Origin of the sequence: Craurococcus roseus (genome assembly GCF_039523795.1) — a bacterium.
GTDB lineage: Bacteria > Pseudomonadota > Alphaproteobacteria > Acetobacterales > Acetobacteraceae > Craurococcus > Craurococcus roseus.
Genome location: NZ_BAAAFZ010000008.1, coordinates 1 through 88,854 on the forward strand (window position 1 = coordinate 1; position 88,854 = coordinate 88,854).

Sequence of the window (88,854 nt, forward strand, 5' to 3'; positions counted from 1 at the left end):
CGCGCGCTCGCGCGGCAGGGGCCGCGTCCGTCTGCGCCGCGCCGGCGACAGGCTGAGGTGGGCGGCGCCGGCGTTCAGAGCGACCCGGCGCAAGTCGCGGCGTAGGCCGGGGCGGAAGGCGCAGCGCGGGCGCCGGCCCGGCGCAGGCTGAGGTTGCTGTTCACGGCAGGCCCGCCCGGGCCGCAGCAGATAGGGTGCGGGGCCGGCGCGGGTGGGGGTCGTCGGTCACACCAGTCCGGCGAAGGTCGCGGCCGAGAGCGCGGCGCCGGCGAGGCCGAGGGCGCCCGCCACCCAGGCGAGCGAGACGGTGCCGGTGATGATGCCGGCGCTGGCGAGCACGATGCCGACCTGGAGCAGCGCGGCGGCGGCGTCGAAGCGGCCGTCCTCCTTCATGGCGCGGTCGCGCGCTTCCTCGGCTTCGCGGGCGCGGGCGGCCAGTTCGCGGCGGCCTTCGCGGGTTTCGGGCTCGGATTCCCAGCGGGAGAGGGTGGCGCGCCAGCGGCCGATCTGCTGCTCCATGGCGCCGCGGGCCGCCGGGTCGGCGAGCTGGGCGGCGTCGAGCGCGGCGCGGTCGGCCTCCGCCGAGAGCACCGTTTGGCGGATGGTGCGGGCCTGGAAGAAGGCCCAAAGGTTGCGCTCTCGACGTTGCGCATCTGCGCTTCCGTCTTGGCGTCGTCGCCGGCGACTTCCGTCAGCGCCAGCGCGAGGGCGAGCGCCGCGATCAGCAGGGCGACGCGCTTGTTCTCGGCGCCGAGTTCGATGGCTTCGTGGGCTTCGGAGGCCTTGTCGGACATCGACGCGCCTCAGCGCCGCGCGATGAGGGGGCAGTTGCCTTCCTCGATCGGACGGAAGGCCTGCTCGGCCGGCACGGTGCCGGCGAGCTTGTAGTAGTCCCACGGGCCTCGGCTCTCGGCGGGCGCCTTCACCTCGAACAGGTAGGCGGGGTGGATCTTGCGGCCGTCCTCGCGGACAAGGCCGGGGCCGAAGCAGTCGTCGTCGGTGGGCATGGCCTTCATGCGGCGCACGACCTCGCCGCCGCTCGCCTTGGCGCGGGCGGGGCCGAGGTCGGCAACGGCTTTCAGGTAGTGCAGGCAAGCGGAATAGGTGCCGGCGTGCTCCTGGTTCGGCCAGTTCTGCGGCGTCTTGGGGCGGACGCGGTCGGTGAAGGCGCGGGTGCGGTCGTTGAGGTCCCAGTAGAACACCTCGGACAGCAGGAGGCCCTGCGCGGTTTCCAGGCCGATGGCGTGGATGTCGGTGGTGAACATCACCAGGCCGGCGAGCTTTTGGCCGCGGCGCGTCAGGCCGAACTCGCGGGCCTGCTTGATGCAGTTCACCGTGTCGGCGGCGGCGGTCGCCAGCCCCACGACCTTGGCGCGGCTGGACTGCGCTTGGAGGAGGAAGGCGGAGAAGTCGGTGGTGCCCGGGAAGGGGAAGCGGGCGGAGCCGAGCACCTTGCCGCCGGCGGCCTGGACGAAGCGCGAGGTATCGCGCTCCATTTGATGGCCGAAGCCGTAGTCGGCGGTGATGAAGTACCAGGTGTCGCCGCCGTTGCGCACGGTGGCGCTGCCGACCGCGTTGGCGAACATCCAGGTGTCGTAGGTCCACTGGATCGTGTGGGTGGAGCACTGCTCGCCGGTCAGCGCGGAGGAGGCGGCGCCGGAGGCGAGCTGCGCCTTGTCCTTCTCGCGGGCGAGATTGGCGACGGCGAGCGCGATGGCGCTGTTGTTGACCTCGCACACCATGTCGACGCCGTCCTGGTCGAACCAGCGGCGGACCAGGGCGAGCGCGGCGTCCGGGCGGTTCTGGTGGTCGCCTTGCACCACCTCGACGCGGATGCCGCGGGCGGCGGCGCCGGAGTCCTCCACCGCCTGCTGGGCGCAGACCACGGAGGTGGGGCCGGAGGTGTCGCGGTAGGGGCCGGAGAAGTCGGCGAGGACGCCGATGCGGATGACCGGGTCGCGCGGCACTGCGGACTGGGCGGAGGCCGCGGCCGCGGGCAGCGATCCCGCGGCGCCGAGCAGGGCGCCGCGACGGGTGGTGGGCATGGGCTCGGCTCTCCTCCACGGGCGGGCGCTGGGCGCCGGGCGCCGCCCACCGTTTCGGCCGTGGTGTGGAGGCGCGGCGGCGGGGCGTCAATCCGCGGGCGTCCGTCGCGCGACGACCGCGCCGGCCGCGCGTTGCAGCCGCGGACATCGAAGGACACGCAAACATGGCCCCGTCCGACCCGGTCCCGTCCCCAAGGCCGGAGATCCCGCCTGCCCCGTCGCCCGGCCCGGAGATCCCGCCTTCGCCGAGTCCGGCTCCGGGCCCGGCGCCCATCCCGCCCTCGCCGGGCCCTTCGCCCGGTCCGGAGTTGCCGCCGACGGCGCCACCCGGGCCGCGGGAGATGCCGCCGCCGCGGGCGTGAAACGCGGCGGGCGGGCCGATGCGCCAGGTTGGAAGAGGGACGGCGGCGCGGGGTCCGCCATCCCGCGCCGTGCTTCCGCCTGCGCTCCGCTCGGCCGCGGCCGGGTTAGGGCGCGAGGCCGTTTCGGAGGGGCGTTTCGTGGGCCGCGGGCGCATCGTGCCCGGCGCCGGGTTCCGGGCGGGCCGCGGCGCTGCGGCCCATACGTCCGGGTTCAGTTCAGCGCCAAGCTGGCCGGCCCAGGTTGACCTTGCGGCCGCTGGTCAGCGCGCCACCCGCGGCGCCGGCGGCGCCGCCGATCAGCGCGCCGCTGCCGAGGCTGCCCCCGGTCAACGCGGCTACGCCGGCCCCGGCGCCCGCCCCAATCAGGCCGCCCGACACCGCGCGGTCGCCGGTGCTGTGGCCGCACGCGCCGAGTCCGAGCGCGGCCGCCGCCAGCAACGCGATGCCGGTTTTCCGCATGTTCGATGTTCCCCTGAGGCGCAGAGCGCGCGTTGCGTTCGGAGAACATTACATTTTGATTTTGAAAACGTCCAGCGCGCGATGCGGCCGAGGTAGCGCGGGAATTCCCGCTCCGCTTCCGGGCGCCGGTTCAGTTCACCGCCAAGCTGGGCGACCGGAGTTGAGGCCAAAGGGCGTGGACAGCGGGCCACCCGCCGCGGCACCGGCGGCCGCGCCGCCGGCGAATCCACCGCGCCCCAGCGCGGCCCTGCCGCCGACCAAGGAGCCGTCGGCGTTGCCGCTGCCGACCGCGCCGACCGGCGTCATCCGGCCGTCGTTGGTGGCGTTCCGGCCGCCGCCGCACGCGCCGAGGCCGAGCCCGGCCAGGACCAGCAGCGCAAAACCCGTCGTCCGCATCATGGCAGGTGCTCCTTCGAGGGCAGAACGCGCGCGCGCGCGCGCCGTTGCGCGATGCCGACCAGGGTTCGACGCCGGGGAGGCGCGCTTGCGCCGTCGGGACGGGCGGCGGATGCTCCCTGCGCCGGACCGGCGTGCGACGACCGGACCGCGGGAGGAGCACGGTGGGGCCGCTCAAGGGACTGCGCATCCTGGAGTTCGCCGGCATCGGGCCGGGGCCGTTCTGCGGGATGGTGCTGGCCGACCTCGGCGCGGAGGTGGTGCGGCTGGACCGGCCGGAGGGGCAGCCGGGCTCGCGGCGGGATTTCGTCGGGCGCGGGCGGCGCTCCGTGGCGCTGGACCTGAAGGCGCCGGGCGCGGCGGATGTGGTGTTGCGCCTAGTGGAGCGCGCGGACGCGCTGGTCGAGGGGTTCCGGCCGGGCGTGATGGAGCGGCTCGGCCTCGGGCCCGACGCGTGCCACGCTCGCAACCCGCGGCTGGTCTACGGGCGCATGACGGGCTGGGGGCAGGACGGGCCGCTGGCGCAGGCCGCGGGGCACGACATCACCTACATCGCGGTTACGGGCGCGCTCTGGTCGATCGGGCGCGCGGGGGAGCGGCCGGTGCCGCCGCTCAACCTCGTCGGCGACTACGGTGGCGGCGGGATGCTGCTGGCGGTGGGCGTGCTGGCGGCGTTGCTCGAAGCGAAGACCTCCGGGCGCGGGCAGGTGGTGGACGCGGCGATGGTGGACGGGGCGGCGCTGCTGATGGCGCCGGTCTACGCCATGCTGGCGCGCGGGCGATGGAAGAACGAGCGCGGCGCCAACATGCTCGACGGCGCGGCGCCCTGGTACGACACCTACGAGTGCTCGGACGGGCGCTGGGTGGCGGTGGGGCCGATCGAGCCGCAGTTCTTCGCGCTGGTGGCGGACAAGATCGGGCTGGACGAGGCCTGGGGCTCCGGCGACCGCATGGACCCGGCGAACTGGCCGGCGCTGCGCGAGGCGATGGCCGCAGCCTTCCGCCGGCGCACGCGCGACGGCTGGGCGGCGGTGTTCGAAGGGACGGATGCCTGCGTGGCGCCCGTGCTGGATCTGGCGGAAGCGGCCGCCCACCCGCACAACGCGGCGCGCGGGGTGTTCGTGGAGCGCGAAGGGGCGGCGCAACCGGCGCCGGCGCCGCGCTTCTCGCGCACCGCCCCGGAGCCGGGGGCGCCGCCGCCGCTGCGCGGCGAGCACACGGAGGCGGTGCTGGCCGAATGGGGTTTCGCGGCGGCGGAGATCGCCGCCTTGCGGGACGCCGGCGCCATTCCCGCGGCTTGAGAGGAGCACTCAACATGGACACCGTCGCCAACGCGTTCTCCTCTCCCGGCGGCGGGCTGGCCGGGCCACGCACGGTGCTCAACGCGGAGCACGAGATGTTCCGCGACGCGGTGCGCCGCTTCTTCGAGCGCCACGTCGCGCCGCACCACCGGCAATGGGAGCGGGACGGGATCGTGCCGAAGTCGCTCTGGCTGGAGGCCGGGGCGCAGGGGCTGCTCTGCCCGATGCTTTCCGAGGAGTATGGCGGGGCGGGCGGGGATTTCGGCCACTCCGCCGTCATCATCGAGGAGATCGCGCGGTTCAACGCTTCGGGCGTGGGCTTCCCGCTGCATTCGGACATCGTGGTGCCCTACGTCGCCGACCTCGCCACGCCCGAGCGCAAGCGCGAGTGGCTGCCGCGGATGGCGCGGGGCGAGCTGATCGGCGCCATCGCCATGACCGAGCCGGGGATGGGCAGCGACCTGAAGGCGGTGCGGGCGACGGCGCGGCGGGACGGCGACCACTACGTCATCGACGGCTCCAAGACCTTCATCTCCAACGGGCAGAACGCGGGCCTCGTCATCGTCGTCGCCAAGACCGACCCGGCGGCGGGGCGGAAGGGCATCAGCCTCATTTGCGTGGAGGAAGGGACACCGGGGTTCACGCGCGGGCGCAACCTGGAGAAGATCGGGCTGCACGCGCAGGACACCTCGGAGCTGTTCTTCGACGGCGTGCGCGTGCCGGTGGCCAACCTGCTCGGGGAGGAGAACCGCGGCTTCTCCTACCTGATCCGCAACCTGCCGCAGGAGCGGCTGGTGATCGCCATCCGCGCCGCGACCGGCATGGAGGTGATGCTGGAGCGCACGGTGGCCTACGCCCGCGAGCGGCAGGCCTTCGGGCAGGCGGTGATCGACTTCCAGCACAACCGCTTCAAGCTGGCGGAGGCCAAGGCGCAGGCGGCGATGTTCCGCGTCTTCGCCGACCACTGCCTGGCGCTGCACCTGCGCGGCGAGCTGACGGTGGAGTTGGCGGCGGCGGCGAAGCTGCTGGGCGCGGAGATGCAGAACCGCCTGTTCGACGACTTCCTCCAGGTGCACGGCGGCTACGGCTACATGGCGGAGTACGAGATCGGCCGCGCCTGGGCGGACGCGCGCGTGGGGCGAATCTACGGCGGATCCAGCGAGATCATGAAGGAGATCATCGGGCGGACGCTGTAGCGGCGCCCTTCGGCCCGCCCGCGGACATGTCAGGGGACTGAGGGCGCGGGCGGCGCTAGGCTTGGCGACCGGCGAGAAGAACACACGGGAGGCGTCGAAACATGGCTTTCAACCGCCGCGCAGCGATGGCGCTGCCCTTGGCCGCGCTCGGGGCGCCGCGCGTGCTGCGGGCGCAGCAGGAGCGCTTCCCGAGCCGCCCGATCACCGTGATCGTCCCCTTCCCGCCCGGCGGCGCGACGGACGTGCAGATGCGCTCCATGGCGGAAGCGGCGACGCGGGCCTTCGGCCAGACGGTGCTCGTGGAGAACAAGCCGGGCGCGGGCAGCACGCTCGGCGCGTCCCAGGTCGCCCGCGCGCAGCCGGACGGCTACCTGCTGACGCAGATGACGCTGCCCTGCCTGCGGCTGCCTTGGATGCAGCCGATGCCCTTCGACCCGCGCAAGGACTTCACGCCGATCATCCACCTCACCGGCTACCTGTTCGGCGTGGTGGTGCGGGCGGACGGGCCGTACAAGACGTGGGGGGACTTGGTTGAGGACGCGCGCCGCCGGCCGGGCCGGGTGCGGATCGGCAACACCGGCGCCAACGGCACCCCGCACCTGACGGTGGTGGAGCTGGCCGAGCGCGAGAAGCTCGACGTGATCCACGTGCCGTTCCGCGGCGAGGGCGACGCGGTGCCGCAGGTGCTGGGCGGGCACATCGAGGCGCTCGCCGCCGGCTCAGGCGCGGGCAAGCTCGTGGACGAGGGCAAGCTGCGCTTCCTGAACCTGTGGGTCGGCCAGCGGTCGGAGCGCTGGCCGGAGGTGCCGACGCTGGTGGAACTCGGCTACCAGGGGATGGTCGTCACCTCGCCCTACGGCCTGTGCGGCCCGGCCGGCATGGACCCTGCGGTGGTGAAGACGCTGCACGACGGGATGAAGCTGGCGCTGTTCGACCCGCAGCACCTGGCGACGCTCAAGCAACTGGACCAGCCGGTGGAGTACCTGGACAGCGCCGCCTATGGGCGGTTCATGCTGGAGACGATCGAGATGGAAAAGCGCCGTGTGGAGCGGTTGGGGCTGCGAACGGGGTGAGGCCGCGTGACCGCGGCGCCCGCCGTCAGGCGTCGCGGGCCGCCGGGCGCAAGGCTTCTTCGACGCGCCGCGGCTCGCGGGCGATCACCGTCAGGTAGCTGCGCGCGGTGCGGTCGGGCTGGCGGCGACCGCTTTCCCAGTTCTGCACCGTATCCAGGCCGAGGCCGAAGCGGACGGCGAATTCCTCCTGCGTCAGCCCCAGCCCGTCACGGATCGCCTTGACGTCGACCGTCTCGGGCGCGCCGTGGAGGACGGCGCGGATGCCGAAAGACTCCATCAGGCGGACCACCGTGTCCACGTCGTCCATGACGGGCAGGGCCACATAAGCCTTCGTCTCGACGAGCATCTGCTCCATCACGCGCTTGGCGCGGAGGAGCGGGATGCCGCGGCGGGTGAGTTCCACGGCAGCGGAAACGGTGTTGAAGCTCCTCCGGTCAGGGAGGGGCGTCAGGACGAAGGCGGCGGGCGAACCGGACGCGACCCTTTCTATGGCCCGGATTGGCCCCAGTCGTGCGAACCGCTCCCTCAACGACGATTCCATCGAAGCCCATCCTCTCCATCACCATGTCGGCCACGATCCGCAGGTTCGCCACCCCGACCGAGTTGGGCCGCAGCAGGTCCCCGAAGGTGTGCAGGCCGATCAGTACCAGGGCGTTCCCGTCCATCCTCGGCTCGGCCATGAACCGCAGCGGGCCATCGGGCGTGCCAACCACGGCCGTCACGACCGGGTCCGAAGTCGCTTCGTCGTCCAACTCGAACGATAGCTCTTCGGTGCGCCACACCGGATGAACGCTACGTCAACGGCGTAGAACTCCAAGCGCCGGCTTCGCGCGCTCGCTGTCCGTCACCGCAAATACCGCTCCTTCAACAAGCGCCGCAGCAGCTTGCCAGCCTCGCTGCGCGGCAGTTCCTCCGTGAACTCCCAGGAGCGCGGGCGCTTCGGCCCGGCCAAGCGGTCGCGGCACCACGCTTCAAGGCTGGCGGTGAGCGCCGCTTCCGCCGCCGCGCCGGGCCGCGGCACCACGACGGCGTGGACGCTTTCGCCGAATTCGGGGTGCGGGACGCCGACCACTGCGACTTCCGACACGTCCGGGTGCGCGGCCAGCGCCGCTTCGATTTCGGCGGGGTAGAGGTTGACGCCGCCGGACAGGATGAGGTCGGCCCGGCGGTCGGAGAGGTACAGGTAGCCCTCCTCGTCCAGCCAGCCGAGGTCGCCCAGCGTGCCCCAGCCGCGGTCGTTGTAGGCGGCGGCGGTCTTCTCCGGCGCGTTGTGGTAGGCGAAGCGCGGCGCGCCCTCGAACCAGATCTGGCCGGTCTCGCCGGGCGGCAGCTCGCGGCCCGACGCGTCGCCGATGTGGACGCGCACGCCGTTCACCGGACGGCCGACGGAGCCGGGGCGGCGCAGCCATTCCTCCGAGTCGATGACGGTGGTGCCGACGCCTTCGGAGCCGGCGTAGTATTCGCGCAGGATCGGGCCCCACCACTCGATCATCGCGCGCTTCACCGATGGCGGACAGGGCGCGGCGGCGTGGATGGCGCAGCGCTGGGAGGACAGGTCGTGGCGGCGCCGCACTTCTTCCGGCAGGGCGAGCATGCGGACGAACATGGTGGGCACCCATTGGCTGTGGGTGACACGGAACCGTTCGATGGCGGCGAGCGCGGCTTCGGGCTCGAACTTGCGGAGGATGACGGCGGTGCCGCCCTCGCCAAGGGTCCGCTGCACGTAGCGGTTCGGCGCGGCGTGGTAGAGCGGCGCGGGGGAGAGGTAGACCATGCCCTCCTCGAACCCGTAGAGCTCGCGCCACGTCATGTCCCATTCCGGCTTGTCGGCGTCGGCGAAGGGGATCAGCGGGCGGCGGATGCCCTTGGGCAGGCCGGTGGTGCCGGAGGAGTAGAGGAACTCGCGCCCGAGCGGGCGTTCCGGCAGCGGCGCGGTCTCCGGGTACGCGGCGAGGGCGGATTCGTAGCTCTCGTGGCCGGGCAGGCCCGTGGCGCCCAGCGCGTAGCGGGGCAGGCCGCCGGTGGCCCCTGCCCTTTGCAGCTCCGCCGCGAGGTCGGCGAGGGCGTCGCTGACCACGAGCAGGCGGGCGCCGCTGTCGCGCAGCACGTGCGCGACCTCCGGCGGGCGAAGGTGGATGGAGAGCGGCGTGTAGTAGAGGCCGGCGTCGCGCGTCGCTTGGTGCAGTTCCAGGAACTCGGGGCGGTTGTCGAGCAGCAGGGCGATGCCATCGCCCGGCTGGAGGCCGAGGCCGACGAGCCATCGCGCGGCGCGGTTGGCGCGCGCCGCAAGGGCGCCGTAGGCCACCGCCGCGCCCGTTTCCGGGAACAGCGCCGCGGTCCGCTCGGGGCACCGACGCGCCCAGTGCGCGAGTTGCGCCATGGCCCTCTCCTCCCCCGTCCGCCGAGGGTGCGGCGGAGCCGGACTCGGCGTCAATCGCGGGGCGCGCTTCCGGCGCCATGCTCGGCTGACAGCGGGGCGGAATCGCCGCAAGATGCGCGCCGTCCGGGACCGGCCCGACGCCGCCGCCATGGCGGCGGCCCGGTGCCTCTTGGGGAGAAGCCGTCCATGCTCAACCGCCGCCTGCTGCTCGGCGCGTCCGCCGCGCTGCCCTTTCTCCCGCCCGGCGTGGCGGAGGCGCGGGCGCCCTTCCGCAACACGACGCCGGCGGCCTGGTACCGTTTCAAGGTCGGCGATTTCGAGGCCACGGTGGTGTCCGACGGCAGGCTGCCGCTCGGCGCCATCCAGCCGGCCTTCCCGACCTCGTCGCCGGACGAGGTTTCGGCGCTGATGCGCGACCACTTCCTGCCGCCCGACAGCGCGACGCTGGAGCAGAACGCGCTGGTGGTGAACACGGGCCGCCACCTCGTCCTGTTCGACACCGGCATGGGCGAGAGCATGGGCGAGCAGAGCAAAATGTTCGGCCCCACCACCGGCAAGCTGCTCCAGAACCTCCGCGCCGCCGGCATCGAGCCCGGGCAGATCGACGTGGTTTGCGCCACCCACGCGCACTGCGACCACGTCTGGGCCCTGGTGAACCGCCGCGGCCAGCGCGTGTTCCCGAACGCGCGCGTCGCCATCAGCGAGGCCGACCTGCGCTTCTGGACGGACGATGGCAACAAGCGCGGGCCGGAATTCATGAAGGTGTTCATCGACGGCGCCAAGAAGAACCTGTCCGCCTACCGCGACCGCATGATCATGGTGCGCGACGGGCAGGAGGTGGTGCCGGGCGTCACCGCCTTCGCCGCGCCCGGGCACACGGTCGGCCACCACGTCTACGCCGTCCGCTCGGGGAACGAGACGCTGGTGAACACCGGCGACCTGGCGCACCACCAGGTGCTGCTGCTGCGCAAGCCGGCCTGGGAGTTCGCCTTCGACACCGACCCGAAGCAGTCGGCGCAGACGCGGAGCAGGATGCTCGACCGGTTCGCCACCGACCGCGAGCGGATCCTGTCCTACCACTTCCCCTGGCCGGGCATCGGGCACGTTTCGCGCGAGGGCGACGGCTACGAGTGGATGCCGTCGCCGATGAACCTGACCTCCGTCTCGTAGATGGCGGGGGCTCCGGGCGGCGACGAGGATGAGGACGACGACAGCGACGTGCCGCCCGGCCTGCCGCGGGACGCGCCCTTCGTCATGTCGCCCGCCGGACACGCGGCGCTGACGGAGGAGGCGCGGCGCCTGTGGCAGGAGGAGCGGCCGCGCGTGGTGGAGGTGGTGTCCTGGGCCGCCTCGCTCGGCGACCGCAGCGAGAACGCCGACTACCAGTACGGCAAGCGGCGGCTGCGCGAGATCGACCGCCGGCTGCGCTTCCTCCGCAAGCGGCTGGACCGGGCGCAGGTGGTGGACCCGGCGAAGCCGGCGCGGCGCGACCGGGTGTTCTTCGGGGCGACGGTGGAGTACGCGCGGGAGGACGGCGCGGAGGCGGCCGTCACCATCGTCGGCCTGGACGAGGCGGACGCCGGGCGAGGCCGCATCTCCTACGCCGCGCCGGTGGCACGCGCGCTGCTCGGCGCGTCGGTGGGCGACTTGGTGAAGCTGCGGACGCCCGGCGGCGTGGAGGAATTGGAGGTGCTGGCGATTCGCTACCCGGAGCCCGGGAACCCTCCGTGAACCCCCTGTGGCAGGACGGTTCCGTGCGGCAACGCCCCGCCCTGGCAGGCGTTTTCGGGTTGCAACAGCAGCGAGATTCCATGCCTGACCAAGCAGAACGGACGTGCGCTCCGCCGTTCGTCCATGGCGCGGAGACCCTCCCGTGGGGCGTGACGGTGGACGCCTACAACGCGGAGATCCGCGCCGGCCACGGCTTCCTCGGCGACCAGGCGAGCAACCGCGCCTTCAAGGCGATCCTCGACCACTGGCGCGCCAAGCTCCAGGACGCGGACGAGGACCCGCTCGGCGAAACGCCGACCGACGCCATCAGCCGCGGCCAACTCGACAGGATGCTGGCGGAAGGGGATTGGGAAGCGGGCGGGCTGGTTCACGGCGTGGTGGAGGAGTTCGCGCAGTCGCTCGCCGAGGTGGCCGGGCGGCTGCTGGACGAGCCGGCCTGGCACGGCACCGAATGCGTGGTGGTCGGAGGCGGCATGCGCGCGAGCCGGGTGGGCGAACTGGCGATCGGCCGCGCCTCCATGCTGCTGAAAGGCGACGACGGGCGCGCGGTGGATTTGGTGCCGATCCGCCACGACCCGGACGAGGCGGGGTTGGTCGGCGGCGCGCACCTGGTGCCGCCCGAGGCGCTGTCGGGCTTCGACGGCGTCCTGTGCGTTGACATCGGCGGCACCAACATGCGGGCCGGCGTGGTGCTGCCCGAGCTGGACGAAGCGCCGGACCTGTCCGCCGCCCGCGTCTGGGCTTCCGAGGTGTGGCGCCACGCCAAGGAGAAGCCCGGGCGGGAGGCGGCGGTGGGGCGCCTCATCGACATGTTGCGCGGGCTGGCCGGCAAGGCCGAGGAGCACGGCCTCCGCCTCGCGCCCTTTGTCGGCGTCGGCTGCCCGGGTCGCATCAACGGGGCCGGTTGCATCGAGCGCGGCGGCCAGAACCTGCCGGGGGACTGGGAAGGCAGCCGTTTCAGCCTTCCGCGCAGCGTCCGGGAGGGGCTGCCTCGCATCGGCGGGCGGGACACGGCGGTGGTGGTCCACAACGACGCCGTGGTGCAGGGCCTGAGCCAAGCGCCGTGGATGCGGGGCGTGCGGCACTGGGCGGTGCTGACCATCGGCACCGGCCTCGGCAACGCCAGCTTCACCAACCGCGACGGTGGCTGACGCGGCGGCGCCATCCTCCGGGGCGCCGGAGGCCGTCCTGGCGGCGCTGGAGGCGCGGTCGCGGCGCCACGAGACGCCTTGCGGCGACGGCGCGATGGCGTGGCGCGAGTGGGGGCCGCCGGGCGGCGGTACAGAGCGGCCGCTGGTGCTGTTCCACGGCGGCTCCGGGTCGTGGCGGCATTGGGTGCGCAACATCGAGCGGCTTTCCGCCGACCGGCGGGTGGTGTGCCCGGACCTGCCGGGCCTCGGCCGGTCCGCCATGCCGCCGCGGGCGGACACGCCCGCGCCGATAGCGGCCGTGGCGCGGGCGGGGCTCGCTTCCGTGCTGGACGGCGCGCACGAGCCCTACGACCTCGCCGGCTTCTCCTTCGGCGCGCTGGTGGCGGGCCACGTCGCGGCCGAGGCCGGGCCCGAGTTGCGCAGCCTGATGTTGGTCGGCGCCGCGTCCATGGGCCTGCCGCGGCCGCGGACGGAGTTGGTGACGGTGCGCGACAAGGAAGGCGACGAGCGGGTCGCTGCGCACCGGCACAACCTGGCGGTGCTGATGTTCGCCGACCCGGAGCGGATCGACGGGCTCGCGCTGCACGTGCAGGAGTTGAACACGCGGGAGGCGCGCTTCCGATCCCGCGGCTTCGCCGGCACCGCCCTGCTGCGCGACGCCGTCGCCCGGGCGGCGGCGCCGGTGGCGCTGGTCTACGGCGAGCGGGACGCCATCGCTTGGCCGGAGGTGGAGGCGCGGTTCGCCGCGCTGCGCGCGGTGCGCCCCGACGCCTGGACCGGCGTGGTCCCCGGCGCCGGGCATTGGGTGGCCTACGAGGCGGCGCCGGCGTTCGACGCGATGCTGCTCGACATGCTGGACCGCCGGCGGGCTTGACGCCCGAAGCGCGGGCCGCGCTCGCCGCAGACAAACCGCGGGCCGCAGCCCGCGGCGGCCCCGGTTCCGATGCCGGCAGCCACGGCCGCGAAGGGGGCGAGCGCCGGCTTACGACGCGAGCGCGAAATGGGAGCGGTAGAAGTCGATGCTCCTCTCCAGCCCGGCCTTCAAGCCGGTTGCCGGACGCCAGCCCAGCGCATCGCGCGCCTTGCCGCAGTCCAGCCGCATGTCCGGGATCTCGTGCTTCGCGGCGTTCTCCACGCGCACGCGCGGCGGCTTGCCCATCAGCGCGCAGATCTTCTCGACCAGTTCGATCACGCTGACCTGCACCTCGAGCGAGAAGTTGAAGGCTTCCCCGGCGAGCCCGTCGTCGCCGTCGAACAGCCGGCCGAGCAGGAAGGTGTTAAGGTCGGCCGCGTCCTCGATGTACAGGAAGTCCCTGGTGAACTCGCCGGTCGAGCGCAGCACGATCTCCTCGCCGAGGAGGTTCTGGCGGATGGCGTAGGGGACGATGCGGGTGAAGTTGTAGTCGTACCCGCCGAAGTAGTTGCCGCAGCGGACGACGACGACCGGGATGCCGTGCGCCTTGCCGTAGTACTGGGCCGCTTGGTCCTGGGCCACCTTGGCGATCTCGTAGATGTTGGACGGCTTCAGCACCATCGTTTCGCGGAAGGGGACGGGGTTGGTGCCGTAGACCTTGTCCGTGGAGTGGCACAGGAACGGGATGCGCCGCCCGCTCCTCCTGACCGCCTCGAGCAGGCGCAGGCCGATCAGCGCGCAAGCGTCGAATGTTTCGAGCGGGTGCTGGAGGCAGCGGTTCAGGTCGCCGAAGGACGCCATGTGGATGACGGCGTCCGGCGCCTCCGCCGCGACCAACTCCTCGGCGACCCGGGGGTCCGTGAGGTCGGGCCGCACCTCGCGGCACGAACGGCCGAGGTCCAGCGCGTGGTACCGCGGCTTCGGGTGTGGCGGCTGCGCCGAGCGCGGGTTGAGGCAAGCGACCACCTCGTGCCCGGCGTCGAGCAGGCGCGACACCACCCAACCGCCGAGGAAGCTCGTGGCGCCGGTGACCAGAATCTTGGGCATGGATGCGTTCCCGATATGCCGGCGTGTCGTCGCTGGTCGTTGACCTCACGCCGCCGCCGAGGCCCCTGGGCCGCGCATGGAGGCGCGGCGCCGGACAGGGCCGTGTTGTGTTGGGCTTTTGCGATGGCGCTGCAGCGAACCGCGGGGCTCGCTGGACGCGCCTAGGGGCTGCCGCGCTTCGCGCGAGCGATCCGGCCCCGAGTCAGCTTGGATGCCTTATGGCGGCGTCATGGCCGACGGCGGCACGCGTGCCGGCAAGTGGCGGAACATCATTGCGGCTTGTTAATACCGACGACGGCGCGAAGCAAGCTCCGTCCGATCGCCGCTCGCACTCGTCATCGCGCGCCGGCGGTTCGCGCGGTTCGGGACGGGGCTGCCGGTCCGGGGCGGGACCCGGTGACGCGCCTCCCGCACCGGGGAAGCTCCCGGGCCGGGGCCCCGGCAGAGGGCGCGCGCGTCGAGGGGCCGAAAGGCGCCTCGATGGGACGCTTCGCCTTGGTCCGGGGCGCCCTGCGCCATGCCGTCGCCGATCGAAGCGCCCTCCGCGGGTCCGGCCTCCGTCACGCCGGCACCAGCAGCCCGGCGGCGATCGCCGCGTCGGCGGCGGCGCGCACGGCAGCGAAGGGCTGGCCGGCGCGTTCGGCCATGTCGAGCAGGGTGTGGCGGCCGTCCGCGAGGTTCAGCACCCAGAGCAGCGTCATCTGGTCGAAGCCGCGCCCCGTCTCGCCCGGACCGGTGCCGCCGATGGCGGCGTAGAGGCCGCGGCGGCCGAGCTGCGGCTCCCCGTAGGGCGCGGTGGAGCGGAGCAGGGCGTCGCCCTCGATCACGTCGGCGATGCGCTCCAGCGCCGCGTAGGAGCGGGCCAGGTGCTCCGGCCGCACGAAATCCAAGTCGTCGGCGGAGGTGTGGTACTCCGGGAAGGTGCCGTTCGGGGAGCGCATGAGGCAGCCGACCGGCAGGTCGAAGCCGGGCGAGCAGTACTGCCGCTCGTCGTAGCCGTAGGGGATGAAGGGCAGCAGTTGGTTGCCGGCGCCCTCGTGCCGGAGCACGTGCGCGGCGATCCGGTCGATGGACGCGTTTCCGCGGCGCGAGGCCTTGTAGTGGAAGGCGCCGCCGTCGCCGAGGCAGCTCAGCACCAGCCCGTGCCGGATGCGCCCCACGGCGCCGTCGCGGTTCGCGGCCAGCCACGCGACGGAGCCGATGGTGCCCGGGATGAAGAGGAAGCGCCAGGTGAGGCGGCGCTTCCGGCCCTCCAAGGCGCGCGCCAGTTCCAGCGCCAAGGACAGGCCCGACAGGTTGTCGTTGGCGAGCGAGGGGTGGCAGCAGTGGACGGAGATCAGCACCTCGTCCGCGCTCTCGCCCGGCAGGACGCATTCGCCGTAGGACAGGGCGCCGGGCGCGAGGTCGGCGTCTATGCGCACGCGGTAGGCGGCGTCCGTCAAGCTTTCCCGCAAGCGGTGCGGCAGGCAGAAGCCCCAGGTGTCGCTGTAATAGGCGGTGCGGTACGGGATGAGGTCCGGCTGCTCCGGCAGGCTGTGCAGGTGACGCTGGAGTTCCTCGTTCGATACCACGCGGTCCACGGCCTTGCTGTATTGCAGCAGGTGCAGGCTGTGGCGCGCGAAATCCACCACCGTCTCGCCGTCGAGGCTGCGTATCCAGGCGCTGCGCGGCGTCCATTCGCGCGGCACGGCCCAGTCCAGCGCCGGCGTCCCGCTCGGCACCTCCCGTACGGCGAGCGGCAAGCGCTCGGCGACGTAGGCCAGGGTGGCGCGGAGGCCAGGGCCGGTGATGCTGCGGCAAACCGCGTAAAGGGCGCGGCAGTGGGCGTGCAGGGCTTCGCCCGTGACGCCGGAAGACGGCCCCCCGTCGCCGCGCACCTCCTGGCTCGCTGCCTCGGCTCGATCTAGCGGCAAGTCGCGCCTCCGAAGTCTCGTGCTTGCGACCATGCACCAACCGGCGCCGCCGCGCGCTTCATTACCCCGTCACAGAAGATTAAGCGTTGTTAACGATATTAAGTACTCGCGAGATGCTTTGGCGCAATTGCCCAAACCGTCTGCGTGAGCGAATGTACCTCCGCCAGTTCGGTCCTTCAACGTCCGACCAGCGGCGGCGCGGGACGGCAACTCGACTTGTGGAGCGTTGGATGTGGTCGCGGGGTCGCTTGAACGCTTCGCTCCGAGTTGTGCGGCGCGTCGTGGCACTGGTGGCGTCGCGTGCTCGACAAGCCGTGGCGGCGGCGGCCGCACGGCCTCGGCCGCGCTTCGGAACCCCAGCCCGGCCCGGCTTCCGGAGCGGTTACACCGGCGGTTCGCCGGTGCTTGGCATCGGCGCGACGCGCCCATGCGCCGGCTCACGCCATCCGGCGAACAACGAGACGTAATTTGTGGATGCCCGGCGCGTGACGCAATAATAACGGTACCGAAGGGAGCCAGTTGAAATGAACGCCTCTCCAGTCGTTCTGGAGGTCACCGCGGCCGGACTGACCAGCGAGACACCGTCTCCCGCGGCCGGAACCTCCACTTGCCGTTGCTGCGGAGCGTCGCTGACCGAGACCTTCGCCGACCTCGGCATGACGCCTCTCGCCAACTCCTACGTCGACCCGCCTCGCGCGTCGGAGATGGAGCCGTTCTACCCGTTGCACGCCCTGGTGTGTTCCGACTGCCGCTTGGTCCAGCTCGCGGAGTTCGAGAGCCCCCAGACCATCTTCTCGAACTACCTCTACTTCTCGTCCTTCTCGGACGCTTGGCTGGGCCACGCGGCGGAGTACGCCGCGCGGATGATCGAGCGGTTCGGCCTCGGGGCGGAGACCCCGGTGGTGGAGGTGGCCAGCAACGACGGCTACCTGCTACAGCACTTCGCCAAGCGGGGCATACCCGTGCTCGGCGTCGATCCGGCGGCCAACGTGGCGCGAGCGGCCATCGCGCGCGGCATCCCCACCGACATCGCGTTCTTCGGCGCGCGCACGGCGCACCGCCTGCGCGAGACCCATCCGGCGCCCATGCTGATGGCGGCGAACAACGTGCTGGCGCACGTGCCGGACCTGCACGATTTTGTGGAGGGGTTCCGCGTCCTGCTGGCCCCCGGCGGGGTCGTGACCTTCGAGTTCCCGCACCTGCTCCGGCTGATGGAGCGGAACCAGTTCGACACGATCTACCACGAGCACTTCTCCTACCTGTCGCTGTTCGTGGTGGAGCGGATCTTCGGCCAGCACGGCTTGCTGGTGTTCGACGTGGAGGAGTTGCCGACCCACGGCGGATCGCTGCGCGTCTTCGTCCGGCACGCCGAGGACGCCGCGAAGGCGGAGACCCCGGCCGTCGAGCGGGTGCGGGCGGCCGAACGCGACGCCGGGCTGGACGGGATGGACGCCTACCGCCGCTTCGCCGCCCGCCCGGTGGAGACGAAGCGCGCCCTGCTCGACTTCCTGATCGGCGCGCAACGGGCCGGGCAGAAGGTCGTGGGCTACGGGGCCCCGGCCAAGGGCAACACCCTGCTCAACTACTGCGGCGTCGGGAAGGAGTTGCTGCCCTTCACCGTGGACCGCAACACGCACAAGCAAGGCCTGCTGTTGCCGGGCACCCGCATCCCCATCCGCGCGCCGGAAGCCATCCTGGAGGAGAAGCCCGACTACGTGCTGATCCTGCCCTGGAACCTGCGGGACGAGGTGGCGGCGCAGATGTCGTGCATCCGCGCTTGGGGCGGGCGCTTCGTGGTGCCGATCCCGACCGTCGAGGTGTTCTGACAGCCGGCGGCGACCGGGGCGGCACGCGTGCGCCCGGCTCCGCCCCGGTGAGGGCGCGCGAAAGAACCCCTTCCGGCCAATCGGGGCGGGGCGGTTCAGACGCCGCCTTCGCTGCGGAACGCGCCTTCCAGCGCCGGTTCGCCGTGCCCAGGGCGCGCGGCCGCCGTGCGCAGGTCCTGCCTGGCTTGGCTGAGTTCACGCTCCGCTTCGACGAGGCGCGTCTCCGCTGCGCGGAGCTGTTGGCGCGCCGCTTCCACCCGCTCGGCGGAGTGGCGGGCGGTGACGTCAGAACGGAGGTGGGCGGTTTCGGCTTCGGCCCGGCTGCGGCGCACCTCCTCCAGGAGCGCCGCCACCATCAACGCCAATCCGGACAGCGCCGCGATGGCGAGCAGGCCGATCGATACGCTCGTTTCCCCGGGCGGCAATGACCGCGCGGCCAGCGCCGCGAGCAAGGCGGCCAGCAACGCGCTGTCGCGGCCGAACACCACGGCGGTGAGCAGCAGCGCGGGGAGCAGCACCAGGGCGGCGGCCGGCACCGTGACCAAGGGCAGGGCCGCCACGGAGGCGAACACGGCGAGCACCAGCGCCGCGGCACCGAGATCCCGCGCGAGGGCGGGAAGGGCGCGGAGCCGTTCGCCCTGCTCCAGTGCGTACCGAAGGCGCCACATGCGGCGACGATAGGGGTGCGCGGCCAGGACGGGAAGATCACCGGCCGCGCTTCCCGGGCTCCTCGTGCGCCTCCCCGCGGCAGGACGCTCGGCTCGGCCGGCGGGCCGGCGCTCCGCACCGCCGCCCACCCGCCGCCGCGCTCTCCCTGGAGACACCGGCGCAACGGAATCGCGCTGCCGACGTTGTTCGTTCCACGGCCGGTCACCCGCCCGGCGTCGACACCTTTCTGGACCCGGTCCATGCCCCTGCCCCCCGCCCCGAAACGCAGGGGCCTCTCCGCCGCCATGCCGGGTTCCAGGCTCGAGATGCTCCAGGTCGGGGCGATCGTGGTGGCGACGCTCTACTTCGCGCGGGACATGCTCATACCGATCGCGCTGGCGGTGCTGCTCTCCTTCGTCCTGGCGCCGCTGGTGCGGGCGCTCGGGCGCTTCTACGTGCCGCGCGTCGCGGGCGTGCTGCTGGTGGTGGCGCTGGGCTTCGGCCTCATCCTCGGCATCGGCGCCGTGATGGGGCGGCAAGCCACCAGCCTCGCGGCGAACCTGCCGGCCTACAAGGCGACGGTGGCGGAGAAGCTGCAAGGCCTGCACGGCGCCGGGGGCGTCCTGGACCGGATGACCGGCGTGCTGCACGAACTCGGCACGGCCGCGGCGCCGCCGAACGGCCCTGCGGACGGGCCGCCGGGCGACGCGCCCAGGCCCGACACCCCGGCGGGCGCGCTCCGGACGGCGCCGGGCGGCGTGGGCGATCCGTCGCGGCCCGTGCCGGTGGAGATCCGGTCTCCGGACCCGACCGCCTTCGAAATGCTGCAGCGGGTGGCGGAGCCGCTCCTGGAGCCGCTGGCGACCGTCGGCATCGTCGTGGTCCTGGTGATCTTCATCCTGCTGTACCGGGAGGACTTGCGCGACCGGATGATCCGCTTGGCGGGAGCGCGGGACCTGCACCGCACCCTGGCGGCGATGGACGACGCCGCCTACCGCCTTTCGCGCTACTTCCTGGCGCAGGTGGGGTTGAACTCGGGCTTCGGGCTGTTCATCGCAGCGGGCCTTTGGCTGATCGGCATCCCCAACCCGTTGCTCTGGGGCTTCATCGCCGGCCTGATGCGGTTCGTGCCCTTCATCGGCGCCTACATCGCCGCCGCCTTCCCGATGATGCTGGCGCTGGCGGTGGGCCCCGGGTGGTCGTCCGCGCTCTGGGTGCTGGCGTTGTTCGCGGTCAGCGAACCGTTGATGGGGCACGTGTTGGAGCCCTGGATCTTCGGCCACTCCACCGGCCTTTCGCCGGTCGCGGTGATCGGCGCCGCGGCGTTCTGGACGTGGCTCTGGGGGTCGATCGGGCTGTTGCTGGCGGTGCCGCTCACCGTCTGCCTAGTCGTACTGGGGCGCCACGTGGAGCAGCTCGAGTTCCTGGAGGTGATGCTGGGCGACCAGCCGCCGCTCGACCCGGAGGAGGCCTTCTACCAGCGGGCCCTGGCCGGCGACGAGGACGCGCTGGCGGAGCAGGCGGAGGCGTGCCTGCGCGAGCAACGCCTGCCCCAGTACCTCGACGCCGTCGCGCTTCCGGCGCTGGCGCTGGCGCAGGCCGACGCCGCGCGCGGGGCCCTGACGCCGGAGCGGCGGGAACGCCTGGAGCGGAGCGTGGTGACGCTGCTCGAAGACATCGAGGAAGCGGACGAGGGGGTGGCGGCCAAGGCCGCGAAGGAAGCGGCGAAGGCCGCGGCGGCGGTGAACGGCGGCAAGGAGGACGCGCCCACGGACGAAGGGGAGGAAGGCGGAACGGCGCCGCCGGCGCCGGGGCCCGTGCCGGCCCGGTGGCAGGCGCGGGGCGCGGTCCTGTGCTCGTCCGGCCGCGGCGCCTTCGACCCGTTGCTCGCCACCATGGTGGGTCAGGCGCTGGCGCGGCGCGGCTTCGGCGTGCAGATCGGCGGCCGGGGAGCGCCGCTCGCGGGCGCGCCGCCGCTGCTCTTGTGCCTGTGCTTCGTTGAGGGCGGCGCGAGCGCGGCCGCCGCCCGCTACCTCCTGCGGCGCGCGCGCCGGCAGCACCCGGGCATCGCCACACTGGCGCTCGCGTGGTCGCCGGAGGAGGATGGCGCCCTGGCCGCGGCGCTGGAAGCGGAAGGGCACACGGAACCGGTGCTGCTCGCGCGCAACGTCGCGGAAGCGGTGGAGTTGGTGGTGGAAACGGCTTGCGCCGACGCCGCGGAAGAACCGGCTCCCCCGGCAGAAGCGCGCGCAGCCGCCGCCGCCGCCGCCGCCGAAGCGGCGGCCGGGTCCGACCCGTCGGTTCTCGGGGGCGCGCCCGCCGTTGCTTGACCCGGGGCGCGGCGCCGCGCTTCCGGCCCCACGCGCCACCGGCGCGTCGGGCGGCTCGTCCGAGGCTTCCTAGCCCGCCGCGGGTCGTTCATCCGCTATCACCTTGCCGTCGGCGGGCAGCGCGCCGGGCGGCACCAGTTCCACTTCGCCGCGCAGGCGGGTGGCGTCGTGCAGACTCTCGGCGAGGGCGGCTTGCAGGCCGGGCGGCGCGGCGCCGCCCGCCGGCATTTCGGCGCGGAGCGTCATCGCGTCCTGCTCGCCTTGTCGGGTGACGACCAAGCGCAGGCGGCCCAGTTCGGGATGGCGGCGGGCGATGGCCGCGACCTGCTCGGGGCGGACGAACATGCCGCGCACCTTGGCCGTCTGGTCGGCGCGGCCGCGCCAGCCGACGATGCGGAGGTTGGTGCGGCCGCAGGGCGAGGCGGCGGCGCCCGGCACCACGGCGGACAGGTCGCCCAGCGCCAGGCGTAGGACCGGGTGTTCCGGGTCGAGCACCGTGACGACCACCTCGCCGATCTCGCCATCGGGCACAGGGTCCCCGGTGCCGGGGCGGACGACCTCCACCACGATGCCCTCGTTCGCCACCAAGCCTCCGCGCGCCGACGTCTCGTAGGCCACGCAGCCGAGTTCGGCGGTGGCGTAGCACTGGAAGGCTTGCACGCCGCGGGCCGCGAACTCCGCTTGCAGGGAGGCCGGGAAGGCGGCGCCGGAGACCATCGCCTTGCGGATGCTCGACGCGGGGCGGCCGGCGGCGTCCGCGGCGTCGAGCAGGATCTTCAGGAAGTCCGGCGTGCCGCAATAGGCGGCGGGGCGGTAGTGCGCGACCGCGTCGAGCTGCTGCGCCGTGTTCCCCGGCCCGGCCGGGATAACGGCGCAGCCGAGCGCGCGGGCGCCGCTGTCCATGATCCAACCGCCCGGCGTCATGTGGTAGCCGAAGGTGTTGAGCACGACGTCGCCGGCGCGGAAGCCGGCCGCGTGCAGCGCCCGCGCCATGCGCCAGGGATCGACGCCGGCGGGCTGCGGCTCGTGGATCGGGCCGGGCGAGGCGAAGAGGCGCGGGAAGGCGCCGGCCGGCGCGGCGAGCAGGCCACCGAAGGGTGGTGCCTCGGCTTGCAGAGCGGGCAGGTCGGATTTCCGCAGCAGCGGCAGGCGCGCCAGGGCGGAGCGATCCGTGACCGTGGACGGGTCCACGCCGGCGAGGCGCGCGGCTTGCGCCGGCGCCCGCATGGCGGCGGCCACGGCGGCGGGGAGGCGTGCGGCGATCTCGGCCTCGCGCGCCGCCATCGGCCGAGTTTCGCGCTCGTCGTAGTGCTGCTGGTGGTCCGGCATCGCGGCGTCCTCTGCCCTGCCCCGCGGCTTGCCCCGCGCGCCGGCGGCGGGTCAAGGCCGACCCGCCGGGCGGCGATTGCGGCGTGGGCCCCGCCCCGTCAGGCTGCCCGCCAGAAGCAACGATCCCGGAGGCCACGAGGATGCGGCAAAGGCGGCATCTCATCGGGAAGGTCGGGCTCCTGGCCGCCGCGCTCTGCGCCGTGGCGGCGGCGGCGCAGGGCCGGGCGGCATGGGCGCAGGCGCCGCGGCCCGACGGGGGCGGCGGGCGCATGTTCCGCATGGCGACCAGCACGGACGCCGCGACGCTCGATCCGCACGCCACCAACGCGCTGTTCACCTTCCTCGTCGTCGCGCAGGTGTACGAGCCGCTGACCCACCGCGGCGGCGACATGCGCGTCCACCCCGGCTTGGCGGAACGGTGGGAGCAGGTGGGGGCGACGCGCTGGCGCTTCTTCCTGCGCGACGGCGTGCGCTTCCACGGCGGCGAAGCGTTCGACGCCGAGGACGCCGTGTTCAGCCTCATGCGCGCCAAGGCGCCGACCTCCAACTACGGCATCTTCGTGGACACGCTCGACCGGGCGGAGGCGGTGGACCGGCTGACGGTGGACCTCGTCACCCGCGTGCCCGATGCCACCATCCCGGACAAGATGACCCGCGTTCTGATGATGGACCGCGGCTGGTCGGAGGCGAACCGGGCCGAACGGCCGCGGAATTTCGGCCAGCGGGAGGAGACGCACGCCGCCCGCAACGCCAACGGCACCGGGCCCTTCACCATCCGCTCGCGCGAGGCGGACCAGCGCACGGTGATGGTGCGGAACCCGGCCTGGTGGGGCGCCAACGGCGGGCCGGGCGGGGCCGCGGGGAACGTGGCCGAGTGCCACCACATCGTCCTGTCCTCGGACGCGACGCGGGTGGCGGCGCTGCTCTCGGGCGAGGTGGACATGGTCCACGTCGTGCCCGTGCAGGACGTGGAGCGCATCCGCCGCGACCCGCAGCTCCGCGTGCTGGAGGGGCAGGAGAACCGCACGGTGTTCCTCGGCATGCGGCAGGACACGGACGAGCCGCCGGGCGGCGACAGCAGAGACGGCAACCCGTTCCGCGACCTCCGCGTGCGCCAGGCGGTCGCGCACGCCATCGACGTGGAGGCGATCCGCCGGCGGACGCTGCGCGGGCAAGCTATCCCCGCCGGCAGCATGTGGACGCACTTCGTCAACGGCCACAGCCCCGAAGCCGAGGGGCGGCTCCCCTACGACCGCGAGCGCGCCAGCGCCCTGCTGGCCGAGGCGGGCCACCCGAACGGCTCCGCGGCGACGCCGGATTGCCCGGTCGGCACCTACGACGAGGCGTGCCAGGCGGTGGTGGCGACGCTGACGCAGGTGGGCGTCCGCGCCTCGCTGAACCTGCAGCCGAACACCCAGTTCATCGGCCGCGTCCAGCGGCGGGAAACGGCTTCTACATGCTGTCCTGGGGCGTGCCGACCTTCGACGCGCTCTACACCCTGCGCGCCATGATGGCGTCCCGCGGCATGGCGGGCGGCGCGTCCTGGAACACCGGCGGCTGGAGCGAGCCGCGCTTCGACGAACTGGTGCGCGCGGTGGAGGCGGAAACGGACGCCGAGAGGCGCCGCGCCTTGATCCGGGAGGCGCACGCGCTGCACAACGCCCGGCTCGGCCACGTCACGCTCTACCACATGATGATACCCTGGGCGCACCGCGCCGGCGTGCGGGTGGCGCACCGGGCCGACAACCAAGTGCAGGTGCGGGAGATCCGGCTGGAGTAGCGGGCGGCGGCGCCGCGCCGCGGCAAGGGCGCGACGGGCTTGCCGCGGCGGGTCGGCACGATCCTGCTCGTGCTTGCCGGCACGCTCGCCGCCGTCGGGGCGGCGGCGTTCCTGTTAGTGGGCCGGTACGATTTCGGGCCATTCGCGGCCGGGCGCACCGGCGACGCCCTGGGCCGGCCGGTCGCGGTCGACGGGCTGCGCGTGTCGCCCGGTCGGTGGGTGACGGTCGACCTCACCGGCGCTCGGCTGGACAACGCCGCCGGCGGCAGCCGCCCGACCATGGTCGAGGTCGGGAGGCTGGTGGCCGAAGTCGAGGCCGTGTCGCTGCTGCGCTGCCCGGTGGTGGTGCGTCGGCTGGAGGTCGATGGTCTGTCCGTGCTGCTGGAACGCACGGCCGACGGCACCCCCAACTGGCGGTTCGGGCCGCGTGTGGAACGCGAGCCGACGCGGGCACCCGCCGGCCGTTCCTGGTTCCCCATGCTCCTCGACGCCCGGCTGCTGCGGGGCGAGGTGGTGTTCCGCACCTCCAGCGGGGCCGAGTTGCGGACGCTGCTCGACGAGGCGGCGTGGCGGACCGAGGGTGCGGACCGGCCCGTCCGCCTCGCCGCCGAGGGTGCTTACAACGGCGTGCCGGTCCGCCTCGGCGGCGACCTGCGGCCCATCGCCGAACTACGGGACGCGGCGAAGCCCTACGGCACGGACCTGCGCTTCGCTTCGGGCGACACGACGCTCGAATTCAAGGGCACGATGACGGACCCGCTCAACGCGGCCGGCATGCGGGGCGAGCTGTCCCTCGCGGCACCGACGCCGGGCGCCTTGATGGCGGTCGCGGGTGTTTCGGGTGAAGCCGACGCGTCGCTAGCGCTCGGCGGCACCCTGGAACGGTCCCGCGATTCGTGGCGCCTCACCGGCGACGCCGGCGCGCTGGAGCGGGGCGAGATCACGGCCGGAACGCTGCGCCTGGCCGAAGGCGCCCGGGGCGAGCCGGACGACGCCGCGGTGGAACTCGCCTTCGGCCGGCTCGACCTCAACGAGTTGCTGGGGACCGGGCGCCGCGGCAGCCGGACGGACGCCGACGTGCCGCTGCGCGTCGACCGCGCGCCGGACACGCTGCTGGAGGCGCGGTTGTCGGCGCGCGAACTCGTCTACGGCCAAGTCCACGCCGCCGATTTCGCCTTCGCCGGTGCGCTGACGCCGGGCCGGGCCGCCGTGGACGAGTTGTCGTTGACCTATCTCGGCGCGGGAATCCGGGCGTCGGGCGCGGTCGAGGACGATGGCGACGGCGGGCGCGTGTCGGTGGAGGCGGCCTTGTCGCGCGCCGACATCCAGCGGCTGCGGCGCGAGTTGGGGTTTGGGCCGATCCCGCTCCAAGGCCGGTTGGACGCGAGGGTCGCGGCGTCGGGGAGCGGGGCGACGCTGAACGAGGCCGCGCGCGGCGCCCGCGTTTCGGCCGTGGCGACGATGGCGGGCGGCGGACGGGACGATCACCGGCCACGCCTGGTTCGACCTGAACCGGCGCCGCTTCGACCTCACGATCGGCAGCCAACGGGACACCACGAGCTTTTTCGCGCTGGACGTCCCGGTGCGCGTCAGCGGCTCGTTCGCCGATCCGCGCGTGCGACCGGCGCGGTGGTCTTCGTCCGGGCGGGCCATGCTCGCCGCCGGGGAGGACGTGGGCCGGCTGCCGCCCGAGCTGCGGGATTTCGCGCGCCGGAGCCGGTGCCTCGTCCGGCGGTGACGGCGGGGGTCAGCCCAGCGGCGCCCCCGGCCGCAACAAGCCCCTCAGCACCAGGTCGACGTGCGCCTCGCGCATGGCCGCGAGGTCCGGCGCGCGCCCTTCGCCCAGCATCATCTGCCAGATCGAGGCCATGGTCGCCGGTGCCATCAGCACCGGCGCGAGGCCGGCGCCGTCCCCCACCTCCGGCCGGAACTCGCCGGCCTCGACGCCCGCGCGCAGCACGCCGCGCACCAGGGGCAAGGCGCGGGACAGCACCTCGGCGTCGTAGAACGCGGCCAGCTCGGGGAAGCGGTCGGCTTCGGCGATGATCAGCTTGAACAAGACCCGTTCGCGCCGCTCCGCGGCGACGCGAGCGTAGGCGAACTCGATCAGACCGCGCAGCAGTTCTGCCTTCGGCCCCTCGAACACGGCGATGAAGCGCTCCGCTTCGCTGAACACCGGTTGGACGCAGGAGCGGACGACCGCTTTGAACAGGTCGGCCTTGCCGGGGAAGTAGTGGTAGATCAAGCCTTTGGTCACGCCGGCCCGGGCGGCGACGGCCGCCATGCTGGCGCCGGCGTAGCCGCGCTCGGCGAACTCTTCCAACGCCGCCGCCAGGATTTGCGGCGTGCGCTCGGCGGGGGCGAGCCGGCGCCGCGTCGGCCCGGCGCCGGCCGCCTCCGCGCTTCCTACAGAGTCCCGCGTCGTTTCCACCTGCGCGTTCCTCATGGCCTCGGCGTTTCCTATTGACCGAGAGGTCAATAGGCCCAGATGATGCTCGCTATCGACCGTCCGGTCCATGAGCGAGACCGGGGGTTTCGGAGGTCCAATGCCGGACCATAACTTGCCTTCCCGCAACCCAGCGCCGGAAACCGCCTCCCCACCGTCGGCTGCCCGGCCGCGGCGGCGCGGTCGCCGGGGGCTGCTGCTGGCCGCCCTCGCGGCGGGCGCGCTCGGGCTGGGTGGCGCGGCGTTGTGGTCCATGCGCGGTCCCGCGGTTTCCGGACGGGCGCCGTCGCTTCCCGCCGCAGAGCCGCCGCCGGCGCTGACCGTGGCCGTCGCCCCCGCCGTGGCGCGGCCGATGGCGCGCGCGGTGGTGGGCGATGGCTCTGTCGTGGCCTGGCAGGAGCTGGTGGTCGGCGCCGAAGCGGGCGGCCTGCGCGTGGTCGAGGTGGCCGTGGAGGCAGGCGACCGGGTGCGGCAAGGCCAGCTCCTCGCCCGGTTGGAGGACTCGGTCCTCGCGGCCCAGCGCGACGCGGCCGAGGCCGGCGTCCGGGAGGCCGAGGCGGCGCTGCGCGTCGCGCAGCAGGATCTCGTGCGGTCCGTGGAGCTGTCCCGCGGCCAGATCGCGGCGCGCCAGACCCTGGAGCAGCGCGAGGCCGCCGAGCGGCAAGCGGTGGCGCGCTTGGCCGCGTCCCGCGCGCGGCGCGACGAGGCCGTGGCGCGCCTGGCGCAGACGCGCATCGTCGCGCCGACGGACGGCACCGTCTCCCGCCGCACCGCCCTGCTCGGGACCGTCGTGCCGATGGGCCAGGAGATGGCGCGCCTGATCCGCGACGACCGGCTGGAACTCGACGCCCGCGTGCCCGAACTCGACCTCGCCGCCGTGGAGCCGGGGCAGCGGGTGCGCGTGGTCCACGGCGAGCGGGAGGTCGAAGCGCGGGTGCGCGCCGTGGCGCCCACCGTGGCGCCGGAGACGCGCCTCGGCACGGTCCACGTGGCGCTGCCGCCCGACTCCGGGCTCCGCCCAGGCATGTTCGCCCGCGCCGAGATCCAGACAGAGGCGGCCACCACGTTGACCGTGCCGCAGGAGGCGTTGGTGTTCCGCGACGGCCGGCCGGCGGTGTTCGTGCTGACCGGCGAGGACCGCGTGGCGCTGCGCCCGCTCGCCGCCGGCCGCCGGCGCGAGGGCGTGGTCGAGGTGCTGGGCGGGCTGGCGCCGGGCGAGCGGGTGGTGGTGGCCGGCGCGGGCTTCCTCAGCGACGGCGACCGGGTGCGCTTGGCCAGCGCCGCCCCGGGCGGCGTCGCGGCGGCGCGGTGAGCGGGGGCGCGCGATGAAGACGCTCGCGTCCCAGGACCGCCGCAACATCTCGGCCTGGGCCATCCGCAACCCGGTGGCCACGGCGGTCCTGTTCCTTTTGCTGACCGCGGCGGGGCTGTTCGCCTTCCCCGGCCTGCGCATCAACAACACGCCCGACATCGACCTGCCGGCGGTGGTCGTCACCGTGGCCCAGCCCGGAGCGGCGCCGACCGAGCTGGAAACGCAGGTGACGCGCCGTGTCGAGGACGCGGTGGCCGGGCTCGGCGAGGTGAAGCACATCACCTCCACGGTGGTGGACGGCGCGTCCACCACGGCGATCGAATTCGTGCTGGGCAAGGATATCGACCGCGCCACCAACGACGTGCGCAACAAGGTGGCGCAGATCCGCTCCGACCTGCCGGCCGGCATCCGCGAGCCCGTCGTCACCCGCGTCGAGGTCACGGGCGGCGCCATCGCCACCTACACCGTTTCCGCCCCGGGCCTTTCCGACGAGAAGCTGTCCTGGTTCGTGGAGGACACCATCGCCAAGGCGCTGCTGTCCGTCCCCGGCGTGGGGCAGGTGAACCGGGTGGGCGGCGTGGACCGCGAGATCCGGGTGGCGCTGCGGCCGGACCGGCTGCTGGCGCTCGGCATCACCGCGAACCAAGTGAACGAGCAGCTACGCGCGGTGAACGTGAACCTGCCGGGCGGGCGCGGCACGCTCGGCACGGGCGAGCAGGCCATCCGGACGCTCGGCTCCGCCCTTTCGGTGCAGGAGCTGCGCGAGCGGCCCATCGTGCTGCCCGGCGGGCGCACGGCCCGCTTGCGCGAGATCGCCGAGGTGGAGGACGCGACCGCCGAGGTGCGCACCGCCGCGCGGCTGGACGGCCGGCCGGTCGTGGGCTTCGAGGTGCTGCGAACGCGGGAGTCCTCGGAAGTGCGCGTGGCCGCGGGCGTGGCCGCCCGCGTCAAGGCGCTGGAGGCGGAGCACCCGGGCGTGGAGATCCGCCGCGTCACCACGACGGTGGACTTCGTGCTGGCCGGCTACCGCGGCGCGATCGAGGCGCTGGCGATCGGCGCCGGGCTTGCTGTTCTGGTGGTGTGGATGTTCCTGCGCGACTGGCGGGCGACGGCCATCGCCTCGCTCGCCATGCCGCTGTCGCTCATCCCGACCTTCTTCGTGATGCGGTGGCTCGGCTTCTCGCTGAACAACGTCACCCTGCTCGGGCTGACGCTGGTGGTGGGCGTGCTGGTGGACGACGCCATCGTCGAGATCGAGAACATCGTCCGCCACCTGCGGGCGCGGGCGGACGGCAACGCGTTCGAGGCGGCGCTCGACGCCTCGGCCGAGATCGGGCTGGCGGTGGTGGCGACAACGGCGACCATCCTCGCGGTGTTCGTCCCGGTCGCCTTCATGCCGGGCATCTCGGGCCAATTCTTCCGCCAGTTCGGCCTCACCGTCGCCGCCGCCGTGTTCTTCTCGCTGGTGGTGGCGCGGCTGCTGACGCCGCTGCTCGGCGCCTACTTCCTGAAGCCGAATCCGCGCCGAAGCGCTTCGGCCGAGGAGGTGGGCGACGGCCCGGTCGGGCGGCGCTACCTCGGCCTGCTCGGCTGGTGCCTGCGGCACCGTTGGGTGACGCTCGGCGGCGCCCTCGCCTTCTTCGCCCTTTCCGTCGCGCTGGTGCCCCTGATCCCGCGGGACTTCGTGCCGGCCGCCGACCGCGGGCGGTCGGCGCTCGCCATCGAGCTGGCGCCCGGCGCGACCCTGCCGGAGACGGAGGCGGTGGCGCAGGAGGCGACGCGCATCCTCAAGGCGCGGCCGGAGGTCGTCTCCGTCTTCGCCTCGCTCGGCACCCGCAGCACCGGCGGCACGGGCGGGCCGGCGCTCGGCAACACCACCAAGGAGGGCGAGCCGCGCACGGCCAACCTGACCGCGACCCTGGTGCCGCGCCGGGACCGGGGGCTGAGCCAGCAGGCCTTCGAGGCCGAGGTGCGGCCGGAGCTGGAGCGGCGCCTGCCGGGCGCGCGGGTGCGCTTCGGAGCGGACGGGCAGAGCGGCGCCAAGCTCGCCATCACGCTGGTCGGCGAGGACGCGGCTGTCCTGGCCGGGGCGGCGCGGGAGCTGGAACGGCAGATGCGCACCGTCCCGCAGCTCGCGGGGGCGCGCTCGACCGCTTCCCTCGCCCGGCCCGAGTTGCAGATCGTGCCGCGGGACGCGCGGGCGGCGGAATTGGGTGTGTCGCCACTGGCGATCGCGACCACCGCGCGCATCGCAACCGTGGGCGACATCGAGCAGAACTTGGCGCGTTTCAACCTGCCCGACCGGCAGATCCCGATCCGCGTCATGTTGGAGGAGTCGGCGCGCGACGACCTGGACCGGTTGCGGACGCTGCGCGTGGAGGGGCGGGCCGGCCTGGCGGTGCCGCTCGACGCGGTGGCGGAGGTGCGGCACGGCGCCGGGCCGGCGCAGATCGACCGCCTCGACCGGGTGCGCAAAGCGACGGTGGAAGCGGAGCTGAACGGGCTGCCGCTCGGCGAGGCGACGCGGCTGGCGGCGGAACTGCCGGTCATGCGGAACCTGCCGGCCGGGGTGCGTGAGCGGTCCACCGGCGACAAGGAGGTGATGGCGGAGCTGTTCGGCGGCTTCGCGGTCGCGCTCGCCACCGGCGTCGGGCTGGTCTACCTCGTGCTGGTCCTTCTGTTCGGCGGCTTCGGCCAGCCGCTGACCATCATGTCGGCGCTGCCGCTCTCGCTCGGCGGGGCGTTGATGGCGCTGCTGCTGGCGCAGAAGGCGCTCGGCGTCTCGGCGGTGATCGGCGTGCTGATGCTGATGGGCATCGTGGCCAAGAACTCCATCCTGCTGGTGGAGTACGCGATCGAGGCGCGGCGGGCCGGGCTCGGGCGCGGCGCGGCCTTGATGGAGGCGGCGCGGAAGCGGGCGCGGCCGATCGTGATGACCACCATCGCCATGACCGCCGGCATGGCGCACATCGCGGCCGGCGTGGGCACGGACTCCGAGTTCCGCGCGCCGATGGCGCTGGTCGTGATCGGCGGCCTGGTCACGTCCACCCTGTTGAGCCTGGTGGTTGTGCCGGTGGTTTACGCGCTGGTGGACGACGCCTGGGAGTGGATCGCCCGGCGCTTCCTGGGCCGGCGGCGCGCGGAGCCGGCGCGCGTGGCGGAGTCCGCGCGGGCCTGACGCGCGCCGCCGCCTCCGGCTCCATGGCGCTTGCGCCGCGGCGGCCGCGAAGCGCACCCTGGGCGCAACGAAGAACGTCCAGGGAGGAGGAACCCCCATGCTCACCCGCCGCCGTTTGGGCGCCGGCGCGGCCGGCGCCGCGATCGCCGCCCCTGCCCTCCTGCGCGCGCAGGCCCCCTGGCCGGGCGACCGGCCGGTGGAGGTCATCGTCCCCTTCCCGCCCGGCGGCGGCGTGGACATCATGACGCGCCTAGTCATGCCGCTGGTTGCGGCGCAGATCCCAGGGATGCGGCACGTCGTGTCCAACCGCGCCGGCGCCGCCGGGCAGATCGGGCTGGAGGCGACCTTCAACGCCGTGCCGGACGGCTACACGCTCGGCGCGACCACCATCCCCGCGCACAACGCCATCCCGCTGGAACGGGCGGCGCGCTACCGGGCGATGGATTTCGCCTTCCTCGCCAACATCGTCGAGGACGCGAACTGGCTCTACGTGAGGGCCGACAGCCCGATCCGCACCGTGCAGGACCTCGTGGAACGGGCCAGGGCGCGGCCGGGCGGCCTTTCTTACGGCACCACGGGCGTCGGCAGCGACGACCACATCTTCATGCTGACCTTCGAGGCGTTGGCCGGCGTGCCGCCCCTGGTCCACATCCCCTTCGCCGGGGCGGCGCCGCTGATCCCGCAACTCGCGGGCGGGCACATGGACCTGGCGGCCATCAACGTGAACGACGCCATCGGCATGGCGCGGGAGGGCAAGCTGCGCATCCTCGCCCAGGCCGCGGCCGAGCGGCAGCGCGAGGCGCCCGACGTGCCGACCTTCCGCGAACTCGGCCTCGACATCGTCCACGGCGCGTCCCGCGGCATCGTCGGCCCGCCCGGATTGCCGGCGGAGATCTCCGGGCGGCTGGAGCGCGCCTTCGCGGTCGCCCTGGCCGACGGCGGCTTCCAACGCGACGCGGAACGCAACGCCATGCCGCTGCGACCGCTGGTCGGGGCGGCGTACCGGGAGATGGCGGCCGGGGTGGACGCCAAGCTCAAGGAGCTTTGGCAGCAGCGGCCCTGGCGGGGGTAGGCGGGCGGCCATCCGGGGGTTACGGTTGCGGAGGGCGGGCGCGCCCTCCACCCGCACGTTCCGGAACCAAGCCGCGCGGCGTGCGTAACATTGTCCGGCATGGCCCGCGCTCGGCGGGCGTAGGAGGGACATCACATGCGCCAATGCTTCCTGGTGGTCATCAGTGCGCTGTCGTTGGCGGGCTGCATCAGCCTCAGCAGCAGCGATCCCAGCCCGCCGCCCCCGACCTACGTCGTCCCGGCCAGGTGAGACAGGGTTGGGCGAGGACGAGCGGCGCGGCCCGCCTCGCTTCCTTGCCGCCTTTCCGTTTACCCGCGCGTGTCGGCTTGCCGGACGAACGGCGCGGTTCTGGCTGCGGCGGGCGGATCATGGCACCGCCCGATGCGCCGGTGCGAGCGGCGTCCGCGCCAGCGCGGGCTGACGGCCGGCCGCGTCGGCAGCGGCCCTCGCGCGGCGCATGAGTTGGCCCGCGAAGAGGATCCCCGCGGGGGCGACGCCGGTTCCCGCCACGTGCAAGGCGTCCGCGACCCAGGTGTTGCAGGTGTAGGCGGCGCTGTAGCGGCGGGAGGTCGCGTAGAAGCGGCTGCCCGGGTACGGGCCGTCCGCCATGCGGCGGAACTCGCCGTCCTCCCGCAACTCGGCCTTGAGGAAGGCGCCCAGGCGGTCCAAACCCTCCTCCGCCACCGGCAGGACCACCACGTCCTTGGGAGGGAAGGCGGCCGGTGGCGGCGCGCGCAGCGCCGTCACCAGGATCACGCCCGGGCCGGGGATGAGGGCGGCGAGGGCGTCCGTGCTGCTCGGCTCCGGCTTGGTCCAATAGGCGCGCTCGCCGAACCCGAACAGGAAGTGCGTCGCGCCCGGGAAGTCTTGCGCCAGCGGGAGCAGGGCCGGCGGCAGGCGATCGGCGGGCAGGTCCACGTCGGTGTGCCAAGCGCGCGCGACGAGGTGGACCGCGCGCGTGCGCGCCCCGCCGGCGTCCGACCGCGGCAGCGATCCCGTGGCGCTGCACGATGCGGCGGCGACCCCCGCGGCCGCGCAGCCCGCCAGCACCGACCGGCGACGGACGGGCGCGGCCCTCCCAGCCCGCCCTGCCCCGCGCGGCGGCGCGGCGGCGCTTCCCGGTGGAACCTTCATTGCGAGTCCGGATGGCGTGGATCTTCCGATCACGCAAGGGTCGGCCGGGTTCCGCGTCCAAACTTTCTCCGTCGGCGGCGATCCGGCGGCGCTTCCCGGGCGTTGCTCGCCTGGACGCATAGAAGGGGACGGCTGTGGCCGAAGGCACGACCGAAGGATTGAAGAACTGGCTGGGCGGCGAGAAGACCGCGCGGCCTGCGAATGTAGGCCCGCACGAACGCGGGCAGGACCAGCACGACCCGAACGCCCCCGGGATCGATCCGCACCAGTACGAGCCGAAGCCGGGCGACAACAACAACCGCACGGATGCGGCGGCGCCGAAGGGGCCGGTGAACATCGGGGTCAAGGGCGCTTCCCCGGACGACGTGGCGGGGCCGGACGCTGCCAAGGACGAGGTTCCGCAGGCGACCGGGCGCGGCGCCCGCGACTCGTCAAGCTTGCCGCAGGATTAATTCTCGAACCAGGACGCGGGTTCTAGGGGGCGCTCCCCCAACCAATCGTTGCGGCGCGGCGGCGTTGTGCTTTACGACGCCCCGATGTTGAAGGGCATCCTCACGGTCGGCGGCTGGACCATGGCCAGCCGCGTGCTGGGCTTCGTGCGCGACATCCTGATCGCGGCCCGGCTCGGCGCCGGGCCGGTTGCCGACGCCTTCTTCGTGGCGCTGCAACTGCCCAACCTGTTCCGGCGCCTGTTTGGCGAAGGCGCCTTCAACGCCGCCTTCATCCCGGCCTTCTCAGGCACCCTCGCCACTCAGGGCCCGCAGGCGGCGCGCGACCTGGCGGAGCGGATGCTGGCGCTGATGGCGGTGTGGCTGTCCTCGCTGGTGGTGCTCGGCATACTGCTGATGCCGCAGATCATGGCCTTGATGGCGCCGGGCTTCGCGGCGCTGCCGGACAAGCTCGCGCTCGCGGTCGAGCTGACTCGGATAACCTTCCCGTACCTGCTGTTCATCTGCCTGACAGCGCTCGTGTCCGGGGTGCTCAATGGGCTGGACCGCTTCGCCGCCGCCGCGGCGGCGCCGATCTTCTTCAACCTGATCTCCATGGCGGCCCTGCTCGGGTTGACGCCTTACGTGGCGACGCCGGCGCACGCGCTGGCCTGGGGCGTGACGGCGTCCGGCGTGGTGCAGCTCGGGCTGGTGCTCTGGGCGGCGGCGCGGGCGGGCATGGCGTTGCGCATCCTGCGCCTGCCCACCCTGACCCCGGAGGTGCGGGCGGTGCTGCGCCGCATGGGGCCGGGCGTGCTCGGGGCGGGCGTCACCCAGCTCAACGTTGTGGTCGGCTTGATGATCGCCTCCATCCTGCCGGCGGGTGCGGTGTCCTACCTCTATTACGCGGACCGGATCGCGCAATTGCCGCTCGGCGTGATCGGCGCGGCGGTCGGCACGGCGCTGCTGCCGCTGCTGTCGCGCCAGCTCCGGGCGGGAGAGCGGCTTTCGGCCCACCGCAGCATGAACCGAGCGGTGGAATTCGCGCTGGTGCTCTGCCTGCCGGCGGCGGTGGGGCAGGCGGCGGCCGCGCTGCCGCTGGTGGAGACGCTGTTCCAGCGGGGCGCCTTCGGCCCGTCGGAAACGGTCGGGACGGCGGCGGCGCTGAGCGCCTACGCGCTGGGCCTGCCGGCCTTCGTGCTGGTGAAGGTCTTCGCGCCCGGCTTCTTCGCCCGAGGCGACACCGCGACGCCGGTGCGGATCGGGGTGGCGACGGTGGCGGTGAACGTCGCCCTCAACCTGCTGCTGTCGAGCTGGTACGGCCATGTCGGGGTGGCGCTGGCGACCACGCTGTCCGCTTGGTTCAACGCGGTGATGCTCGGCGGGACCCTGGTGAAGCGGGGGCAGCTCCTACCCGACCGGCGGCTGCGGCGGCGGACGCCGCGGCTCCTCTTGGCGGCGCTGCTGATGGGGGGGGCGCTGTGGGCCGGGGAACGCCTGCTGTTCCCGGTGGCCTCGGGGCCACTGCGGTTGGCGGCGCTGGCCCTGTTGGTGGGTGGCGGCGCGGCGGTCTACTTCGGCGCCGCGCACCTGTTCCGGGGCTTCGACCTGCGCGAGTTCGGCGCCATCCTGCGGCGGCGGCGCCCGCCGGGCGCGGCGCCGGCGGCGGCTTGACCGGGCGGGCGCAGCGGGGGATTTCGGCGGCCATGAAGCAGCGCGTTTTCTCGGGCATCCAGCCCTCCGGCGTGCCGACCCTCGGCAACTACCTCGGCGCCATCCGCAACTGGGTGCCGTTGCAGGACACGCACGACGCCATCTACTGCGTGGTGGACCTGCACGCGATCACCCAGCCGTTCGACCCGAAGCAGCTCGCGGCGCAGACGCGGGAGATGGCGGCGGCGCTGATCGCCTGCGGCCTGGACCCGGAACGCTGCGTCCTGTTCGTGCAGAGCCACGTCCACGCGCACGCGCGCTTGGCCTGGATCTTCAACTGCGTGGCCCGGCTCGGCTGGCTGAACCGCATGACGCAGTTCAAGGACAAGGCGGGCAAGGACCGCGAGGCGGCGTCCTCGGGCCTCTACGTCTACCCGAACCTGATGGCGGCCGACATCCTGGCCTACCACGCGACCCTTGTGCCGGTGGGCGACGACCAGAAGCAGCACCTGGAGCTGGCCAACGACATCGCCCAGAAGTTCAACCACGACTTCGGCGCGGAGTTCTTCCCGGCCATCGAGCCGCTGATCCAGGGCGTGGCGGCGCGGGTGATGTCCTTGCGCGACGGCACCAAGAAGATGTCGAAGTCCGACGCTTCCGACCAGTCGCGCATCAACCTGACGGACGACGCCGACGCGGTGGCGCTGAAGATCCGGCGCGCGCGCACCGACCCGGAGCCGCTGCCGGAATCCGCGGCGGGGCTGGAGGGCCGGGCGGAAGCGCGCAACCTCGTCGGCATCCTCGCGGCCGTGGCCGGCGCGACGCCGGAGGCTGTGCTGCGCGACCACGGCGGCAAGGGCTTTTCCGAGTTCAAGGAGGTGTTGGCCGAGGCGCTGGTGGCGCACCTCACGCCCATCCAGGCGGAGATGAAGCGGCTGTTGGGCGACCCGGGCGCCGTGGACGCGGCGTTGCGCTTGGGCGCGGAGCGCGCGCGGGCAGTGGCGGATCCGATCATGACGGAGGCCGAACGCTTGGTCGGCTTCCTGCCGCGCTGACCGCGGAGCGGGGGCGATGACCGCGGCGGCGGTGCTGCCGGAGGTGCCGGAGGCGGAGGCGCCGCCGGAAACCGCGGCGATCTACGCCGGGCTGCGCGAGGCGGTCGGCGTGCCCATCGTCAACCTCATCTGGCGCCACTTCGCCACGCTGCCGGGCGTCCTGCCCTGGGCTTGGGAGGCGACGCGCGGCATCATCGGCTCCGACTCCGTGGCGGAGGGCGCCGAACGGATGGCGGCGCTGGTGCGCGCGGCGCCCGACCTGGGTCTTTCGGCGATCGGGCCCGCGCTGCGGGCGCTGCCGGCGGAGGAGCAGGCGCGGGTGGCCGGGGTCGTGCGGGTCTACAACCGCGGCAACCGGGTGAACCTGCAGGTTTTGTCCGCCGTCCGTCGCCTCATCGCCTCGGGGCCGCCGGCCGGGGGAGCGCGACCGGCGCGACCGGGGGGCGAGGCCGCCGCGCCGCCAGTGGCCGCCGCCTCCGTGCCGCCTTTGCCGCGCATGGACGGCCTGCCGGACGCGGCGCGGGCCGAGGTGTCGGCGCTCGCGGCGCTGCACGACCCGTCGGACCCGGTGGTGCCGAGCTTGTACCGCCACCTGGCGCTCTGGCCCGAACTCCTGCCGCCGCTGCGCGAGGCGCTCGCCCCGCGCTTCGCCGAGGGGCGGATCGCGGCGTTGCGCGACTCGCTGCTCGGCGTGGCGGAGGGGAGCGCGGCGGCGCTGCTCCCGCGCCTCGCGCCCCCGGGCCCGTTCCCGGCGGAGCACCGCGACGCCGTCCTGCGGGTGCTCGCGGTGTTTCCGGGCAAGCTGATCGCCGAGATGGCGGCCGTGGGCTTGGCCCTCGACGCCGAGCTGTCCGGCGCCGGCCGTTCCTAGGCGCGTCCCGCGTCCAGCGGCGCGAGCAGGAGGTGATCGAGGAACAGGGCGGGGTTCTCGGCGAAGGGAAAGTGCCCGATGCCGGCCATCCGCCCGAAGCGGGCGCCCGGGATGCGGGCGGCGGTTTCGGCGGAGTGCTCGGCGGTGCAGGAGAAGTCGTACTCGCCCGTGAGCATCCAGAGCGGGCAGCGCGAGGTGTCTATGCGGTGGACGCGGTCGCGCGCGTCCCAGCCGCCGGAGTAGAACACGATGTCGCCGGGGAAGGTGCCGGCGCCGCCTTGGCTGTAGTGCCACCAGACTTCCGCGGCGCATTCGGCCGGGGAGTGCGGCGCCATGAGGCCTTCCACCCATTCCGGCGTGAACACCGCGGCGTTGACGCGCGGGTGGTGGGCGAAGGGCGTGCGGCGGCCGGCTATGTGGTCCGCGGCCTCGCAGGCGACGATGGCGGCGAAGCGCTCCGGGGCGCGAAAGGCGATCTCCAACGCGATCTCGCCCGACATGGAGGCGCCGAGGAGAACCGGCTTCTCCGCGAAGCTCCAGGCGTCGCGGAAGCCTAGAACCAGTTCGGCGTAGAGGTCGGTGGTGAGCGCCCAGGCGCCGGGCTCGGCGATCGGGGGCGAGCGGCCGTGGCCGGGCATGTCGAAGGTCGTGACGCTCCAACCAGCCGCCGCGAGGCGGGGTTCGGACATCAGGCGGTGGAACTGGCGGCCGTCCGAGCCGGCGGTGTGGAGGCCGAGGATCGGGCTGCGGCCGTTGGCGGACGACTCGCCGTAGAGCACCACGTCGCGGCCCCCGGCGCGCACGGTGACGTAGCGGCCGCACGCGGGCGGGCACGGCGGTGCGGGCGTGCCGAGGCTCGGCCGCAAGGAGGCAGGTGCGGGACCGCTTTCGCCACGCAGGATCCAGCGGCCGAGGTCGAGGGCGCGGCGGAGCAGGTGGCAGTGCTGCGCCCAGGCCAATTCGTCGCCCGTAGCGCCGAACTCCGGCACACGCATCCGCATGGCGAAAAGGTTGTGGTGGTGGCGCGGCGGCACGGGTTCGAGGAACCTGGCCCAGGTGGCGGCGGGCGCGGCGAAAGCGGTGCCGGCTTCGCCGCCCTCCTCGACCGTTGCGCGTCCCTCCGCGAAGCGGAGCACGAGGCGCAGCCCTTCCTGCTCGATGGCGAAGCGCCCCTCGGCGCCGGGAAGGTGGCGGGCGAGCGCGGCGTCCGCCTCGCACAAGGCACGCCAGCGCGCCAAGGCGCCTTCTCGACGCATCCCCGCCCAACCGGCAGTCGCCATCGCCCTCGCCTCCCCGGCCGTTCCGGCGAGCTTCCGCCCGCCGCCGGTGCGTGACAAGCTTCCGGCGCCGAATCCCGGCCGGTCTTCGCAGGAGTCCGCCGCATGTCCGAGACGCTGCCGAACGCCACGTTGGACGCTGCCCTCGCCGAGGCGCGCGAGGCCTACGTCGCGCGCAACCCGGCCAGCCTCGCCGCGCACGTGGAGGCGGCGGCGAGCCTGCCCGGCGGCAACACGCGCACGGTGCTGTTCCACGGCCCCTTCCCGCTCCTGATGGCGCGCGGCAAGGGATGCCGCTTGTGGGACGCGGACGGGCACGGGTACGTGGACCTGCTCGGCGAGTACACGGCGGGACTGTACGGCCATTCGCATCCGGTGATCCGCGCGGCGCTGGACCGGGCGCTCGACCGCGGCTGGAACATGGGCGGGCACGGCGCGATGGAGGCCAGGCTCGCGCGCTTGGTTTGCGCGCGCTTCCCGTCCGTCGAGCTGGTGCGCTTCACCAACTCGGGCACGGAAGCGAACCTGATGGCCATCGCCACCGCCGTCGCCGCCACCGGACGGCGGAAGGTGATGGTGTTCGACGGCGCCTACCACGGCGGCGTGCTGTACTTCGGCGGCGGCGGCAGCACGGTGAACGTGCCGCACGACTGGGTGGTGGCGCCCTACAACGACGCGGCGGGCGCGGCCGCGCTCATCGAGGAGCACGCGGAGGACCTCGCCTGCGTTCTGGTGGAGCCGATGCTGGGTTCCGGCGGCTGCATCCCGGCCGAGCCCACTTTCCTGCAGGCGCTCCGCGACGCCGCGGACCGCGCGGGCGCCGTCCTCGTCTTCGACGAGGTGATGACCAGCCGCATGTCGGCGGGTGGGCAGCAGGCGCGGCTCGGGATCGCGCCGGACATGACGACGCTCGGCAAGTACATCGGCGGCGGGATGAGCTTCGGCGCCTTCGGCGGGAAGCGCGCGTTGATGGAGCTGTACGATCCGCGCCGCCCGGACGCCCTGCCGCACGCCGGGACGTTCAACAACAACGTGCTGACCATGCACGCCGGCGTCGCCGGGCTAGAGGAGGTGTTCACCGCCGAGGCGGCGGACCGGCTGTTCAATCGGGGAGAGGCGTTGCGCGCCCGGCTGGACGCCGCCGCCGCGGAGCGCGGCGCCCCGGTGCGGTGGACCGGCCTCGGCAGCCTGATGGCGCCGCACTTCGTCCGCGGCCCGGTGCGCCGCCCGGCGGACGTCGCGGACGACGACCCGCGCCTGCGCGAATTGCTGTTCCTCGACATGCTGGGGCGCGGCTTCTATCTCGCCAAGCGCGGCATGGTGGCGCTCAGCCTGGAGGTCGGCGCCGCCGAGCGCGATGGCTTCGCCGCCGCGTTCGCCGACTGGCTCGACGCGCGCGGCCGCTTGCTGGCTGGGAAGAGCTGAGCCTCAGCCGGGCGCGGCCGCCGCCGCCAAGCCTTCGAGGAAGCGCTTGGCCAGGGCGACGTCGCGCGTGTCGAGGCCGTGGCCGGCCGGGATCGTCTCGTGCGTGACCGCGGCGCCCGCGGCCTTGAGCGTCGCGGCTAGCCGGGCGGCTTCGGGCGCGGGCACCACCGGGTCGGTAACGCCCGACGCGAGCAGCACCGGGAGCCCGAGCAGGTCGAGCCCGGCCGCGGCGTCCAGCGTGTGTTGCGCGCGCAGCAGGATCGCCGCGTCCACGGCGCCTCCGTGCCCCGCCAGCAGCATGGCGGCTGCGATGTTGGCCCCGTTGGAGTAGCCGATCGCCACCAGCGGCCGGCCGGCCAGCGCGTCGCGGTGCTCCTGGCGCGCCGCCGCGATCCAGGCCGAGAGGTCGGCGGCGCGGCGGCGAAGGTCGTCCAGGTCGAAGACGCCTTCCGCGAAGCGGCGGAACCAGCGGTTCGCCGCGCCCTCGCGCACCGCCCCGCGCGGCGAGAGCACCGGCGTGCCCGGCGCCACGGCGGAGGCCAGCGGCAGCATGTCCAGCTCGTCGCCGCCGGTGCCGTGCAGGGCGAGCAGCGCCGGCGCGCGGGGCGCGGTCCCGGGGCGGAAGACGTACGCCAGCGTTTCGGTGCCCGCCGCCATCACCGGCGGCCCGATGGCGGGTGCAGTTCCGGCAGGCGCCGCTCGATCGTCTCGCGCCGGCCTTCCAACCACGCGGGGAGCTTCAGGGCTTCGCCGAGCCGCTCCGGCGGCTCGTCCACCATGAAGCCGGGCGGGTCGGTGGCGATCTCGAACAACACGCCGCCCGGCTCGCGGAAATAGACGCTGCGGAAGTATTGGCGGTCGAGCACGGGCGTCACGTCCAGCCCCGCTTCGCGCCCCAGCACGCCGCGGGCCGCCTCTTCCGCGGCGGGGTCGGGCACACGGAAGGCGACGTGGTGGACCGTGCCGGCGCCGGCGGCGCCGGGCCAGAAGCCGGGGGCGCAGCGCAGTTCCACCTCCGCCCCGCCCGCGCCGGCGTAGCGGTGGCGCTCGCCCTCCTGCGCCGAGGCGCGGAATCCCATCGGGCCGGTGAGCAGCGCGGCCGAGCGCTCGTAGGCTTCGAGCCAGAGCGAGACGCCGAGGACGCGGCGGATGGCGTGCTCGGCCGGCACCGGCGCGGCGTCCCAGCCGGCGGCGTCGCCCGGTTCGTCCAAGCCGACGAGTTCCAGCATCAGCCCGTCCGGGTCGCGGAAGGAGAGCACGGGCGCGCCGTCGCCGAAGCGCGGCGCCGGGCCATCGGCCGTGATGTGGTGGCGCATCAACCGCTCCACCCAATGGCCGATGCTCGCCTTGGGCACGGCGAATCGCGTCTCGGCCGCTTGGCCGACCCCGTGGCGGCCTCGGCGCGCGCCGACATGGGGGAAGAAGGTGAGGATGGAGCCGGGCGTGCCCGCGCCGTCGCCGTAGTAGAGGTGGTAGGTGCCGGGATCGTCGAAGTTGACGGTGCGCTTCACCAGCCGGAGGCCCAGCGCGCCGGCGTAGAAGTCGAGGTTGCGTTGCGGGTCGGCGGCGATGGCCGTGACGTGGTGGATGCCGCCGATCGCAATGGTGCCGCCGTCGCCCATGCCACCCCTCCTCGCGTCCCGTCGCCGCGCGGCGAGCGCTGCCGCGCGGCGCACGCATTTCGAACAGTTCGCCTGCCGGCCCGCAAGCGCGGGACGCCACCGACCAGGACTTCACCTATCGGTTGATGGCGCACATCCCCGTCCCTCCCGAGGCGCGCGCGTCGATCCTTCCTTGGGCGGAAGGGATGCCGGCGTTGCTTTTCGGCATCGCCGCGCCGGGACGATCCGGTCCCGCTTGATAAGGCGCGCCGGCGGGCGTGGCCGGCGCCGAGGCCCGGGATTTCGCCCCTTCGCCATCCCCTGTATGGTGACCGCTCGCCCAGGGGGACCCGGATGGGAGAGGCAGATGACCTCGCGCGGAAGTCGTTCGAGGAGGCTTTGCAGGAACTCGAAGAGATCGTGAAGTCGCTCGAAGGCGGGAAAGGCACCTTGGCGCAGGCCATCGCCGATTACGAACGGGGCGCCGCGCTCCGCCGCCACTGCGAAGCGAAGCTCGCGGAGGCCGAGGCCAAGGTCCAGGCGATCATGGAAGGGCCGGCCGGCCCCATCCTGCGCGACGTCGAGTGAGGCACCCCCACGCATGAGCCCGATCGTGGAGGCGGCGGCCCTCTCCCTGCCGCGCGCCATGGCCGCCGCCGCGGCCGAGATGGACGAGGCTTTGGACGCTCTGTTGCCGGCCGTTGAAGGGCCCGAAGGGCGCTTGTACGAGGCTATGCGCTACGCCACGATCGGCGGCGGGAAGCGGTTGCGCGGCTTCCTGGCCCTGGAAGGGGCGCGGCAGTTCGGCGTGTCCCGCAACGCCGCGTTGCGCGTGGCGGCGGCGATCGAGATGGTCCACGCTTACAGCCTCGTCCACGACGACCTGCCGGCGATGGACGACGACGACCTCCGCCGCGGCAAGCCGACCGTCCACCGCGCCTTCGACGAGGCGACGGCGATCCTGGCCGGCGATGCGCTGCAATGCCACGCCTTCACGGTGCTGGCCGAGGAGGACACGCACCGCGACCCGGCGGTGCGCGCGGAGTTGGTGCGCGGGCTGTCGCGCGCCGCCGGGCCGCGCGGCATGTGCGGCGGGCAGATGCTGGACATGCTGGCGGAATACGCGGACGAGCCGTTGAGCGAGTCGCAGGTCGGCCGCTTGCAGACGCTCAAGACCGGCAAGCTGATCGAGTTCGCCGCCGAGTCGGGCGCCATCCTCGGCAAGGCGCCGCCCCAGCTCCGGCACGCGCTCTGCCTGTACGGCCGCGAATTGGGCGCGGCCTTCCAGATCGCCGACGACCTGCTGGACGCGACGGCCAGCGCCGACGAGGCCGGCAAGCGCACGGGCAAGGACGCCGCGGCCGGGAAGGCCACGCTGGTCGGCCTGCTCGGGCCGGAGCGCGCCCGGCTTCAGGCGGAGCGGTTGGTGGCCCAGGCCAAGGCGCATCTTGACGGTTTCACAGAACGGGTTGACCACTTGCGGATGCTCGCCGATTTCACGATCCAGCGGAGAAGCTGACGATGCCGCCGCCGCCCTCCGCGACCAAGTCCGCCACGCCGCTGCTCGACCGCGTGCGCGTGCCCTCCGATATGCGCAACCTCTCGGCCGAGCAGCTCAAGCAGCTCGCCGACGAGCTGCGCGCCGAAACCATCCAGGCGGTGAGCGTCACGGGCGGGCACCTCGGCGCCTCGCTCGGCGTCGTCGAGCTGACGGTCGCGGTCCACGCGGTGTTCGAGACCCCGCACGACCGGTTGATCTGGGACGTCGGCCACCAGGCCTACCCGCACAAGATCCTCACCGGCCGGCGCGACCGCATCCGCACGCTCCGCCAGGGCGGCGGCCTGTCCGGCTTCACCCGGCGCAGCGAAAGCGAGTACGACCCGTTCGGCGCGGCGCACTCCTCCACCTCCATCTCCGCCGGGCTCGGCATGGCGGTGGCGCGCGACCTCAAAGGCGGGGCGGACCCGCACCCCGACCGGCAGGTGATCGCGGTGATCGGCGACGGCGCCATGAGCGCCGGCATGGCCTACGAGGCGATGAACAACGCCGGCGCCGCCGACGCGAACCTCATCGTCATCCTCAACGACAACGACATGTCCATCGCGCCGCCGGTCGGCGCGATGAGCGCCTACCTGTCGCGGACCATCTCCTCGCGGCCGTTCATGAACCTGCGGGATCTGATGGGGCGGCTGGCCAAGCGCTTCCCGGCGCCGCTGGAGCGCGCGGCGAAGCGGGCGGACGAGTACGCGCGCGGGCTGCTCACCGGCGGGACGCTGTTCGAGGAGTTGGGCTTCTATTACGTCGGGCCTATCGACGGGCACGACCTCGACCACCTGCTGCCCATTCTGCGCAACCTGCGCGACAACGATCACAAGGGGCCGGTGCTGCTCCACGTGGTGACCAAGAAGGGCAAGGGCTACCCGCCGGCCGAGGCGAGCGCGGACAAGTACCACGGCGTGGTCAAGTTCAACGTCGTCACCGGCGAGCAGGTGAAGGCGCCGCCCGGGCCGCCCTCCTACACCAAGGTCTTCGCCAATGCGCTGGTGGCCGAGGCGGAGGCGGACGAGCGGATCGTCGCCATCAACGCCGCCATGCCGTCGGGCACGGGGCTGGACGCCTTCGCCAAGAGGTTCCCGAAGCGCAGCTTCGACGTCGGAATCGCCGAGCAGCACGCCGTCACCTTCGCCGCCGGGATGGCGACGGAGGGGATGAAGCCGTTCTGCGCCATCTACTCCACTTTCTTGCAGCGCGCCTACGACCAAGTGGTCCACGACGTGGCGCTGCAGCACCTGCCGGTGCGCTTCGCCATGGACCGCGCCGGGCTGGTCGGCGCGGACGGCGCGACGCACGCCGGCTCCTTCGACATCGCGTACCTCGGCTGCCTGCCGGGCGTAGTGCTGATGGCGGCCAGCGACGAGGTGGAGCTGATGCACATGGTCGCCACGGCGGCGGCCATCGACGACCGGCCGAGCGCCTTCCGCTACCCGCGCGGCGAGGGCTACGGGCTGGAGCTGCCGAAGCGCGGCACGCCGCTGGAAATCGGCCGCGGGCGCGTGCTGAAGGAGGGCTCGACCGTCGCCATCCTGTCCTACGGCACCCGGCTGCGCGAGGCGCTGCGGGCTGCCGAGGAGCTGGGCGCGCGGGGCCTGTCCACCACCGTCGCGGACGCGCGTTTCGCGAAGCCGCTGGACACGGCGCTGGTGGAGCGGCTGGCGCGGGAGCACGCCGTGCTCGTCACCGTCGAAGAGGGCTCGGTCGGCGGCTTCGGGTCGCAGGTGATGCAGCACCTCGCTTGGCGCGGGCTGCTCGACCAGGGATTGAAGGTGCGGCCGATGTGCCTGCCGGACCGCTTCATCGACCACGACGCGCCGAAGAAGCAGTACGACGAGGCGGGGCTGAACGCCGCGCACATCGTAGCCGCCGCGGTCTCCGCGCTCGGCGCCGACGCGAAGGCCCTGCCGGCGCGGGCTTGATGGCCGGGCGCGCGCCGCCGAAGCAGCGCGCCGACCAGCTCCTGGTGGACCGCGGGCTCGTGGAGAGCCGCGCCCGCGCGCAGGCGCTGATTCTCGCCGGCAAGGTGTTCTCCGGCGAGGCGCGGATCGAGAAGCCGGGGCAGTCGCTCGCCGCCGACCGGCCGCTCTCCTTGCGCGGGCAGGACCACCCCTGGGTTTCGCGCGGCGGGGTGAAGCTGGCGCACGGGCTGGCGCATTTCGGACTCTCGCCCGCGGGGCGCGTCTGCCTCGACGTGGGCGCTTCCACCGGCGGCTTCACCCACGTCCTGCTGCACCACGGGGCCGCGCGCGTCTACGCCGTGGACGTGGGCCACGGCCAGCTCGACTGGTCGCTCCGCAACGACCCGCGCGTCGTGGTGCGGGAACGGACGAACGCGCGCCATCTCGCGGCGGAGGACGTGCCGGAGCCCGTCGGCGCGCTGGTGTGCGACGCCAGCTTCATCGGCCTCTCCACCCTGCTGCCGGCGCCGCTCGCGCTTTGCGCCCCCGGCGCTTGGGCCGTGGCGCTGATCAAGCCGCAATTCGAGGTCGGGCCGGCGGTGGCCAAGGGCGGCGTGGTGCGAGACCCCGCCGCGCACCGGGCGGTGTGCGAACGCGTTTCGGCGTGGTGGGCCGGCCTGCACGGCTGGAGCGTGCTCGGCGTCGAGCCCAGCCCCCTGCTCGGCCCCGAAGGCAACCGCGAATTCCTGCTCGCCGCGGTGCGCGACGCCGGCGGCTGACTGGGCCGCGACGCCTCCTCCCGCTATAGGCTGCTGCGCCGCAGCACGGGACCTCTCGATGCCTCCTGATGACGCCACAACGACCGACTTGGCCGCCGCCGGCTGGAAGCCCATGCCCGCCAGCGACTACCCGGCGCTGGTCGGCCCCTTCCTGGCGCGGCGCGACGGCGACGGCTGGCGGTACGGCTTCGTGGCCGAGCAGCGGCACCTGAACCTGGGCGGCGTGGTCCACGGCGGGATGCTGATGAGCTTCGCCGACGACGCGCTGGGCGCCACGGTGTGGCAGTCGGTCGGCCGCAAGCCCTGCACCACCGTGCAGCTCAGCACGCAGTTCGTTTCGCCCGTTCGCCTCGGCGAACTGGTCGAGGTGCGCGCGGAGATTCTGCGTGCCACCCGGACCGTGGTGTTCGTGCGCGGCGTGCTGGAGGTGGGCGGGCGCCCGGTGGTCCACGCGGACGGGGTCTGGAAGATCCTGGGCGCCTGACGCTTCCCGCCGCCGCCGATCCGGCCCATACCGCGCGGACCGCCGCCTGTGGGCGGCCAACGAGCGGAGGAAAGCCATGCGCTCAGCCGTCATCGTCTCGACCGCGCGCACGCCGATCGGCCGCGCCTACCGCGGCGCCTTCAACGACACACAGGCCCAGGCTTTGGGCGGGCACGCCATCGCCCAGGCGGTGAGCCGCGCAGGGCTCGAACCGGGGCAGGTCGAGGACGTCGTCATGGGCGCGGCGCTTCAGCAGGGCAGCCAGGGCTCCAACACGGCCCGGCAGTGCGCTCTGCGGGCCGGATTGCCGGACACCGTGCCGGGCATGAGCATCGACCGTCAGTGCTCCTCCGGGCTGATGGCCCTCGCCACGGCCGCCAAGCAGGTGATGCACGACGGCATGCAGGTCGCGGTCGGCGGCGGGTTGGAGTCCATCTCGCTGGTGCAGAACGACAAGATGAACCGCCACCGCACGCGCGACCCTTGGCTGGAGGAGCGCGTGCCGCAGCTCTACATGGCGATGCTGGAAACGGCCGAGATCGTGGCCGACCGCTACGGCGTTTCGCGCGAGCAGCAGGACGAGTACGCGCTGCGCTCCCAGCAGCGCACCGCGGCGGCGCAGCGGGCCGGGCGCTTCGACGCCGAGATCGCGCCCATGCCCTCCCGCATGGCGGTGCAGGACAAGGGCACCGGCGAGATCTCCCGCAAGGACGTGACGCTCACCAAGGACGAAGGCAACCGGCCGGACACGACGCCGGAGGGGCTGGCCGCGCTCAAGCCGGTGCTGGCGGAGGGGCAGCGGGTCAAGCAGGGGCGGTTCATCACCGCCGGCAACGCCTCGCAGCTTTCCGACGGCGCTTCGGCCTGCGTGGTGATGGAGGAGGGCGAGGCGTCGCGGCGCGGCCTGCATCCGCTGGGCGTTTACCGCGGCATGGCGGTGTCGGGCTGCGACCCGTCGGAGATGGGCATCGGCCCGGTCTTCGCCGTGCCCAAGCTGCTGGCGCAGCACGGGCTCAAGGTGGACGACATCGACCTGTGGGAGCTGAATGAGGCATTCGCCTGCCAAGTGCTTTACTGCCGCGACAAGCTCGGCATCCCGGACGAGCGCCTGAACGTGAGCGGCGGCGCCATCTCCATCGGCCACCCTTACGGCATGAGCGGCGCGCGGATGACCGGCCACGCCCTGCTGGAAGCGAAGCGCCGCGGCGGGCGCTTCGTGGTGGTCACGATGTGCGTGGGCGGCGGCCAGGGGGCCGCGGGGTTGTTCGAGGTCGCTTGAGGGGTCGGCGCCGGTCGCCCTCAGGCCCCCACCGGCACCTGCACCTGGGCGGCGACGTCCTTGCCGCTGATCTCGGCGAGGATGGTCCAGACCCGGTCGGGGTCCATGCGGACTTCAGGGTCGTTCAGCAGGCGATCGAGCTCGGCGAGCTTGGCCTCGAAGTCGTCGGGCTCGGTCATGCGGTCCTCTCGCTGGGCCGTCGCGCCCAGGGAAGGGCCACGGTTACGATGCGCCAGGGAACGCGGCGGAAGCGGGGTGGTTGCCCAAGGACAACGGTGCGTTCGCCGCGCCGCCCATCACACTGATGAAAGGATGGCCGGCGCCAAGGCAGGTTGTTTGGCGGCGGGGTGCGCCGGGTTGCGGAAGCGCAACTCGCCGTCGGCGGCGCCGTCCGGCGGCGGCGCGCCGAACAACTCGAAGCGCGACGAGCAGGACACCGCGACGACACGACGGGCCGGGCCGGTGGTGAGGAAGCGGCGCACCGCGCCCTCCAGTTCCAGCTTCTCCCGCAAGGCGCGCCACTCGGCGCGGTCGAGGTCTTCGAGGAAAACGGCGAGAATGCCGGGGTGTCGTCCGGTGAGGCGGGTCTCGGCCGCGACCGACATCTGGCGGCACGCCGCCGCTGCAACCTCGTTCTCCTGCGACGCGCGTGCCGCCATGACGAAGACGCTGTTGCTGTTCGCGTCCGTGGTGACGGCCAAGTGCGCCTCCGGCCCGAATTGTTCCCGCAGGCGCGCCGGGAGGCCGCCGGGCCGGTCGCCCGCCTGGGCGCCGGCCAGCATCAACGGGTCGAGCTTCAACACGGCTTGGCTGCCGGAATCCTGGCGCTTCTCCGCCGTCAGCAGGGCGGTGATGCGGCGGTGGACCTCGGCCGTCTGGTCGGGCCCGGCTAACCCCGCAGGAAGGGTCATCTTCAGCAGGTAGCGACCCGGATGGGAGGCGAGCCAGGTCTGCAACTCGGGGTGGATGCGGTCCACCAGCATCCACCAGTCGCCGCGGTTCACCTTGCGCCCGGCTTCGGCGGAGACGGTTTCGCACACGACCTCCACCGCGGCGCCGTCGCGCTCCGCCAACAGGTCATAGGCCGCGCCTTCGGAGAAGCCGTCGAAGCGCAAGGTGAAGCCGCGCTGCCGGAGCAGCGCCGCCGTCCGGAGGCGGTGGAAAAGCGGGATCAGCGTCGCCTCGCCGGTGAGGCCGGCGAGGATCGACTCCCGCAACCGGTCGCGCGAAGCCGCAGGGAGGGTCGCCGCCATCTCCACCGCCTCTTGCGCGAGCAGGCACAGCAGGCGCTCGACGGCGGCGCCGGCGCCGCGGTCGTCGGTGGTGCGGTTGGCGAGGCGCGCCAAGGTCAACTCCAGCGCGTGGCGTTGCTGGGCGATGCGGCCCAGCAACGAGCCGGCTTGCGCACGGGCGCAAAGTTCCGAGACGCGTTGCTTCCAGGCGGGCTCGCCGCACAGGGCGACAAAGGACTGGAGCGCCCCCGATGGGGCCAGCGCGTCTGCGAAGGGCATGCTCGGCTCTCGTCTTTCCCGATCGTATGCGCGTCCAAAAGGAGACCAGACCCGGTTCCAGTCAAGCCTAAATCCGACTCCGGAAGTAGGTTATTGGGAACTCAGGCCAGCAACGCGGGAATGCGAGCGCTAGTTGCGCGGCAACCTCGCTTCGGAGGGCGCGTCGGGGTTTTGCGCTCGGTGCCGCAACAGATGGTCGGCCAGGACCAGCGCCAGCATCGCTTCCCCGACCGGGACGGCGCGGATGCCGACACAGGGGTCGTGCCGGCCTCGCGTTTCCACCTCCACGTCGCGGCCGTGGCGGTCCACACCCTGCCGTGGGATCAGGATCGAGGAGGTGGGCTTCACGGCGAAGCGCGCTACGATGGGCTGGCCGGTGGAGATGCCGCCGAGCACGCCGCCGGCGTGGTTGGCGCCGAACAGAACGCGGCCGTCCGCGCCCATGCGCATCTCGTCTGCGTTGTCCTCGCCGGAAAGGGCGGCGGCGGCGAAGCCGTCGCCGATCTCGACGCCCTTCACGGCGTTGATGCCCATGAGCGCCGCGGCGATGTCGGCGTCGAGCTTGCTGTAGATGGGCGCCCCCAGGCCAGGCGGCGCGCCTTCCGCCACCACCTCGATCACCGCGCCGAGCGAAGAGCCCGCCTTGCGGGCCGCGAGCAGCCGTTCCTCCCAACGCGCGGCGGCGGCCGGGTCCGGGCAGAACAGGGCGTTGGCGTCCACCGCCGCCCAGTCCCAGTTCGAGCGGTCCACCCGGTCGTCGCCGAGTTGCACCATGGCGGCGCGCACGCGCACGTCGGGGCCGAGCACCTTGCGCGCCACCGCGCCGGCGGCGACGCGCATGGCCGTTTCGCGCGCGCTGCTGCGCCCGCCGCCCCGGTGGTCGCGGATGCCGTACTTCAGCTCGTAGGTGAGGTCGGCGTGGCCGGGACGGAAGCGGTCCTTGATCTCGCCGTAGTCGCGCGAGCGCTGGTCCTGGTTCTCGATCACCAGCGCGATGGGCGTGCCTGTGGTCATGCCTTCATGCACGCCCGACAGGATGCGGACAGTGTCCGGCTCCTGCCGCTGCGTGACCAGCTTCGATTGCCCCGGCCGCCGGCGGTCGAGGAAGGGCTGGATATCGGCTTCGCACAATGGGAGGCGGGGCGGGCAGCCGTCCACCACGCAACCGATCGCGGGCCCGTGGCTCTCGCCCCAGGTGGTGACGCGGAAGAGGTGGCCGAAGCTGTTGTGGCTCATGGTCGGAGGCGCTTCCAGAACACGGCGTTGGCGCAGGGCGTGCCGTCGCCGCGCAACGTCGCATCTGGGATGGCGCCCAACAACGTCCAGCCGGCGCGGAGGTAGAGCCGGTGGGCGGCGCTGTGCTCTTCCGTGTCCAGCACCAGGATGTCCCGCCCGGCCGCCAACGCCGCGCGCTCGGCCGCGGCCAGCAGCGCGGCGCCGAGGCCCGCGCGGCGGGCGCGCTCGGCCACGATCAGCTTGGCGACCGAGGCCAGCCGCGGCGCCGTTTCGCTGCGGACGGGTTCGACCTGGACCGTGCCGGCGATGCCGCCGCCATCCTCGGCGACGAGCAGGACGCGCGTCCCGGCGCCGACCGCTTCCGCGACCTCGTTCCAAAACCGCATCGCCTTGTCTCGCGGAACGGGCGCCAGGAAGCTCACTTCGACCCCGCCGGCCGCCGCTTCGATCAACAGCGCCGTTAGGTCGGGGACCGCCGCCCGCGCCTCCTCCGCCCCGATGCTGCGGATGAAGGCGGCGCCCACGTCAGTCCTTGGCGGTTGCGATGTCCGGCGCGTCCGGGTTCTTCATGCCGACGACGTGGTAGCCGCAATCCACGTGGTGTACCTCGCCTGTGACACCAGACCCGAGATCGGAGAGCAGATAGAGCCCCGCGCCGCCCACGTCCTCGATGGTGACGTTGCGCCGCAAGGGCGCGTTGAGCTGGTTCCACTTCAGGATGTAGCGGAAATCGCCGATGCCGCTGGCCGCCAGCGTTTTGATCGGACCGGCGCTGATGGCATTCACGCGGATGCCGGCGGTGCCGAGGTCCGCCGCCAGATAGCGCACGCTCGCCTCCAGCGCCGCCTTCGCGACGCCCATCACGTTGTAATGGGGCGTCACCCGCTCGGCCCCCAGGTAGCTCATCGTGAGCAGCGAGCCGCCGGGGCGCATCAGCGGCACCGCGCGCTGGCACACCGAAACGAAGCTGTAGCAAGAAATGTCGAGCGCCTGCAGGAAGGCGTCGCGCGGCGTGTCGAGGTACCGGCCGCGCAGGAACTGCTTGTCGGCGAAGCCGATGGCGTGGACCAGGAAATCAAGGCCGCCCCAGTCCTCGCGCAAGGCCGCGAACGCCGCGTCCACGCTGGCGTCGTCCGTCACGTCGCAGGGCAGGACGTGGCGGCTGCCGATGCCCTCCGCCAAGGGCCGCACGCGCTTCTCCAACGCGTCGCCCTGGTAGGTGAGCGCCACCTGGCCGCCTTGCGCCGCCACGGCGCGGGCGATGCCCCAAGCGATGGAGCGGTCGTTGGCGACGCCCATGACGAGGCCTCGCTTGCCCGCCATCAGGGTGCCAACGGGGGCGTCTGCGAGCGGCGCTTCGGGCATTTTTCGGGGTGACCGGCTGGTTGCGGGCGGGGGGCGGTGGTGGCACATGCCACCGCACCGGGCAAGGGGGCGACAGCCCGCCTGTCACCCGCCTGCAACGTCCCGCATCGGATGCCGCACCATGGAAGCCATCGACCCCGTCGCGCAGTTCGAGGCTTGGTTGGCTGCGGCGGAGGCGTCGGAACCCAACGACCCCACGGCCTGCTGCCTCGCCACCTCCACGCCGGACGGCCGCCCTTCGGCACGCATGGTCCTGCTGAAGGGCGTGGACCGGGCGCCCGCGCCGGGCGGCTTCGTGTTCTACACCAACCTCGAAAGCCGCAAAGGCGAGGAGCTGCGTTCGAATCCGAACGCGGCGATGTGCTTCCATTGGAAGTCGCTCCGCCGCAGCGTCCGCGTCGAGGGCGCCACCGAACTCGTGTCGCCCGAGGAGGCCGATGCCTACTACGCCACCCGCCCGCGCGGCTCGCGCATCGGCGCCTGGGCCAGCGAGCAGTCGCGCCCGTTGGAGAGCCGCGCGTTGCTGGAAGGGCGCGTGGCGGAGTTCGAGGAGCGGTTCGGCGAAGGCGACATCCCGCGGCCCGAGACCTGGTCCGGCTTCCGCCTGCGCCCGTCGCGCATCGAGTTCTGGCGCGACATGCCTTTCCGGCTGCACGACCGCCAAGTGTTCCATTGGACGGGCGAAGCGTGGCGGACCGAGGCGCTGTATCCTTGATCCGCTGGCGGCGAAGCGGTGATCCCGTCGGCGCAGCGCCCGGTCGCTGACCTGTTGCGCCGGCTCGCCGGCGGCGCCGCGCCGATCGAGACCCACATCTCCGCCGTCTTCGTCGGACCCGACACGGTCCTCAAGCTCAAGAAGGCGGTCGACCTCGGGTTCTTGGACTTCACCACGCTCGCCGCCCGCGAGCGGTTCACGCGGCGAGAGTTGGAAGTGAACAAGCCTTTCGCGCCGGAGCTTTACCGGGACGTGGTCCCGGTCACGCGGGCGCCGGACGGGCGGCTGGAACTCGGCGGCGGCGGCGAGGCGGTGGATTGGGCGCTGCGCATGGCGCCGGTGCCGGCGCGAGATTTCCTCGACGCGGCAGCGGCGCGCGGCGGACTGACGCCGGAACTCCTGGACGGGATGGCCGACGCGGTCGGCGCCATGCACGCGGCCCTCGCGCCCGTGGCGGGGGTGGACTCGGCCGCGGCCATGACCGCGGCAGCGGAGGGCACGCGCCGCGCGGCGCTGGCCGCCGGGTTGCCCGCCGACCGGGTGGTCGCTTGGTCCTCGGCGATGGCGGCGGCGCTGCGCGAGCGGGCCCCGTTGCTCGCGGCGCGGGCCGCCGCCGGGCGGGTGCGCCGGTGCCACGGCGACCTGCACCTGAAGAACCTGTGCCTCTGGCGCGGACGGGTGACGCCGTTCGATGCGCTGGAGTTCGACGAGGCGCTGGCCACGATCGACACCGGTTACGACCTCGCCTTCCTGCTGATGGACCTTTGGCACCGCCTCGGCCGCGCGGCGGCGAACCGCGCGCTCAACCGCTACGTGGCGCGCACCGGCGACGCCGGCTTGGTGGGCGCGCTGCCGCTCTGGCTCTCGCTCCGCGCCGCGGTCAGGGCGCACGCGGAGGGCGGCGCGGCGGGGCTGGGCTATTTCGCGTCGGCCGAAGCGGTGCTGCCGCGTCCGCCCCCGCCGCCCGGCTTGGTGGCGGTCGGCGGCCTGCCCGGCACCGGCAAGAGCCGCCTCGCCCGCGCCCTTGCGCCCGATCTCGGGGCCGTCCCGGGGGCGCTGGTGTTGCGTTCCGACGAGATCCGCAAGCGCCGGCACGGCGTGGCGCCCGAGGAGCGGCTGCCGGCCTCGGCCTACGCGCCGGCGGAGAACGCGGCCGTCTTCGCCGAACTCGCGGCCCTGGCCGGCGAGGCTTTGCGCGGCGGGCACGCGGTCGTGGCCGACGCCGCCTTCCTCCGCCCGGAGGAACGGGCCGCCATCGAAGCCGCGGCACCGGCCGGCGTGCCCTTCCGGGGGTTTTGGCTAAAGGCCCCTCTGGATGTGCTGCGGGCCAGGGTGGAGGCGCGCAGGGGCGACGCTTCCGACGCCACCGTGGCCGTGTTGGAGGCGGCGGCGGGGCGCGATCCCGGCCCGGTCTCCTGGCACGCCTTGGACGCGGCGGCGGACCCGGTTACGGCGGCCCGCGCGCTCTTGCGGGCGTCCGCGGTCGTTCCGTGATAGGGTGGCGGGAATCCGCGCCCTAGGGAGAGTGCGCCATGGCCTATCGTCGCCTGCTGCTGCCGCTCACCGGCACCGCCGCCGGTGAAGCCGCCCTCGCCACAGCCCTCATCACCGCCAGATTGTGGAACGCGCACGTCCATTGCCTGCACGTGCGCGTGGACGCGCGTGACGTGGCGCCGCTCGCGGGCGAGGGCCTGTCCGGCGCCATGATTGAGGAGATGATGGCCGCCACCGAGCGCGAGAGCGGCGAGCGCGCCAGCCGGGTCCGCGACCTGTTCCAGCGCGTGACCGGCGCCGTGGGCGGCATCACGCTCGCCGACAGCGCCGAAACCGCGCTCAAGACCGACGGCCCCACCCTCTCCTTCGAGTCGATCGCCGGCCGGGAGGAGGACGTGGTGGCGCAGCAGTCCCGCCTCTACGACATGGCGGTGGTGCCGCACCCGGAGGCGGACGAGGACGTGTCCTCCTCGGACGCGCTGCACGCCGTGCTGTTCGACAGCGGCCGCCCGGTGCTGATCGCGCCGCGCGAGGCGCCCACCTCGGTCGGCACACGCATCTGCTGCGCCTGGAACGGCACCGCCGAGAGCGCCGCGGCGATCGCGGCAGCCCTGCCCTTCCTGCACCACGCGGGCGCGGTGCGCCTGCTCTACGCCGACGAGTACCAGCGCCGCGGCCCCTCCGTGGAGGGCATCCGCGCCTACCTTCGTTGGCATGAGATCGAGGCCGAGACGCAGCTCTTCAAGCCGCAGACTAAGGACGTGGGCGCGGGCCTGCTCGGCGCGGCGCGGGACTTCGGCGCCGACCTCTTGTGCATGGGCGCCTACAGCCACTCCCGCCTGCGGCAGCTCATCTTAGGCGGCGTGACCCGGCACGTGCTGGAGAACTCGGACATGCCCGTGCTGATGTGCCGCTGACGGGCGCCGGGCGGGTCAGCGCGAGGCGGAGCGCCTCGCCCGCCGCGCCAGGGCGTGGGCCGCAAAGGCGACCGTGATGACCAGCGCCGAGACGCCGGTGGTGAGCGAGCCCAGCGCGTAGATTTCCGGCGTCGTTGCCGTGGTGGTCAGGCCCTGCAACTCGAGCGGCAGCGTGTTGGCCTCGCCCATCGCTTGCGAGGAACGGGCGATCTCGTCCCAGGACAAGGTAAAGCCGAACAGCGCCACGCCGACGAGGCTCGGCGCGACCAGCGGCAGCACGGCGTGCCGGAACACGCCCCAGGGCGAGGCGCCGAGGTCGCGCGCCGCTTCCTCCACCTCCACGGGAAAGCGGTTGAACACCGCGAACATGATCAGCAGGCCGAAGGGCAGCGTCCAGGTGAGGTGGGCGCCGAGGCCCGAGGTGAACAGCCCCATGGCCGTGGTGTGGTCCTCGGCGCCGAGCCACGTGGGAAGGCGGCCGGCCTCCGCCAGCGCGCGGATGGCGTCGTCCAGTATGCGGAATTGGAGGGCGATGCCGAGCGAGACCGCGATCGAGGGCACGATGAGGCTCGCCACGGTGAGCTGGAACAGCGCGCCCTCCCCGCGGAACCGGCGCCGGAAGGCGTAGCCGCCGAGCAGCGCCACCGCAGTGGTCAGCGCCATCACCACGAGGCCGAGGCGGAGCGAGCGGCCGAAGGCGGCCCAGATGTCCACCACGCCGGCGCCGGCGAACAGCCGTTCGTACCAGTGGAAAGAGAAGCCGCTCATGGGGAAGGTCAGGCCGCCTTCCGGGCCCTGGAAGGACAGGACCAGGATGGTCAGCGTCGGGCCGTAGAGGAAGATGACGAACGCCACGAACACAGCGCCGAGCCACCAGCGGGAGGCGCCGCCTCCCGTCACAGCTCGCGCCGCACGTCCACGAGGCGCGTGAGCGCCGCGATCATCATCAGCACCACCGCCAGCAGCACCACGGACTGCGCGGCGGCCGCCGGGAATTGGAGGTAGGCGGCGTGGGTCTGGATCGCCTTGCCCACGGAGGCGATCTGCTGGCCGCCCATGACGCCGACCGTGACGAAATCGCCCATCACCAGCGTCCCCACGAAAATGGCGCCGATCGCCAGTCCCGGCTTGGCCAGCGGCAGGACCACGTGGAGCACGATCTGCCGACCGGAAGCGCCGGCGTCGCGCGCCGCTTCCAGGAGGCGCCGGTCGATGCGCATCAGGCTGTTGAACACCGGCACCACCACGAACAGCGTGTAGAGGTGGACGAAGGCCAGCACCACGGCGAACTCGGAATAGAGCAGCCAGTCCAGCGGCCGGTCCACGACGCCGGCGCCGAGCAGCGCCCGGTTCACCGCGCCCTCGCGGCCGAGCAGCGGTATCCAGGAGATCATCCGGATCACGTTGGAGGTGAGGAAGGGCGCGGTGCAGAGCAGGAACAGCGCGGTGCGCATGGCGTCCGAACGGACGTGGAAGGCTAGGAAGTAGGCGACGGCGAAGCCGAGCGGGAGGGTGGCGGCGAGGGTGAGCGCGCAAAGGCGGAAGGTCGAAAGGTAAGTGCGGAGCGTGGCGCAGGCGCCGCTGCCGGACACGCAGCCCTCGAACATCTCGCGGTAGTTCCGCAGCGTGACGTCGGGGACGAGGGTGAACTCGGTGTAGTCCCAAAGGCTGACGGCGGCCGTGACGAGCAGCGGCAGGACCAGGAACAGCAGCAGCACGAGGGCGAGCGGGGCGGCTTGGAGATACGGCGCCACGCCCGCGCCGGCGCCCCCCGGCCGGGGCTGCGCCGCCGCAGCCACCGCTGAGGCAGGGGGCGTGGCGGTGTCGAGTAGCGCCGCCGCGCCGAGGGCCGCGTCAGGCCGCGATGAACTCATTCCATTTCCTGACCATGTAGTCGTTCTCGTCCATCACCGCGTTCCAGCAGGCGACCGAGCCCATGCGCTGCTCGAAGCTGCCGCCGTCACGCACCGCGCCGGCTTTCTCCATCACGGTGCCGTCCGGGGCGCGGATGTCCTTTTCGGCCGGCTTGCCTTCCATCCAGAAGGCCCACTCGTAGGGCTCCATGTGCTTCTGCGCCGTGGACAGCACCGCCGAGTAGTAGCCCTGCCGGTTCAGGAACGCCCCGGCCCAGCCGGACAGGAACCAGTTGATGAACTCGTAGCCGGCATCGAGGCGGCGGCCGGTGGTGGTGCGCGGCATGCCCATGCCCTGCGCCCAGGCCCGGTAGCCCTCCTTCAACGGCTGGTACACGCAGGGCACGCCCATGGAGCGCACCTTGGTGACGGCGGGCGACCACATGGACTGGATCACCACCTCGCCGGAGGCCATGAGATTCACGCTCTCGTTGAAGTCGCGCCAGAAGGCGCGGAACTGGCCGGCGCGCTTGGCCTCCGTCAACGCCGCCATGGTGAGGTCGATCTCGGCCCGCGTCATGTTGCCTTTGTCGGCGTAGCGGTGGCGGCCCGTGGCCTCCACGGCCATCGCCGCGTCCATGATGCCGATCGCGGGCACGTTCAGGATGGAAGCCCGGCCCCGGAACTCCGGGTTCAGCAGTTCGGCCCAGGACTCGATCGGGCGGTTGATGCGGTCCGGCCGGATGCCGAGCGTGTCGGCGTTGTAGACGGTGGGGATGAGGGTCAGCCACTCCGTCGGCGAAGCGGCGAAATTCTTCGACTCGCGGCCTTCGAGGTAGAGGATCTTCCACGGCGCGAGGCCCTGGGAACCGAGCTTGCGCCCGCCCGCTTCGCCGCGCGTCAGCACCGGCGTGATCTCCTCCGCGAGCTTGATGCGCTTGGCGTCCAGGCCGACGATGTTGCCCGTCGGCAGGACGCGCCGCGCCATCCAGAGCTCGAGGTCCATCACGTCGAAGCTGTTGGGCTGCGTCACGGCGCGGCGCACCACGTCGTCCGAGGTGACGGCGATGTACTCGAGGTTGACGCCGAGGTCCTCGCGGACCCTGTCCTTGATGCCCTGGTGCTGGTTCACCGCCGTGCCCAGGAAGCGCAGCGTCACCGGCCCTTGGGCGTGGACGGCGGGCGCTGCCAACGCCCCCGCCGCGGCGGCCGCCCCGCCCAGCAGCGCGCCCCGCCGCGTCACCACGGCCCCGCCACTTCCAGCACGTCCCGCCATGCTCCCCTCCTCCGTCCCGTCCGTCGCTATTCGCCGGCCGCGAGCGGGCGCGCGTCCGCCCCGGCCCAGGTCAGCCCCACGCGGTCGCCGGGCGCGACCGCGCGCGCGCGGTACTCCGCCTCGTCCAGCAGCGCCGTGAGCTCGTCCGCGCCATCGGCGGAGAGCGTCAGGGCGAAGCCGGTGCCGGTGTACTCCACGGCGCGCACCACGGCCGGCAGCGCGCCCGGGGCGTCCGGCGGCGCGAGATGCGTGCGGTCCGAGCGCACGGCGACCGGCCGCCCGTCGGCGCCCGCGACCACGTTGTGGCCGCTCATGAAGCGGGCGGCGAAGGCGGTGCGAGGGCGGTCGAACAGGTCTTCGGGCGCGCCCTGCTGCTCGATCCGGCCGGCCCGCATAAGCACGACCAGGTCGGCGAGCGCCAGGGCCTCGTCCTGCGAATGGGTGACGTGGACGAAGGTGATGCCGAGGTCGCGGTTGAGGCGCTTCAGCTCGGCGCGCACGCGGCCGCGGAGGAAGGGGTCCAGCGCCGAGAGCGGCTCGTCCAGCAGCAGCGCCGAAGGGTTGGTGACGAGCGCTCGGGCCAGCGCCACGCGCTGCTGCTGGCCGCCTGAGAGCTGCGCGGGCAAGCGGTCCGCGTAGGCGTCCATGTGGACGAGCGCGAGCATCTCCAGCGCGCGGGCGCGGCGCTCGGCCTTCCCGACGCCGCGCATGCGGAGTCCGAAGGCCGCGTTGTCGAGGGCGGACAGGTGCGGGAACAGCGCGTAGGATTGGAACATCATCGCCGTGCCGCGGCGGGCCGGCGGCAGGTTCGTGACGTTGGCGCCGTCCAGCACCACGTCGCCCTCGCTCGGCGCCTCGTGGCCGGCGAGCATGCGCAGCGTGGTGGTCTTGCCGCAGCCGGACGGGCCGAGCAGGCAGCAATAGCTGCCGGCCGGGATGCGCAGGTCCAACGCGTCCACCGCCGTCGCCGCGCCGAAGCGCTTGGTGACCGCCGCGAACTCGACGGCGCCGCGCCGCGCGACGCTGCCCGCGGCGCTGGCTTCAGCCGTCCGGCGTTGCAGGGGCGCGTTAATGCCGCGGCTCCCGCCGCGCCGGCGCCACTGCCGCGACGCCCCGCCGCACGTCCAATCCGGGCCGCGCCGAAAGACCGATGTTCATCCCCTTCCCCGCGCGGGAGCTTTCGTCCGCGCCGATGTAGCGTCCCGATGTTGCACGAAGCGTGCCAGCGTGGCGAGGGCGCCGGGCGCGCCGCGGACGCGTCGCGCGTGCCGCCGGCGTGGGCAGCGGGGCCGCCTTTTTGGGCTCGGCCGCTACTTCGTGCCGTACAGCCGGTCCCCGGCGTCGCCGAGGCCGGGGCGGATGTAGGCGTGGTCGTCGAGGCAGCGGTCCACGGCGCAGGTGAAGACCGGGACTTCAGGGTGCGCCTCCGCCATTATGGAGAGGCCCTCGGGCGCGGCGAGGAGGCAGGCGAAGCTGATCTGCTCGGCGCCGGCCTGCTTGACGCGCTCCACCGCCGCCGCGGCGGAGTGGCCGGTGGCGAGCATCGGATCCACGACCACCGCCAAGCGGCTGCGCACGTCCTCCGGCAACTTGAGGTAGTATTCGACGGGCGCCAGCGTCGTGGGGTCGCGGTACAGGCCGATATGGCCGACACGGGCCGAGGGCACGAGGTCCAGCATGCCTTCCAAGATGCCGTCGCCGGCGCGCAGGATCGAAACGAAGCAGAGCTTCTTGCCCGAGAGGATCGGCGAATCCATCGGCTCCAGCGGCGTTTCGATGCGCCGGGTCTCCAGCGGCAGGTCGCGGGTGACCTCGTAGGCCATCAACAGGCTGATCTCGCGCGCGAGGCGGCGGAACTCGCCGGTGGAGGTTTCGCGCTGGCGGAGCAGCGTCAGCTTGTGCTGCACCAGCGGGTGCCCGACGACGGTGAGGCGCGGGTGCAGGTTCGCGGTCGTCATCGCGCTGGGTCCTTCAGAACACGGTGCCGTCGCTTACGACGCGGAGCGGCGGGCCGCCACCCGGCCGCAATTCGGCGGCGATACGGCGGCCGGCCGCCCAGGTGCCGCCCTCCAGGATGCGCGCCAAGGGCATGTCGGGGCGGCCGAGGCGGGCGCGGACGCGCCCGGCCAAGCGGTCCAGCAGCGCGACGGTCAGGGCGCGCCACTCCACCACGGCCTCGTGCCCGACGGGCAGCGGCGCCGCGGCGAGCGGGGGGTCGCGTAGGGACAGCACGCCAAGGTCGAGCAGGAGACCGCCGTTGCGGTACTCGGGCAGGCCGGTGAGGTCGTCGAGGCCGGAAACGGGGACGCCCGCGTCCTCGAACACTTCCACCAGCGAGTAGGCGAGCCACTGCGACAGCTTGTGGAAGGGGACCAGGCCGGCCGCCGGTCCTCCGGGCGCGGCCAGGGAATGACGCCACACGTCGCCGAGGCCGATGCCACCGAGCACGAGGCGCCCCGGCCAGATGGGACCGAAGCCGTCGAGCACGGCTGCCAGGATGGCGCGTGCTGGCAGGCCGCCGGCGCCCGCTTGGCCGAGCAGGCGGTCGTAGAGGCCGCCGATGCGCGGCGGCCCGGCGCCGAACAGGTCGGGGCGCGCCCGGAGCGCCGCGCCCAGGTTGCGCATCAGCGCCGCGCGGCCTTCCAAGCCCTCCAAAGGGTTGCCGGGTCCGGCCTGGAAGGCGCGGCCGAGCGCCGCCGCGTCCAGCCGAGCGAGGCCGTCGGCGTCGGCCCGCAACGGGCGCCGGACCGGGTCGCCGGAGAACAGGCCGGCGCGGAAGGCGTCGAAGCTGGCGATGGCCAAGCCCTCGGAACGTCCGAGGACGGCGCCCGTGGCGGGCTCCGTGTAGGACCACGCGGCGCCCGCGCCGGCGTCGAGCAGCACGCTGACGACGCAGAGTTCGACGCGCATCCGCGCTATCTCGGCCGGCTCCCGGCCGCGGAGGCCGGCGGCGAGTCCGCCCCAGCGGTCGCGCCCGCCCGCCGCGAAGTGGCGCCAGCGCGCGTGGTAGGGGATGGCGAGGTCCGGGTGGCGCGTCCGGATGGTGTCCACCACGTAGTCGGCGGCCGCGTCCAGCCGCTCGGGCCGGAGCGCGAAGTGCGGCAGCCGGTCGGCTTCGGCCAGCGCCAGCAGGGCGTGGCACCGCTCGCGGATCGTCTCCGGGCGGCGCAGCAGCGCGACGGCGGCCGCCGCGTCAGCCGAGGAGGCCACGGCCCTTGGCGAGCTTCAGCTCCGCGGCGTCGGGCATGGTCTCGGCGAAGTAGCCGGCGGCCTTCTTGGCGTCCATTTCCACCTGGGCGTCGGCGGGGATCAACCCGTCCGGGATGGGCACACGCCTCACCACCTCGATGCCGCTGTCCACGATCGGGCCGAACTTCATGTTGCTCATGGAGACCAGCTCGTCGATGCGCGTCACGCCGAGCCAGTGCAGCACGTCCGGCATCAGCTCCTGGAAGCGCATGTCGGAAACGCCGGCGACGCATTCGGTGCGCAGGAAGTAGGCGTCGGCGCGGTCGCCGCCCTCCTGCCGCTTGCGGGCGTTGTAGACGAGGAACTTCGTCACCTCGCCGAGCGCCCTGCCCTCCTTGCGGTTGTAGACCATGACGCCCACGCCGCCGCGCTGCGCCATGGCGATGCAGACCTCGACCCCGTGCGCGAGGTAGGGGCGGCAGGTGCAGATGTCGGAGCCGAACACGTCGGAGCCGTTGCACTCGTCGTGGACGCGGCAGGCGACGCGCGTGTCCGGCCGGCCGAGCAGCGCGGGGTCGCCGAACAGGTAGACGGAGGCGCCGCCGATGGGCGGCAGGAACACGCGGAGGTCCGGGCGCGTCACCAGCTCGGGGAACATCCCGCCGGTCTGCTCGAAGAGCGCGCGGCGGAGCGCCCCTTCGGCGATGCCGAAGCGCTCGGCCACGCCCGGCAGCCACCAGACCGGCTCGATGGCGATCTTCGTGACGCGCACGTCGCCGGCGGCCGTGAGGACCTCGCCGTCCGGTTCGAGCCGCCCGGCGCGCATGGCGAGGTCGATTTCCGGCATGTTCAGGCGCGCGCGGGTGACGGCGATTGTCGGGCGGATGTCGCAACCGGCGGCGATCCGGGCCGCGAAAGCTTCCGAGGTCACGTGGCCCCAAGGGTCGAGCGACACGATGCGGCGCGGGTCGGCCCACTGCGGGAACGGGCCGATCGGCACGGCGGGTCGGGTGTCGCTGAGGTCGGGGCGGTGGTCGGCGCGGAGCTGGCCGGCGGCGACGGCCAGCGCCCTGTACAACGAGTAGGCGCCGGAGTGCGTCCCGATCGCGTTGCGGGCGGCGGGATCGGTGAGCGTCGCCACGATCGGCCCGCGGGCCACGGGATCGGCCGCCCCCCATCGCACGGGAGGCGCGGCCCCGCCGGCGGCGGGGTGGGAGGTGAGGACGATCGGCCGGGAGGTGCGGACGCCTTCGCGCAGGCGGTTCGGGCCAGTCAACGCTTTTGCTCCGAGTTCGAAACGCCGAGACTAAGCCTTTCCGCGGCCAAACGGAACTTTTCCTTGCACGGGCGGTGTCACGCGGACGCCTTCGCCCGCGCGGCTTCGGTCGCGGCCGCGTCCACGGTGCCGTCCGCGGCGAGAACCACCCCGTAGTCGCGCCGCGCATCCTCGGCCGGGACCAAGCCGTCGAGCACGTCGGCGCGCACCGCCTCCGGATCGCGCTCGAAGGGCGGGCCGTAGCCGCCGCCGGCCGGGCCCACGCAGACGAACAGGTCGCCGGCTCGGATGGGCATGTGCGGCGCCTTGGAAGGCAGCGACCGCGCCGTCCCGTCCGCCCGGCGGAGCGTGAGGGCGGCGGGCGCGCCGTCGCCTCCGCCGGCGAAGCCCCAGGGGCGGAAGCCGTGCCCCTCCCCCTCCACCGAGGCGCCGCCGTCCTCCAGGAAGCGGAACTCCCGCACGCTGCCCAGGCCCCCGCGGAACCGGCCCGGCCCGGCCACGCCCTCGCGCAGCTCGTAGCGCTCCACGCGGAGCGGCAGGTGGCTCTCGATGTCTTCCACCGGGTTGTTGCGCGTGTTGGCGTAGAGCGTGTCCACGGCGTCCATGCCGTCCGCGCCCGGCCGGCCGCCGTAGCTGCCCTCGAAGATCTCCATGTGGACCCAATGCGAGCCGCCGCGCAGTCCCGAGAAGGCGATGACCTTCAGGTTGCCGATGCCGGCCGAGACCTGCCCCGGCACCGCCTGCGCCAGCGCCTTCATCACCGTGTCGGCGAGCTGGTTGCCGGGCGCGAAGCGCGCGATGGTCGGCGCCGGGAACTCCGGGTTGGCGAGACAGCCGCGCGGGGCGACGATCTCGATCGGGCGCGTCAGCCCCTCGTTGACCGGGATGTGGCCGTGGACGGCGGTGTCCAGCAGCACGGACCGGACGGTGAGCCAGACCGCCACGTCCACCGTGCCCGTGAAGGGCATGTTAATTGGCCGGTCCGGCACCTGGGGCGCGGTGCCGGTCAGGTCTACCACCAGCCCGTCGCCGCGCTTCGTCACCGTGGCCACCAGCGGCAGCTCGCGCCGCGACGGGTCGGGGTCGTCGAGGAAGCCGTCGATGCGGGTCTCGGCGCGCCAGGAGCCCTCGGGCAAGCGGGCGATGGCTTGGCGCATCAGGCGCTCGGCGTGGTCCATCAGGGCGCCGCAGGCGGCGCGGAAGGCGGGGAGCCCCCATTGCTCCACCAAGGCCGCCATGCGCTCGGCGCCGATGCGGCTCGCCGCGACTTGCGCCTCCATGTCGCCCACCACGAGGTCGGAGGCGCGGAGGTTGTCGCGGAGGATCTGCCACACCGCGTCGTTGCGGCGGCCGGCGTCGTGGACCTTGATCGCCTTGAACTGGAGCCCTTCGGCGTAGGCGTCGATCGCGTCCACGATGCCGCAGGAGCCGGGGGTGAGCGCGCCGATGTCGAGGTGGTGCGCCGTGGTGGCGGAGAAGCCGACCAGTTCCTCCCCGTGGAACACCGGGACGATGAAGGCCACGTCCGGCCCGTGGCTCGCGCCCCCGTAGGGGTCGTTGTGCATGATGACGTCGCCGGGGCGGATGGCCTCGCCGCGGGCGCGGAGGGTGGCGATCACGTTCTTCACGTAGCCGGGGATCGGGCCTGATTGGAGAGGCGTGGACTGCGCCGACTCGGCAAGGCCCCTGCCCTCCGCGTCCACCAGGGCGGCGCCGAAGTCCTCGCTCTCCCGGATGATGGAGGAGTAGGACATCCGCATCAGCTTGTAGCCGATCTCGACGGCGATGTTCTCCAGCGCGCCTTGGATGACGCTGGCGGTCACAGGGTCCATGCGCGGCGGTCTCCGCTGCTCAAAGCGCGATCAAGAGGTTGCCGCCGGGTTCGGCGGTCAGGGTGCAGCCGGGCGGCACCACGGTGGTGCTGTCCGTCTGCAAGACGATGGCCGGGCCGGGTATCGGCTCACCCACGGGCAGGCGGTCGCGCGCGAGGAAGGCGGTCTCGGCGCGCACCGGCTTGTTGTCCGGGCCGGCGAAGACGGCGGGCGCGCGCCGCAAGGTGGCCTCGGCCAAGCTGCCGCCGCGCCGGGGCGCCGGGCGGTCGAGCTTCGGGCGCGGGCCGAGGCCGGTGACGCGCAGGTTCACGATCTCCACAGGGCTCGCCGGGAAGGAATGGCCGTACTCGGCGCGGTGCTGGGCGTGGAAGCGCTCCAACCCCGCGGCGACCAGGGCCTCGTCCACCGGGCCGGCGCCGAAGGGCACGCGCAGCTCGTAGCCCTGGCCGGCGTAGCGCAGGTCGCCGGCGCGCTCGTAGCGCGCGGCGGCGGGGTCCACGCCGTCGAGCGCGAACTGCGCCGCGATCTCATCCTCCATGGCGGCGAAGTCGGAGGCGATGCGCGCGGGGTCGAGCGCGCCCGAGGACTGGAACAGCGTCCGCACGGCGTCGTACTTCAGGTCTGTCGTCAGCAGCCCCATGGCGGAGGTGATGCCCGGGTGCGGCGGCACCAGCACCTCGCGGACGCCCAAGCCCCGCGCCACGTCCGCCGCGTGCAGCGGGCCGGCGCCCCCGAAGGCCACCAGAGCGTAGCCGCGCGGGTCGATCCCCTTCTGCACCGTGCGGCCGCGGATGGCGTTCGCCATGTTGGCGTTGACGATGGTCAACACGCCCAACGCGGCTTCTTCAGGACTCAGGCGCAACTCCGCCGCCAGCTCCCCGATGACACGCGCCGAGGCCGCCGCGTCCAGCGTCATCGCGCCGCCGAGGAAGTTGCCCGGGTCCAGGCGGCCGAGCACGATGTTCGCGTCCGTCACCGTTGGCCGCGCGCCGCCGCGCCCGTAGCCCGCCGGCCCCGGCACCGCGCCGGCCGATTGCGGGCCGACGCGGAAGGCGCCGCCCGCGTCCACCCGCGCGACCGAGCCGCCGCCGGCGCCGATGGTGTGGATGTCGATCATCGGCGTCAGCAGCGGGAAGCCGGCGATCCAGGTGTCGCGCGCGGTGGCCTCGGCGAAGCGCCCGCCCGTGACGATGCCGATGTCGGCCGAGGTGCCGCCGATGTCGAGGGTTATCAGATCCTCCCGGCCGGAGAGCGCGCCGGCCCAGGTGCCGCCGAGCACGCCGGCCGCGGGTCCGGAGAGCATGGTCGCCACCGGCCGCTCCGCCACGCCCTGCGCCGTGGCCACGCCGCCGTTGGAGGCCATGATGTGCAGGTCGGCGCGCAGCCCGGCGTCGCGCATCCGGCCTTCCAACCGGCGGACGTAGCCGCGCACCTCGGGGCCGACGAAGGCGTTCATGGCGGCGGTGGTGAAGCGCTCGAACTCGCGGAACTGCGGCGCGATCTCGGAGGAGAGGGTGACAAAGGCGTCCGGGTGCTCCTCCAGCACGATCTCCCGCGCGCGGCGCTCGTGCGCGGGGTTCAGATAGGAGAACAGGAAGCAGACCGCGATGGAGGCGATCCCGGCGCCGCGCAGCCCCCGCGCGGCCTCCCGGACCTCCTCCTCCGCCAGCGGCACCAGCACGTCTCCGCGCGGCGGCACCAGCCGCTCCGTGACCACGTGGCGGTGCCTGCGCTTCACCAGAGGCGTTTCCTGCCACGGGATGCGCTGCTGGATGGAGTAGTGCTGCGGGCGCTGGTGGCGGCCGATGTGCAGCACGTCGCGGTAGCCGCGCGTGGTGATCATGCCGCACTCCGCGCCGCGGTGCTGCAACGCGGCGTTGGTGGCGATGGTGGTGCCGTGCAGGACGTGGGCCACGTCGCCCGGCGCCACGTCCGCTAGGCGGCACAGGCCGAGGATGCCCTCCACCACCCCGACCGACGGGTCCTCCGGCGTGGAGGAGACCTTGTGGATCGCGGTGCGGCCGGCTTCGGGCTCCGCCAGGACGAGGTCGGTGAAGGTGCCCCCGACGTCCACGCCGACCAGGATCACGGCGTCGCCCTCTCCGGGCTGGCCCCGCCGCGCGGGGTCCGGCGCCGGAAGTCCTGCGCCATCTCCTCCAGCGTCACGAAGCGCACGCCGGGGTGCCGCAGCATGTGCGCGATCAGCCGCTCGAGCATCAGCAGCACCTGCGGGCGGCCGGAGACGTCGGGGTGGATGGTCATCGGCACCACGGCGTAGTCGTGTTCGCGGCACACGAAGTCGAAGTGGTCGCGCCAGATCTCTTCGAGCTGGCGCGGCGACACGTAGCCGTGGCTGTTCGGGAAGCCCTTGATGAACATCATCGGCGGCAGGTCGTCGAGGTACCAGGAGGCCGGGATCTCCACCAAGTCCGTTTCGCGGCCTTTGGTGAAGGGCTTCATCCAGCTCTCCGCCGGCTGCGAGTAGTCGATGGGCGTCCAGGCGTCGCCGGTGCGGACGTAGTAGGGCGTCGCGTCGTGGTGCATCAGGCTGTGGTCGTAGGCGACGCCGCGCTCGACCAGGATCTCGATGGAGGTGGCCGAGACCTCCCACCAGGGCGCGACGTAGCCGACCGGCCGGCGACCCCAGTGCTTCTCGATCAGCGCGATGCACTTGTCGAAGATCGCCTCCTCCTGTTGGCGGGACAGGGCGAGCGGGTTCTCGTGGCTGTACCCGTGCAGGCCGATCTCGTGCCCGGCGGCGGCCACCATGTCGGTCTCCTTCGGGAAGCTTTCGATGGTGTGCCCGGGGATGAACCAGGACTGCTTCAGGCCGAAGCGCTCGAACAGCTTGAGCAGGCGCGGCATGCCAACTTCGGCGGCGAACACGCCGCGGCTGATGTCGCCCGGGCTGTCCTCCCCCTTGTAGCTGCCGAGCCAGCCCGCGACCGCGTCGCAGTGGATGCTGAAGGCGCAGAGGATCTCCTTGGGCATCCTGTCCTCCTCGTTCTTTCTGTGGCGCGTCCCCGCCGTTGGCAGGCTCGACCGTCCCGCGCCGAGACGCAATCCGCGTGCCAGCGCTTGCACGCCGCTTGCATCGCCCTCCCCGCGCCCAGAGCGGGCCGGACGAGGAGGATGCTCAACGATGGGTCTTTCGCGCTTTGCAACGGTCCTGGCCCTGGCGGCCCTGGCCGGGGGTGCCGCCGCGCCCGCCTCGGCGCAGCAGAAGGTGTTGCGCATCGCCATGACGGCGGCCGACGTGCCGACCACCACGGGCATGCCGAACAACGGCTTCGAGGGGATGCGCTTCCTGGGCTTCCCGGTCTTCGAAGGGCTGTTCCTGTGGGACCTGTCGCGCGCCGACCGGCCCGCCACGCTCCGCGCCGGCTTGGCCGAGCACTGGGAACAGGACGCAGACGACCCCAAGACCTGGATCTTCCGCCTGCGCCAGGGCGTGGCGTTCCACGACGGCACGCCCTTCGACGCGGACGCGGTGATCTGGAACCTGGACCGCTTCTTCAAGCCGGACAGCCCGCAGTTCGAGCCGGCCGGCAGCGGCATCACCCGCGCCCGCGTCACCATCATGGGGGGCTACCGGAAGATCGATGACCGCACGGTCGCCATCACCTCGACCCGCCCGGCCAGCTACTTCCCCTACATGCTGGTGTACGTGCTCTTCGCCTCGCCCCCGGCCTGGGAGAAGGCCGGGCGCGATTGGGGCAAGGCGGCGCTCAGCCCCGCCGGCACCGGGCCGTTCCGCCTGTCCCGCTTCGTGCCGCGGCAGAGCGCCGAACTTTCCCGCAACGAGGGCTACTGGGACGCCGAGCGCCGGGCCAAGCTCGACCGCGTCGTGCTGCTGCCCATGCCCGAGGCGAACACCCGCCTCGCCGCGCTCCGCAGCGGCCAGGTGGACTGGATCGAGGTGCCGCCGCCCGACGGCCTGCCCAGCCTGCGCGGGAGCGGCTTCGAGGTGACGACCGGCAGCTACCCGCACGTGTGGCCTTGGTTCTACCAGATGGGCGGCGACACCCCGTTCCGCGACGTGCGGGTCCGCCAAGGACTGAACTACTGCGTGTACCGCGCGGCTTTGGTCGGGCTGCTCAACGGCACGGCGGAGCCCTCCGTCGGCTGGCTCAAGCCGTCGGACCCCGCCTTCGGCCGGCCCGCCAACCGCTACGGCTACGACCCGGCGCGCGGGAAGGCGCTGCTGGCCGAGGCCGGCTTCACGCCGCAGCGGCCGCTGTCCTTCAAGGTGCTGATCTCGACCTCCGGCTCCGGGCAGATGCTGCCGCTGCAGATGAACGAGTTCATGCAGCAGAACCTGCGGGAAGCCTGCGGCGTCAACGTCTCCTTCGAGGTGGCGGAGTGGAACACGCTGTTGACCGCGCTGCGCAGTCCGCCCGGCAACGCGACGCTGAACGGCGCGGCGTCCATCAACCCCTCCTCGCCGAGCTCCGACCCCAGCGTGATGGTGCGCTACTTCACCCGCGGCGCCTTCGCGCCGACCGGGTTCAACTGGGGCCAGTGGACGGACGAAGCCTTCGACAAGGCCATCGCCGACCTGGAAGCCGCCAAGGACGAAGCGGCGGCGCTGTCCGCCTACGCCGCCGCCCACACGCGCCTGGTGGACAACCCGCCGTGGCTCTTCATCGTCCACGACCTCAATCCGCGCGCGATGACCAAGCGGGTCCGCGGCTTCAACAGCCCGCAATCCTGGTTCATCGACCTCGCGGCGGTGGACCTGGCGCGATAGGGCAAGGTGTCCGCCCATAAAGCGTGCAGCCGCGCGGCCGGGCCGCACGGATCGGGGCAAACACCCCGAGACGGGGTTCCTCTCCCCCGGCCCGCGCGGTTGGCACGCGCCTTGCTGCGCCCGTTGCCCAGCGCAGCGCCGCACCCGCGGCAGCTCCGGTTGGCGTGCCATCCATCGTCGCGAGAGGACGGACGGCCCCTTCCTGGCGCCCCCCGTCCGCGGAGGGGAAAGCAATGTGTGACCGACACGGATCGGCCGTCCTGCCGGATTTCTCAGGCATCGTCGCCGCGAACGCCGCGCCCACCCGCCGGCGCGCGCTGGCGGCCACCGCGGCGGCCGCGCTCACCTTCGCCATGGGGCCCGGTGCTGGCGGGGCGCTGGCACAAGGGCGCGGCGGCCTCCGCTCCACCCACGGCACCGGCTTCTGCAACCTCAACCTGTTCCTCGCGCACTCCTTGCAGCTCGCGCGCGAGGACGGGCTGGAGATCCAGTTCGTCAACACGCCCACCTTCGCCGAGCAGGTGACCTTCCTCGGCATGGGACAGGTGGACCTTGGGCTGATGCCCTACACCAGCTTCATCGCGCTGTTCAACGCGGGCGCGCCGGTACGCATCATCGCCGGCGGCGGCGTGGAAGGGTGCAGCATCGTCGCGCGCCCCGGCCTCGACACGCCGCAGAAGCTCCGCGGCAAGACGCTCGGCACCTTCCAGCTCGATACGCTGGAGGTGATGCCCTACGACTATCTCAAAAAGCACGGCGTGAGCTTCCGCGACGTCACCGTGCGCTACATGGGCAACACGCCCGAGGCAGTGGAGGCCTTCAAGGCCGGCGCCATCGACTGGATCTGCACCATCGAGCCCTACGCCACCACGCTGGTGAACGACGTGAAGGGCGCCGTGCGCCTTTCCGACGGCCGCGACATCTACGGCCCCGGCTACACCGACTGCGTGCTGGCCTGCCGCGCCAACCTGATCCGCGAGAACCCGGCCGGGCTGAAGGCCGTCATCAAGGGCATGATGCGGGCGCAGCTCATGGCCGAGACGAAGCAGCAGGACGCGCTGGGTCGCGTGGTCGGCACCTACTACAAGACCTCGATGGAGAACGCCCGGCTGGCGATGGAGAAGCAGCCGGCCGTGGTGGACGCGCGCGGACAGACGGACTTCATCCTCCAGCGCACCGACAGCCTGGTCGAGATGGGCTACATCAAGAACAAGCCCGGCCGCGACGCGATCGACTGGACGCTGCTGGAGCAGGTCATCACCGAGAACCAGGACCTGTACCGGCAGCTCAAGCACCGCTCGGCCTGAGCGCGCAGGGCATGAGCGGCAACATCGCGGGGATGGCGTGGCTTTCGCGCCGCGCCAATCCCTCCGCTTCCGCGCCGCGTCCGGCGGCCTTGCCCCCGAAGCTGCGCGGGGCCTTGTCGCGCCTGGGCTGGACCCTGGTGTCGGTCGGCCTCTTCGTCGGCCTGTGGGAGCTGGCCTGGCTCGTCGGGCTCGCCGACCCGCGCCTCCTGCCGCCGCCGCACATCTTCCTCGGAAGCATCCCGGACCAGGCGCGCTTCTTCAACACGGCGACGCGCTGGCAGATCGGCGTGGACCCGGCGGCCGGGCCTTCGCCCTACGAGGCGGTCGGCATCACGGTCGCCGCCACCAGCGGACGCGTCTTCGCCGGCCTCGCCATCGCGGCGGTGCTTTCCATCACGATCGGCGTGCTGATCCGCTACTTCGCGCTGTTCGAGAAGCTGACGCTCCCCACGATCACCCTGCTCTCGCCCGTCTCGCCCATCGCCTGGCTGCCGGTGGCGATCTTCATCTTCGGCATCGGCAACGCGCCCGCGATCTTCATGGTGGTCGTGGCGCTGTTCTTCCACATGGTGCTGTCCACCGTCAGCCAGATCGACGGGGTGAACCGCAACTACATCAACGTCGCGCGCACCATGGGCGCCACCAAGCGGCAGATCTACGCGCGCGTCATCATCCCGGCCATCCTGCCGCAGATGCTCATCGTGCTGCGCCTGAACCTGTTCGGGGCGTGGATGGTGGTGCTGGTGGCGGAGTCCACGGGCGTCGGCTTCGGCCTGGGGCAGGTCATCATGCTGGCCCGCAACACCTTCAACCCGTCGCTGGTGTTCTTCACCATCGCGCTGATCGGGCTGTTGGGCTTCCTGACCGACTGGCTGCTGCGCCAGGTGCAGCGCCGCGTCCTGTACTGGGTGCCGGAGACGGCGGGGGTGCTGCGTGGCCTCTGACCCGGCGGTTCCGCCCTTCTCCTCCAAGGACGCCGTGGTTTGCCGCGGCGTGTCCAAAGTTTGGGCGGCCGGCACCGCCCGGGCGCACGAGGCACTGCGCGACGTGGACCTGGATGTGTCCCCGGGCGAGTTCGTGGTGCTGCTCGGCCCGTCGGGCTGCGGCAAGTCCACGCTGCTCTACCTGGTCGCCGGGCTGGAGCTGGCGACGGGCGGCGAGATCTGGTCCTTCCGCAACCCGGTGGACCGGCCTTCGCCCGACCGCAGCCTGATCTTCCAGGAGACCTCGCTCTTCCCCTGGCTCTCCGTCTGGCAGAACGTCGCCTTCGGCCTGTCCATCCGCGGCGCGCCGGAGGAGGAGCGCCGCGCCGTGGCGCGGGAAGCGCTGGCCCGCGTCGGGCTGTCGGAGGCGATGCACAAGCGCCCGGACGAGCTCTCGGGCGGCATGCGGCAGCGCGTGGCGGTGGCCCGCGCGCTGGCCATGCGCCCCAAGGTGCTGTTGATGGACGAGCCCTTCGCCGCGCTCGACGTGCAGACCCGGGCCAAGATGCAGGACTTCCTGCTGGACGTGTGGCGCGACAGCGGCGCCTCGGTGCTGTTCGTGACGCACCACATCGACGAGGCGGTGGCGCTGGCCGACCGCGTGGTGGTGTTCACCGCGCGCCCCGGGCGCATCAAGACCGTCCTCCCGGTCGACCTGCCCCGGCCGCGCGACCCCTTCTCGCCGGAATGCGAACGCCTCCGCGTCCGGCTCACCGGGGAGTTGCGCGGGGAGGTGGACCGCGCCTTCGCCGAACAAGAGGGCCTCGCCGGCGCCGCCTGACGGCCGACCGCGCGACACCGAGAAAGGAGCGAACGCCGTGGCCGTTTCCCTGGTGCGCAGCCGCGCCATGATCACCAAGACCCTGTCCCGCACCGAATGGGAGGAGGTGCCCGACGGCGCCGTGCTCCAGGAGGACGGCATCGTCGTCGAAACCGGCGCCTACGAAGACCTGCGCCGCCGCTTCCCCACCGTGCCCGTGGTCGGCACGGGGCGGGAGATCATGCTGCCGGGCTTCGTCAACGGCCACCACCACGTCGGCCTGACGCCGGTGCAGCTCGGCTCGCCGGACATGCCGCTGGAGCTGTGGTTCGTCACCCGCATGGTGGCGCGCAACCTGAACCTGCACCTGGACACGCTCTACTCCGCCTTCGAGATGGTCGCCTCCGGCATCACCACCGTCCAGCACATCCACGGCTGGCTGCCGGGCGGGCTGGACGAGGTGGAGGCGCGCTCGAACGAGGTGGTCCGCGCCTACGAAGAGGTGGGGATGCGGGTCTCCTACTGCTTCGCGGTCCGCGACCAGAACCGCCTCGTCTACCAGGCGGACCAGGACTTCGTGGCCAGCCTGCCGCCCGAGCTGCGCGGCCCGATGCAGCGCTGGTTCGACCGCTTCCGGATGTCGCTGGAAGACAACCTCGACCTGTTCCGCCACCTGCACGCGGCGCACGGCGGCAAACGGCGCGTGAAGGTCCAGCTCGCCCCCGCCAACCTCCACTGGTGCTCGGACCGGGCGCTGGCGGCGCTCTCCGACCTCTCGGCCACCACGGGCGCGCCGATGCACATGCACCTGGTCGAGACCGCCTACCAGAAGGAGTACGCGCGGCGCCGCGGCGGCGGCGAGGGCACGGCGCTGGACTACCTGGACCGCTTCGGGATGCTCGGCCCGCGCCTGACGCTCGGCCACGGCGTCTGGCTGAACGAGCGCGACATCGACCGGGTGGCCGAGACCGGCACCTGCGTCTGCCACAACTGCTCCTCCAACTTCCGGCTGCGCTCCGGCGTCGCGGCGCTGAACCGCTTCGAGGCCAAGGGCGTCAACACCGCCATCGGGCTGGACGAAGCGGGCATCAACGACGACCGCGACATGCTCCAAGAGATGCGCTTGGTGCTGCGAGCCCACCGCGTGCCGGGCATGGGGGAGGACGAGGTGCCGGCGATGGCGCAGGTGCTGCGGATGGCGACGCTGGGCGGCGCCCGCACCACGCCTTATGGCGAATCCTTGGGCACCATTGAGCGGGGCAAGGGCGCCGACCTGTCCCTGGTGGATTGGGACAGCGTTTCCTACCCCTACCTGGACGAGGCAACGCCGCTGCTGGACGCCGTGGTCCAGCGCGCCAAGGCCTCCGCCGTGCGGACGGTGATGTGCGACGGGGAGGTGATCTACCAGGACGGGCGCTTCACCCGCGTCGACCGCGACGCCGCGCTGAAGGCGCTGCACGACGACCTGTCACGCGCCCTGTCGGACGACGAGGTGGAGCGGCGGCGCCTGTCGAAGGCGCTGCTGCCGCACGCGAAACGCTTCTACGAGGGCTACATCGACCCGGCCCGGCACGAACCGTTCTACCGCCAGAGCTCGCGCGCATAGCCGGTGCCGGGGCGCGCTCACCCCTCCTCCGGCGCGTCATCGGCCTCGACCCGCCCCCGCCGTTGCAGCCACAGCGTCGCCAGCCAGCACAGGAGCGCCCAGCCGGCACCGACCACCCACCCCGCCAGCACGTCGGTCGGCCAATGCACGCCGAGGTACACGCGGCTCGCCCCGACCAGCACCGCCACTAAAGCCGCGACGGCGAGGAAATAGAGCTTGGCGCGGCGCCGGGGCTGGGTGCGGGCCAGCAGCGCGCCGAGCGTCAGGTACACCACGGCCGAGAGCATGGCGTGGCTCGACGGGAAGCTCTGCGTGTAGACGGCTTGGCCGTGCGGGACGAGGTCGGGGCGCGGCCGGGCGAAACCCCATTTCAAGGCATTGCTGAGGAGCAGCCCGCCCAGCACCGCGACCCCGACCGCCGCGGCGGCGCGGCGCTTCCCCGTGAGGACCAGGAACCCGGCGGCGGCGAGCGTCACCAGGGCGAGGACGCCGGTGCCGCCGAGCGCGGTGAAGTCGCGCATCATCTCCTCCAGCCAGCGCGGGCCGAGGGGGTCCGACGGGTCGGCCGCGCTGCGGAGGCCGAGGAGGACGAACTCGTCGAAGGCGCGGGTGTCGCCCTCCATCACCGCGTCGGCGAGTTCGGCGAAGGCGAACAGGCCAGCCGCGACCGCGAGCATCGCGCCGAGCGCGATCCCTTCCTGCCGCGCGAGCCAGCCGCGGACTCCGCCCGCGACCCTCCGCGCCGCCGGGAGCTTCACCCTCGCCACCGATCGCCTCCCGTCGCGCCGTTCATACCCGCCGCAGCGGCACTCGCCACGCCATGAACGCGCCGAGGGTGGTCAAGGCGGCAGCACCGAGGAAGGCGGCGCGGAAGGCGGCGGCCAAGCCTTCCCGCAGCGCCGCGTGCTCGGGTCCCGGGAGCCGCGGCAGCACCGCGGCCGCGCCGTCGCGCACCACCTCCGCGAACAGTTCGGCCACGCGCGGGTCGCCGGCGGCCAAGCTGCCGAAGAGCAGCGCGCCGAGGAGCGCGGTGGCGAACGCCGCGCCGAAGGTGCGGGCGAACTGGACGGACGCGCCGGCCGCCCCGAGCCGCGCCGGACCCGCCGCCACCTGCGTGTTGATCTGCGACACGGGGTACGACAAGCCGATGCCGAACGCCACGACGCCGAACAGCATGGCCAGCCCCGAGACCGGGAGCGTGGCCGCGAGGAGGGCGGCGGCGGCGAGGCCGGCGGTGGCCAGCGCCAGCCCGGCGGCGGCAAGCGGCGAGGACCAGCCGGTGGCGGCCATGAGCCGCCCGGCCGACAGGCCGCCGATGCCCCCGCCCACCGCCATGGGCAGCAGCAGCACCCCGACCGCGCCGGGCTCCAAGCTACGCGCGCTCTGGAGGTAGATCGGCAAGAAGGTCAGGAGCCCGACCAGCGCGCCGTGGCCGCAGGCGGTGAATAGGTTGGAGCGCAGCACCGTCGGCTCCGCCAGGAGGCCGAGCGGGAGCAGCGGGTGGCGTAACCGCCGTTCCCGCCACAGCAGCAGCCAGAGCGCGAGCGCCGCCCCCGCCGCCAGCAGCGCCACGCCCGGCAGCGCCGCGAGGGACAGGCCCTGCGCGAGCGACAGCGCGAAGAGCGCCGGCGCCACGAACGCCGCGAAGAGCACCACGCCCGGCCCGTCGAAGCGGAGGCGGGCGCCGGAATGCGCGGTGCCCGGCCGCGCCGGGGCGCGCAACGCCATCGCAAAAGCCAGCGCCGCGGCGGGGAGTTGCACGAGGAACACCGCGCGCCACCCGAACGCCCCGGTGAGCCAGCCGCCGGCCACCGGGCCGAGCGCCGAGGCCAGGGTGAAGCAACCGGCGATCCAGGCCTGGAAGCGGCCTCGCTCGCGCGGCGGCACCGCTTCGGCGATGATGGCCATGGTGAGGGTGTTCAGGCCGCCGCCGCCCGCGCCTTGCAGCAGGCGGCCCGCGAGCAGCCACCCGAAGGAGCCGGCAGCGGCGGCGACGGCGCTGCCGGCCGCGTGCAGCGCGAGCGACACCAGCAGCAGCCGGCGCCGCCCGAGCGCGTCGCCGAGCTGCCCGCACACCGGCGCGGCGACGGTGGCGGCGATGAGGTAGGACACGACCACCCAGGAGACGCTCTCCAAAGCCCCGAGCGAGCCGGCGATGGCGGGCAGGGCCGCGGCCACGATGGTCTGGTCGATGGCGCCTATGACGATGGCCGGCGCCACCGCCGGGAAGGTGCGGAAAAAGGCGGCGCGCAATTGCGCGGGCGTCATCCCGTGGGTCGGGGCAGGATTCTCGTAGGTTGCGGCGGCCGTGTCGCGCGGGGTCATGGCGCGGCCAGAGTGGAGGCTCCGGCCGGCGAGCGCCACCGCGCGACGTTTCCGGCCGGCCCGCGAAACGGCCGCGGCCTGCGGACGCGCCTCAATCGGCCAGGAAGCGCGCCAACCGCTTCTCCAACGCGGCGGGCTTGCGGAGTTGGCATTCCCACACGGCAGCCACCGACCACCCTTCCCTCCGCAGCGCCGCCGCCTTCCGCCCGTCACGCGCCCGGTTGGCGGCGATCTTCGGCCCCCAATACTCGACGCGGCTCCTCGGCAGCCGGGCGCACCCGCAGCCGTGGCCGTGCCAGAAGCAGCCGTGGACGAAGATCGCCTTGCGGCGCCCGGGCAACACGATGTCGGGCGTGCCGGGGAGGTCGCGGCGGTGCAGGCGGAAGCGGAAGCCCATCGCGTGCAGCAGGCGGCGCACCGCGAGTTCGGGCTGGGTGTCCTTGCCCCGGATGCGCGACATGAGCGCGCTCCGGGCTTCGGGCGAAAGGTGGTCCGGCATGGCGGGACGGATGTAGGGGCGGACTCGGTTTCGGCACCCTCCGGCGCGTGCGGTCGCGCCCCGGGCGCTCACGCCATGGCGTTGCGGCCCATCTCCAAGAACTTCTCGCGCCGCCGCGCCCGCAAGGTCGCGCCGTCCAGCGCCAGCAACGGCTCCAACGCGTTCCACACCTCGGCGGAAACGGCGTCGATCGTGTGCGCGGCGTCGCGGTGGGCGCCACCGAGCGGCTCCGGCACCACCGCGTCCACGAGGTTCAACCGCAGCAGGTCCTCCGCGGTCAGCTTCATCGCTTCCGCCGCGGTGGGCGCCTCCCCGACGTCGCGCCACAGGATGGAAGCGCAGCCCTCGGGGCTGATCACCGAATAGATCGAGTGCTCCAGCATCAGGATGCGGTCGGCGGAGGCCAGCGCTATGGCGCCGCCGGAGCCGCCTTCGCCGATGATGGTCGCCACGAAGGGCACCGGCGCTTCCAGGCAGGCTTCGATGGAGCGGGCGATGGCCTCGGCTTGGCCGCGCGCCTCGGCCTCGATGCCGGGGAAGGCGCCGGCGGTGTCCACGAAGGACAGAATGGGCAGGCCGAAGCGGCCGGCCAGTTCCATGATGCGCCGCGCCTTGCGGTAGCCCTCCGGCCGGGCCATGCCGAAATTGTGCCGGACGCGGCTCTCGGTGTCGTTGCCCTTCTCCGTGCCCAGCACCGCCACGGCGCGGCCGCGAAAGCGGCCAAGCCCACCAACAACCGCGGCGTCGTCGGCGAAGGCGCGGTCGCCGGCGAGCGGCGTCCATTCGGTGATGAGGGCGCGCACGTAATCGAGGCACTTCGGCCGCTCGGGATGGCGGGCCACCAGCGTCTTCTGCCAAGGGGACAGCTTGGCGTAGGTGGAGCGGAGCAGCGATTGCGCCTTGTCACGGAGCCGAGCCACCTCCTCCGCCACGTCGATGCCGCCGGCGTCGGTGGTGCGGCGCAGTTCCTCGATCTTGCCTTCCAACTCGGCGATCGGCTTCTCGAAATCCAAAAAGTGGCGCATGGGGCCCGGGGGGTAGCGGAAAAGCCGTTGCAGCGGAAGGCGGAACGGACGGGCGACGGGGACGGGCGCGGCGCCGAGCGGGCGCAGTCGGGGCGAGCGCGCCGCCGACCACCTCGGTCCGGGCAGCGCCTAATCCATCCCGACCCTCGTGGACCGACCGGGTCGGCCTGAACGCGGTCGTGCGCTCGCTGCCAAGGCCGACGACAGACCGGCAGGTGCCGCATCAGTTACGGGACACTGTTCCTGGCGCGGCAGGACGCCGCGGCCACGGCCGGATTCGATTTCCCTGCACTCGTCACCCAAACAGCCCGCGATCCGGCCGTGAGAGCCAAATCCTCGAACCGGGTGAGCCATCGGGGCTGCTGCGCGAACATCCGCGTTTGCCGCGGCGGATGTTCGAGAACTCGGTCCATGGCGCCGAAGAGCCGCTTGTTTCAGCGGACCAGCCCTGGTCGCCGCCCTCCTGCGTCCTGGAGACGCGCTGGTGGGATTCATGGCCGCCGCCGGCCGTGGCGGCCAAGCCGACACTTCGGCGTGGCCTACCGGTGAGCGACGGCGCGGGCGAGGCCGGACAGCGCCCTACCCGCGAGGCTCCTTCACCGCTCCGTCAGCGGAGCCCGAGGAAGGACAGGATCGCAACGACGATCACCACGGCGCCCACCAGCCAAACGATGTTGTTCATGATTCACCTCCAAGCGTCAGTGCGTGCGACAACGGCAGAACGAGCCGAGGGTTCATCCATCCGCGTTCGCAATCCACGGAACGGCGCGGCCGGGCTGCGGGCCGCGGTCAGTCTTCCGCCAGCGGGTGGTGCGCCTCCACCAGCGCGCGGAGGCGCTCCTCCAGCACCTTGGTGTAGACCTGGGTGGTGGCGATGTCGGCGTGGCCGAGCAGCACCTGCAAGCTCCGGAGGTCGGCGCCGTGGCCGAGCAAGTGGCTCGCGAAAGAATGGCGCAGCACGTGCGGGCTGACCCGTTCGGGGTCCAGCCCGGCTTCCAGCGCCGCGTCCTTCAACAACAGGCCCAACCCCTGGCGGGTCATGTGCCCCGAAGCGCCGCGCGCGGGGAACAGCCAGCGCGGCGGCGGCGGCGGCGGCGCCTGGCGGCCGGTTTTCGCCTTCGCGGCCGCCGCGCGGGCGTCCCGCGCGGCCAGCGCCGCTTCCCGGGCGCGGGCTGAGATCGGCACCAGCCGCTCCCGCCCGCCCTTGCCGCGCACCGCGACCATCGGTTGGTCTTCGCGCAAGGCCGCAGCCGGCAGGGTCACCAGCTCCGTCGCCCGGAGCCCGGCGCTGTAGAGCAGTTCCAGCGCCGCCACGGCGAGCGGCCCGCGGTGGCCGGGCAGGCGCGCCGCGCCGGCGATCAGCGCCGCCACCTCGGCCTCCGCCAGCGGCTTGGGCAGGGTGGGCGGCAGGCGGGGGCTGTCGAGCAGCGGCGTGGGGTCGTCGGCCCGCAGCCCTTCGCGCCCGAGGAAGCCGAAGAACTGCCGGAGGGTGGACAACCGCCGCGCCGCCGTGCGCGGCGACAGGCCGGCGTCGGACAAGGAGCGCAGGTAGTCGCGCAGGGTGTCCGGCCCGGCGGCGGCGAAGGCCTCCACCCCGGCCCGGCGGGCGAAGGCGGCGAAGTCCATCAGGTCGGCGCGGTACGCGCCGAGCGTGTTGGGTGCCGCCCCGCGCTCGGCGGCCAGCATCTCCAGGAAGGACTCGAGGTGTCGGCCGCCGCCGGTCGACGCGGCCGGCGTGGCGGTGGCGGCTTCCGGCACTACCGCGGCTGGAAGCGGTCGTTCGGCACCGGCCGCTCCACCGTCGAGGGCGCGACATCGGGCGGAAAGGCGCCGAGCCAAAGCAGACCCGCGACGACGAGGACCAGCACGGCGGTGGCCGCCAGCACGGCGGGACGGCGAAACATAGGGTCTGGGGCATCCTCGGCTGCCGAGCGGGGTTGTGCTAGCCTCGCGGGCCGTGTCGCGCAACACCGCCTCGGCCCACGATGCCGCCGCCGTCCCCGCCGACGGCGATCCCCGAATCGGCCCCACGGCCGCCGCCCCGCGCGGCGCCGCCGGGGCCGAGGCGCCGCCGCCGCGCTCGGTCATCCTGGTGGGGATGCCGGGCGCCGGTAAGTCGTCCATCGGCCGGCGCTTGGCCGCCCGGCTCGGCCTGCCCTTCCTCGACGCGGACACCGAAATCGAGGCCGCCGCCGGCCTGCCGATCACCGAGATCTTTTCCCGCTACGGCGAGGCGCACTTCCGCGACGGCGAGCGGCGCGTGATCGCGCGCCTGGTGTCCGGCCCGCCGGTGGTGCTCGCCACGGGCGGCGGCGCCTTCGCCGACGCCGCCACCCGCGCGGCGCTCCGGCGCGCCGGCACGGTGACGGTCTGGCTGAAGTGCGGCCACGCCACCCTGCTCCGCCGGGTGGTCGGGCGCGGGCACCGGCCCATGTTCCTCGGGGCCGACCCGGCCGACGTGCTCCAGCGCCTCATGGCCGCGCGCCACCCACTCTACGCGGAAGCCGACATCGTGATCCCCTGCACCGACGAGAGCCCCGACGCGACCACCCGCCGCGTGCAGGAGGCGCTGGCCGCCTGGGCGCCGCCGGCGCGCCTGCCGGTCGCGCTGGGCGGCGGCCGCGGCTACGAGGTGGTGGTCGGCGAGGGCCTGCTGGCGCGCGCCGGCGCCCTGTTGGCCTCGGCCTTGCCGTCCCGGCGCGTCGCCGTGGTGTCGGACGCGGCGGTTGCGGCCCTGCACGGGCCGGCGCTCCGCGCCGGGCTGGAGGAAGCCGGTTTCACCGTCGCCGCCGAGGCCGCGGTGGCGCCCGGCGAGGCCAGCAAGGGCTTCGAAACGCTGCACCGCGTGCTGGAAGAGCTGCTCGCGGCCGGGATCGACCGGAACACCGCCGTGGTGGCGCTCGGCGGCGGCGTGGTGGGCGACCTTGCGGGCTTCGCCGCCGCGGTGGCGCTGCGCGGCCTGCCCTTCGTGCAGGTGCCGACCACGCTGCTCGCGCAGGTGGACAGCAGCGTCGGCGGCAAGACCGGCGTGAACCTCGCCGCCGGCAAGAACCTCGCCGGCGCCTTCCACCAGCCGCGCCTGGTGCTGGCCGACTCCGCCACGCTCCGCACCTTGCCGCCGCGGGAGCTGCGCGCGGGCTACGCCGAGGTGGCCAAGCACGGGCTCCTCGCCGGCGAGGCGTTCTGGGGCTGGTGCGAGCGCGGCGGCGGCGAGGCCGCGGTCGCGGGCGACCCGGCGGCCCTGTCCCACGCCGTGCTGGAAAGCTGCCGCCTCAAGGCCGCGGTGGTGGCCGCGGACGAGCGGGAAGAAGCGGCGGAAGGCGGCCGCGCGCTGCTGAACCTCGGCCACACCTTCGGCCACGCGCTGGAAGCGGAGTGCGGCTACGACGGCGCGCTGCTGCACGGGGAGGGCGTGGCGGTGGGCCTGGGCCTCGCCGCCGCGCTGTCCGCGCGCCTCGGCCATTGCGCGCAGGAGCTGCCGGGGCGCGTGATGGCCCATTTGGCGGCGTGCGGCCTGCCGGCGCGGATCGCCGACCTGCCGCGCCCCTTCTCGGCGGCGGCGCTGATGGAACGGATGCGGCGGGACAAGAAGGTCCGGGACGGCCGGCTGCGCTTCGTGCTGCTGCGGGCCCCGGGCGACGCCTTCACCGCCTCCGACGTGCCGGCCGAAGCGGTCGAGGCGTTGCTGCGCGACGAGGGATGCGGGGAGTAGGACGCCGGCCATGCCCGCCGACACCGCCGCCATCGACACCGCCCGCGACGCGCTGATCGCCGTGGACGTGCAGCCCGACTTCATGCCGGGCGGCGCCCTCCCCGTGCCCGGGGGCGACGCCGTGGTGCCGGTGGTCAACCGCCTGCTGGACCTGTTCGCCGTCGCCGCCGCGACCCAGGACTGGCACCCCGCGGGCCACCTGTCCTTCGCCAGCAGCCACCCCGGCGCCGCGCCGTTCTCGCGCGTAGTGGCCCCCTACGGCGAGCAGACGCTCTGGCCGGACCATTGCATCCAGGGCACGCCCGGCGCCGCGTTGCACCCGGGCCTGCGCGCCGAACGCTTCGCGGCGGTGCTGCGGAAAGGCTGGCGGCGCGACGTGGACAGCTACAGCGCCTTCACCGAGAACGACCGCAAGACGCCGACCGGCCTCGCCGGCTGGCTGCGCGACCAGGGCATCCGCCGGGTGTTCCTGGCCGGATTGGCGACGGATTTCTGCGTCGGCTGGTCCGGCCTGGACGCACTGGACCACGGCTTCGGCGTGGTCCTGGTGCCGGACGCCTGCCGCGGCATCGGCATCCCCGCCGCGGACGGCGGCGCCCGGGACAGCACGGCCGAGATGCTGCGCAAGCTGGAGGCCCGCGGCGCGGCGTTCGTGCCGAGCGGCGACCTGCGCCCGGGCGGCAGCCCGGCGTAACGGCCCGCGCGCCGTCAGGCTTCGGCGGGCGCGGGGTCCGCGGCGTGGACCGGCAACGCCAGCGTAGTGCGCAGGCGGCCGCCGGCGAGGTGTTCGGTTTCCAGCGCGGCGCCGATCTGGCGCAGCAAAGCTTGCACCACCTTGCCGCCCAGGTCCGGAGCGGCGTCCTCCTCCGCGGCCGCCGCACCGCCGCCGCCATGCACGAACTCGAACAGCACCGCGTCGTCGTCCCGGCGCTGGGCGGACAGCAGCATGGGGTCAGAAGGGGTGGCGGGGGCCCCGGCGGCGGCGCGCCGCACCGCGCCTTCCACCAGTTCCGCCAGGACCAGCGCCAGCGGGATGGCGCGTTCGGCATCCAGGGTAAGCGCTTCGGACGCCTCCGTGCGCAGGTCAGTGCCGGGGCGCTGCACCGCCGCGCCGGCCGCCAGCTCGTCGAGCAGGTCCGACACGCGCACCTTGCGGAGGTCGGGGCTCCGCTGCAACGCGCGGTGCGCCTCGGCCACCGCCAGCACCCGGGCCGTCGCCGCTTCCACCGCCGAGCGGCCGACCGGCTCCGCCATGTGCGCCGACTGCAACCGGAGCAGCGAGGCGACGAGTTGGAGGCTGTTCTTGATGCGGTGCTCGGCTTCCCGCGCGATGGCTTGCTGCGCCGCCAAGGCGTCCTGCAAGGCCGCTTCGGCCCGGCGCTGGGCGGAAACGTCGCGCAGTTGCAGCAACAGGCCGGTCACGACCCCCCCGCCCCGAATCGGCGTCGCCTCGACGTCCCAAAAGCGCGCTTCGCCCTCCTCCAACGGCAAACGGAGGGGTTGCGCGCGGCAGATCCACGTCTGGTCCGCAGTCCGGAGGCGGTCCAAGGCGTCCAGGTGGCCCCCGGCGCGGAGATGGGGAAAGGCCTCGTCGGCGGGCACGCCGCGCAACGCGTCGGCCGGGCGGGCGGCCGCCGAGCAGAAGGCCGGGTTGGAGTAGAGAATCCGATGCGAAGGTCCCGCGAGCACGACCACGGCAGCCGGCGAAGCTTCCGCGAAGCTCCGGATGGATTCGATGTCGGGAGCCGTGGAACGGCCTTCGTCGGGCACTCTGCGGCTCCATCAAGCCACGAACCGCAGGATTGGGGTCCGCATCCGTCTATGTAAGCCAACGACGGCTCTGGAACGACGCCGGATGCGGCGCGCGGCCTTCACAGTGGCAGGAACGTTGTCCCCGACGCCGGCACCGGGCCCAAACCGGACGGCCGGCCGGGCGTTGTCACGGATTCGTGGCCTACCGCGTTGAAAACCGGGGCGCCCGGCCGGACAGGGCCGCCCTGCCCCTCCCGCGCCTCCCCTTTCGCGCCCTGCCGCCGCGCGGGCAGGTCGCCTCGGGTCAAGCCGCCGAGCGGGTCGCCGAACAGGCGGCGAGATTCAGCCGCGGCGGCCGGTCCGCCGCGAGGTCCGCCACCGCTTCCGCCGTCACGCTCGCCATCGTCAGCCCGAGGTGCCCGTGCCCGTAGGCGAGCAGGAGATTCCGCGCGCGCGGGGCGCGGCCGATCACCGGCAGGCTGTCCGGCGTCGACGGGCGGGGCCCCATCCAGCGGCTCTCGACCCGGCCCATCACGCCCGGCAAGGACGCCGAAGCGCCGTCCAGCACGCGAGCCGCGCGGTCGTGGTCGGGCGGGGCGTCGGGGTCGGCGAATTCCGCCATGGTGGTGAGCCTGAGTCCCCCGCGCATGGGCGAGGCCATCACCCGCGCCTCCACCAGCATCAAAGGCTGCGAAACGCGCGCGTTCGCGCCGGACACCATGACGTGGTAGCCGCGCTCCGCCACCACCGGCACCCGCGCCCCGTGCGGCCGCGCCAGCCGCGCCGACCAAGCGCCCGCCGCCAGCACCACCAACTCCGCGTCCAGCGGGCCGCCGCCGGCGGTGCGGACGCCGCGGACGCGGTCGCCCTCGCGCACGACCTCCGTCGCTTCCGCGCGCTCCACGGCGCCGCCGAGCGCCTCGAAGCGCGACACGAGGCGGCGCGTCAGTTCCAACGGATCGGTGACGGTGGGCACGTCCGGCAGCAGGCGGGCGCCGGCCACCTCGCCTTGCAAGGCGGGCTCCCGCGCGCGAGCGGCATCGGCATCCATCTCCTCCACGCGCGCGCCGAGGCGCCGGCGGAGGTCGTAGGCCCAAGCGGCGCCGCGCATCGCGACCTCGCCCCGCCACACGTGCAGGAGGCCGGCGCGGGCGAACAGGTCCGCCGCGCCCGCTTCGGCGGCCAGCGCTTCCCAGCTCGCGGGCACGCGCTCCATCAGGGCCGCCAGCGCGCGCGCGTTGGCCTCCATCTTGCCCTGGCGGCCGTTGGCGACGAAGCGCACGAACCACGGCAGCTCGCGCAGCACATAGGGCCAACGCGCGACCAGCGCCCCGTCCGCTTCGCGCAGCAGCTTGGGTATGGCGCGGACCTGCGCCGGCGTCGCTTGCGGCACCACGCTGGCGACGCCGATGTTGCCGGCGTTGCCGAGCGAGCAGCCCTCGCCCGGCGCGCCGCGGTCGAGCAGGGTGACGCGCCAGCCGTCGCGCCGCAGCGCCAGGGCCGTGGCCGCCCCCACGACGCCGGCGCCGAGCACCAGGGCATGGCCGCCGCCACCGCTCATCGGCGCGCGTCCGCCGCGCCGGACCCGAGGATCACCATCGCGGAGTGCATCGCCGGCAGACTGGCACGCGGCGACGCGGGGTCAACGCCGGAGCACCGCCGTCGCGTCAAGGCGCGCGGTGCTGGATCAGCCGCTCCAGGTAGCGCCCGTAGCCGCTGGACCGGAGCGGCGCCGACGCGGCCAGCAGCTCGGCGTCCGAGATGAAGCCCATCCGCCAAGCGACCTCCTCCGGCGCCGCCACCTTCTGCCCGGTCCGCTTCTCGATCGCCCTCACGAACTCGCCCGCTTCCAACAGGCTGTCGTGGGTGCCGGTGTCGAGCCAGGCGTAGCCGCGGCCGAGCTGCGTCACCCGCAGCGTGCCGCGCTCCAGGTAAATGCGGTTCAGGTCGGTGATCTCCAGCTCGCCGCGCGCGGAAGGGGCGAGGGAGCGCGCGATGGCCGGCGCTTCGCGGTCGTAGAAATAGAGCCCGGTCACCGCCCAATCCGAGCGCGGGGCGCGCGGCTTCTCCTCCAGCGACAGCGCCCGGCCCGCGCCGTCGAACTCGACGACGCCGTAACGCTCGGCGTCCGCCACGCGGTAGGCGAACACCGTGGCGCCTTCGGCCGTCCGCCGGCCCTCGGCCAAGCGCAGGTCGAGGTCGTTGCCGAAGAACACGTTGTCGCCGAGGATCAGCGCCGAAGGGCCGCCGGCCAGGAACCCCTCCGCGAGCACCAAGGCGTGGGCGATGCCGCGGGGCTTGTCCTGCTCGGCGTAGGAGAGCCGCACGCCCCATTGCGCGCCGTCGCCCAACAGCCGCCGGAACAGGGGCAGGTCGTGCGGCGTGGAGACGAGCAGGATGTCGCGGACGCCGGCCAGCATCAACACGGACAGCGGATAGTAGACCAGGGGCTTGTCGTAGACGGGCAGCAACTGCTTGGACACGGCCACCGTCGCCGGGTAGAGCCGCGTGCCGCTTCCGCCCGCCAGTATGATGCCCTTCATGGGCCCTCCTCCTTTCGGGCACGAGCGCCCCGCACGCCGCGCGCCCCGTCCCCGGCGCGCCGGAACCCGGCCGAAGGCCCGGAAGGTCGCGAGGCCCGGGCGCCCGCCGGTCCCGGTCCGGCGGCGCCGCCTGCGCGGGGCCGGAAGGCGGAAGCCGCGCCAGCGCCCGGATCGTCCCGGGAAACGCGGCGCGGTCCAACAGAGGTGTACGGCCCCGAAACCTTGTAGGCAACGGCGGCGCCCGGCGCCAGGGCGCGGCAGCCGCGCCCGCCCGCCGCCCTTGACCGGGAATGGCCGGCGGCCGCTTGATCCTGAGCACCCCAGACGGGCCGAAAAACCGAGGAGATCCCGCCGAATGCTCCGCATCCCTCGCCGCGCCGCGCTGTTGGCGCCGCTGCTCCTGGTTCCCGCCGCGGCGGCACGGGCGCAGCAGGCTTGGCCCGCGCGGCCCGTCGTTCTGGTGGTGCCCTGGGCGCCGGGCGGCTCCAACGACCTCACCGCCCGGCTGCTCGCGCCGCACCTGTCGGAGCGCTTCGGGCAAAGCTTCGTGGTGGAGAACCGGCCCGGCGGCGGCGGCGCGGTCGGTATGGGGCAGGTCGCGCGGGCGCGGCCGGACGGGCACATGCTGCTCGTCTCCTCCGCCTCCAACCACGTCTTCAACCACTTCGTCGTTTCCGACCAGGGCTACGACCCGCGCGAGGCGCTGTCGGCCGCCGCCATGCTGACGGACGTGCCCAACGCGCTCGCGGTCAACGTCGCGCTCGGCGTCTCCGACGTGCAGGGCTTGGTCGCCAAGCTCAAGGCTTCGCCCGGCATGAGCTTCGGGTCCTCCGGCGTGGGCAGTTCCAACCACTTGGCGGGGGAGCTGTTCCGCATGCTGACGGGGACGGACCTCGTGCATGTGCCCTACCGGGGCGGCGGGCCTGTGATCTCCGACCTCCTGTCCAACACCATCTCCATCGCCTTCCTGAACCTGCCGACGCTCTTGCCGGCCCTGGAAACGGGCAAGGTCCGCCTGCTCGGCGTGGGCAGCGCCGAGCGGGTGGCGATCCGGCCCGACCTGCCGACGATCGCCGAGCAGGGGGTGCCGAACTACGCGGTGCGGTCCTGGACCGGCCTGTTCGCGCCGCGGGGCACCCCGCCGGAGGCGCTCGCGCGCCTTTCGGACGCCTGCCGCGAGATCATGGCCTTGCCCGCCGTGAAGTCGCGCCTGGACGAACTGGCGAGCGTGCCGATCTGGTCCGGCCCCGCCGAGACGGACGCCTTCGTCCGCGCCGAGTTCGACAAGTGGGGGCCGGTGGTGCGGGCCGCGGGCGTGAAGCCGGACTGACCGCGCCCGGCCGGGGCGCTCCGGCCCGTCGTCGCAACGGGCGCCCGCGCGCGCCCGGCCGGCTGCGGTCAGGCGCGATCCGCCGCGGCGCCGGCGGGGCCGGTCACGGCCGCCCGCCCGCCACCACCAGCGTCTGCCCGCTGACGTAATTCGATTCCGGGATGCAGAACAGGTACACCGCGCCCGCCGCCTCCGCCGGCGTGCCGCCGCGCCCGAGCGGGATCAGCGACTCCGCGTTCTTCAGCACCTCCGGCCGCACGCCCACCCGGATCTGCCGCCCCGCCACGTCGATGGTGCCGCCGGCATCCGCGGGCGTCTCCGTCAGCCGCGTCATGATGAGCCCGAAGGCCACCGCGTTCACGTTGACCTTGTAGCGCCCCCACTCCTTCGCCATGGCGCGGGTCAGCCCCATGATCCCGGCCTTGGCGGTGGAGTAGTTCGCCTGCCCCGCGTTGCCGTAGACGCCCGAGGTGGAGGAGATGTTCACCACCTTGCGGAACACCTCGCGCCCGTCCTCCGCCTCCTTGCGCGCCGCCTCGCGGATGAAGCCGGAGGCCGCGCGCAGGATGCGGAAGGGCGCCGTCAGGTGGACGTTGAGGATCGCGAACCACTGCTCGTCCGTCATCTTCTGGATGACGTTGTCCCAGGTGTAGCCCGCGTTGTTGACCACGATGTCGAGCCCGCCCCAGGTGTCCACCGCGGCGGACACGAAGCGCTCGGCGAAGCCCTCCGCGGTGACGTCGCCGTTGCACGCCACCGCCTCGCCGCCGACCGCTCGGATCGCCGCCATCGTCTCCTCCGCCGGCGCCGCGTCGAGGTCGTTCACCACCACCCGCGCCCCGTCCCGCGCCAGCTTCAGCGCGATCTCGCGCCCGATGCCGCGCCCCGAGCCCGACACCAGCGCCACCTTGCCCGCGAGCTTGCCTTCCGCCATCGCCGCCTCCCTCCTCCCGTCTCAACCGCGCCCGAGCAACCCCGCCGCGCGCTCCGCCAGCGCCCGCTCGGCGCCCTCCACGATGCCCCGCAGCACCTCCGCCGCCGGCCGCACGGCGCGCACCATGCCGAGCCCCTGCCCGGCGAAGCCGCCCCATACGTCGGCCCGCCCCGCCGCCATCGCCGCCGCCGTCACCGGCGCCGAGACCGCCCCCTGCCGGGGCATCGGCAACGGCTCCAGCCCCGCTTCCGCATAAGCCTGCGCCCAGCGGTTCTTCAGCATCCGCGCCGGCTTGCCGGTGACGGAGCGCGACACGGTGGTGCCCTCGTCCCCCGCCGCCACCAACGCCCGCTTCTGCGCCTCCGGGATGCCCGCCTCCGTTGTCGCCAGGAAGGCGGTGCCGATCCACGCGCCCTCGGCGCCCAGCATCAACGCCGCCGCCACCCCGCGCCCGTCGCCGATGCCGCCCGCGCCGACGACGGGCACCCGGTCACCCACCGCGTCCACCACCTGCGGGACCAGCGCCATGGTCCCCACCGGCGCGTTGTGCCCGCCGCCGTCGTGCCCCTGCGCCACCACCGCGTCCACGCCCGCATCCACCACCTGCCGCGCGTGCCGCGTCGTGCCCACCACCGCGAGCACCACCGTGCCGTTCCGCCTCAGCCGCTCCACCCAAGGCCCGGGGTTGCCGAGCCCGGCGGCGTAGACCGGCACCCGCTCCTCCACCACGACCTCCATCTGCGCCTCGAAGAACTCCCGCGTCAGCGGCGGCGGGCCGTCGCGGTCCGCCCCGTCGCGCCCGAGCGCGTCGTCCAGCGCCGCCGCGTCCAACTCCGGCAAACCCTCCGCCTGGAGGAAGTCGCGCGCGAAGCGCCGGTGCTGCCCCAGCATCTCCTCCGCCGACGGCCCGCCCGCGTTGCTCCCGCCCCCGCGCCGCACGGAAGCCGGCAACAAGGTGTCCACGCCGAACGGCTTGCCCGTCAGCGCCCGCGTGCGCCGTATCCACTGGCGCAACCGGTTCGGCCCGCAGGTCGCCGCCCCCAGCACGCCGAGCCCGCCCGCGTCCGACACCGCCGCGGCCAGCTCCGGCGTGCTCGCCCGCCCCATCCCGGCGAGCAGGATCGGGTGCTCGATGCCCAGCATCCCGCAAAGCCGCGTGCGCAGCGCCATGTGCCGTTCCTCCCGCCGCCGCCAAGGACGACGGGCAATGGAAGCGCCTCCCCGGCCGGCTTGTCCAACGGCCCGCCAGGAACGCGCGCCGCCGCCGCGCGTCTTTGCGGCATGGCAAGGAGAACGGCCGCTGGAGTGACGCGCGCGGGGCAGCACGGCGGCGGCGC

General features: G+C 73.4%; 78 protein-coding genes. 36 read left to right on the top strand and 42 right to left on the bottom strand.

The window, feature by feature from the left end; all coding sequences use genetic code 11:
* Window positions 1-225 precede the first annotated feature (225 nt).
* The 4 genes from ABD067_RS02945 to ABD067_RS02960 form a co-directional block, all read right to left on the bottom strand.
* Window positions 226-897 carry a DUF4337 family protein gene (locus ABD067_RS02945; RefSeq protein ID WP_343893661.1) on the bottom strand — a complete coding sequence of 224 codons (672 nt, stop codon included), beginning with the start codon at window positions 895-897 and terminating at the stop codon, window positions 226-228.
* On the bottom strand, window positions 804-2,045 hold the full coding sequence (locus ABD067_RS02950; RefSeq protein ID WP_343893662.1) for an ABC transporter substrate-binding protein: 1,242 nt from the start codon (window positions 2,043-2,045) through the stop codon (window positions 804-806). Before ABD067_RS02950 ends, ABD067_RS02945 begins: the two co-directional genes overlap by 94 nt.
* A gap of 578 nt (window positions 2,046-2,623) precedes the next feature.
* Window positions 2,624-2,866 (bottom strand): hypothetical protein, encoded by a 243-nt coding sequence (locus tag ABD067_RS02955; RefSeq protein WP_343893663.1) that lies wholly within the window; start codon window positions 2,864-2,866, stop codon window positions 2,624-2,626.
* Window positions 2,867-3,001: 135 nt separating this feature from the next.
* A complete protein-coding gene (locus tag ABD067_RS02960; RefSeq protein ID WP_343893664.1) occupies window positions 3,002-3,265 on the bottom strand; it encodes a hypothetical protein in 264 nt (87 codons plus the stop codon).
* Window positions 3,266-3,426: 161 nt separating this feature from the next.
* On the opposite strand from ABD067_RS02960, the gene ABD067_RS02965 reads away from it, so the two are divergent.
* The 3 genes from ABD067_RS02965 (at window position 3,427) to ABD067_RS02975 (ending at window position 6,832) form a co-directional block, all read left to right on the top strand.
* A complete protein-coding gene (locus ABD067_RS02965; RefSeq protein ID WP_343893665.1) occupies window positions 3,427-4,563 on the top strand; it encodes a CaiB/BaiF CoA transferase family protein in 1,137 nt (378 codons plus the stop codon).
* A 14-nt stretch (window positions 4,564-4,577) separates the two neighbouring features.
* The gene (locus ABD067_RS02970; RefSeq protein WP_343893666.1) at window positions 4,578-5,759 is read left to right on the top strand and encodes an acyl-CoA dehydrogenase family protein; all 1,182 of its coding nucleotides are present in this window, start codon (window positions 4,578-4,580) and stop codon (window positions 5,757-5,759) included.
* 101 nt (window positions 5,760-5,860) lie between these two features.
* Complete coding sequence (locus tag ABD067_RS02975) at window positions 5,861-6,832, top strand: tripartite tricarboxylate transporter substrate binding protein (protein ID WP_343893667.1); 972 nt, start codon at window positions 5,861-5,863, stop codon at window positions 6,830-6,832.
* A gap of 25 nt (window positions 6,833-6,857) precedes the next feature.
* Here ABD067_RS02975 and ABD067_RS02980 read toward each other — a convergent pair whose 3' ends face one another.
* The 3 genes from ABD067_RS02980 to ABD067_RS02990 all read right to left on the bottom strand — a co-directional run bounded on the left by ABD067_RS02980 (window position 6,858) and on the right by ABD067_RS02990 (window position 9,212).
* On the bottom strand, window positions 6,858-7,187 hold the full coding sequence (locus ABD067_RS02980; RefSeq protein WP_343893668.1) for a helix-turn-helix domain-containing protein: 330 nt from the start codon (window positions 7,185-7,187) through the stop codon (window positions 6,858-6,860).
* 79 nt (window positions 7,188-7,266) lie between these two features.
* A complete protein-coding gene (locus ABD067_RS02985) occupies window positions 7,267-7,584 on the bottom strand; it encodes a hypothetical protein (RefSeq protein ID WP_343893669.1) in 318 nt (105 codons plus the stop codon).
* Window positions 7,585-7,676: 92 nt separating this feature from the next.
* The gene (locus ABD067_RS02990; RefSeq protein ID WP_343893670.1) at window positions 7,677-9,212 is read right to left on the bottom strand and encodes an AMP-binding protein; all 1,536 of its coding nucleotides are present in this window, start codon (window positions 9,210-9,212) and stop codon (window positions 7,677-7,679) included.
* 186 nt (window positions 9,213-9,398) lie between these two features.
* On the opposite strand from ABD067_RS02990, the gene ABD067_RS02995 reads away from it, so the two are divergent.
* The 4 genes from ABD067_RS02995 to ABD067_RS03010 all read left to right on the top strand — a co-directional run bounded on the left by ABD067_RS02995 (window position 9,399) and on the right by ABD067_RS03010 (window position 12,968).
* Entirely contained in the window at window positions 9,399-10,382 is a 984-nt protein-coding gene (locus tag ABD067_RS02995) for an MBL fold metallo-hydrolase (RefSeq protein WP_343893671.1), read from the top strand.
* Between the two features lie 84 nt (window positions 10,383-10,466).
* Window positions 10,467-10,943 carry a transcription elongation factor GreB gene (gene greB, locus ABD067_RS03000; RefSeq protein ID WP_456305236.1) on the top strand — a complete coding sequence of 159 codons (477 nt, stop codon included), beginning with the start codon at window positions 10,467-10,469 and terminating at the stop codon, window positions 10,941-10,943.
* A gap of 80 nt (window positions 10,944-11,023) precedes the next feature.
* Window positions 11,024-12,094 carry a hypothetical protein gene (locus ABD067_RS03005; protein ID WP_343893673.1) on the top strand — a complete coding sequence of 357 codons (1,071 nt, stop codon included), beginning with the start codon at window positions 11,024-11,026 and terminating at the stop codon, window positions 12,092-12,094.
* Window positions 12,087-12,968 (top strand): alpha/beta fold hydrolase, encoded by an 882-nt coding sequence (locus ABD067_RS03010; protein ID WP_343893674.1) that lies wholly within the window; start codon window positions 12,087-12,089, stop codon window positions 12,966-12,968. Before ABD067_RS03005 ends, ABD067_RS03010 begins: the two co-directional genes overlap by 8 nt.
* Window positions 12,969-13,076: 108 nt before the next feature.
* Here the strand turns inward: ABD067_RS03010 and ABD067_RS03015 are convergent, their stop codons facing one another.
* Together ABD067_RS03015 and ABD067_RS03020 are read right to left on the bottom strand one after the other, a co-directional pair.
* Complete coding sequence (locus ABD067_RS03015; protein WP_343893675.1) at window positions 13,077-14,054, bottom strand: NAD-dependent epimerase/dehydratase family protein; 978 nt, start codon at window positions 14,052-14,054, stop codon at window positions 13,077-13,079.
* A 560-nt stretch (window positions 14,055-14,614) separates the two neighbouring features.
* Entirely contained in the window at window positions 14,615-15,967 is a 1,353-nt protein-coding gene (locus ABD067_RS03020) for a DUF4910 domain-containing protein (protein ID WP_343893677.1), read from the bottom strand.
* Window positions 15,968-16,491: 524 nt separating this feature from the next.
* Here ABD067_RS03020 and ABD067_RS03025 point away from each other — a divergent pair.
* Window positions 16,492-17,793, top strand: coding sequence for a class I SAM-dependent methyltransferase (locus ABD067_RS03025; protein WP_343893678.1), 1,302 nt, complete (start codon window positions 16,492-16,494; stop codon window positions 17,791-17,793).
* Window positions 17,794-17,888: 95 nt separating this feature from the next.
* Here the strand turns inward: ABD067_RS03025 and ABD067_RS03030 are convergent, their stop codons facing one another.
* Window positions 17,889-18,461, bottom strand: coding sequence for a hypothetical protein (locus ABD067_RS03030; RefSeq protein WP_343893679.1), 573 nt, complete (start codon window positions 18,459-18,461; stop codon window positions 17,889-17,891).
* Between the two features lie 240 nt (window positions 18,462-18,701).
* On the opposite strand from ABD067_RS03030, the gene ABD067_RS03035 reads away from it, so the two are divergent.
* On the top strand, window positions 18,702-20,771 hold the full coding sequence (locus ABD067_RS03035; RefSeq protein ID WP_343893680.1) for an AI-2E family transporter: 2,070 nt from the start codon (window positions 18,702-18,704) through the stop codon (window positions 20,769-20,771).
* 69 nt (window positions 20,772-20,840) lie between these two features.
* On the opposite strand, the gene ABD067_RS03040 is transcribed toward ABD067_RS03035, so the two are convergent.
* A complete protein-coding gene (locus ABD067_RS03040; protein WP_343893681.1) occupies window positions 20,841-22,100 on the bottom strand; it encodes a phenylacetate--CoA ligase family protein in 1,260 nt (419 codons plus the stop codon).
* Window positions 22,101-22,240: 140 nt separating this feature from the next.
* Between ABD067_RS03040 and ABD067_RS03045 the strand changes: the two genes are divergently transcribed.
* Both ABD067_RS03045 and ABD067_RS03050 read left to right on the top strand, forming a co-directional pair.
* Window positions 22,241-23,611: an ABC transporter substrate-binding protein gene (locus ABD067_RS03045; protein ID WP_343893682.1), complete on the top strand. Its 1,371-nt coding sequence runs from the start codon at window positions 22,241-22,243 to the stop codon at window positions 23,609-23,611.
* Window positions 23,557-23,880, top strand: a complete 324-nt coding sequence (locus ABD067_RS03050) for a hypothetical protein (RefSeq protein ID WP_343893683.1) — start codon at window positions 23,557-23,559, stop codon at window positions 23,878-23,880. Before ABD067_RS03045 ends, ABD067_RS03050 begins: the two co-directional genes overlap by 55 nt.
* A gap of 1,747 nt (window positions 23,881-25,627) precedes the next feature.
* Here ABD067_RS03050 and ABD067_RS03055 read toward each other — a convergent pair.
* A complete protein-coding gene (locus ABD067_RS03055; protein WP_343893684.1) occupies window positions 25,628-26,326 on the bottom strand; it encodes a TetR/AcrR family transcriptional regulator in 699 nt (232 codons plus the stop codon).
* Window positions 26,327-26,648: 322 nt separating this feature from the next.
* Between ABD067_RS03055 and ABD067_RS03060 the strand changes: the two genes are divergently transcribed.
* The 3 genes from ABD067_RS03060 (at window position 26,649) to ABD067_RS03070 (ending at window position 31,888) form a co-directional block, all read left to right on the top strand.
* Window positions 26,649-27,638: an efflux RND transporter periplasmic adaptor subunit gene (locus tag ABD067_RS03060; protein ID WP_343893685.1), complete on the top strand. Its 990-nt coding sequence runs from the start codon at window positions 26,649-26,651 to the stop codon at window positions 27,636-27,638.
* Between the two features lie 13 nt (window positions 27,639-27,651).
* Window positions 27,652-30,816 (top strand): efflux RND transporter permease subunit, encoded by a 3,165-nt coding sequence (locus tag ABD067_RS03065; RefSeq protein ID WP_343893686.1) that lies wholly within the window; start codon window positions 27,652-27,654, stop codon window positions 30,814-30,816.
* Window positions 30,817-30,913: 97 nt separating this feature from the next.
* Window positions 30,914-31,888 (top strand): tripartite tricarboxylate transporter substrate binding protein, encoded by a 975-nt coding sequence (locus ABD067_RS03070; protein WP_343893687.1) that lies wholly within the window; start codon window positions 30,914-30,916, stop codon window positions 31,886-31,888.
* A 366-nt stretch (window positions 31,889-32,254) separates the two neighbouring features.
* On the opposite strand, the gene ABD067_RS03075 is transcribed toward ABD067_RS03070, so the two are convergent.
* Window positions 32,255-33,142, bottom strand: a complete 888-nt coding sequence (locus tag ABD067_RS03075; protein ID WP_343893688.1) for a DUF2459 domain-containing protein — start codon at window positions 33,140-33,142, stop codon at window positions 32,255-32,257.
* 14 nt (window positions 33,143-33,156) lie between these two features.
* Between ABD067_RS03075 and ABD067_RS03080 the strand changes: the two genes are divergently transcribed.
* The 4 genes from ABD067_RS03080 (at window position 33,157) to ABD067_RS03095 (ending at window position 37,029) form a co-directional block, all read left to right on the top strand.
* On the top strand, window positions 33,157-33,474 hold the full coding sequence (locus ABD067_RS03080; RefSeq protein WP_343893689.1) for a hypothetical protein: 318 nt from the start codon (window positions 33,157-33,159) through the stop codon (window positions 33,472-33,474).
* A gap of 84 nt (window positions 33,475-33,558) precedes the next feature.
* Complete coding sequence (gene murJ / locus ABD067_RS03085; RefSeq protein ID WP_343893690.1) at window positions 33,559-35,124, top strand: murein biosynthesis integral membrane protein MurJ; 1,566 nt, start codon at window positions 33,559-33,561, stop codon at window positions 35,122-35,124.
* 32 nt (window positions 35,125-35,156) lie between these two features.
* Window positions 35,157-36,158 (top strand): tryptophan--tRNA ligase, encoded by a 1,002-nt coding sequence (trpS, locus tag ABD067_RS03090; protein WP_343893691.1) that lies wholly within the window; start codon window positions 35,157-35,159, stop codon window positions 36,156-36,158.
* Between the two features lie 16 nt (window positions 36,159-36,174).
* Entirely contained in the window at window positions 36,175-37,029 is an 855-nt protein-coding gene (locus ABD067_RS03095; protein WP_343893692.1) for a hypothetical protein, read from the top strand.
* Here the strand turns inward: ABD067_RS03095 and ABD067_RS03100 are convergent.
* Window positions 37,026-38,309: an alpha/beta fold hydrolase gene (locus tag ABD067_RS03100; protein WP_343893693.1), complete on the bottom strand. Its 1,284-nt coding sequence runs from the start codon at window positions 38,307-38,309 to the stop codon at window positions 37,026-37,028. The genes ABD067_RS03095 and ABD067_RS03100 overlap by 4 nt on opposite strands.
* A gap of 102 nt (window positions 38,310-38,411) precedes the next feature.
* Between ABD067_RS03100 and ABD067_RS03105 the strand changes: the two genes are divergently transcribed.
* Entirely contained in the window at window positions 38,412-39,731 is a 1,320-nt protein-coding gene (locus ABD067_RS03105; RefSeq protein ID WP_343893694.1) for an aspartate aminotransferase family protein, read from the top strand.
* 3 nt (window positions 39,732-39,734) lie between these two features.
* Here ABD067_RS03105 and ABD067_RS03110 read toward each other — a convergent pair whose 3' ends face one another.
* A complete protein-coding gene (locus ABD067_RS03110) occupies window positions 39,735-40,388 on the bottom strand; it encodes an alpha/beta hydrolase (RefSeq protein ID WP_343893695.1) in 654 nt (217 codons plus the stop codon).
* Window positions 40,388-41,353 (bottom strand): ring-cleaving dioxygenase, encoded by a 966-nt coding sequence (locus ABD067_RS03115; protein WP_343893696.1) that lies wholly within the window; start codon window positions 41,351-41,353, stop codon window positions 40,388-40,390. Before ABD067_RS03115 ends, ABD067_RS03110 begins: the two co-directional genes overlap by 1 nt.
* 333 nt (window positions 41,354-41,686) lie before the next feature.
* Here ABD067_RS03115 and xseB point away from each other — a divergent pair, with 333 nt between their 5' ends.
* The 6 genes from xseB to ABD067_RS03145 all read left to right on the top strand — a co-directional run bounded on the left by xseB (window position 41,687) and on the right by ABD067_RS03145 (window position 47,327).
* The gene (gene xseB, locus ABD067_RS03120) at window positions 41,687-41,920 is read left to right on the top strand and encodes an exodeoxyribonuclease VII small subunit (RefSeq protein WP_343893697.1); all 234 of its coding nucleotides are present in this window, start codon (window positions 41,687-41,689) and stop codon (window positions 41,918-41,920) included.
* Window positions 41,921-41,933: 13 nt separating this feature from the next.
* The gene (locus ABD067_RS03125) at window positions 41,934-42,851 is read left to right on the top strand and encodes a polyprenyl synthetase family protein (protein ID WP_343893698.1); all 918 of its coding nucleotides are present in this window, start codon (window positions 41,934-41,936) and stop codon (window positions 42,849-42,851) included.
* 2 nt (window positions 42,852-42,853) lie between these two features.
* On the top strand, window positions 42,854-44,806 hold the full coding sequence (dxs, locus tag ABD067_RS03130; RefSeq protein ID WP_343893699.1) for a 1-deoxy-D-xylulose-5-phosphate synthase: 1,953 nt from the start codon (window positions 42,854-42,856) through the stop codon (window positions 44,804-44,806).
* On the top strand, window positions 44,806-45,564 hold the full coding sequence (locus ABD067_RS03135) for a TlyA family RNA methyltransferase (protein ID WP_343893700.1): 759 nt from the start codon (window positions 44,806-44,808) through the stop codon (window positions 45,562-45,564). Before dxs ends, ABD067_RS03135 begins: the two co-directional genes overlap by 1 nt.
* Before the next feature lie 58 nt (window positions 45,565-45,622).
* On the top strand, window positions 45,623-46,048 hold the full coding sequence (locus ABD067_RS03140; RefSeq protein ID WP_343893701.1) for a PaaI family thioesterase: 426 nt from the start codon (window positions 45,623-45,625) through the stop codon (window positions 46,046-46,048).
* Window positions 46,049-46,124: 76 nt separating this feature from the next.
* Window positions 46,125-47,327, top strand: coding sequence for an acetyl-CoA C-acyltransferase (locus ABD067_RS03145; RefSeq protein ID WP_343893702.1), 1,203 nt, complete (start codon window positions 46,125-46,127; stop codon window positions 47,325-47,327).
* Between the two features lie 20 nt (window positions 47,328-47,347).
* Here the strand turns inward: ABD067_RS03145 and ABD067_RS03150 are convergent, their stop codons facing one another.
* From ABD067_RS03150 to fabI, 5 genes are all read right to left on the bottom strand, one after another.
* Window positions 47,348-47,506 (bottom strand): peptide chain release factor 1, encoded by a 159-nt coding sequence (locus ABD067_RS03150; protein ID WP_343893703.1) that lies wholly within the window; start codon window positions 47,504-47,506, stop codon window positions 47,348-47,350.
* Window positions 47,507-47,623: 117 nt separating this feature from the next.
* Window positions 47,624-48,838, bottom strand: coding sequence for a hypothetical protein (locus tag ABD067_RS03155; protein ID WP_343893704.1), 1,215 nt, complete (start codon window positions 48,836-48,838; stop codon window positions 47,624-47,626).
* A gap of 129 nt (window positions 48,839-48,967) precedes the next feature.
* Window positions 48,968-50,074 (bottom strand): chorismate synthase, encoded by a 1,107-nt coding sequence (aroC, locus tag ABD067_RS03160; RefSeq protein WP_343893705.1) that lies wholly within the window; start codon window positions 50,072-50,074, stop codon window positions 48,968-48,970.
* Window positions 50,071-50,598: a GNAT family N-acetyltransferase gene (locus ABD067_RS03165; RefSeq protein ID WP_343893706.1), complete on the bottom strand. Its 528-nt coding sequence runs from the start codon at window positions 50,596-50,598 to the stop codon at window positions 50,071-50,073. Before ABD067_RS03165 ends, aroC begins: the two co-directional genes overlap by 4 nt.
* Before the next feature lies 1 nt (window position 50,599).
* The gene (gene fabI / locus ABD067_RS03170) at window positions 50,600-51,439 is read right to left on the bottom strand and encodes an enoyl-ACP reductase FabI (protein ID WP_343893707.1); all 840 of its coding nucleotides are present in this window, start codon (window positions 51,437-51,439) and stop codon (window positions 50,600-50,602) included.
* 121 nt (window positions 51,440-51,560) lie between these two features.
* On the opposite strand from fabI, the gene pdxH reads away from it, so the two are divergent.
* The 3 genes from pdxH to ABD067_RS03185 are packed head-to-tail and all read left to right on the top strand — an operon-like array spanning window position 51,561 to window position 54,565.
* Window positions 51,561-52,154 (top strand): pyridoxamine 5'-phosphate oxidase, encoded by a 594-nt coding sequence (gene pdxH / locus ABD067_RS03175; protein ID WP_343893708.1) that lies wholly within the window; start codon window positions 51,561-51,563, stop codon window positions 52,152-52,154.
* 18 nt (window positions 52,155-52,172) lie between these two features.
* Complete coding sequence (locus tag ABD067_RS03180) at window positions 52,173-53,648, top strand: bifunctional aminoglycoside phosphotransferase/ATP-binding protein (RefSeq protein ID WP_343893709.1); 1,476 nt, start codon at window positions 52,173-52,175, stop codon at window positions 53,646-53,648.
* Window positions 53,649-53,686: 38 nt separating this feature from the next.
* Window positions 53,687-54,565 (top strand): universal stress protein, encoded by an 879-nt coding sequence (locus ABD067_RS03185; RefSeq protein WP_343893710.1) that lies wholly within the window; start codon window positions 53,687-53,689, stop codon window positions 54,563-54,565.
* Window positions 54,566-54,580: 15 nt separating this feature from the next.
* On the opposite strand, the gene ABD067_RS03190 is transcribed toward ABD067_RS03185, so the two are convergent.
* From ABD067_RS03190 to ABD067_RS03235, 10 genes are all read right to left on the bottom strand, one after another.
* Complete coding sequence (locus ABD067_RS03190; RefSeq protein ID WP_343893711.1) at window positions 54,581-55,465, bottom strand: ABC transporter permease; 885 nt, start codon at window positions 55,463-55,465, stop codon at window positions 54,581-54,583.
* Entirely contained in the window at window positions 55,462-56,439 is a 978-nt protein-coding gene (locus ABD067_RS03195) for an ABC transporter permease (RefSeq protein ID WP_343893712.1), read from the bottom strand. Before ABD067_RS03195 ends, ABD067_RS03190 begins: the two co-directional genes overlap by 4 nt.
* Window positions 56,420-57,694, bottom strand: a complete 1,275-nt coding sequence (locus tag ABD067_RS03200; RefSeq protein WP_343893713.1) for an ABC transporter substrate-binding protein — start codon at window positions 57,692-57,694, stop codon at window positions 56,420-56,422. The genes ABD067_RS03195 and ABD067_RS03200 overlap by 20 nt, the downstream gene beginning before the upstream one ends.
* 26 nt (window positions 57,695-57,720) lie before the next feature.
* Complete coding sequence (locus ABD067_RS03205) at window positions 57,721-58,653, bottom strand: ABC transporter ATP-binding protein (protein ID WP_343893714.1); 933 nt, start codon at window positions 58,651-58,653, stop codon at window positions 57,721-57,723.
* A 351-nt stretch (window positions 58,654-59,004) separates the two neighbouring features.
* Complete coding sequence (gene upp / locus ABD067_RS03210) at window positions 59,005-59,652, bottom strand: uracil phosphoribosyltransferase (RefSeq protein WP_343893715.1); 648 nt, start codon at window positions 59,650-59,652, stop codon at window positions 59,005-59,007.
* Window positions 59,653-59,665: 13 nt separating this feature from the next.
* Complete coding sequence (locus ABD067_RS03215) at window positions 59,666-60,904, bottom strand: URC4/urg3 family protein (protein WP_343893716.1); 1,239 nt, start codon at window positions 60,902-60,904, stop codon at window positions 59,666-59,668.
* On the bottom strand, window positions 60,888-62,159 hold the full coding sequence (locus ABD067_RS03220) for a GTP cyclohydrolase II (protein ID WP_343893717.1): 1,272 nt from the start codon (window positions 62,157-62,159) through the stop codon (window positions 60,888-60,890). The genes ABD067_RS03215 and ABD067_RS03220 overlap by 17 nt, the downstream gene beginning before the upstream one ends.
* Window positions 62,160-62,236: 77 nt before the next feature.
* Window positions 62,237-63,991, bottom strand: coding sequence for a hydantoinase B/oxoprolinase family protein (locus ABD067_RS03225; RefSeq protein WP_343893719.1), 1,755 nt, complete (start codon window positions 63,989-63,991; stop codon window positions 62,237-62,239).
* A 19-nt stretch (window positions 63,992-64,010) separates the two neighbouring features.
* Complete coding sequence (locus ABD067_RS03230) at window positions 64,011-66,080, bottom strand: hydantoinase/oxoprolinase family protein (protein WP_343893720.1); 2,070 nt, start codon at window positions 66,078-66,080, stop codon at window positions 64,011-64,013.
* The gene (locus tag ABD067_RS03235; protein WP_343893721.1) at window positions 66,077-66,982 is read right to left on the bottom strand and encodes a polysaccharide deacetylase family protein; all 906 of its coding nucleotides are present in this window, start codon (window positions 66,980-66,982) and stop codon (window positions 66,077-66,079) included. The genes ABD067_RS03230 and ABD067_RS03235 overlap by 4 nt, the downstream gene beginning before the upstream one ends.
* 151 nt (window positions 66,983-67,133) lie before the next feature.
* On the opposite strand from ABD067_RS03235, the gene ABD067_RS03240 reads away from it, so the two are divergent.
* The 5 genes from ABD067_RS03240 to ABD067_RS03260 all read left to right on the top strand — a co-directional run bounded on the left by ABD067_RS03240 (window position 67,134) and on the right by ABD067_RS03260 (window position 73,397).
* The gene (locus tag ABD067_RS03240; protein WP_343893722.1) at window positions 67,134-68,741 is read left to right on the top strand and encodes an ABC transporter substrate-binding protein; all 1,608 of its coding nucleotides are present in this window, start codon (window positions 67,134-67,136) and stop codon (window positions 68,739-68,741) included.
* Between the two features lie 233 nt (window positions 68,742-68,974).
* A complete protein-coding gene (locus ABD067_RS03245; RefSeq protein WP_343893723.1) occupies window positions 68,975-70,048 on the top strand; it encodes an ABC transporter substrate-binding protein in 1,074 nt (357 codons plus the stop codon).
* An 11-nt stretch (window positions 70,049-70,059) separates the two neighbouring features.
* Window positions 70,060-70,992 (top strand): ABC transporter permease, encoded by a 933-nt coding sequence (locus tag ABD067_RS03250; protein WP_343893724.1) that lies wholly within the window; start codon window positions 70,060-70,062, stop codon window positions 70,990-70,992.
* Window positions 70,982-71,812, top strand: a complete 831-nt coding sequence (locus ABD067_RS03255) for an ABC transporter ATP-binding protein (RefSeq protein WP_343893725.1) — start codon at window positions 70,982-70,984, stop codon at window positions 71,810-71,812. Before ABD067_RS03250 ends, ABD067_RS03255 begins: the two co-directional genes overlap by 11 nt.
* A 37-nt stretch (window positions 71,813-71,849) precedes the next feature.
* Entirely contained in the window at window positions 71,850-73,397 is a 1,548-nt protein-coding gene (locus ABD067_RS03260; RefSeq protein ID WP_343893726.1) for an amidohydrolase family protein, read from the top strand.
* Between the two features lie 17 nt (window positions 73,398-73,414).
* On the opposite strand, the gene ABD067_RS03265 is transcribed toward ABD067_RS03260, so the two are convergent.
* The 6 genes from ABD067_RS03265 to ABD067_RS03290 all read right to left on the bottom strand — a co-directional run bounded on the left by ABD067_RS03265 (window position 73,415) and on the right by ABD067_RS03290 (window position 79,150).
* Window positions 73,415-74,164, bottom strand: a complete 750-nt coding sequence (locus tag ABD067_RS03265) for a phosphatase PAP2 family protein (RefSeq protein ID WP_343893727.1) — start codon at window positions 74,162-74,164, stop codon at window positions 73,415-73,417.
* A 22-nt stretch (window positions 74,165-74,186) separates the two neighbouring features.
* Window positions 74,187-75,761, bottom strand: a complete 1,575-nt coding sequence (locus ABD067_RS03270; protein ID WP_343893728.1) for an MFS transporter — start codon at window positions 75,759-75,761, stop codon at window positions 74,187-74,189.
* Window positions 75,762-75,813: 52 nt separating this feature from the next.
* Entirely contained in the window at window positions 75,814-76,221 is a 408-nt protein-coding gene (locus ABD067_RS03275; RefSeq protein WP_343893729.1) for a very short patch repair endonuclease, read from the bottom strand.
* A 68-nt stretch (window positions 76,222-76,289) separates the two neighbouring features.
* Window positions 76,290-77,246, bottom strand: a complete 957-nt coding sequence (locus ABD067_RS03280; RefSeq protein WP_343893730.1) for an acetyl-CoA carboxylase carboxyltransferase subunit alpha — start codon at window positions 77,244-77,246, stop codon at window positions 76,290-76,292.
* Between the two features lie 789 nt (window positions 77,247-78,035).
* Window positions 78,036-79,004, bottom strand: coding sequence for a tyrosine recombinase (locus tag ABD067_RS03285; RefSeq protein WP_343893731.1), 969 nt, complete (start codon window positions 79,002-79,004; stop codon window positions 78,036-78,038).
* Entirely contained in the window at window positions 79,004-79,150 is a 147-nt protein-coding gene (locus ABD067_RS03290) for a hypothetical protein (protein ID WP_343893732.1), read from the bottom strand. Before ABD067_RS03290 ends, ABD067_RS03285 begins: the two co-directional genes overlap by 1 nt.
* A gap of 53 nt (window positions 79,151-79,203) precedes the next feature.
* Here ABD067_RS03290 and aroB point away from each other — a divergent pair, with 53 nt between their 5' ends.
* Both aroB and pncA read left to right on the top strand, forming a co-directional pair.
* Window positions 79,204-80,958 carry a 3-dehydroquinate synthase gene (aroB, locus tag ABD067_RS03295; RefSeq protein WP_343893733.1) on the top strand — a complete coding sequence of 585 codons (1,755 nt, stop codon included), beginning with the start codon at window positions 79,204-79,206 and terminating at the stop codon, window positions 80,956-80,958.
* 10 nt (window positions 80,959-80,968) lie between these two features.
* Window positions 80,969-81,652, top strand: a complete 684-nt coding sequence (gene pncA / locus ABD067_RS03300) for a bifunctional nicotinamidase/pyrazinamidase (RefSeq protein WP_343893734.1) — start codon at window positions 80,969-80,971, stop codon at window positions 81,650-81,652.
* Between the two features lie 14 nt (window positions 81,653-81,666).
* On the opposite strand, the gene ABD067_RS03305 is transcribed toward pncA, so the two are convergent.
* The 3 genes from ABD067_RS03305 to rfbA form a co-directional block, all read right to left on the bottom strand.
* The gene (locus tag ABD067_RS03305) at window positions 81,667-82,728 is read right to left on the bottom strand and encodes a histidine kinase dimerization/phosphoacceptor domain -containing protein (RefSeq protein WP_343893735.1); all 1,062 of its coding nucleotides are present in this window, start codon (window positions 82,726-82,728) and stop codon (window positions 81,667-81,669) included.
* Window positions 82,729-83,014: 286 nt separating this feature from the next.
* A complete protein-coding gene (locus ABD067_RS03310; RefSeq protein ID WP_343893736.1) occupies window positions 83,015-84,271 on the bottom strand; it encodes an NAD(P)/FAD-dependent oxidoreductase in 1,257 nt (418 codons plus the stop codon).
* Between the two features lie 106 nt (window positions 84,272-84,377).
* Entirely contained in the window at window positions 84,378-85,253 is an 876-nt protein-coding gene (rfbA, locus tag ABD067_RS03315) for a glucose-1-phosphate thymidylyltransferase RfbA (RefSeq protein ID WP_343893737.1), read from the bottom strand.
* A gap of 355 nt (window positions 85,254-85,608) precedes the next feature.
* On the opposite strand from rfbA, the gene ABD067_RS03320 reads away from it, so the two are divergent.
* Window positions 85,609-86,583: a Bug family tripartite tricarboxylate transporter substrate binding protein gene (locus tag ABD067_RS03320; protein ID WP_343893738.1), complete on the top strand. Its 975-nt coding sequence runs from the start codon at window positions 85,609-85,611 to the stop codon at window positions 86,581-86,583.
* Window positions 86,584-86,686: 103 nt separating this feature from the next.
* Here the strand turns inward: ABD067_RS03320 and ABD067_RS03325 are convergent, their stop codons facing one another.
* Together ABD067_RS03325 and ABD067_RS03330 are read right to left on the bottom strand one after the other, a co-directional pair.
* Window positions 86,687-87,517 (bottom strand): SDR family NAD(P)-dependent oxidoreductase, encoded by an 831-nt coding sequence (locus ABD067_RS03325; RefSeq protein ID WP_343893739.1) that lies wholly within the window; start codon window positions 87,515-87,517, stop codon window positions 86,687-86,689.
* Window positions 87,518-87,538: 21 nt separating this feature from the next.
* The gene (locus tag ABD067_RS03330; protein ID WP_343893740.1) at window positions 87,539-88,687 is read right to left on the bottom strand and encodes an NAD(P)H-dependent flavin oxidoreductase; all 1,149 of its coding nucleotides are present in this window, start codon (window positions 88,685-88,687) and stop codon (window positions 87,539-87,541) included.
* Window positions 88,688-88,854: the final 167 nt, after the last annotated feature.

Bases quoted from the DNA above. Each gene is read 5' to 3' on its own strand.
- ABD067_RS03250 (WP_343893724.1), top strand. From the start codon at position 70,060: ATGAGCGGCAACATCGCGGGGATGGCGTGGCTTTCGCGCCGCGCCAAT.
- ABD067_RS02980 (WP_343893668.1), bottom strand. From the start codon at position 7,187: ATGGAGCAGATGCTCGTCGAGACGAAGGCTTATGTGGCCCTGCCCGTC.
- ABD067_RS03095 (WP_343893692.1), top strand. From the start codon at position 36,175: ATGACCGCGGCGGCGGTGCTGCCGGAGGTGCCGGAGGCGGAGGCGCCG.
- ABD067_RS03110 (WP_343893695.1), bottom strand. From the start codon at position 40,388: ATGGCGGCGGGCACCGAAACGCTGGCGTACGTCTTCCGCCCCGGGACC.
- ABD067_RS03070 (WP_343893687.1), top strand. From the start codon at position 30,914: ATGCTCACCCGCCGCCGTTTGGGCGCCGGCGCGGCCGGCGCCGCGATC.
- ABD067_RS03185 (WP_343893710.1), top strand. From the start codon at position 53,687: ATGGCCTATCGTCGCCTGCTGCTGCCGCTCACCGGCACCGCCGCCGGT.
- rfbA (WP_343893737.1), bottom strand. From the start codon at position 85,253: ATGAAGGGCATCATACTGGCGGGCGGAAGCGGCACGCGGCTCTACCCG.
- xseB (WP_343893697.1), top strand. From the start codon at position 41,687: ATGGGAGAGGCAGATGACCTCGCGCGGAAGTCGTTCGAGGAGGCTTTG.
- trpS (WP_343893691.1), top strand. From the start codon at position 35,157: ATGAAGCAGCGCGTTTTCTCGGGCATCCAGCCCTCCGGCGTGCCGACC.
- ABD067_RS03140 (WP_343893701.1), top strand. From the start codon at position 45,623: ATGCCTCCTGATGACGCCACAACGACCGACTTGGCCGCCGCCGGCTGG.
- aroC (WP_343893705.1), bottom strand. From the start codon at position 50,074: ATGAGCCACAACAGCTTCGGCCACCTCTTCCGCGTCACCACCTGGGGC.
- ABD067_RS03035 (WP_343893680.1), top strand. From the start codon at position 18,702: ATGCCCCTGCCCCCCGCCCCGAAACGCAGGGGCCTCTCCGCCGCCATG.
- ABD067_RS02955 (WP_343893663.1), bottom strand. From the start codon at position 2,866: ATGCGGAAAACCGGCATCGCGTTGCTGGCGGCGGCCGCGCTCGGACTC.
- ABD067_RS03105 (WP_343893694.1), top strand. From the start codon at position 38,412: ATGTCCGAGACGCTGCCGAACGCCACGTTGGACGCTGCCCTCGCCGAG.
- ABD067_RS03025 (WP_343893678.1), top strand. From the start codon at position 16,492: ATGAACGCCTCTCCAGTCGTTCTGGAGGTCACCGCGGCCGGACTGACC.
- ABD067_RS03100 (WP_343893693.1), bottom strand. From the start codon at position 38,309: ATGGCGACTGCCGGTTGGGCGGGGATGCGTCGAGAAGGCGCCTTGGCG.
- ABD067_RS02990 (WP_343893670.1), bottom strand. From the start codon at position 9,212: ATGGCGCAACTCGCGCACTGGGCGCGTCGGTGCCCCGAGCGGACCGCG.
- dxs (WP_343893699.1), top strand. From the start codon at position 42,854: ATGCCGCCGCCGCCCTCCGCGACCAAGTCCGCCACGCCGCTGCTCGAC.
- ABD067_RS03015 (WP_343893675.1), bottom strand. From the start codon at position 14,054: ATGCCCAAGATTCTGGTCACCGGCGCCACGAGCTTCCTCGGCGGTTGG.
- ABD067_RS03280 (WP_343893730.1), bottom strand. From the start codon at position 77,246: ATGCGCCACTTTTTGGATTTCGAGAAGCCGATCGCCGAGTTGGAAGGC.
- ABD067_RS03135 (WP_343893700.1), top strand. From the start codon at position 44,806: ATGGCCGGGCGCGCGCCGCCGAAGCAGCGCGCCGACCAGCTCCTGGTG.
- ABD067_RS03150 (WP_343893703.1), bottom strand. From the start codon at position 47,506: ATGACCGAGCCCGACGACTTCGAGGCCAAGCTCGCCGAGCTCGATCGC.
- ABD067_RS03200 (WP_343893713.1), bottom strand. From the start codon at position 57,694: ATGGCGGGACGTGCTGGAAGTGGCGGGGCCGTGGTGACGCGGCGGGGC.
- greB (WP_456305236.1), top strand. From the start codon at position 10,467: ATGTCGCCCGCCGGACACGCGGCGCTGACGGAGGAGGCGCGGCGCCTG.
- ABD067_RS03145 (WP_343893702.1), top strand. From the start codon at position 46,125: ATGCGCTCAGCCGTCATCGTCTCGACCGCGCGCACGCCGATCGGCCGC.
- ABD067_RS02995 (WP_343893671.1), top strand. From the start codon at position 9,399: ATGCTCAACCGCCGCCTGCTGCTCGGCGCGTCCGCCGCGCTGCCCTTT.
- ABD067_RS02970 (WP_343893666.1), top strand. From the start codon at position 4,578: ATGGACACCGTCGCCAACGCGTTCTCCTCTCCCGGCGGCGGGCTGGCC.
- ABD067_RS03045 (WP_343893682.1), top strand. From the start codon at position 22,241: ATGCGGCAAAGGCGGCATCTCATCGGGAAGGTCGGGCTCCTGGCCGCC.
- ABD067_RS03065 (WP_343893686.1), top strand. From the start codon at position 27,652: ATGAAGACGCTCGCGTCCCAGGACCGCCGCAACATCTCGGCCTGGGCC.
- murJ (WP_343893690.1), top strand. From the start codon at position 33,559: ATGTTGAAGGGCATCCTCACGGTCGGCGGCTGGACCATGGCCAGCCGC.
- ABD067_RS03075 (WP_343893688.1), bottom strand. From the start codon at position 33,142: ATGCGTCCAGGCGAGCAACGCCCGGGAAGCGCCGCCGGATCGCCGCCG.
- ABD067_RS02975 (WP_343893667.1), top strand. From the start codon at position 5,861: ATGGCTTTCAACCGCCGCGCAGCGATGGCGCTGCCCTTGGCCGCGCTC.
- ABD067_RS03050 (WP_343893683.1), top strand. From the start codon at position 23,557: ATGCTGTCCTGGGGCGTGCCGACCTTCGACGCGCTCTACACCCTGCGC.
- ABD067_RS02950 (WP_343893662.1), bottom strand. From the start codon at position 2,045: ATGCCCACCACCCGTCGCGGCGCCCTGCTCGGCGCCGCGGGATCGCTG.
- pdxH (WP_343893708.1), top strand. From the start codon at position 51,561: ATGGAAGCCATCGACCCCGTCGCGCAGTTCGAGGCTTGGTTGGCTGCG.
- ABD067_RS03005 (WP_343893673.1), top strand. From the start codon at position 11,024: ATGCCTGACCAAGCAGAACGGACGTGCGCTCCGCCGTTCGTCCATGGC.
- ABD067_RS03125 (WP_343893698.1), top strand. From the start codon at position 41,934: ATGAGCCCGATCGTGGAGGCGGCGGCCCTCTCCCTGCCGCGCGCCATG.
- ABD067_RS03275 (WP_343893729.1), bottom strand. From the start codon at position 76,221: ATGCCGGACCACCTTTCGCCCGAAGCCCGGAGCGCGCTCATGTCGCGC.
- ABD067_RS03325 (WP_343893739.1), bottom strand. From the start codon at position 87,517: ATGGCGGAAGGCAAGCTCGCGGGCAAGGTGGCGCTGGTGTCGGGCTCG.
- ABD067_RS03155 (WP_343893704.1), bottom strand. From the start codon at position 48,838: ATGCCCTTCGCAGACGCGCTGGCCCCATCGGGGGCGCTCCAGTCCTTT.
- upp (WP_343893715.1), bottom strand. From the start codon at position 59,652: ATGACGACCGCGAACCTGCACCCGCGCCTCACCGTCGTCGGGCACCCG.
- ABD067_RS03040 (WP_343893681.1), bottom strand. From the start codon at position 22,100: ATGCCGGACCACCAGCAGCACTACGACGAGCGCGAAACTCGGCCGATG.
- ABD067_RS03195 (WP_343893712.1), bottom strand. From the start codon at position 56,439: ATGAGTTCATCGCGGCCTGACGCGGCCCTCGGCGCGGCGGCGCTACTC.
- pncA (WP_343893734.1), top strand. From the start codon at position 80,969: ATGCCCGCCGACACCGCCGCCATCGACACCGCCCGCGACGCGCTGATC.
- ABD067_RS03330 (WP_343893740.1), bottom strand. From the start codon at position 88,687: ATGGCGCTGCGCACGCGGCTTTGCGGGATGCTGGGCATCGAGCACCCG.
- ABD067_RS03320 (WP_343893738.1), top strand. From the start codon at position 85,609: ATGCTCCGCATCCCTCGCCGCGCCGCGCTGTTGGCGCCGCTGCTCCTG.
- ABD067_RS03245 (WP_343893723.1), top strand. From the start codon at position 68,975: ATGTGTGACCGACACGGATCGGCCGTCCTGCCGGATTTCTCAGGCATC.
- ABD067_RS02960 (WP_343893664.1), bottom strand. From the start codon at position 3,265: ATGATGCGGACGACGGGTTTTGCGCTGCTGGTCCTGGCCGGGCTCGGC.
- ABD067_RS03310 (WP_343893736.1), bottom strand. From the start codon at position 84,271: ATGAGCGGTGGCGGCGGCCATGCCCTGGTGCTCGGCGCCGGCGTCGTG.
- ABD067_RS03290 (WP_343893732.1), bottom strand. From the start codon at position 79,150: ATGTTTCGCCGTCCCGCCGTGCTGGCGGCCACCGCCGTGCTGGTCCTC.
- ABD067_RS03225 (WP_343893719.1), bottom strand. From the start codon at position 63,991: ATGGACCCTGTGACCGCCAGCGTCATCCAAGGCGCGCTGGAGAACATC.
- fabI (WP_343893707.1), bottom strand. From the start codon at position 51,439: ATGCCCGAAGCGCCGCTCGCAGACGCCCCCGTTGGCACCCTGATGGCG.
- ABD067_RS03115 (WP_343893696.1), bottom strand. From the start codon at position 41,353: ATGGGCGACGGCGGCACCATTGCGATCGGCGGCATCCACCACGTCACG.
- ABD067_RS03055 (WP_343893684.1), bottom strand. From the start codon at position 26,326: ATGAGGAACGCGCAGGTGGAAACGACGCGGGACTCTGTAGGAAGCGCG.
- ABD067_RS03030 (WP_343893679.1), bottom strand. From the start codon at position 18,461: ATGTGGCGCCTTCGGTACGCACTGGAGCAGGGCGAACGGCTCCGCGCC.
- ABD067_RS03240 (WP_343893722.1), top strand. From the start codon at position 67,134: ATGGGTCTTTCGCGCTTTGCAACGGTCCTGGCCCTGGCGGCCCTGGCC.
- ABD067_RS03235 (WP_343893721.1), bottom strand. From the start codon at position 66,982: ATGCCCAAGGAGATCCTCTGCGCCTTCAGCATCCACTGCGACGCGGTC.